This window comes from Paenibacillus sp. M2, assembly GCF_046713495.1.
Lineage (GTDB): Bacteria > Bacillota > Bacilli > Paenibacillales > Paenibacillaceae > Paenibacillus > Paenibacillus amylolyticus_B.
Window position 1 is genome coordinate 3,921,090 of record NZ_CP169648.1, and the last position, 115,343, is coordinate 4,036,432.

103 protein-coding genes (2 of these 103 cut by a window edge) are annotated in these 115,343 nt (G+C 46.8%); 23 read left to right on the forward strand and 80 right to left on the reverse strand.

The features are described from left to right. Nucleotides 1-511: the 5' portion of an aldo/keto reductase family oxidoreductase gene (locus ACETMN_RS17555; RefSeq protein WP_091019601.1), read on the reverse strand. 467 nt of this gene lie to the left of the window's left edge; only the first 511 of its 978 coding nucleotides appear in the window; it begins with the start codon at nt 509-511; the stop codon falls past the left edge of the window. Nucleotides 512-700: 189 nt separating this feature from the next. Here ACETMN_RS17555 and ACETMN_RS17560 point away from each other — a divergent pair, with 189 nt between their 5' ends. From ACETMN_RS17560 to ACETMN_RS17575, 4 genes are all read left to right on the forward strand, one after another. Further along, nucleotides 701-1,900: a cytochrome P450 family protein gene (locus tag ACETMN_RS17560; RefSeq protein WP_091019428.1), complete on the forward strand. Its 1,200-nt coding sequence runs from the start codon at nt 701-703 to the stop codon at nt 1,898-1,900. Between the two features lie 40 nt (nt 1,901-1,940). After that, nucleotides 1,941-2,282 carry a ribosomal protein L7/L12 gene (locus ACETMN_RS17565; RefSeq protein WP_256975299.1) on the forward strand — a complete coding sequence of 114 codons (342 nt, stop codon included), beginning with the start codon at nt 1,941-1,943 and terminating at the stop codon, nt 2,280-2,282. Between the two features lie 170 nt (nt 2,283-2,452). After that, entirely contained in the window at nt 2,453-2,737 is a 285-nt protein-coding gene (locus tag ACETMN_RS17570) for an ArsR/SmtB family transcription factor (RefSeq protein WP_036613842.1), read from the forward strand. A 231-nt stretch (nt 2,738-2,968) separates the two neighbouring features. After that, entirely contained in the window at nt 2,969-4,153 is a 1,185-nt protein-coding gene (locus ACETMN_RS17575) for an MFS transporter (protein ID WP_091019429.1), read from the forward strand. Nucleotides 4,154-4,262: 109 nt separating this feature from the next. Here the strand turns inward: ACETMN_RS17575 and ACETMN_RS17580 are convergent, their stop codons facing one another. From ACETMN_RS17580 to ACETMN_RS17620, 9 genes are all read right to left on the reverse strand, one after another. Next, nucleotides 4,263-5,018 (reverse strand): SDR family NAD(P)-dependent oxidoreductase, encoded by a 756-nt coding sequence (locus ACETMN_RS17580; RefSeq protein WP_091019431.1) that lies wholly within the window; start codon nt 5,016-5,018, stop codon nt 4,263-4,265. A 323-nt stretch (nt 5,019-5,341) separates the two neighbouring features. Then, nucleotides 5,342-7,069 carry a ubiquinone-dependent pyruvate dehydrogenase gene (gene poxB, locus ACETMN_RS17585; protein ID WP_411734841.1) on the reverse strand — a complete coding sequence of 576 codons (1,728 nt, stop codon included), beginning with the start codon at nt 7,067-7,069 and terminating at the stop codon, nt 5,342-5,344. Nucleotides 7,070-7,327: 258 nt separating this feature from the next. Then, nucleotides 7,328-8,089 carry an SDR family NAD(P)-dependent oxidoreductase gene (locus tag ACETMN_RS17590; RefSeq protein ID WP_411734842.1) on the reverse strand — a complete coding sequence of 254 codons (762 nt, stop codon included), beginning with the start codon at nt 8,087-8,089 and terminating at the stop codon, nt 7,328-7,330. A 154-nt stretch (nt 8,090-8,243) separates the two neighbouring features. Next, on the reverse strand, nt 8,244-8,549 hold the full coding sequence (locus ACETMN_RS17595; protein WP_076317704.1) for a Dabb family protein: 306 nt from the start codon (nt 8,547-8,549) through the stop codon (nt 8,244-8,246). Nucleotides 8,550-8,987: 438 nt separating this feature from the next. Continuing rightward, on the reverse strand, nt 8,988-9,239 hold the full coding sequence (locus tag ACETMN_RS17600; protein ID WP_062834756.1) for a type B 50S ribosomal protein L31: 252 nt from the start codon (nt 9,237-9,239) through the stop codon (nt 8,988-8,990). Between the two features lie 144 nt (nt 9,240-9,383). Then, nucleotides 9,384-9,632: an HPr family phosphocarrier protein gene (locus ACETMN_RS17605; protein WP_017688214.1), complete on the reverse strand. Its 249-nt coding sequence runs from the start codon at nt 9,630-9,632 to the stop codon at nt 9,384-9,386. Between the two features lie 182 nt (nt 9,633-9,814). Further along, entirely contained in the window at nt 9,815-10,882 is a 1,068-nt protein-coding gene (locus ACETMN_RS17610) for an NAD(P)-dependent alcohol dehydrogenase (RefSeq protein ID WP_091019436.1), read from the reverse strand. A gap of 81 nt (nt 10,883-10,963) precedes the next feature. Continuing rightward, on the reverse strand, nt 10,964-13,105 hold the full coding sequence (locus ACETMN_RS17615; protein WP_091019438.1) for an alpha-glucuronidase family glycosyl hydrolase: 2,142 nt from the start codon (nt 13,103-13,105) through the stop codon (nt 10,964-10,966). Further along, nucleotides 13,102-15,291 (reverse strand): glycoside hydrolase family 52 protein, encoded by a 2,190-nt coding sequence (locus ACETMN_RS17620; RefSeq protein ID WP_091019440.1) that lies wholly within the window; start codon nt 15,289-15,291, stop codon nt 13,102-13,104. The genes ACETMN_RS17615 and ACETMN_RS17620 overlap by 4 nt, the downstream gene beginning before the upstream one ends. A 220-nt stretch (nt 15,292-15,511) precedes the next feature. Between ACETMN_RS17620 and ACETMN_RS17625 the strand changes: the two genes are divergently transcribed. Then, nucleotides 15,512-16,426 carry a helix-turn-helix domain-containing protein gene (locus ACETMN_RS17625; RefSeq protein WP_091019442.1) on the forward strand — a complete coding sequence of 305 codons (915 nt, stop codon included), beginning with the start codon at nt 15,512-15,514 and terminating at the stop codon, nt 16,424-16,426. A 34-nt stretch (nt 16,427-16,460) separates the two neighbouring features. On the opposite strand, the gene ACETMN_RS17630 is transcribed toward ACETMN_RS17625, so the two are convergent. Both ACETMN_RS17630 and ACETMN_RS17635 read right to left on the reverse strand, forming a co-directional pair. Then, the gene (locus tag ACETMN_RS17630) at nt 16,461-17,864 is read right to left on the reverse strand and encodes an aldehyde dehydrogenase (protein ID WP_091019444.1); all 1,404 of its coding nucleotides are present in this window, start codon (nt 17,862-17,864) and stop codon (nt 16,461-16,463) included. A gap of 93 nt (nt 17,865-17,957) precedes the next feature. Then, the gene (locus tag ACETMN_RS17635; protein WP_076331658.1) at nt 17,958-18,260 is read right to left on the reverse strand and encodes an ArsR/SmtB family transcription factor; all 303 of its coding nucleotides are present in this window, start codon (nt 18,258-18,260) and stop codon (nt 17,958-17,960) included. A 273-nt stretch (nt 18,261-18,533) separates the two neighbouring features. On the opposite strand from ACETMN_RS17635, the gene ACETMN_RS17640 reads away from it, so the two are divergent. The 5 genes from ACETMN_RS17640 (at nt 18,534) to ACETMN_RS17660 (ending at nt 22,648) form a co-directional block, all read left to right on the forward strand. Then, a complete protein-coding gene (locus ACETMN_RS17640) occupies nt 18,534-19,208 on the forward strand; it encodes a GntR family transcriptional regulator (protein WP_091019605.1) in 675 nt (224 codons plus the stop codon). Between the two features lie 41 nt (nt 19,209-19,249). After that, nucleotides 19,250-20,317, forward strand: a complete 1,068-nt coding sequence (gene uxuA / locus ACETMN_RS17645; RefSeq protein WP_091019446.1) for a mannonate dehydratase — start codon at nt 19,250-19,252, stop codon at nt 20,315-20,317. Further along, the gene (locus ACETMN_RS17650; protein WP_076215391.1) at nt 20,314-21,177 is read left to right on the forward strand and encodes an SDR family oxidoreductase; all 864 of its coding nucleotides are present in this window, start codon (nt 20,314-20,316) and stop codon (nt 21,175-21,177) included. Before uxuA ends, ACETMN_RS17650 begins: the two co-directional genes overlap by 4 nt. A 345-nt stretch (nt 21,178-21,522) precedes the next feature. Further along, nucleotides 21,523-22,251 (forward strand): DUF421 domain-containing protein, encoded by a 729-nt coding sequence (locus ACETMN_RS17655; protein ID WP_062834765.1) that lies wholly within the window; start codon nt 21,523-21,525, stop codon nt 22,249-22,251. 25 nt (nt 22,252-22,276) lie between these two features. Continuing rightward, nucleotides 22,277-22,648, forward strand: coding sequence for a DUF4363 family protein (locus tag ACETMN_RS17660; protein WP_091019448.1), 372 nt, complete (start codon nt 22,277-22,279; stop codon nt 22,646-22,648). 112 nt (nt 22,649-22,760) lie between these two features. Here ACETMN_RS17660 and ACETMN_RS17665 read toward each other — a convergent pair whose 3' ends face one another. From ACETMN_RS17665 to rpmG, 6 genes are all read right to left on the reverse strand, one after another. Then, on the reverse strand, nt 22,761-23,462 hold the full coding sequence (locus ACETMN_RS17665; protein ID WP_091019450.1) for a M50 family metallopeptidase: 702 nt from the start codon (nt 23,460-23,462) through the stop codon (nt 22,761-22,763). A 43-nt stretch (nt 23,463-23,505) separates the two neighbouring features. Beyond that, a complete protein-coding gene (locus ACETMN_RS17670) occupies nt 23,506-23,988 on the reverse strand; it encodes a hypothetical protein (protein WP_091019451.1) in 483 nt (160 codons plus the stop codon). Between the two features lie 165 nt (nt 23,989-24,153). After that, entirely contained in the window at nt 24,154-25,263 is a 1,110-nt protein-coding gene (locus tag ACETMN_RS17675; RefSeq protein WP_091019453.1) for a metal ABC transporter solute-binding protein, Zn/Mn family, read from the reverse strand. Next, nucleotides 25,250-26,143, reverse strand: coding sequence for a metal ABC transporter permease (locus ACETMN_RS17680; protein ID WP_091019455.1), 894 nt, complete (start codon nt 26,141-26,143; stop codon nt 25,250-25,252). Before ACETMN_RS17680 ends, ACETMN_RS17675 begins: the two co-directional genes overlap by 14 nt. Further along, the gene (locus ACETMN_RS17685) at nt 26,089-26,796 is read right to left on the reverse strand and encodes a metal ABC transporter ATP-binding protein (RefSeq protein WP_091019457.1); all 708 of its coding nucleotides are present in this window, start codon (nt 26,794-26,796) and stop codon (nt 26,089-26,091) included. Before ACETMN_RS17685 ends, ACETMN_RS17680 begins: the two co-directional genes overlap by 55 nt. 50 nt (nt 26,797-26,846) lie before the next feature. After that, nucleotides 26,847-26,996: a 50S ribosomal protein L33 gene (gene rpmG, locus ACETMN_RS17690; protein WP_036613813.1), complete on the reverse strand. Its 150-nt coding sequence runs from the start codon at nt 26,994-26,996 to the stop codon at nt 26,847-26,849. Nucleotides 26,997-27,165: 169 nt separating this feature from the next. On the opposite strand from rpmG, the gene ACETMN_RS17695 reads away from it, so the two are divergent. Continuing rightward, complete coding sequence (locus ACETMN_RS17695; protein ID WP_091019458.1) at nt 27,166-28,023, forward strand: stalk domain-containing protein; 858 nt, start codon at nt 27,166-27,168, stop codon at nt 28,021-28,023. 69 nt (nt 28,024-28,092) lie between these two features. On the opposite strand, the gene ACETMN_RS17700 is transcribed toward ACETMN_RS17695, so the two are convergent. After that, the gene (locus ACETMN_RS17700) at nt 28,093-29,292 is read right to left on the reverse strand and encodes a GTP-binding protein (RefSeq protein ID WP_411734843.1); all 1,200 of its coding nucleotides are present in this window, start codon (nt 29,290-29,292) and stop codon (nt 28,093-28,095) included. 223 nt (nt 29,293-29,515) lie between these two features. Between ACETMN_RS17700 and ACETMN_RS17705 the strand changes: the two genes are divergently transcribed. Then, on the forward strand, nt 29,516-30,538 hold the full coding sequence (locus tag ACETMN_RS17705; RefSeq protein WP_091019461.1) for a permease: 1,023 nt from the start codon (nt 29,516-29,518) through the stop codon (nt 30,536-30,538). 103 nt (nt 30,539-30,641) lie between these two features. After that, complete coding sequence (locus ACETMN_RS17710) at nt 30,642-31,610, forward strand: TIGR03943 family putative permease subunit (RefSeq protein WP_411734844.1); 969 nt, start codon at nt 30,642-30,644, stop codon at nt 31,608-31,610. Between the two features lie 118 nt (nt 31,611-31,728). Here the strand turns inward: ACETMN_RS17710 and ACETMN_RS17715 are convergent, their stop codons facing one another. From ACETMN_RS17715 to ACETMN_RS17740, 6 genes are all read right to left on the reverse strand, one after another. Then, nucleotides 31,729-33,030, reverse strand: a complete 1,302-nt coding sequence (locus tag ACETMN_RS17715) for a pyrimidine-nucleoside phosphorylase (protein ID WP_036613808.1) — start codon at nt 33,028-33,030, stop codon at nt 31,729-31,731. 400 nt (nt 33,031-33,430) lie between these two features. Beyond that, the gene (gene deoD, locus ACETMN_RS17720) at nt 33,431-34,138 is read right to left on the reverse strand and encodes a purine-nucleoside phosphorylase (protein WP_091019465.1); all 708 of its coding nucleotides are present in this window, start codon (nt 34,136-34,138) and stop codon (nt 33,431-33,433) included. A 95-nt stretch (nt 34,139-34,233) separates the two neighbouring features. Beyond that, nucleotides 34,234-35,412: a phosphopentomutase gene (gene deoB, locus ACETMN_RS17725; protein WP_411734845.1), complete on the reverse strand. Its 1,179-nt coding sequence runs from the start codon at nt 35,410-35,412 to the stop codon at nt 34,234-34,236. A gap of 31 nt (nt 35,413-35,443) precedes the next feature. Beyond that, nucleotides 35,444-36,631, reverse strand: coding sequence for a NupC/NupG family nucleoside CNT transporter (locus ACETMN_RS17730; protein WP_192131191.1), 1,188 nt, complete (start codon nt 36,629-36,631; stop codon nt 35,444-35,446). Nucleotides 36,632-36,859: 228 nt separating this feature from the next. After that, nucleotides 36,860-37,510, reverse strand: a complete 651-nt coding sequence (deoC, locus tag ACETMN_RS17735) for a deoxyribose-phosphate aldolase (protein ID WP_076250397.1) — start codon at nt 37,508-37,510, stop codon at nt 36,860-36,862. A 226-nt stretch (nt 37,511-37,736) separates the two neighbouring features. Continuing rightward, nucleotides 37,737-38,675, reverse strand: coding sequence for a sugar-binding transcriptional regulator (locus ACETMN_RS17740; RefSeq protein WP_062836066.1), 939 nt, complete (start codon nt 38,673-38,675; stop codon nt 37,737-37,739). Nucleotides 38,676-38,911: 236 nt separating this feature from the next. On the opposite strand from ACETMN_RS17740, the gene ACETMN_RS17745 reads away from it, so the two are divergent. After that, nucleotides 38,912-39,538, forward strand: coding sequence for an FMN-dependent NADH-azoreductase (locus ACETMN_RS17745; RefSeq protein ID WP_091019470.1), 627 nt, complete (start codon nt 38,912-38,914; stop codon nt 39,536-39,538). Nucleotides 39,539-39,818: 280 nt separating this feature from the next. Here ACETMN_RS17745 and ACETMN_RS17750 read toward each other — a convergent pair whose 3' ends face one another. The 13 genes from ACETMN_RS17750 to ACETMN_RS17810 all read right to left on the reverse strand — a co-directional run bounded on the left by ACETMN_RS17750 (nt 39,819) and on the right by ACETMN_RS17810 (nt 56,116). Then, entirely contained in the window at nt 39,819-40,169 is a 351-nt protein-coding gene (locus tag ACETMN_RS17750; RefSeq protein ID WP_036613800.1) for a hypothetical protein, read from the reverse strand. Between the two features lie 85 nt (nt 40,170-40,254). Next, a complete protein-coding gene (locus ACETMN_RS17755) occupies nt 40,255-41,442 on the reverse strand; it encodes an MFS transporter (RefSeq protein WP_091019472.1) in 1,188 nt (395 codons plus the stop codon). Nucleotides 41,443-41,524: 82 nt separating this feature from the next. Further along, nucleotides 41,525-42,742: a M24 family metallopeptidase gene (locus ACETMN_RS17760; RefSeq protein WP_411734846.1), complete on the reverse strand. Its 1,218-nt coding sequence runs from the start codon at nt 42,740-42,742 to the stop codon at nt 41,525-41,527. After that, nucleotides 42,735-43,580 carry an ABC transporter permease gene (locus ACETMN_RS17765; protein WP_105599046.1) on the reverse strand — a complete coding sequence of 282 codons (846 nt, stop codon included), beginning with the start codon at nt 43,578-43,580 and terminating at the stop codon, nt 42,735-42,737. Before ACETMN_RS17765 ends, ACETMN_RS17760 begins: the two co-directional genes overlap by 8 nt. Then, entirely contained in the window at nt 43,573-44,490 is a 918-nt protein-coding gene (locus tag ACETMN_RS17770; RefSeq protein WP_091019477.1) for an ABC transporter permease, read from the reverse strand. Before ACETMN_RS17770 ends, ACETMN_RS17765 begins: the two co-directional genes overlap by 8 nt. Continuing rightward, nucleotides 44,487-45,617, reverse strand: a complete 1,131-nt coding sequence (locus ACETMN_RS17775) for an ABC transporter ATP-binding protein (RefSeq protein WP_091019478.1) — start codon at nt 45,615-45,617, stop codon at nt 44,487-44,489. Before ACETMN_RS17775 ends, ACETMN_RS17770 begins: the two co-directional genes overlap by 4 nt. 72 nt (nt 45,618-45,689) lie before the next feature. Beyond that, nucleotides 45,690-46,826 carry a PotD/PotF family extracellular solute-binding protein gene (locus tag ACETMN_RS17780; RefSeq protein WP_091019480.1) on the reverse strand — a complete coding sequence of 379 codons (1,137 nt, stop codon included), beginning with the start codon at nt 46,824-46,826 and terminating at the stop codon, nt 45,690-45,692. A gap of 76 nt (nt 46,827-46,902) precedes the next feature. Continuing rightward, the gene (locus ACETMN_RS17785; RefSeq protein WP_091019482.1) at nt 46,903-48,876 is read right to left on the reverse strand and encodes a hydantoinase B/oxoprolinase family protein; all 1,974 of its coding nucleotides are present in this window, start codon (nt 48,874-48,876) and stop codon (nt 46,903-46,905) included. Next, nucleotides 48,873-50,921 carry a hydantoinase/oxoprolinase family protein gene (locus tag ACETMN_RS17790; protein ID WP_411734847.1) on the reverse strand — a complete coding sequence of 683 codons (2,049 nt, stop codon included), beginning with the start codon at nt 50,919-50,921 and terminating at the stop codon, nt 48,873-48,875. Before ACETMN_RS17790 ends, ACETMN_RS17785 begins: the two co-directional genes overlap by 4 nt. A gap of 41 nt (nt 50,922-50,962) precedes the next feature. Beyond that, nucleotides 50,963-51,691, reverse strand: coding sequence for an FCD domain-containing protein (locus ACETMN_RS17795; protein WP_341073291.1), 729 nt, complete (start codon nt 51,689-51,691; stop codon nt 50,963-50,965). A gap of 284 nt (nt 51,692-51,975) precedes the next feature. Next, nucleotides 51,976-52,638 carry a class II aldolase/adducin family protein gene (locus ACETMN_RS17800; protein ID WP_091019484.1) on the reverse strand — a complete coding sequence of 221 codons (663 nt, stop codon included), beginning with the start codon at nt 52,636-52,638 and terminating at the stop codon, nt 51,976-51,978. A gap of 71 nt (nt 52,639-52,709) precedes the next feature. Continuing rightward, nucleotides 52,710-54,200, reverse strand: coding sequence for a rhamnulokinase (locus ACETMN_RS17805; protein WP_411734848.1), 1,491 nt, complete (start codon nt 54,198-54,200; stop codon nt 52,710-52,712). 125 nt (nt 54,201-54,325) lie between these two features. Further along, nucleotides 54,326-56,116, reverse strand: a complete 1,791-nt coding sequence (locus ACETMN_RS17810) for an L-fucose isomerase (RefSeq protein ID WP_411736424.1) — start codon at nt 56,114-56,116, stop codon at nt 54,326-54,328. A 415-nt stretch (nt 56,117-56,531) separates the two neighbouring features. Between ACETMN_RS17810 and ACETMN_RS17815 the strand changes: the two genes are divergently transcribed. Continuing rightward, nucleotides 56,532-57,548, forward strand: a complete 1,017-nt coding sequence (locus tag ACETMN_RS17815; protein WP_411734849.1) for a LacI family DNA-binding transcriptional regulator — start codon at nt 56,532-56,534, stop codon at nt 57,546-57,548. A gap of 231 nt (nt 57,549-57,779) precedes the next feature. Here ACETMN_RS17815 and ACETMN_RS17820 read toward each other — a convergent pair whose 3' ends face one another. From ACETMN_RS17820 to ACETMN_RS17830, 3 genes are read right to left on the reverse strand one after another with little or no spacing between them, the layout of a single operon-like run. Beyond that, nucleotides 57,780-58,673 (reverse strand): NAD-dependent epimerase/dehydratase family protein, encoded by an 894-nt coding sequence (locus tag ACETMN_RS17820; RefSeq protein WP_105599054.1) that lies wholly within the window; start codon nt 58,671-58,673, stop codon nt 57,780-57,782. An 11-nt stretch (nt 58,674-58,684) separates the two neighbouring features. Further along, the gene (locus tag ACETMN_RS17825; protein WP_411734850.1) at nt 58,685-59,422 is read right to left on the reverse strand and encodes an SAM-dependent methyltransferase; all 738 of its coding nucleotides are present in this window, start codon (nt 59,420-59,422) and stop codon (nt 58,685-58,687) included. A gap of 30 nt (nt 59,423-59,452) precedes the next feature. Continuing rightward, complete coding sequence (locus ACETMN_RS17830) at nt 59,453-60,433, reverse strand: Gfo/Idh/MocA family protein (protein ID WP_411734851.1); 981 nt, start codon at nt 60,431-60,433, stop codon at nt 59,453-59,455. A 189-nt stretch (nt 60,434-60,622) separates the two neighbouring features. Between ACETMN_RS17830 and ACETMN_RS17835 the strand changes: the two genes are divergently transcribed. Together ACETMN_RS17835 and ACETMN_RS17840 are read left to right on the forward strand one after the other, a co-directional pair. After that, the gene (locus ACETMN_RS17835) at nt 60,623-61,207 is read left to right on the forward strand and encodes an Ada metal-binding domain-containing protein (protein WP_192131172.1); all 585 of its coding nucleotides are present in this window, start codon (nt 60,623-60,625) and stop codon (nt 61,205-61,207) included. Next, a complete protein-coding gene (locus ACETMN_RS17840; RefSeq protein ID WP_411734852.1) occupies nt 61,204-62,022 on the forward strand; it encodes a radical SAM protein in 819 nt (272 codons plus the stop codon). Before ACETMN_RS17835 ends, ACETMN_RS17840 begins: the two co-directional genes overlap by 4 nt. 168 nt (nt 62,023-62,190) lie before the next feature. Here the strand turns inward: ACETMN_RS17840 and ACETMN_RS17845 are convergent, their stop codons facing one another. From ACETMN_RS17845 to ACETMN_RS17870, 6 genes are all read right to left on the reverse strand, one after another. Beyond that, nucleotides 62,191-63,297 carry a Gfo/Idh/MocA family oxidoreductase gene (locus tag ACETMN_RS17845; RefSeq protein ID WP_341007811.1) on the reverse strand — a complete coding sequence of 369 codons (1,107 nt, stop codon included), beginning with the start codon at nt 63,295-63,297 and terminating at the stop codon, nt 62,191-62,193. Nucleotides 63,298-63,393: 96 nt separating this feature from the next. Then, nucleotides 63,394-64,119: a ThuA domain-containing protein gene (locus ACETMN_RS17850; RefSeq protein WP_192131168.1), complete on the reverse strand. Its 726-nt coding sequence runs from the start codon at nt 64,117-64,119 to the stop codon at nt 63,394-63,396. Between the two features lie 75 nt (nt 64,120-64,194). Continuing rightward, entirely contained in the window at nt 64,195-65,367 is a 1,173-nt protein-coding gene (locus ACETMN_RS17855) for a Gfo/Idh/MocA family protein (protein ID WP_091019501.1), read from the reverse strand. A 54-nt stretch (nt 65,368-65,421) separates the two neighbouring features. Beyond that, nucleotides 65,422-66,471 carry a LacI family DNA-binding transcriptional regulator gene (locus tag ACETMN_RS17860; protein WP_210108401.1) on the reverse strand — a complete coding sequence of 350 codons (1,050 nt, stop codon included), beginning with the start codon at nt 66,469-66,471 and terminating at the stop codon, nt 65,422-65,424. Between the two features lie 279 nt (nt 66,472-66,750). Further along, nucleotides 66,751-67,833, reverse strand: coding sequence for a class II fructose-bisphosphatase (gene glpX / locus ACETMN_RS17865; RefSeq protein WP_411734853.1), 1,083 nt, complete (start codon nt 67,831-67,833; stop codon nt 66,751-66,753). A 690-nt stretch (nt 67,834-68,523) separates the two neighbouring features. Beyond that, nucleotides 68,524-69,042 carry a GNAT family N-acetyltransferase gene (locus ACETMN_RS17870; RefSeq protein ID WP_091019507.1) on the reverse strand — a complete coding sequence of 173 codons (519 nt, stop codon included), beginning with the start codon at nt 69,040-69,042 and terminating at the stop codon, nt 68,524-68,526. A gap of 124 nt (nt 69,043-69,166) precedes the next feature. Between ACETMN_RS17870 and ACETMN_RS17875 the strand changes: the two genes are divergently transcribed. Continuing rightward, on the forward strand, nt 69,167-69,757 hold the full coding sequence (locus ACETMN_RS17875) for a YczE/YyaS/YitT family protein (protein WP_411734854.1): 591 nt from the start codon (nt 69,167-69,169) through the stop codon (nt 69,755-69,757). Between the two features lie 136 nt (nt 69,758-69,893). Here the strand turns inward: ACETMN_RS17875 and ACETMN_RS17880 are convergent, their stop codons facing one another. The 25 genes from ACETMN_RS17880 to ACETMN_RS18000 all read right to left on the reverse strand — a co-directional run bounded on the left by ACETMN_RS17880 (nt 69,894) and on the right by ACETMN_RS18000 (nt 101,877). Next, entirely contained in the window at nt 69,894-72,473 is a 2,580-nt protein-coding gene (locus ACETMN_RS17880; RefSeq protein ID WP_411734855.1) for a glycosyl hydrolase, read from the reverse strand. Nucleotides 72,474-72,837: 364 nt separating this feature from the next. Further along, on the reverse strand, nt 72,838-73,356 hold the full coding sequence (locus tag ACETMN_RS17885; RefSeq protein ID WP_091019510.1) for a (2Fe-2S)-binding protein: 519 nt from the start codon (nt 73,354-73,356) through the stop codon (nt 72,838-72,840). Beyond that, entirely contained in the window at nt 73,353-75,824 is a 2,472-nt protein-coding gene (locus ACETMN_RS17890) for a molybdopterin cofactor-binding domain-containing protein (RefSeq protein ID WP_091019512.1), read from the reverse strand. Before ACETMN_RS17890 ends, ACETMN_RS17885 begins: the two co-directional genes overlap by 4 nt. 33 nt (nt 75,825-75,857) lie before the next feature. Then, the gene (locus ACETMN_RS17895; protein ID WP_091019513.1) at nt 75,858-76,772 is read right to left on the reverse strand and encodes an FAD binding domain-containing protein; all 915 of its coding nucleotides are present in this window, start codon (nt 76,770-76,772) and stop codon (nt 75,858-75,860) included. Further along, on the reverse strand, nt 76,720-76,932 hold the full coding sequence (locus ACETMN_RS17900; RefSeq protein ID WP_192131160.1) for a hypothetical protein: 213 nt from the start codon (nt 76,930-76,932) through the stop codon (nt 76,720-76,722). Before ACETMN_RS17900 ends, ACETMN_RS17895 begins: the two co-directional genes overlap by 53 nt. 111 nt (nt 76,933-77,043) lie before the next feature. Beyond that, entirely contained in the window at nt 77,044-77,703 is a 660-nt protein-coding gene (locus ACETMN_RS17905; RefSeq protein WP_192131158.1) for an NTP transferase domain-containing protein, read from the reverse strand. After that, entirely contained in the window at nt 77,675-78,958 is a 1,284-nt protein-coding gene (locus tag ACETMN_RS17910) for an XdhC family protein (protein ID WP_091019516.1), read from the reverse strand. Before ACETMN_RS17910 ends, ACETMN_RS17905 begins: the two co-directional genes overlap by 29 nt. 41 nt (nt 78,959-78,999) lie before the next feature. Continuing rightward, on the reverse strand, nt 79,000-80,322 hold the full coding sequence (locus ACETMN_RS17915) for a 5'-deoxyadenosine deaminase (RefSeq protein WP_091019519.1): 1,323 nt from the start codon (nt 80,320-80,322) through the stop codon (nt 79,000-79,002). Nucleotides 80,323-80,413: 91 nt separating this feature from the next. Beyond that, nucleotides 80,414-82,009, reverse strand: a complete 1,596-nt coding sequence (ggt, locus tag ACETMN_RS17920) for a gamma-glutamyltransferase (RefSeq protein ID WP_091019520.1) — start codon at nt 82,007-82,009, stop codon at nt 80,414-80,416. Continuing rightward, the gene (locus tag ACETMN_RS17925) at nt 82,003-83,244 is read right to left on the reverse strand and encodes a pyridoxal-phosphate-dependent aminotransferase family protein (RefSeq protein WP_091019521.1); all 1,242 of its coding nucleotides are present in this window, start codon (nt 83,242-83,244) and stop codon (nt 82,003-82,005) included. The genes ggt and ACETMN_RS17925 overlap by 7 nt, the downstream gene beginning before the upstream one ends. Before the next feature lie 6 nt (nt 83,245-83,250). Further along, a complete protein-coding gene (locus ACETMN_RS17930) occupies nt 83,251-84,558 on the reverse strand; it encodes a M20 family metallo-hydrolase (protein ID WP_091019522.1) in 1,308 nt (435 codons plus the stop codon). Continuing rightward, nucleotides 84,555-85,958 carry an allantoinase AllB gene (gene allB, locus ACETMN_RS17935; protein WP_091019524.1) on the reverse strand — a complete coding sequence of 468 codons (1,404 nt, stop codon included), beginning with the start codon at nt 85,956-85,958 and terminating at the stop codon, nt 84,555-84,557. The genes ACETMN_RS17930 and allB overlap by 4 nt, the downstream gene beginning before the upstream one ends. A 43-nt stretch (nt 85,959-86,001) precedes the next feature. Further along, on the reverse strand, nt 86,002-86,379 hold the full coding sequence (gene uraH / locus ACETMN_RS17940) for a hydroxyisourate hydrolase (protein ID WP_091019526.1): 378 nt from the start codon (nt 86,377-86,379) through the stop codon (nt 86,002-86,004). Beyond that, nucleotides 86,379-87,884: a factor-independent urate hydroxylase gene (gene pucL, locus ACETMN_RS17945; protein ID WP_091019527.1), complete on the reverse strand. Its 1,506-nt coding sequence runs from the start codon at nt 87,882-87,884 to the stop codon at nt 86,379-86,381. The genes uraH and pucL overlap by 1 nt, the downstream gene beginning before the upstream one ends. A gap of 239 nt (nt 87,885-88,123) precedes the next feature. Beyond that, complete coding sequence (locus ACETMN_RS17950; RefSeq protein ID WP_091019529.1) at nt 88,124-89,746, reverse strand: PucR family transcriptional regulator; 1,623 nt, start codon at nt 89,744-89,746, stop codon at nt 88,124-88,126. A 504-nt stretch (nt 89,747-90,250) separates the two neighbouring features. Then, the gene (locus ACETMN_RS17955) at nt 90,251-90,454 is read right to left on the reverse strand and encodes a hypothetical protein (protein WP_091019531.1); all 204 of its coding nucleotides are present in this window, start codon (nt 90,452-90,454) and stop codon (nt 90,251-90,253) included. Between the two features lie 222 nt (nt 90,455-90,676). Beyond that, nucleotides 90,677-91,630, reverse strand: coding sequence for a hypothetical protein (locus ACETMN_RS17960; protein ID WP_143786567.1), 954 nt, complete (start codon nt 91,628-91,630; stop codon nt 90,677-90,679). A 781-nt stretch (nt 91,631-92,411) separates the two neighbouring features. Then, on the reverse strand, nt 92,412-93,095 hold the full coding sequence (locus ACETMN_RS17965) for a hypothetical protein (RefSeq protein WP_091019534.1): 684 nt from the start codon (nt 93,093-93,095) through the stop codon (nt 92,412-92,414). A gap of 143 nt (nt 93,096-93,238) precedes the next feature. After that, nucleotides 93,239-93,520 (reverse strand): hypothetical protein, encoded by a 282-nt coding sequence (locus tag ACETMN_RS17970; RefSeq protein ID WP_143786568.1) that lies wholly within the window; start codon nt 93,518-93,520, stop codon nt 93,239-93,241. Nucleotides 93,521-94,149: 629 nt separating this feature from the next. Beyond that, nucleotides 94,150-94,503 (reverse strand): hypothetical protein, encoded by a 354-nt coding sequence (locus tag ACETMN_RS17975; RefSeq protein WP_091019536.1) that lies wholly within the window; start codon nt 94,501-94,503, stop codon nt 94,150-94,152. Nucleotides 94,504-94,980: 477 nt separating this feature from the next. Continuing rightward, complete coding sequence (locus tag ACETMN_RS17980) at nt 94,981-97,725, reverse strand: CHASE3 domain-containing protein (protein ID WP_256975306.1); 2,745 nt, start codon at nt 97,723-97,725, stop codon at nt 94,981-94,983. A gap of 178 nt (nt 97,726-97,903) precedes the next feature. Continuing rightward, nucleotides 97,904-99,292: a class II fumarate hydratase gene (gene fumC / locus ACETMN_RS17985; protein WP_091019538.1), complete on the reverse strand. Its 1,389-nt coding sequence runs from the start codon at nt 99,290-99,292 to the stop codon at nt 97,904-97,906. Between the two features lie 132 nt (nt 99,293-99,424). After that, nucleotides 99,425-100,435 (reverse strand): aldose 1-epimerase, encoded by a 1,011-nt coding sequence (locus ACETMN_RS17990; RefSeq protein ID WP_047843331.1) that lies wholly within the window; start codon nt 100,433-100,435, stop codon nt 99,425-99,427. Between the two features lie 179 nt (nt 100,436-100,614). After that, the gene (locus tag ACETMN_RS17995) at nt 100,615-101,424 is read right to left on the reverse strand and encodes an MBL fold metallo-hydrolase (RefSeq protein ID WP_091019540.1); all 810 of its coding nucleotides are present in this window, start codon (nt 101,422-101,424) and stop codon (nt 100,615-100,617) included. A 180-nt stretch (nt 101,425-101,604) separates the two neighbouring features. Further along, nucleotides 101,605-101,877, reverse strand: a complete 273-nt coding sequence (locus tag ACETMN_RS18000; protein ID WP_047843332.1) for a hypothetical protein — start codon at nt 101,875-101,877, stop codon at nt 101,605-101,607. Between the two features lie 235 nt (nt 101,878-102,112). On the opposite strand from ACETMN_RS18000, the gene ACETMN_RS18005 reads away from it, so the two are divergent. The 4 genes from ACETMN_RS18005 to ACETMN_RS18020 all read left to right on the forward strand — a co-directional run bounded on the left by ACETMN_RS18005 (nt 102,113) and on the right by ACETMN_RS18020 (nt 106,439). Continuing rightward, a complete protein-coding gene (locus ACETMN_RS18005; RefSeq protein ID WP_091019542.1) occupies nt 102,113-103,345 on the forward strand; it encodes an aminopeptidase in 1,233 nt (410 codons plus the stop codon). A 90-nt stretch (nt 103,346-103,435) separates the two neighbouring features. Then, a complete protein-coding gene (locus ACETMN_RS18010; RefSeq protein WP_091019543.1) occupies nt 103,436-104,668 on the forward strand; it encodes an aminopeptidase in 1,233 nt (410 codons plus the stop codon). Nucleotides 104,669-104,917: 249 nt separating this feature from the next. Further along, nucleotides 104,918-105,508 (forward strand): RNA polymerase sigma factor, encoded by a 591-nt coding sequence (locus ACETMN_RS18015; RefSeq protein ID WP_091019545.1) that lies wholly within the window; start codon nt 104,918-104,920, stop codon nt 105,506-105,508. After that, nucleotides 105,486-106,439, forward strand: a complete 954-nt coding sequence (locus ACETMN_RS18020) for a hypothetical protein (RefSeq protein ID WP_091019547.1) — start codon at nt 105,486-105,488, stop codon at nt 106,437-106,439. The genes ACETMN_RS18015 and ACETMN_RS18020 overlap by 23 nt, the downstream gene beginning before the upstream one ends. A gap of 2 nt (nt 106,440-106,441) precedes the next feature. Here the strand turns inward: ACETMN_RS18020 and ACETMN_RS18025 are convergent, their stop codons facing one another. Beyond that, complete coding sequence (locus ACETMN_RS18025) at nt 106,442-106,945, reverse strand: hypothetical protein (protein ID WP_411734856.1); 504 nt, start codon at nt 106,943-106,945, stop codon at nt 106,442-106,444. 242 nt (nt 106,946-107,187) lie between these two features. Here ACETMN_RS18025 and ACETMN_RS18030 point away from each other — a divergent pair, with 242 nt between their 5' ends. After that, nucleotides 107,188-107,832, forward strand: coding sequence for a hypothetical protein (locus tag ACETMN_RS18030; protein WP_091019550.1), 645 nt, complete (start codon nt 107,188-107,190; stop codon nt 107,830-107,832). 69 nt (nt 107,833-107,901) lie between these two features. Here ACETMN_RS18030 and ACETMN_RS18035 read toward each other — a convergent pair whose 3' ends face one another. The 7 genes from ACETMN_RS18035 to ACETMN_RS18065 all read right to left on the reverse strand — a co-directional run. Further along, a complete protein-coding gene (locus ACETMN_RS18035; protein WP_091019552.1) occupies nt 107,902-109,218 on the reverse strand; it encodes a hemolysin family protein in 1,317 nt (438 codons plus the stop codon). 373 nt (nt 109,219-109,591) lie between these two features. Then, the gene (locus ACETMN_RS18040) at nt 109,592-111,175 is read right to left on the reverse strand and encodes a sigma-70 family RNA polymerase sigma factor (protein WP_091019554.1); all 1,584 of its coding nucleotides are present in this window, start codon (nt 111,173-111,175) and stop codon (nt 109,592-109,594) included. A 224-nt stretch (nt 111,176-111,399) separates the two neighbouring features. Next, a complete protein-coding gene (gerQ, locus tag ACETMN_RS18045) occupies nt 111,400-111,858 on the reverse strand; it encodes a spore coat protein GerQ (protein ID WP_373419893.1) in 459 nt (152 codons plus the stop codon). A gap of 75 nt (nt 111,859-111,933) precedes the next feature. After that, entirely contained in the window at nt 111,934-112,356 is a 423-nt protein-coding gene (locus tag ACETMN_RS18050; RefSeq protein ID WP_091019611.1) for a cell wall hydrolase, read from the reverse strand. Between the two features lie 160 nt (nt 112,357-112,516). Beyond that, a complete protein-coding gene (locus tag ACETMN_RS18055) occupies nt 112,517-114,202 on the reverse strand; it encodes a hypothetical protein (protein ID WP_143786570.1) in 1,686 nt (561 codons plus the stop codon). Between the two features lie 204 nt (nt 114,203-114,406). Further along, nucleotides 114,407-115,156 carry a glucose 1-dehydrogenase gene (locus ACETMN_RS18060; protein ID WP_076250310.1) on the reverse strand — a complete coding sequence of 250 codons (750 nt, stop codon included), beginning with the start codon at nt 115,154-115,156 and terminating at the stop codon, nt 114,407-114,409. A gap of 147 nt (nt 115,157-115,303) precedes the next feature. Then, on the reverse strand, nt 115,304-115,343 hold the final stretch of the coding sequence (locus tag ACETMN_RS18065; RefSeq protein WP_091019559.1) for a DUF2500 domain-containing protein. Its footprint extends 353 nt past the window's final position; 40 of the gene's 393 nt are visible here — the last part of the coding sequence; the start codon falls outside the window, past its right edge; the stop codon is at nt 115,304-115,306.

A 115,343-nucleotide genomic window follows, 5' to 3' on the forward strand; every position in this document is an offset into this window, starting at 1 on the left:
GTTCAGAACCCATATTGGACACACCAAAATGGCGCACTTTACCGGAATGATGCAGCTCAGCCAGTGCGTCTCCAATTTCTTGCGGATGGGCGAGCGGATCAGGACGGTGTAACAGCAAAATATCCAGATAATCGATCCCGAGCCGTTCCAGGATACCGTCCACACTCGCCAGGATATGTGCACCTGAAGTGTCATAACGCTGCGGTCCTTCATCATCACCCACAAGACGTATGCCACACTTCGACTGTATAATGATCTGTTCACGTAAGCCAGGAGTTTCGGATAAAACTCGCCCCAATACATGCTCTGCCTTACCACGTGTGTATATATCCGCCAGATCAAAGTGATTAATACCTATTTCGATAGCCGCTTCGACCGCTCGATGACCCTCCACGACAAGATCTGAAGTAATGGGGAGCCCGTCCCATTCGCCCCCAAAACGCATACAGCCAAGAACCATTCGACTTGCCGGAATCCGGTGTTGATGCAAAGGAAGTTGTGTGTAAGACATGTCAGCGTTCACCTCGTTTTCATTTTTATCAAGCATAATAACCAATTCTATCTACCATGTCTTCTTCCATCTTCCTCTATTTTCCTGCTCAATCATCCACTTGGACCAAAAACAAGGTTTCAAAAGCTTATGTATTGAATATATAGAGGGTGCAGGTATTATCTAGGAATATGAGAGGAGATTTTGCATTTGAACCCGAATGAACCCAACGAATCCTCAAAGTCAGGAATTTTCACGAAAGAATTTTCGCATAACCCTTACCCCGTGTATGAAAAGTTAAGAAAAGATGAGCCCGTTTTCCGAGTCATGTTTCCTCAAGGAGAATTCGGCTGGATGATTACCCGATACGAGGATGCAGTCCAGATTCTGAAAGATCCTCGCTTCAGCAAAGACATGGTCCGACGTTACGGCGCTGACAATCAAAGCATTTTCTCGAATAATATGTTGTTCTCCGATCCGCCAGATCATAAACGTCTTCGCGGACTGGTGCAGAAAGCGTTCACGCCCAAACTGATTGCAAACATGCGAAGCCATATTCAGCACATTGCTGATGATCTACTGGACAACCTCCCGTCACAGGAAAAAATGAATCTGATCGATGACTTTGCCTTCCCGCTGCCCATCATTGTTATTAGTGAAATTCTGGGGGTCCCTGCCCAGGATCGTGATCAATTCCGCATATGGTCCAATACGGTAATTGATGCTTCCACAGCCGAGAGCGCTGAGCTGTTTGAGCAGCATTCCAAGGAGTTTACGGATTACCTTACGGCCTGGTTCGCCAAAGTACGTCAAGACCCGGGCACAGATCTGATCAGCCAGCTCGTCATTGCAGAAGAATCCGGGCAGCAGTTAACTGAACAAGAACTGCTTGGCGTTGTCTCTTTATTAATCATTGCTGGTCATGAAACAACCGTTAATCTCATCGGCAATGGGATTCTCGCCCTGCTGGAGCACCCTGAGCAACGCGAACTGCTGATCAAGCAACCCGAGCTTATTCACAATGCGATTGAAGAGATGCTGCGTTATAACGGACCGGTGGAGTTCAGCACATCCCGGTGGGCTCTTGAAGATATTGAATTCCGTGGACAGCATATTGCTCAAGGTGAACTTGTCATCGTTGCGCTTGATTCCGCCAACCGGGACGAACAGCAGTTTAAGGATGCTGATATCTTCGACATTACCCGCGAAAAAAGTTCACACCTGGCTTTTGGCAAAGGCATTCATCTTTGCCTCGGAGCGCCGCTTGCTCGTCTGGAAGGTGAGATTGCAGTCAGCACACTTCTGAATCGTTTTCCAAATATACAGCTTCAGGCAGATGTGAATGAACTGGAATGGAGACCTGGCATGATTGTTCGTGGTGTCAAGGAAATCCCGGTTCAACTTAAATAATGGCCAAATATGAACAAATGAGAGCGAGGCACATGACATCATGGAAATGAACACCTTGGTATGGATCGTTCTGTCGCTTCTGATCCTTGTATTGTTGGTTCGAGTCACCAGCCTGCAACGCCAATTGAATGAATTGAAAAGAGATGTGGAGCGCCTGGAGAACGGTTCAACCGTCAGCGCCCGCTCCGATTTCAATTACACCTTGTCGCCCAAGGAAGCATCTCCTTCCCAATCAAACCCACCGGGTCAAACTGATCTGGATTTGGAGCTGCTTACACTTATACAACAAGGGAAAAAAATTATGGCGATCAAACGACTACGCGAGGCCAGAGGTCTTTCGTTGAAGGAAGCCAAAGACTATGTCGATGCACTGGATCTTTAATATACAACTCACATAACTCTCGGGGGAAGTTACTCCAGACTTTCGGCTGTTAACACAGACGCAGTAGAAATTATGGAATCTTCGTCCGAGAGTTTACTTTTCAAATGACATATGCTACTGTATTTCTATATTACTAGAAATAAGAAATAAAGACGAAAGGACGGATCATTATGCAATCAAACTCGAATGAGATTGAACAAGTCGTCAAAATTCATAAAGCACTGGGCGAGCAAACACGGTACAAAATCATTCAGATCTTATCGGGCGAAAGCAACCTGTGTCCTGCCGATCTGGAGAGCCGCCTTGTTACGGTTGCCCTATCGACTCTGTCTCATCATCTGAAACAGCTGTCCGATTGCGGCCTGCTTACATCGCAGAAGAAAGGTACTTATATCTACTACAGCCTGAACACGGAGACCGCACAAAAGTTTGTTCCCTATCTGCTAAATAAATAAAAAAAAATTGAGTTATATTTCTATATAATTAGAAATATTGAAACAACGCACGATATTTATTAGTAGAACTAGGTCACTTAAGTTTACGCTTATACCATTATTCATTATCTAGGTAGTAACATCACCGTTCGTAGATCGGTTGCATTCAGAGCATTCATGTCTTGTTCTATCGTCTTTATTTCTATATTTCTAAAAATATAATAATTATAATCAGAAAGAGGTTATGTTTCCATGTCTTCTACGCTCAAAATCTATGTTCTTGCCTTGGTCAGTTTCCTTGTAGGAACGTCCGAATATGTCATTGCCGGCATTTTGGATCGCATTGCAGATACCATGAATATCTCTTTAATCGCTGCCGGACAGCTCATTACGATTTTTTCACTCGTATATGCGCTAGGTACACCTGTCATTATTGCACTGACTTCGCGCTGGGACCGTCGCAAGCTGTTGCTATACTTCCTCGGTCTATTCGTTGCGGCTAATGTTCTTGCCTATCTGTTGCCGGGTTATGGACTGTTCGTCACAGCACGCGTGTTGATGGCTTTGGGCGCGGGCGTTGTTGTTGTCACGGCATTAACGGTCGCTTCCCAAATAGCGGCTGAGGGCAAACAAGCTAGTGCAATCGCCACAGTAATCACTGGATTTACGGCTTCTCTGATTGTTGGTGTTCCGCTCGGAAGGCTCGTTGCTGCATCTTGGGATTGGAAACTCGTTTTTGCCGGCATAGCCGTTCTTGGAGTCCTCGCCATGCTGGTAATTGCGGCCGCCATTCCGTCTTCCAAAGCAGAAGCCCCTGTTCCACTGAAGAAACAACTGTCTTTGCTCAAACAGCCACGAATTGTACTGGCACTGCTGGTGACCTTTTTCTGGTTAGGTGGTTATTCCATTGCCTACACGTACATTTCACCTTATCTTGTATCCGTTTCAGGAATGAGCGAAGCACTACTCAGTTCAGCTTTACTCGCATTTGGCATAGCTAGTCTGATCGGTTCAAAAGTTGGAGGATTCAGTGCTGACCGATTGGGTGTCAAACGAACGCTGATCACAGGCATGACATTGCATATCGTGAGTCTGGTCCTGTTGAATATAACAGCAAGCTCTCATCTCGCTGTCTTCCTTGTTCTGATTTTGTGGTCTTTTGCCGCTTGGTCTTCGGGTCCAACTCAGCAATATAACCTGGTCACCATGGCTCCGGAATCCTCTGGCATTATGCTAAGCCTGAACAGTTCGGTGATGCAACTGGCGATGGCTTCCGGCGCAGGTATTGGTGGAATTGCTGTCAGCAGCGTTTCATTGTCATCCATCACCTGGATTGGCGCTGTCGGGGTTGCTGTTGCCATCATCATCGTTATAAGCTCGTATCGTTCAGCGCCTTTCAAAAGTACACAAACCAATACATCGCACAACAGTGCATGATATGAATTCGTAGTACAACAGACAAACCAAAAAGAGAGGTCACTGTATGCATACAGAGGCCTCTCTTTAAACATTTTAACGACTATTCTATTAAGGATAAGCAGAACTCTTATTGGGCCGTAACTGCACCATCGATCGGATATACTGCACCATTGATATACGGCGCTTCATCTCCAAGCAGGAAGGAAACCAGGTTAGCAATCTCTTCAGGTCTTCCCAGACGTCCAGATGGAATGCTGTCAACCGTTGCTTTGAACACTTCAGGGTTGTCTTTACCAAACTGAACAACCATCGGTGTCTCAATAGTACCTGGCGCAATCGCATTTACACGAATGTTGTCCTTGCCATATTCAATCGCAGCTGTGCGAGTCAAGCCCACCACACCATGTTTGGTTGCTGCGTAAGGTGCGACTGCGGGTACACCAACAATACCAGCTGTGGAGGCCGTGTTCACAATGGAACCCCCACCTGTTTTGAGCATTTCCGTAATCACATACTTCAACCCGTAGAATACACTTCTCAGGTTAATATCAATAATCTGGTCAAACTGCTCGATCGTATGTTCGATCAACTTGATCCCAGGACCCGCAATCCCTGCATTATTAAAGAACATGTCGATTCGACCGAACTCTTCGACTGCTTTTTTCACATAATTCTCAACTTCAGGTGCTTTACTCACATCTGCCTTTACAAAAATAGCTTTACTTCCCAGCTTCTCAATCTGCTTAACCGTTTCAAGTCCTGTCTCTTCGACAAGATCCACGACGACAATGGATGCGCCCTTCTCAGCCAGCTTTAGCGCCGCTGCTTGGCCCAATCCACTTCCTGCTCCAGTGATAATGGCTACTTTTCCTGCGTGACTCATGTTGATCTCCTCCATGGGTGTGTGTCATCTTGTGATTGGATCGATGAATACGATATGAAACGTACGTACATGCAATATTGCCATATGTAGGTCAAAAATGGCATAAAACCTTCCTGACTTTACCTATTCTAATAGACTTTCGACATAAAAACAAATCATATAATATACATTCATACTATATCACGCGTCACATTTTCAGCATTTTTATTGAAGGAGCACACAACTATTACGCCTTGTTGCATGCTCCTCTTTTACATATACAATATCTTTTAAGTCAGTATCTCTACAACTTCAAACGGTGCATATCCGCTTATCAAAACACTTTAACGCAGCAAATTCGTTTTTGCCAATTCAATAATTTCGTCACCGCGTCCGTTGAGCACAGCTTTCATCATCCATAAGGTGAATCCTTCCGCCTGTTTGAACTCAATCTTCGGTGGCAAAGACAATTCCTGACGATTCACCACCACATCAATCAACACAGGACCGTCATGCTGAAGCGCACGCTGTACAGCTCCTTCCAGTTCATCCGGATCCTCAACCCGAATGCCTTCCATGCCCATGGCTTGAGCAACCATCGCAAAGTTGGGATTGACAAGCTCTGTTCCCGATTCCAGGAATCCGGCAGCTTTCATCTCCAGCTCAACAAAACCGAGTGCTCCATTATTAAACACCACAACTTTGATCGGCAGATTATGCTGGTTCAGTGTCAACAGATCACCCATCAGCATCGTAATACCACCATCACCCGACAACGAGATGACTTGTCTGCCCGGATCAGCGACCTGAGCGCCAATTGCCTGTGGCAAAGCGTTTGCCATCGTACCATGACTGAATGAACCGAGCAGCCTGCGGTTGCGGCTCATCTCGATATAACGGGCCGCCCATACTGTCGGCGTACCGACATCACAGGTGAAGATGGCATTTTCAGCTGCAGCATCACTAATGACTTTGGTCAGGTACTGCGGATGGATGGGCTTTTTACCCGGTTTTCCAACGGCCAGCTCGTCCAGATCTTTACGTACTTTCACATAACGATCCACACTTTTACGCAGATGTTTGTCACTGTGTTCCTCTGTCAGATAAGGAAGCAAGGTTTCAATGGTCGCTTTTACATCCCCACATACGCCGTAATCCAGCTTCGTGCGCCGACCCAGATGGGAAGATTGAATGTCGACCTGAAGGACTTTCGCATCTTCGGGATAGAATTGACGATATGGGAAATCCGTCCCCAGCATTAATAGTACATCACAGTCCATCATGGCATGATAACCGGATGAATACCCAATTAGACCCGTAAGACCCACGGAATAAGGGTTCTCATACTCCAAATATTCCTTGCCTCGTAGCGCAATAACCATCGGGGATTTCAAACGATCACAGAGTTGCATAAGGGGCTCCCGAGCGCCCGCGCAGCCTGCACCGCACAATAAGGTAATTTTTTTGCCTTGATTCAGATATTCCGCCAGTTTCACAAGTTCAGGCTCAGAAGGATGTACCACTGGATTAGTCGCATGATACACGTGCTCAGGTACAGGCAGATCCGCTGCTTCAAGTCCTGCTACATCCCCCGGCAAAACAACGACGGACACACCTGAACGTGCCACTGCTGTCTGAATGGCCATCGTCAGAGAACGCGGCATCTGTTTTGCTGTTGTAATGACTTCACAATAATCGCTACATTCCTGGAACAGATACTCCGGATGGGTCGCCTGAAAATATTCACTGCCAATCTCGTCACTTGGGATATGTGCAGCGATGGCGAGTACAGGAACACGATTGCGGTGGCAATCGTACAGACCATTGATCAGATGCATATTACCAGGACCACTGCTACCTGCGCAGACAGCGATACTTCCACTGACCTGAGCGTCCGCCCCGGCAGCAAATGCAGCTACTTCTTCATGCCGTACATGAATCCACTCGATCTTCCCCGAACGACGAATGGAATCGAGTACCGCATTCAAGGAGTCTCCAACAATGCCATATATGCGTTTGATGCCAGCGTTCAATAAGGATTCAACCAGAACGTCCGCGACTGTTTTTTTCATAATAGGTGGGTCTCCTTTAATTGCTCATTTTGATTATGTTTCCACTCGGTTAATATACCTATTCTTATACCCCAATCTTCTGAAAACCGAACCAACCCAATATGTATGTCTGGATATATGAAACAAAACCGGCCCCTTAAACCTTTATTCCAGCCACAACAAAAATGCCAAAAAATCCGTTTGTCAAATGACAAACGGATTACAGTTAAACTAGGTTTATTTGTTATTTCATGTGAATTCCCGAATCCCAAGCGTACACTAGATGGCAGGCATCACATTGCCACCACTTACCGGGATATAGGCACCCGTGATAAATGAGGACAGATCCGAAGCGAGAAAAGCTACCGCATTGGCGATTTCCTGATCTTCACCCCTGCGTTTGAGTGGTACAGTCCGCGTATATGCCTCATCATGTCCAGGCTCACTGGAGCGGTCACGTTCGCTAATTGTCCATCCAGGTGCTACCTGGTTCACGGTAATCTGATACTCGCCAACCTCCTTGGCCAGCACGCGATATACGCCATCCATTCCACGTTTACCAGCGGTGTAGGCCGATTGGTGAGCGAAGTTTTGCATCGCACATTCGGTATTAATGCCAATGAACCGCCCGGATCTGACGTTTTGCATATGTGGTATGAAAGCTTTGGCAAGATACACACTCTGCATGACACAGGATTCAAACTGGCTCAAGTAATCTTCAGGAGACTGTTCCAAAACCTTTGTCCATTCATATTGAATGACCGCATTGGCAACAACGATATCCACATCGCCGAGGACAGGCTGAATTTCATCACGCATCCGAAATGCCGTATCCTGCTTGGTAATATCCCCCTGTACAATTACAGCCTTACGACCGAGTGCTTCAATCTCACCTTGAAGCTCCCGAGCCTTGATATCATTATTTATGTAATGTAGAGCCAGATTGGCGCCACAGGCTGCCAACGTGCGGGCGATGACTCTCCCCAGTTGTCCGGTTGCGCCTGTAACCAGAGCCGTTTTTCCTGAGAGATCCAATTGCATAACAGCGAAAACCTCCTTGAATTTCATTCGATTCGAAAACGATTTCGAAAATATGGTATTTTTGTTCATTAATTACGCATTATTCAGAGAGATATACAGCATTGTTCAATGCTGTATATGGTAGTTCAAGTTTTTTTCCTCTATGTGGAAACTATTAATTATGATGTTGAATAAGATCAATTTCCTGGAAGCGACTGACTTCCTTTTCCCAACGCTCTTCTACATATTGACGGTGAACCGGGTGATTGTTGTATGCATCATACGCAGCCTGATCTGCAAAGACCATCGAGAAGCTGTAGTCAAACTCATTCTTCTCACTTACCTGTTTCAGAACCTGAAATTGCTCTACGCCAGGAATGACAGCCAGTGCATCCGAACTTTCCTTCAAAAAGGCTTCGGCCTCCGGTGTATCTTTACCCGCGTAAAGTGTAAACGTTACCATATGTGTGATGCTGCTCATCTCTATTTCCTCCTCCAATATGTTCGTACTCGTTTCCTAGTGTACATCCGAATGTGTTGTAAGCGCAATAATTGGTTGAATTAATTTTTAATCAGATGGTTATCTCTATATAAATTGAACTAAAGAATATTTACACTGGTCACTTCGATGACAGAACAACCTTCCGATCGCTGTTATCCCCAGATTTTTTTGATTCCTTCTATAAAAGGGGTAAATCCGGGGATAGCTTATGCTTCCGATGTAGCTTTCTTGCAGAAAGCTTGTAGGCGAACGCTACGCTTCTTCAGGTTCTTTCTGTCCTCTCCGTTTTGTGTAAATGTTTAGTTCAATTTATATAGTTACAAATATTAATTAAAAAACACAAGGTTTTACACTGAATATGTACACAAAAAAACCTCAGGACAAATCCCGAGGTTTTCTTGTAATGTATGGACAAACTTATTTGTTGATGTTGTATTTACGGTTAAATTTATCAACACGGCCACCGATATCCACGTTTCTTTGTTTACCAGTGAAGAACGGGTGGGATGCGGAACTAGTGTCCACACGGATTACTGGGTAAGAGTTACCGTCTTCCCATTCCATAGTTTCGTTAGAGAACTTCGTGGAAGAACTCAGGAATTTGAAATCAGCACTTGCATCGTAAAAAATTACGAGTTGTGTCTTTGGATGGATGTCAACTTTTGGCATAATCTATTTACACTCCTTTAATATGGGTACTTCTTTAGAATCAAACTACATTTTATTATACTCTTTTTTCGGACAAAGTACCAGCAGGATTTGAGGAATAGCTAAAAAAATTATGATATCTGTGATTTTACACCTAATCAGGTGTCACGCCGTCCCTTTCTCCAGTACATTCAACATGTACTCCAAAGCCTCCAGTTCATCCCTGCCTCTTGTCTGTAATCTGACAACACTACCATATCGAATGGGTAGTAACGCCATTCCAAGCAGGCTTTTGACATCTACACGATGCTCATGCTCAGACTCCATATACGACAAAATAATATCCGAGGAAAAACGCGACGCTTGAGAAGATACCGACATCAGATCATCCCGATGAAAATCAGCGTGTATCATAAATTCATGTACTCTCACAACCTTCAGTTCCTTTCGCTAAGTACTTATTCACCAATATGGTGTGTATCCATTTATATATTAAAATCTTCATGAATTATACCATGTTATGGGAGCTTGACCCATACTTTTTTGCAAAAAAACAAAAAAAGAGTCCTATACCGCAGGACTCTTCCAGGTTGTTCTTACATACCGTTCGGATATACCATGACCTTCAGACTGCCGCTTTTATTGTGTAATGCGCGCTCCATCGCTTGCTGTGTCTCTTCAAGTGGATAACGATCTGTAATAAGGGACATCACGTCATGCTGGCCGGAGCTCAGGAACTCAATTCCTGCCGGATACGTATTGGCATAACGGAATATGCCATAGATATCAACTTCATTGTCCGCAATAAATGGAACATTGAGTGCGATCTCGTCCTGTGCAGGCAGGCCCACAATCGCAAGTTTCCCTCCACGTCGAAGTGAATACAGAGCAGATTGTAGCGCCTTTGGATTCCCCGCTGTTTCCCATGCGGTATCCACACCCACACCACCTGTTAACTCGCGAATCACAACCAGCGCATCTTCATTCCGCACATTAATGGTATGCATGGCACCCATGCGGCGAGCTGCTTCCAGCCTAACATCCTCCAGATCCGTTACTATGATCTTCTCTACACCGTAAGATTTGGCAGCAGCCACGGCCATGAGTCCAACGGGACCCATGCCCATAATCGCCAGGGTTGTACCCGGAGCCAGTTTGCTGCGGCGTGCAGCGTGAATACCAACGGAGAATGGCTCGTTCATAGCTGCTTCCTCATAAGACAGATGATCCGGGATCGGGAATACCATATCTTCACGCATCACCATGTATTGTACAAATGCCCCATCCACCGGAGGGGTCGCCAGAAATTGTACATCCGGACACAGGTTATAACGACCTTCCTTACATGCCGTGCAGCGTCCGCAAGTCACGCCAGGCTCAATAGCAACCCGATCCCCTGTTTTCAGACGTGATACGTTCGAGCCAACAGCAGCAATGATCCCCGCACACTCATGTCCCAAAATGATCTGTTTCTCCACCACAAATCTGCCAATGCGTCCATGTTCAAAATAATGCACATCCGAGCCACACACCCCGACAGCCATCACCTGGATTAATACCTCATCCGCTGCCGGTTGCGGGACGGGTTGTTCCTCAATAATAATGTGTCCTGGCTCTGTCATGACAGCGGCCTTCATCGTCTCGGGCAGTTGATGTTGTCCCATACGGTTCTCCTCCTCATGTATGTCCATGCTGTCTATTGTACATCAAAGATAACAAGGTATCTTCTTTCTTCACATCACCAATCAATAGATTGTTCTGCCTTGTTCATCCGCAATGCCGCTCTTGCGATAAAAGTACGTATTGATCATGTCCCGCCATTCCTTCGCATGTTCGGTCTGGTTGTCCTGTAATGAAGCAACTTTACTGAACATGACCGGGTCGATTTTGCCCTCCAGCCCTCTCCATGTCTCGGCTAACGCCTCCGCCTGCACAACACCTTCAAAGTGTGTATCATAAATATGCTGAATGACCGTTTTACCCGAATGCAGAACATGGGTGTACGGCACGTGATGGAAAAATAAGATCAACTCATCCGGACAGGTGTCTACGGACTCATAACGATCAGCATTCTCAGGGTGATACTGTGAGGTATATCCTGTACCGCTGTTCACGGTTCGATCTACACCAATGCCATGACAATCGGCAAAGTGATACGTTCCCCATTTGGAATACTCATACCCATCTACATTCGGCCCGTAATGATGTTCCGGATTAACCATCCAACCCACACCGAGAGGCGCAGTGTAATTTTCATAGATATCTAGTGATGTCAAAAGCATATCCGTAACCTTCCGCACGACTTCGTCTTCATGTCCAAATGTGAGTCTCACCCACTCATCGGCAATCTCTTCCGCGGACAGCTCCGGATTCCACGCAAGTCTTCCGTATCCATACAGATTCGCCTGCGCGAGGGGATGTCCTGTCCAACAGGCATCTGCACCAATATTGGATACTGCGGCGAAGCCACTGTGAGGTCGTTTATACAGAGAACCATCCGCAATGCGTTTGATCTCTGAACCTTCGCCTTTGGCGTATGTGTCAAAGTCCAATACTTCTTTCCACTGGGGAACCAGATAACAGAGATGACGTTGTTGCCCGGTATACTCCTGTGTGATCTGAAATTCAATCACCTGATTCGTATTTTCCATGGCTCCGAACAGCGGGGATACCGCCTCCCTCACCTGAAAGTCCATCGGCCCGTTCTTGATCTGCAAAATGACATTTTCGGCAAACCGCCCATCCAGCGGCGTAAAGTGGTCATAAGCTGCACGTGCACGGTCAGTGGAACGGTCCCGCCAGTCCTGCTTGCAGTTATAGACGAAGCAACGCCAGATGACCAATCCACCGAAAGGCCTAAGGGCTTCAGCCAGCATGTTCGCACCATCGGCATGATCACGGTTATACGTGAACGGTCCCGGACGATTCTCGGAGTCTGCCTTGATCAGGTAACCGCCAAAATCCGGAATGGCTGCGTACACCTTGGCCGTTTGCATGTTCCACCATTCCCGTACCTGCGCATCCAGCGGATCTGCCGAACGTAACCCACCAATCTCGATTGGACTCGCGTAGTTGGCGCTCAGGAACAATCGAATACCATACGCTCTGAATTCAGCAGCAACCTTCGCCACATCGCTAAGATAACGTTCCGTCAAAAACAAGCTCTCACGGCGGTGTACATTGACATTATTGATCGATATGGCATTAATGCCTGTCGAAGCGAGCAAACGTGCGTAGTCCCTGATGCGGTCCAAGTCCAGTGTGAATTCCCCGTTATCATAGAAAATGGAGTCTCCTGCGTAACCACGTTCAATGCTGCCGTCCACGTTATCCCACTGATTGATCATCCGTAGCGCATTGGTAGGCTGCTCTGTAATGAAACTCCATTTACTCACAGCGACATCCGCCTCACTTGCACTTCCTTGATCCATTGTCAGTTCCCGAAGCAGATGGAATGCACCATACAATACACCTTGGGGAGTCTCTGAACCAATGACCAGCACACCCTCGCTCTCACGAATGATGTACCCTTCTCCTTGAACAGCAGAACGCTCTGTCTCACTGAACGACGCAGCCACCGAATCGCTCCCTGTCCAAGTACCGATTCGTATGGCGGGATCGGAATCGTGATTGTGCCGCTCACTTTGCTGAGCATCAGACAGCTGACTGACTGTCGGTTTCACGCCATACAGCTTCTCCAGTCCCCGTGTAAGTTCGGTCAGTGCTGTTGTGATTACGCCATGCTTCTCTTCCGCCAGTATCCGCTTGCTCCACGGAGGAGCATTCTTACGGGCAATTCCATTCGCTTTTGGCAATTCGGAGTGATACCCCAGCCATGCATCATACTGTGGACCTGACAAAGCAGATTGAACGATAGATTGGTTCATTGTACCGCCTCCTTGATAGCATAGATCTGTGCAAGGCGATTCCCTTTTCCTTCGAGTAGCCATAGAATCGACGTTACACCACGCGGATAGTACTTGCTGCCAACTGCTACACCAGACAGGATCTGGTCACTCCAGCACCAGTAGGATTCCTCCGGATGCAGCAGCCAGTTGACATGAGCGGCGTCTGCTGCCTTGCCTGTCTCATTCCATTCCACACCCAGCAGCTCTCTAGCGATGAACTGGGACAGATAGATTTTGCTCAGCCACGAGTTATTGCTTGTTGAGGACAGTTTCCAGCCACCATCTTCGAACATACATGTTCCCGGTACAAGAACCGTCTTCAGATGAGTTTGGAGTGCTTTCAGATAAGGTCCAAAACGACCATTGACATCCAATGCTGCTTCACAGCCTGTAAAGTAAGGGAATACAAGACCTTCAATCGCCGGAATGATTCTGGAATCATTATTTTCTGCAATAACAGCCGGAATGTAGCCGCCATCCGTCAACTGTGCAGCAATACTGGCTGCGCAGCGATCCGCCTGAAGCCCTGCTTGATGTGACAGATCCGCCAACTTCTCCGTTGCGAACAGCTTCTCCAATGCAACATAGACCGCCCAACATTTACCCGCCAGATAGATATTATTGCGAGACTGACCCAGTGACACATCCAGGCTGTCGTAAGTTGTAATTTCTGCTCCACCTTGGGTACGGCTGCTATCAAGACCCATCAGACCGTTACGCTGCTCCGCGTTAGGATGGTCACGATTAAGCATACTTTCGAAGCAATCCTGGATAACAGGAAGCATGTTTTTCACAAATGCTTGATCCTGTGTCTGTTCAATGTATACGGTCGCGCAGCAGAGCCAGTTCACCAGTTCCTCGTGGCTCATCTGTGAAAAGCAGTCGTCAATGCCAACCAGTTCATATGCCGAGTGTCCAGGGCGTGAGAACACGTTGGCAACACCCATATCATGGGTAAAGGTAATTCCGCCCGGATGTAACTTTTCTTCTCCCGGGAAACGAACCTGATCGGTATAACTGTATCGTTTGACAAACCACTCCAGCTCATTACGCACCGTCCATGGATTCAAGGCAAGCTCGAAGTACAACTGATCAGCCGTCAGATCAAGTGTGTTCATCATCCGATACTCCCCTTCGTTCACCACCCAGAGTGGTTCGCCATCGGCATCCAGCAGTTGGGTACTGGCATAATAGCTGTGAATGGAATGAGCAAGCATGAATGATTGATCTTCGGTCAAAGCCGCTGTTCCAAGGCGCTGTTCAACCTCTCCACAGGATGCGGTCAACTCACTAAAGCGTTGCAGTGCATACGCTCCTGCTGCCTGAATATCGGAGAAGTACCGCGTATACCAATACGTTGTGTCCATTCCGGTCGTCACAATGCCCCCACGATAGAAACATACTGCGAATTGATACGTACGTTTCTCTCCAGCCGGTACCTCCATCAGTAGTGCAGCGGTTGAGCCAAGTCCAAATGCCAGATTATCCCGATGTTTCTCCTGCAAGAGCTTCTCCAGCGTGAATCCGCGTGCGGGCCACAGTCCGTCATCTGCCGACATAATCGCTGTAAGTCGACCTTGTCCCACACCTGTGATGGAGCCACCTTCCGGTCCCCCAATCAGACGCATCGCAGAGTACGGATCATTGCCCTGATAGCCAAAGTAGGCTTTGCGTGCTTGTTGACCTTCCGTATTGTCAATCGTCATTTCAACCAATACGGCAGGTACGAGTGCATCCATTAATTCTTCACGATCCCCATTCGTTGGATCAGGTACTGGACGTACAGGCGAGTAGATACGGAACGTCAGATCTCCAGCAGTCCACGTATCTGTACCTGAGGTAAATTCACGTGTAATATCTTCATCGCGAAAAGCCGTAACAAGAGGTTGTGGAACTTTTGTCCCGTTTGTCGACGCCGGGTCCCCATTCTCCAACTTTTCTACATCATAGCGGCTGCTCTCATCCTCAGAAGCTTCATAAAAAGGAAGCGCCTGATAATTGTCGCCATCGCGAGATTGTAATCCAATATATACATTCTGGTCAGCCGGCTTCCCGAGTTCAAGACCCAGCCCGCCTTTGGCTCCTTTGTAACCCAGTGTAAAACTCGCAAAAGCACCAATCGGTGCGTGATGTGCATTATAAAAGATGGATTTCGATGTGCTCACGAATCATAACCCCTCTCAAAATAGTTTGCATACGTTTTCATTAGCCCCATCCTAACACGTGGTTCCACCTCAGACCATGATCAAATCAATCGGATATTTACCCAAATCAAGCTGATAGACTATAATGTATTAAAGCGGTTACAAAAAATCATTCCATTTGAGATAAGTGCGTAATCAAAATCACACATTTTTGAACAACCTCTATAAAGGGGGATCTTCCATGTCTTCAACGTATTTACCTCCTGCTTTGGGAGAAAGTGTCCATGAAGTTTTTTATCCAGATGTGCAAACAACCGTCAATCTGTTCGCCATTCATTTACGGAGTGTTGGTACGGACTGGGATTATCCGGCGCATGAGCACCCTCAATATGAACTGAATTATGTTACCGAAGGCGAGCAACGCATGATGGTGAACGGTACCCTATATATTCAAAAGGCTGGCGAACTGCTCCTGATTCCACCGGGAAGCATTCATTCCAGTCAGAGCCATAACGGCAAGGGATTCACGTATTTTTGTATGCATTTTGACATTGATGATCAGTTGTTCTTATCACTGCTGGCGCGTATCAAACAAGTGCGATTCAGTGCAGACAGTCCGGTTACACAGCAGATCGAGCCTGTTTTGCGCAAATTGATGTCATCTGCGGATGATGAAGTGGCTAGTACAATGGTGCAGCGCATGCAGTTGCAATCTGCAGTATTTGAACTATTTGGCCAACTGTGGGAGGCGATCTCGCAGGAAGCAGCGCAATGGTTTACGGACGACGGACACGAGAAAATCGAACTCGCACATCAGATTCGCAATCGATTGCAAGGCCTGATGAGTCAGCAATTCAAACAGGGACACGAGTCCAACGGTCACTATGGTATTGATGATATTGCAGCAGAGCTGGGCATCAGTTCTTCTCACTGTAATCGCGTGTTCAAGCAGGTGTTCGGTCAGTCTCCACGTGCTGTATTGTCCCAATTGGTTTTGCATGAAGCGAAGCTTCTTCTGGGCAATCCGAAGCTGTCCGTTCAGAATATTGCCGTCATGCTTGGTTATAAGGATATTGCCCATTTCAGTCGTCAATTCAAGCGCTGGTCCGGCATGTCACCATCCCGTTACCGACAGGAACAGCCTGCTCTGGAATGAAGTCCAGTAGCAGGCTGTTTGTCTTTCTTATTTTTTATTTCAACAAACGCTTAATCAACTTCAGCTTGTTATCATACGGTGGATATAGAATTGGCAGATTCAGTTTGGTGCTTTTTTTCAGTACACTTTTCAGATGGGAGAAGGTTTCGAAGCTGTACTGCCCATGATACGAGCCAACACCAGAATGACCAACACCGCCAAACGGCAGACGTGGATTCGCTACATGTGTGATGGTATCGTTAATGCAGCCGCCTCCAAAAGAAACTTCGCGCAGCACTTTGTCCTGAACCCGGGTGTCGGAAGTAAACAGATACAAAGCGAGTGGTTTCGGCCGCTTTACGATTTCTACAATCGCTTCATCGAGGTTACGGTAGCTGATGATCGGCAGAATCGGTCCAAAAATCTCATCTTCCATCGTCGCTGCATCCCAAGACTCCGCATCAATCAGTGTAGGTTCAATAAAACGATCTTCCTCATCCGAAGCTCCCCCATATATCACTTTGGCCTGATCCCGCTCAATCAAATTCGTCAGACGTTTAAAATGTCCCTTGTTCACGATTCGCCCATAGTCCTTGTTGTGCTGGATATCCGAACCAAAGAAAGACACGATTGCTGCCTTCATCTCCGTAATTAACGGTTCCTTCACGCGCTCATGCACAAGTAAATAATCGGGTGCGATACAGGTCTGTCCTGTATTGAGCAGTTTGCCCCATATAATGCGCTCGGCCGCTACTTTGATATCCGCCTGTTCATCAACGATGACCGGACTTTTGCCTCCCAGTTCTAACGTAACAGGAACGAGATTTTTGGCAGCTGCCTCCATCACAATCTTGCCTACCGGTACACTGCCTGTAAAAAAGATATAGTCGAATGGCGCGTTAATCAGCGCTGTCGTTGTATCTTTTGCACCATCAAGCACTTGTACGTATGAGGGTTCGAACACGCTCGCAATCATCTCACGTACAACAGCGGACACCGCAGGTGTATTCTCTGACGCTTTGAGTACGGCTGTGTTGCCTGCCGCAATAGCACCTACCAATGGTTCGATTAAGAGTTGAAATGGATAATTAAACGGTCCGATGATCAGAACCGCCCCGTAGGGTTCGGGTATGATATAACTTTTCGAACCCAGGAGTGCCATTTGCGTTTTCACTTTAACGGGTTTCACCCATTTATTCACTTTACGAATGGTGTGTGTGATGCTATCCATCATAAATCCGATCTCGGTTGTGTAGGATTCGAACTCACTTTTGCCCAAATCCTGATAGAGAGCTTCTGTCAGTCTGGATTCGTACTTTTGAATGGCCTGCTTCAGTTGGGTCAGACGGGCAATTCGAGCTTCTGCCGATCTTGTGGCCCCGGAACGAAAGAACTGTCGTTGCTGCTCCAAAATCTGTTCAACTTCATGACTGGTTACTTCCTGTATCGTCGTTGTCATAATATATACATACTCCTCTGTTTATTATGGATTAAATGTTTAAACATACGAACCTATAAAGCACATGCAAAAGCATGTTTTGTCACGATTAATCTACAGACACTCTTCTTCCAAAGCAGCTACCAGTTCCTTCAACAGTTCCACCGATGCATTCAATGAAGCCGAATAATAACGCTGTGTGCCCTTCTGTTCCACAGATATAAGCCCCTTCTCTAACAACAGCTTGAGATGATGAGATATAGCTGGCCGGGATAGGCTGGATTGTTCGGTAATTTCATTCACGGTCATTCTGCCCTTCTCGGTGAGTGTCAGCAAAATGGCTTGACGATGGTTGTCACTTAACACCTGAAATAACGGAATACAGGTTTGAAAAACACTAATTGCTTTTTGTCCCATGGTTTCACCTCTATACTATTTCTTCTTCATTATTTCTACGTATATTTTCTCTGTCTGATGTCTGTTCGTTTAAACATTCGAACCTTATAAACTGAATTCTACTCTCCATTACCTTGAACTGCAAGTGAATCATCAACTGAATTTAATATAATGCCGATAAAGCGCTTCCATACTACCATACAAGTATGGTAGTATGTCAATGAAGGAGTTGAAGTTGTGGAATATACCCCAAAGTTATCATCCAAAGCCGGTTTGTTGCCTGTTGCGAGTAGTATGTCTTCCATGAATAAGCAATCTTACTCAACGCGAGATGTCGTATACTTCACGCTGAAACAACTCATTTTGAGTCTGAAAATGCCTCCGGGAACAGCTATTTCTGAGAAGGAAATTTCGCTGGAGTTCCAAGTCAGCCGGACACCTGTTCGAGAAAGTTTTGTAAGACTTGCACAGGAAGGTCTGCTGGAAGTGTATCCACAGCGTGGCACATACGTCTCTCTGATTCAGGTCGATCTCGTTGAGGAAGCACGATTCATGCGTGAACAGCTCGAACGAGCCGTAATCAGGCTCGCCTGCGAGAACTTTCCGAACGAACAGATGATGGCACTTGAACAGAACCTTGCGTGGCAACAGGAATGCAGGGTCAAACCGGATGATGAACGAATGTTCCAATTGGATGAGGAATTCCATAGCACTCTTTTTGCAGGCTGCAATAAAAGCAACACCTGGACTGTTATCCAGCAGATGAATGTACATTTGAATCGAAGTCGCATGTTACGCCTGTCCTCGGACCACCAGTGGGATCACCTGATTGAACAGCACCGGTCTATGGTCAAGGCCATTCAGCAGCATGATGCCGACACAGCAGAGCGACTGATGCAGGAACACTTGCATTTAACTGTCACCGATTTGGCTGTCCTGCAGGATACATATCCGTCCTATTTTCAATGACTGAATTTTTTCTTCCTACTATTCATGATGAGGTGAACGTGATGAGAATGGTTTTTCGCTGGTTCGGCGAAGGCAATGATACGGTAACGCTGGATCATATCCGGCAGATTCCGGGTGTTGAAGGTATTGTGTGGGCACTGCACGATGTTCCTGCTGGCGAGGAATGGCCAATGGACAAAATACTCGCTGTCAAAACAGCAGCGGACAAGGCCGGGTTACATCTGGATGTCGTTGAGAGTGTGAACATCCATGAGGATATCAAGTTGGGCCTGCCATCAAGGGATAAATACATTGCCAACTATATTAAAACAATGGAGAAACTGGCTCAAGTTGGTGTGAAGGTCATCTGTTACAACTTTATGCCGATCTTCGACTGGCTTCGCACGGATATGCACAAGGAAATGGAGGATGGCTCAACTGCCCTCTTCTATGAGCACAGTAAACTCGCAGATATAGAACCTCTAGAACTCGTTCGACGCATTACGGAAAACTCCTCACTCACCATGCCAGGCTGGGAACCGGAACGATTGCAGTATTTAACAGGTCTGTTCGAAGCCTACAAGGATGTAACTGAGGATCATATGTGGGAGCACGCACGTTATTTCCTGCAAGAGATTATGCCTACAGCCGAACGGCTGGGGATTCGAATGGCCATCCACCCGGATGACCCGCCATGGCCAATTTTTGGATTACCAAAGATTATTACAAGTCAGGAGAATGTTCGGAAATATTTGAATCTTTATGATAGCCCTTACAACAGCGTGACACTATGCAGTGGCTCTTTGGGAGCGAATGCTGATAATGACATTATCGGGATGATACACGAGTTCAAGGATCGGATTCCATTTGCCCACATTCGTAATGTCAAAATCTACGAAAACGGCGACTTTATCGAAACCTCACATCGCAGTCAGGATGGCAGTGTTGATATTGCGGGGGTTGTTGAGGCTTATCACGATATCGGTTATGAAGGTTATGCAAGACCCGACCACGGTCGTCATCTCTGGGGAGAACAGTGCCGACCTGGTTATGGACTGTATGACCGGGCTTTGGGGATCATGTATCTCTGGGGTGTCTGGGATTCCCTGCAAAGGAGGGCAAAAGCATGAGTGAACACCAATATGAGCGCTCATCTCGTCTTGAAGGCAGAACGGCTGTAATCACCGGAGGTGCCGGAGTATTATGTCGCTCCATGGCGGAAGAACTCGCTCGGCACGGTGCAAGTGTAGCCATCCTGAACCGTACTGTGTCCAAGGGGCAGGAAGTTGTAGCTGCGATTGAAGCTGCAGGTGGCAGAGCGATTGCTATTGCCTGTGACGTAACCCAGGCCGATAGTGTGCAGGCAGCGGCAGATGCGGTACTGGAACAGCTCGGACCATGTGATATTCTGATCAATGGCGCGGGTGGCAATAACGCCAGTGCCAACACCACGAATGAAATTTTCAGATTGGAAGATCTGGAAAAGAGCGATGTCACTACATTTTTCGATGTAAGTGTAGAGGGATTTCGTCAGGTGATGGATCTGAATTTTGTCGGTTCTCTCATCCCTACTCAGATCTTTGCAAAACATATGATAGAGCGCGATGTCCCTGCTACTGTCATTAACATTTCTTCCATGAGCGCCCCATCGCCCATGACGAAAGTTCCAGCGTACAGCGCTGCGAAGGCAGCCATTAACAACTTCACGCAGTGGCTCGCCGTTCATCTGGCCGAATCGGGTATTCGTGTCAATGCTATTGCACCCGGGTTTTTCCTGACTGAGCAAAACCGTAATCTATTACTGCAACCAGACGGCTCACCTACGGAACGTTCCAGTAAAATTATTGCTCATACACCCATGCGCCGCTTTGGCAAACCGGAAGACCTGCTTGGCACATTGATGTGGCTTGCGGATGAAAGACAATCCGGCTTTGTCACTGGCACAGTCATTCCGGTAGATGGTGGATTTATGGCGTATTCCGGTGTATAACGATTTATTACACTGACACTCCGATGAAAGAACAACCTTCCAATCGCTGTTATCCCCAGATTTTATCGATTCACTTTTCAGAAGGAGAAATCCGGGGATAAAGGCGAGCGCTTCGCTTTTTCAGGTTTCTTCTTTCCTCTCCGTTACGTGTAAATGAATCAGTTCAACTAATATAGGTAGTAATTGAAACCGAAGCCTGGGATACTTACCCAGGTTTCGGTTTTTTGCGTTCAAGCATAAGATCCTCCAGCATAGGAAAAGCTTGTTATAATACGTGTTCAAAAGCAAACATTTTAAAAAACTTCTTAATACAGCTACGGTGAAAGAAAGGAAGGTGATACATATATGATGGAAGAAACTTGGGTTGTTGCCGTACGGTCTATTATTGCCTTTCTGACTCTGATCATCTATACAAGGGTGCTAGGCAAGCAGCAGATGGGTAACTTGACGTATTTTGATTACATTAACGGCATCACAATCGGTTCCATTGCGGGGACTTTTGCAACCGATCTTTCCTCCAAGGCGTGGATTCATTTTGTGGCCTTGACCATTTTCACAATCATTACGATCATCTTTCAGTACATTACACTGAAGAATCGCACCATCTCCAAATTAATGGACTCTGATCCTACATTGATCATCCAGAACGGTAAAATTCTCGAACAGAACCTGAGTAAAATGCGAGTTAAATTTGACGAATTGACCATGATGCTGCGGCAAAAGGATGTATTTGATATTACAACGCTGGATTATGCGATTCTGGAACCGGATGGCAGCCTTTCGGTTGTATTGAAACCTGAGAATCAACCGGTAACCGCAAAAGACATGCATATGCACCCGCCCAAAAGCAAGCTGATGACCGAGATTATTATTGATGGCCTGCTGATTAAGCAAAATCTGGAGGAAAGAAACAAAGATACTAACTGGCTCAGTGAGCAGCTGAAAAAGCAAAACATCACGATACAGGATATCGCTTTTGCAGCCATATTACCCAATGACAAATTGTATGTTGACCTGTTCAAGGATAAAATCACCGAAAAAATCGATATGGGCGATTATGAGGGACCTTTCTAAACCTTTACATCAAGGAGGCGGTTGAATGAAAACGCGTTTCTGGCTGTTATATGTGCTTCCGATCTTCCTCATTCTTGTGTTCGTTGCAATTATGGCTAGCGGAGCCTTTCTCAAAAAGCCCTTTGGCAACGATGATCGCTTGCTTGAATCTATACAATCATTAGAGAAACAGGTTGAGGGTAAAAAATGGACTGAAGCCAAGTCTCAAGTCGATTACGCAATGCAGGCCTGGGAAAAAATCGTCGACCGCATTCAGTTCAGTGTGGAGCGTGAAACAATATATGATATTCTGGGCACCCTTGCTCGGATCAAGGGCGGCGTTGCGGCAGAGGATGATAAGGCGATTATGGAAGAGATTTATTACTTTTATGTGTTATGGGATAATCTCGGAGATTAGACGATATTTTTAATATCAGACTTTAATATCAGATGTAAGTCCATAAACAAAAGGCACTATCCTTTTATGAAGAAAGGAAGTGCCTTCTTTGCTTTTATATAACTTATATCCGTTACGCTCTTCGTAATCCCCGAGACCGTGACGGTCGCGAAGTACCTTCTTTGCGGAAAAAGAGACCGAGTGCTCCCTTGGCACACCATAGTGCAAACAAAGCAAACAACGTTCCCCAGAATAACGCCGGAAGGAATGTCTGCTGAGCGAGGTTCGTTGCATCCCCTGCCCGTGAAGGCTGAGTCCATGACATGAATCCAACGTATACAGCACTCACGACCGACTCTTCCAGCGTAAGAAACGCCAGTATCAGATAATAGAATTTCACGATCTTGGCGCCAAAAATCATCATGACAACGTTCAGTACGATGAACCCGGTCAGCCATAACATGCCGAACTCCCCTCTTACATATAACAGGAGTGACACCAGAGCGACAGCCGTCATAATACCGAGTCCCCACATGTGCAAGCCTTTGCGGTATAAGTAAAACAACAGCAAGGCGAACAGTGATGCACTGATATATCCCGCCAGAGAAACCAGGATCGATCTGCCTGGCGTCAGCATGGAAGAGTAAGTTACACCACTATGATCAGCGTATAATTCAATGCGCAGCACTTTACCGGACAATACTAGTGTCATTAGTGCATGACCGAATTCGTGAATCATCGTATCCAGGTTACGGAACAAGGACGAAAATGGGATGAATCGTGTAAGAAAGACGGAGCCTAGTAGAAAAAGTATCGTTTTGACCCACTTATTCAATCGTGCCATACCTCCTTTACCTTCAAATAAACAAGCCTATCCCTTATACTACGCTTTTTTCACTTGATTCGTTTCGGCTTCCAAACTGTAGGGCACAGTGCTCCATCCACCAGCAGAAGCTCCTATTGTGTCCAATGAAAAAAGAAGACAGATCATAGCGGCCCTTTTCGGCCTCTAGCGTAACGAGCAGTCGATTCCGCATCCGACGGAGAGCATAGTGTACGAATTGATCTGCAACCTCACTTTGTATCAGGGTAACATAAGCATAAAGGGAATGATCGACAGGTTCATCAAGCGGACTCACCCCTGCACATGAAAATTCCGTCCTCACGCCCGCACTCTGAAGTATGGACAATGCCTTCACGAGTTCGGCATCAACTTCAACACCGTTCCAAATCTCTATTTTCTTCGCGGATACTGTATGTTTGTCACGTTCCGTCCAGTGCATCAGCTCCAGCTTCCGCCGTCTCCACAGATGGGCAGGCTGTTCACTTAACAGCACTTCATGTTCCTCATTTAAATTCATGCAATGCGTCCTCCTGTTCTCCTCGATCCGGTCACCTTATTCAACAAAGAGAGAGCACATCCCTGTGCTCTCTGCTTTGCAAAAAGGCAAAGGAATGGCGATCCATTCCTCAGCATGTTGTATTATTGTACCTTTTTCGGTGAGAGGCATCAAATCGATCTTTTATTATTCGTTCAGCGCCAGTTTCAGAGCCTCCAAATTTTGTCTCATCACGCTGATGTAGTCCATTCCCGCCGCTATCTCCTCCTCGGTAAGTCCCTCAATCGGGTTCAATACAGCCGTTTTGGCTCCCACTTCACTCGCGATCGTCTCAGACACTTTGGATGAAACCAGTGTTTCGAAGAAAATGGTCTTCACCTGATGCTCTTTTGCAAAATCAATGACAGATGCCATCTGCGCTGCTGAAGGTTCTTGCTCAGGAGACAACCCTGCGATGGGCACCTGTTGCAATCCATATTCCTTGGCAAGGTAGCCAAATGCAGCGTGTTGTGTGATGAAATCCTTACGTTTGTTATCCGTCACAGCCGCCTTGAAGTCCTGATCCAGTGACTCCAGTTGACCAATGTAAGCATCTGCATTCTGCTTGAACTGTTCAGCATGTTCCGGGGCAGCCTGCGCCAGTCCTGCTTCAATATTGCGCACTTCTTTTACAGCCAATGCAGGTGACAGCCATACGTGAGGATCAAATCCACCGTGATCGTGCCCATGTCCTTCTTCTGCCTCGGCGTCATGATCGTGGTCATGTTCTTCCGTAGTGACTTCAACCGCATGATCGTGGTCGTGTTCCTCTGCAGTCGCTCCATTCGCATGGTCATGATCGTGTTCTGTTGCCTCCGAATCTTCATGATGGTGATCGTGCTCTCCACCTTCAAGCAGGTTGATGCCTTTGCTTGCTTCCACCTGAATGAGCGAAGCGTTGCTTAAACTTCCGGTGACCTGATCCATCCATGATTCCATACCCGCACCGTTGTATACAAGCACATCCGCTTTTTCAATGCTGGCAATATCTTGTGGTGTGGGCTCCCAATCATGAGGCTCCATTCCTGCTGGAACGAGGGTATGCACCTCTGCCAGATCACCTGCCACATTTTTGGTGAACTCGTACATCGGGTAGAAGCTGACCTGCACGTTTAATTTTGCGGTTTCCGTCTCGACTGGAACGGAAGTGCCTGTCGAAGCTGTATTTGCATCAGAAGCGGATTTTTGTCCGCAGCCTGCGACGATAAGTGTAAGACTAAACAACAATCCGAGCGTAGCTTTTTTACTGAATTTCATGTGGTGTATTCCTCCTAGAATGGTTGACCAGAATGACGTGCTGTGATTTCGTTTGTTTACGGTGACGCTTGCGGTTATATCGTGCAATCAGCTTTTGCGCTGATATTCCAGTCAACAGGATGACCAACAGGATGAGTGCAATTGTTCCTCCCGGTGGTGTATTTAGATGGTAAGATGTTGTGAGTCCGCTAAAAATACCGATTAATCCTGTAATTACCGCTACAATGATGGCTGCTGTAAAACTGCGAGACACTCGGAGTGCCAAGGCAGCAGGCAATACAATGAGAGCAGACACCAGTAACACACCGACAATCGGCATGGCTGAAGCTACAGTCATTCCTGTCAGAATGGCAAAGGCAAACGATAAACCTCTCACCTGAACGCCTCCAATGGAAGCTGTCTCTTCATCAAACGTAAAGCTATACAACGGTCTCCGGAGCAGGATGAAAAAAAGTAAACCTATGACACATACTCCTGCCATCATCCACAATTGTATATCGCTAACCGCGACAATAGATCCAAATAAGTATGAGCTGAAGGTCTTGGACAAATTGGTTTTGAGACTCATTAATACCACAGCAAGAGCCAGCCCCGAAGTCATGATGATCGCCACAGGTACCTCGCTGTAGGTTCGGTAACTTCGCCGCAGTTGTTCAACCAGTAATGCACCGATAATTGCAATCGCGAATCCGCAGATCACCGGGTTAAGATTCATGACCGAACCGAGCGCAACCCCTGCGAGTGAGACATGGGATAACGTGTCTGCCATAAGGACCTGCCGCCTGAGCATCAGATAAACCCCGAGAATTGGAGCGATGACTCCAATCAGTCCACCTGCCCAGAAGGCACGTTGCATGAATTCGTATTCAAACACTGCCATTCCTCACTTTCTTGCCGCTCCAAAGTAATCGTTCGATCCAATCGATCTCCCATCTCTTCCAGTCCGTGAGTAACCATAATAATCGTTATCCCATGGACATCGGCATAGTGGCGCATCAGATTGTAGAATCCTTCACGACTGTGGCGGTCCATTCCCGTTGTAGGCTCATCCAGTACCAGAACCTGCGGTTGCCCAGCCATAGCTCTTGCAATACAGATCCGTTGCTTCTGTCCACCAGACAGCTCACCGACTCGTGTATTCCGATACTCCCACATGCCAACTTCACGCAAACTGCGTTCAACTATGACATCCTGCTCTACTGTGAATCTGCGGAATAGTCCCAGCCTGGTGTAACATCCTGACCGAACAAGTTCAATCACCGTACTGGGAAATCCACTATTAAACGATGCCACCTGCTGGGGCACATAACCGATATTCGAGTTGTTCCCACGTTTCAACTGCGGATTCATATGTATCGTGCCGCTCCAGGGCTTCAATAGCCCTAGCAGCAGCTTTAACAGGGTCGTTTTGGCAGAACCATTGGGACCTGTGATACCTATGAACTCTCCCACATGGATATCCAGCGACAGTTGATCAATGACCGGCTCTTTGCCATATCCAAATACAACATCACGCATGGATGATAGAATCATGCCAATCCCTCTTTTCGTAAATATTACGATTTAAAAACAACAAAAAAATTTTATCTGGTTTCCCGGTGGATCGTCATTTTCTTCAAACGTGGGGAGTATTTCTTCATCTCAAGTCTCTCCGGATGGTTCCGTTTGTTCTTGGTTGTTGTGTAGTTGCGGTCCCCGCACTCGGTGCAAGCTAAGGTTACAATGACTCTCATGGTTGTTGCCTCCTCTTATTTAATCGTAATTATTACTATTTAAAGATAGTAGCCTATGCCTTTTCTTTTGTCAACTCCATATCTGCGAAAGTAAAATTTTGTATGCACATTATAATTACATATGATATACTGCTTTGGTATCATTATACTTTACCTACGGAGGAACTAGATGAAGATCAAAAAATCAACTTTTATTGGGTCATTGGTAGCATGCAGTTTGGCTTTCGGTGCCCTCGGTGTAGCAGCTTCAAACGGAATTCAAGATATTGAAGCAGCACTCGACAGCAACATTAGCTTTAAAGTAAACGGTTTGTCTTGGACACCCAAGAATGAAACCGGAGACAAACTGAATGCACTGGTATATGACGGTGATGTTTACCTGCCTGTAAGTACCACAGCAGAAGCGCTGGGAGCCAACGTATCTCTGAATGTTAGCAACAAAGTTGTAAGTATCACTAATTCAGGTAGCGGTAAGTCAAGCAGTTCGAGTAGTAATAACAGCAGTACAGGTACCAAAGGTTCTGAAGATTCAAGTAAACCAAGTAGTTCAAGTAATTCAAGCACTTCTGGCTCAATCAAGATGACTGGAACTGACGCTCAGATGATAGTCAAATTGCAAAAAGAATCTTTAACATTGATCAAAATGTATGGTAAAGCACTTAAAACAGGTAGCACTAGTGAATTTGATAAATACATAGATGCTAAAGTTATTGAAAATCCCGAGATCGACATTTTTGATCTGGGTAAGCAATCCCAGAAAGATAAATTTAAGACTACAGTCAAAGGTATCATTGCAGCAAATGATAAAAAAACGCTGACTAAATATGCTGATCAGTTGATTAATGTGAAATCAGCTGATTTTAAAGTGATTGCAATGAATGACAAAACCAAAACAAGACACAGTTACAAAGCCATTTATTATCCACAAGGATGGACAGGTTCCTATGGAGTGTACCTTACCTTTGTGTTTAGTCCGCAAAAAAGTGGCAACGGTGATTTTTATCTTGGCGATTTGTACTTTAGCTAAAGTCCTTAATACATTATAATCATTGATCTTCAGGGGCATTATTGCACTTGAAGATCTTTTCTTTTCACTTCAACTCCACGCTGGAAAAGGATCTTTCAGTTCACGCCAGTTCATCCCCATTTCCTCCTCCGTAAGAAGAGTCTCATCCAATGTACGTTCAATCTCTACCCGATCCATATCAATGCCGATAAATACTAATTTGGTTACACGGTCACTCCACTCATCATCCCAGTCTGGTATGCTTGGCAGCGTGTCGCCAAAATGAAGTTGCCTTTCCTCCTCACTCATCGCACCTACCCATATTCCTGCGGGCGCAAGCTGCTTTGATGTGCCTGCATGACTGAAAGAGATCGCCATATGGTTCCTTGTTGCCAGCCACATCAGGCCTTTGGATCGCACGATATTATCTGGCCATTTCGCAATCCAACGCAGCAATCGTTCCGGGTGGAATGGACGTTTACGATGATAGACAAATGAATGAATTCCATATTCTTCAGTCTCCGGGGTATGTTCCTCTTTCATTAATTCGCGGATCCAACCCGCGGACTGGCTTGCTTTTTCAAAATCAAAACGTCCCGTATTCATTATCTCTCTTGGATCAATCTGCCCATGTGTTGTTCGAATGAGCTTGGCTTCCGGTTGCATGGCATGTAGTGCCTTCTCAAGCTTCGAAAGTTCTTTCTCCGAAACCAAATCACATTTGTTCAGAATCAGCACATCACAGAATTCCACCTGATCCGTCAGCAGATGAACGATTCCGCGAACATCGTCCTCCCCCGCTTGCTGTCCACGATCCTTCAATGTCTCTTTGGAATAAAAGTCACGCCAGAACTGAGCAGCATCGACTACCGTAACCATCGTGTCGAGTCGGGTGAATTTCGTCAAATCAATGCCAAGTTCCTCGTCGATATACGTAAACGTCTGCGCAACAGGTACCGGCTCACCAATACCCGTCGATTCGATCAATATGTAGTCAAAAGAACCATCAAGCGCCAGCCGCTCAACTTCTTTCAGCAGATCCTCCCGTAAGGTGCAGCAAATGCAACCATTGGACATCTCTACCAGTCTCTCATCAATACGTGATAATCCTCCACCATCTCGTATTAAACCTGCATCGATGTTAACCTCACTGAGATCATTAACGATAACAGCAACCCGCATCCCCTCGCGGTTATGAAGCACATGATTGAGAAGTGTAGTTTTGCCTGCACCCAAATATCCACTAAGTACGGTTACTGGAACCCGCTGTTGAACCTGCTGATCTGACATTTCTGCTTCCTCCACTCTGTTTAAGTTGTAACTTTAATCGTAATTATTACTATTAATGATGATCAATCCGAACTATACCGCAATTTTCTTTAGGTTGTCAACTCTAATATGATGAAGAATCTTGATTAATCGTAAAAATGTTGATTAGAACCTAGGAATGATGTATGTTGCCGCACGTACAAGCATATATTTTAGCAAAGTCCTAGTTGTGGAGGTCTGTTTCATGAAAATGGCAGCCAATCTGAAGCTCCTGTCCTTCCTGGTCCCTTGTGCATTTCTTATTCCCGTGTTGATCACAATGGCTCCAGACTTGAAGGAAGCATGGAACAGTGAAGCTTTGCAAAATATGAAAACCGTATTCATAGGTATCTTTCTTGAAGCCGCACCATTTCTGCTCATGGGTGTGTTATTGTCCTCGCTCATGCAATGGTTTGTATCCGAAGAAATGGTCCGCAAACTCACGCCCAAGAATCCGATCGGCGGTGTGCTGGTCGCAGGGTTGCTTGGTATTATTTTTCCCATTTGTGAATGTGGCATGATCCCGGTAGTGAGAAGGTTGATGCACAAAGGCATGCCAGCCTATATTGCAGTGACGTTCATTCTGAGTGGTCCCGTAGTCAATCCCATCGTATTTACCGCAACCTTGCTCGCCTTTCCCTCCCATCCTGAGATTACCATTGCCCGCATGGGACTGGCCTTTGCCGTAGCAGCTTCCATAGGCATGCTTGTGTATGTGTTTGTTCGTCGAAATCCCCTTCGGTTGCCAAAAGTCGCAGTGACAGAGGTCAAGACACATCCTGGATTTAAAATGGCTCAACCTCATGCTCATGACCACAACCATGTGAAAAACTGGCGCAGCTTCTTCATTCATGCCGGAGATGAATTCGTCGATATGAGCAAATATCTGGTGATCGGTGCCCTGATTACAGCCTGCATCCAGACATTCATTAGCCGCAGCGATCTCATCTCACTTGGCAATGGCCCTATTGCCTCCTATGTGTTCATGATGGGATTTGCATATGTATTGTCTCTCTGCTCCACGTCTGATGCGTTTGTGGCTTCTGCGTTCTCACATACGTTTGCACTTGGGCCGCTGGTATCCTTCCTTGTGCTTGGTCCAATGCTGGATTTCAAAAGCACCCTGATGCTGCTCTCGACCTTCCGTACCCGGTTTGTTATTGGTCTAAGTCTAGCCATTATCACGCTCGTCTTCGCCGGCTCGTGGTTGATTAATCTGCTGGTCTAAAGGTTGAGCAACATACTTCATGACCTAAATGATTAATCTCATGAACTTTCATCCTGACGATTAATAGAAATGAGGTGATGTTATGAACCACACGATCTATACGATGACCAAACCTCCTGTTCCAAGGTCACACGTCATCCAATGGCATAACCTAATCCGTGCGGTCTGGATCGGCGGTCTTGCGGTATACATTATTCATTTGAATTCAAGTGACTCGCTTCATTATTATTTGGCTCCTACCATGCAAAAACTGCTATTATGCTGCCCTGTTCCCTTAATGTTTATTGCCGTTATCATGGCATGGCATGGACTGTTCGGTAGTAACGAAGTTCATTGCGACTGCGAACATCCACCACCTTCCGGATTCCTACGCAGCTCAATGGTATATGGTCTGATAGCCATACCCTTGTTGCTGGGGTTTCTGTTACCTGATCGGGCTCTCGGCAGCTCTATGGCCAGTCAGAAAGGGATGTCTCTCACCTATGCACCTCCCGAGATTCGTCGAAAAGAGCCTATACCTGAAACAGCAAAATTAAATGTACAAGATCTTGCACAGCAAAAACAGCAACAAACCGCTGTTACATCTACATCGGCCACCAATGTGCAATTTGTACCGCCGGATGAGTATAGCCGCGAATTCGCAGAACTGGCTGAGAAGTTGTATGCAGAACAGGTCATTCGAGTCTATCCTGAAATTTTCTCTGAAACACTCGGTACGATCGACATGTTCCAGCGACAATTTGCAGGCAGAGATATCTCGTTAACCGGGTTCGTTTATCGAGATAAAAGCATGGATCATGAATCACATTTTGCACTGGGACGATTTCTCGTCATGTGCTGTCCAGCTGATGCAGCTCCCTTCGGCGTGATGATTCATATCCCAGAAGCGGATAGTTTCCCTACAGACAGCTGGGTGCAAATCGATGGCACAATCGGCTCCGCACAAGTAGATGGCAAAGATACCATTGAGATTCGGGCCACAAAGGTGACACCTGTAGCCGAGCCATCCACGCCTTACATTTACACAAGTGCAGATTCGGTGATGGCGTATGAGAAAATAAAGAGCCAGTAGTTGCTCGCAATAACTAACAGCATACTTTTCAACGACAAAAAGCCCCAAAGCTATGGATTACATCGCTTTGGGGCTTTCATGTTCAGTCAGACATGAGATTAAATCTCGTCTGCTCTGATTATTCCGTTACGATATCATGAACCAATACAGGAGCATCGGCATGATCTGCAATTGTAATGTTTTCTTTGATCTTCGCGATGACATCTGCTACGTCTTCACGATTGGCATGGATCGTTACGAGGGACTCACCCGCTTTGACTGGGTCTCCGACTTTTTTGTTCAGCATCAGACCAACCGCGAGATCGATCTCAGACTCTTTTGTTGCACGGCCTGCGCCGAGCAGCATTGCTGCAGTTCCGATCTCGTCAGCGACGATTCCGGCAACGTAGCCGTCTTTGTCTGCTGGGACTTCAACCAGATATTGTGCTTGTGGCAAACGATCTGGATGATCCACAACCGAAGCGTCTCCGCCTTGGTTTGCCAAGAAATCTTTGAATTTCTCCAGTGCTTTACCGTTCTGGATCACTTCTTTCAATTTCTCCTCAGCATGCTCCAAGGAATCTGCCTTGCCCGCAAGGAATACCATCTGACGTCCAAGTGCCAGACATAGTTCTTCCAAATCTTTTGGTCCTTTACCTTGCAGTGTGAGGATGGCTTCTTTCACTTCAAGCGCGTTACCAATCGCCAGACCCAGTGGTTGGGACATATCGGAGATAACAGCCATCGTTTTACGGCCAACATTGTTACCGATGCTTACCATGGCATGTGCCAATTCTTTAGCATCTTCCGTTGTTTTCATGAATGCACCAGCACCCGTTTTAACATCCAATACGATTGCATCAGCACCTGCTGCAATTTTCTTACTCATGATGGAGCTGGCGATCAGTGGAATGGAGTTAACGGTAGCTGTTACATCACGCAGTGCATAGAGCTTTTTGTCTGCAGGCGTAAGGTTACCACTTTGTCCGATAACCGCAACCTTATGTTCGTTGACGAGTCGAATGAACTCTTCTTTTTCAAGCTCTACGTGGAAACCAGCAACGGATTCCAGCTTGTCTGTTGTACCACCCGTGTGACCAAGTCCACGTCCGGACATTTTGGCAACAGGAACATCCAGCGCAGCAACAAGCGGAGCGAGTACCAGTGTTGTTGTATCGCCCACACCGCCTGTGGAGTGCTTGTCTACTTTGATACCTTCGATAGCGGACAGGTCAATCGTTTCACCGGAGTTCACCATCGACATAGTAAGATCGGCACGTTCCTTGTCTGTCATATCTTTAAAGAATACCGCCATCGCCCATGCGCTGACTTGATAGTCGGGGATTTCTCCTTGTGTGTATCCTTGAACAACAAAATCAATCTCAGCTGTTGTCAGTTCTTTTCCGTCGCGTTTCTTGGCAATAATGTCTACCATTCTCATGATGATCTCTCCTTGTGTGTGTATTGATTGTATAGAACACTTTGTAGTTAGACCGTTCCGGCCCCGGATCGTTCTTACGATCGCTGTTGTCTCCAAGTTTTTTTTGATCCATTTTACAATGGAGAAAACTCGGAGACAAAGGCGAACGCTTCGCTTCTTCAGAATCGATTCCGGGTCCTTCACTCCGTGCTTAAAACAAAAGTTTCGATTAAAATCAAATGATGATGAATATAAAATGCAACAACATCTTGTCGTCATCTTAGAAAAACACTTTGTGCAACATCGTTCCGGCTCCAGATCGTTCCTGCGAACGCTTCGCTTCTTCAGAATCGGTTCCGGTTCCTTCACTCCGTGCTTAAAACAAAAGTTTCGATCCACATCAATTGATTATGAATAACAATTACAGTGTGATTGCTGTGTCCAGAGCCACTACCATCATGTCGTTGAACGTTTTTTGGCGCTCTTCGGCAGATGTTTCTTCGCCTGTCAGCAAGTGGTCACTTACCGTCAGGATGGTCAGTGCGTTAACACCAAATTTGGCAGCGATAGTGTACAATGCTGTTGTTTCCATCTCTACACCGAGTACGCCGTGCTTCATCAATTTCTCAGTGATGGAACGATCATCGCGGTAGAAAGAATCGGAACTGAACACGTTACCGACATGAATCTTCATGCCTTTAGCTGTTGCACGGTCATATGCTTCTTTCAGCAGAGAAAACGTAGCGATTGGGGAGAAGTCATATCCACCAAATACATGTTTGTTCATGCTGGAATCGGTACATGCTGCTTGTGCAAGGATGACGTCACGTACACGTACATGCTCCTGCATACCGCCACAAGTCCCTACACGAATCAGGTTTTTCACGCCATATTCGCTAATCAATTCGTTAGCATAGATTGCAAAAGACGGAATGCCCATCCCTGAACCTTGCACCGAAATCCGGTGGCCTTGATATGTACCTGTGTAACCGAGCATTCCACGAACCTCGTTGTAACATACAACATCTTCAAGGTACGTATCTGCAATATATTTCGCACGCAGAGGATCTCCTGGCAATAGGATTGTTTCTGCGATATCTCCGGGTTTTGCTCCAATATGTGTACTCATGAATGAATCTCCTCCAGTTATATATTTAGTCTATTATGATGGCAGGAACCGGAGCAGCCTCAACTACTCCGACATCCCCTATCCAGTTTTAAAACCTATTTCAAATCTTTAAGGAAGCTGGTGCCGTATTCCGGCATTTTCACTCCAAAGTTCTCGGCTACAGTTGCGCCAAGGTCAGCAAATGTGCTGCGCAGATCAAGCTGTTTGCCCTCGCTGAAGCGCGGAGAGTAGGCAAGCAGCGGTACATATTCACGTGTATGGTCTGTACCACGGTAAGTTGGATCGTTACCATGGTCAGCTGTAATCAGCAGCAGGTCATCGTTGGTCATTTTGGCAAAAATCTCTGGCAGCCTTGCATCATAGTCTTCAAGCGCCTGAGCATAACCTTGCGGATCACGACGGTGACCGTACAGGGCATCAAAATCAACCAGGTTCAGGAAGCTGAGTCCAGTGAACTCTTCATCCATCGTTTGGGACAACTTGTCCATGCCGTCCATGTTAGAAACGGTACGAACAGCCTTGGTTACACCTTCGCCATCATAGATATCTGCGATTTTACCCAAAGCAATCACATCAAATCCGCTATCTTGCAATTCATTCATTACTGTACGACCAAAAGGTTTGAGCGCATAGTCATGACGATTCGCAGTACGTTTCCAGTTACCCGCTTCACCGACAAATGGACGTGCGATAATGCGGCCGAGCATGTACGGATCTTCAAGTGTAATTTCACGACAGAACTCACAGATTTCATACAATTCCTTCAATGGTACAACATCCTCATGTGCTGCAATTTGCAGAACCGAATCCGCGGATGTATATACGATGAGCGCGCCAGTTTCAACATGCTCCGCACCCAGCTCATCCAGAATTTCCGTGCCGCTGGCCGGTTTGTTACCAATGACCTTCCGGCCCGTTTTCTCTTCAATACGCTGAATCAACTCATCGGGAAAACCATTCTCGAACACACGGAAAGGTGTATCAATGTAAAGACCCATCAGCTCCCAGTGACCTGTCATGGTGTCTTTGCCTCTGGATGCTTCCTGCATCTTGGTGTAATACGCTTTAGGTGCATCCGCTACAGGGACACCCTCTATTTCTTTGATGTTGGACAGTCCGAGACTGGCCATGTGAGGCATTTTCAGACCTCCGCGTTCACGTGCAATGTGACCAAAGGTATCTACATCAAAATCATCAAATTCTGCTGCATCCGGCGCTTCGCCGATCCCTACAGAATCCATAACAATCAGATGTACTCTTTTAAAAGTTGACATAACTTTAAGCACTCCTTCCAAATAATCCAGCTTACAAGAACAGTCCAGTAATAATCGCTGACAGCACGCTGACGAGCGATGCACCGTAAAGCAGCTTCAGACCGAAGCGGGCGACCACATTACCTTGCTTCTCATGGAGTCCCTTCACCGCACCAGCAATGATACCGATGGAGGAGAAGTTGGCGAACGACACGAGGAAGACGGATACGATACCCGTTGTTCTGGCAGACATTGCAGTCTCCTTCAGATTAAGCATAGCGACGAATTCGTTGGATACCATTTTGGTTGCCATAATACTTCCTGCCTGAATCGCTTCTTTCCATGGAACACCCATGATGAAGGCAAATGGTGCAAACACATAACCGAGTAGCTCTTGGAACGAAATGCCAAGCACCGAGCTGAAAACTCCGTTAACAAGTGCAATCAAGGCAACAAAACCGATTAACATCGCAGCTACGATGATAGCAACTTTGAATCCATCCAGGATGTACTCGCCGAGCATTTCGAAGAACGATTGTTTCTCTTCATCCTGCACTTCCAATATATCTTCTTCTTCCGTCACCCGATAAGGGTTAACGATCGAAGCAATGATAAAACCGCCAAACAGGTTCAGTACAAGAGCTGTAACCACATATTTGGGCTCGATCATGGTCATATAAGCACCAACAATGGACATCGAGACCGTGGACATCGCCGAGGCACACAAGGTGTACAGCCGATGTTTTGGCAACAACCCAATTTGTTTTTTCACAGAAATGAACACTTCAGATTGCCCCAATACAGCCGAAGCAACCGCGTTATATGATTCCAGTTTGCCCATTCCGTTGATTTTGCTTAATACCAGACCAATATATTTTATAACAAAAGGCAAGATTCGGATATACTGCAATATCCCAATGAGTGCCGAGATGACAACAATCGGCATCAATACGCTGAGGAAAAACGGCGCCCCCCCGCTCTCTGCACCTACGGTAGTTAAACCCCCAAATACAAATGCGATACCTTCATTCGCATAGTCGAGTAAACTTTTAAATACGGTCGCGAAACCGCCAATTAAAAAAGTACCCACTCCTGTATTCAACAGAGCATAAGCTAGTATAACTTGTAAAACAATCATGATAGCCAGTGGCCGGTAACGTATCTGTTTTTTGCCGTTGCTTGCGATATAAGCCAGTCCAAAAACAACGAGTAAGCCGATAATGGCAATTAGAAATTTCATTTGATCTCTCCTTTGAAGGTAGTTAAGCCGGATGTGGAAATTCAGCTCAAAGGGCTCTTAAGCATTCTTATCAGTAATCTTTCAGAAAACTTATGAAGCGCTTACAATAAGTTCCGTTAATTAGAATTAAGTGTAATTTGTATTCCCTGTACCTGAGTCGAACGCCCAAGTACAGAGAATATAATATTACTTTTATTTATTAAGCTTTTTCTTGATAAGATCTTTTGCTTAATAAGACGATGAAGACTGTTCGCCCTGCATAATCTTCACGCCAGAGCTTGCACCGATACGAGTCGCACCCGCTTCGATCATTTTTTGCATATCTTCCAGACTACGTACGCCACCGGAAGCTTTAACGCCAACATCAGGACCTACAGTACGACGCATCAAAGCGATATCTTCTGGCGTTGCTCCACCTGTGGAGAAACCTGTAGAAGTTTTAACAAAATCAGCTCCAGCTCGCACAGCTGCCTGACAAGCACGTACTTTCTCTTCATCCGTCAACAGACAAGTTTCAATAATAACTTTCACCAAAGCTTTACCCGCAGCCGCTTCAACAACAGCACGAATATCTTGTTCAACGAAATCATCTTTGCCATCTTTCAAAGCACTGATGTTGATGACCATATCGACTTCAGTTGCACCTTTAGCAATCGCATCTTTCGTTTCGAAAGCTTTTGTCTCCGATGTAGATGCTCCCAGAGGGAAACCAATGACGGTGCAGATATCTACGCCAGAACCCTGCAACTGCTCAGCAGCATAAGCAACCCAGCCTGGGTTAACACATACGGAAGCAAACTGATATTGCTTTGCTTCTTCGGTTAACTTGGCCATTTCACTTTGCGTTGCGTCCGCACGAAGCAACGTATGGTCGATCATTTTAGCTAATTGTGGTGTAGTCAATTGAATCTCTCCCTTATCTGAACTAGTTATTTTCTATACCCTTACACTAACATGAACATATGTAAAAATCAACTTGAACTTTTGTTCACAGTTACACTTGTATTTCTTTCTTCGTTATATTTTCTTCCTAAAAAAGCAAAACATCCGCCCCTTTTGTGTGGCAGATGTTGTCAACCATATCCAATTGAAATTAAATTTGAAATTAAAATCGAAGTAATGCCTGCGCTGTGTACTGGTCCGTGACCAGAATATTGGCGTAATGACCTTTGAGCGCGGCGTGAATGGCTTCAATTTTGCGTTGTCCCCCGGCAACAAGAATTGATTTTTCCTTATTTCTCAACTCGGCTAGATCAATTCCAACGGTTCTGCTGTTAATCTCTTCACTAATCAACTGACCTTCCGCGTCGAAAAAGCGTGAACAAATGTCACCTGCACCGGAGTTCATCAGCAATTGTTGCTCTTCTTCATTGAAGTAACCGAGCCTGAACAATAATGCATCTTCTTTCACAGTACCCACAGTAAACAAAGCAATGTTGGCCTGTCTGCCAAGTTCCACGATTCTACCTATATGCCGATCCGCTTCCACCATGTTTTTCACTTCAATGTTGTCGAAAATAACAGGCAGCGGCAGATACCTTGGTACCGTATGGAATGCCTCAGCGAACAAATGAACAATCTCAGCGGCATACGTATTGACATGGGAGTGGCTTACGCCCCCCTTCAATTGCACGACTTCGACACCCTTGACCTGCTTGGGACGAAGTTGGCGTGCTACAGCATGCATGGTTGTTCCCCAAGTCACCCCGATAATATCTGCATCCTGAACCGTCTCTTGAAGATAATCCGCTGCTCGTTTGCTGATATGCTTCTGTATTTCCTCATCACTCTTCAACGGGGCAAAACACACAAGTGCCGTATCCAGATCATATTTTGACTTAAGTTCTCCGGCAATGATGTCGATATCCTCCAGCGGGTCCATAATTTCAATCCGGACATATCCACGATCTTTGGCGTACTGAAGTAACCTTGATACGGTTGGACGCGACACACCCAACCTTGCGGCAATATCCTGCTGGCTATAATCGGACTGATAATACAATTTCGCTGCTTCAATGCTTAATCGTTGCTTCTCCAGGTCCATTCCCATGTGCGCTCATCTCACTCATCCTATTGTCTTTGGAAAATAAATACTCGTCCTGTATATTATACATGGATTGAGTATCTGGTCACTATATAGCATCCAATTTAGTATCATGATCAATCCATTCATATCCCTTTCTGACGTATAAAACAGGGGAAACGATGCATACTACTGCGGTCGCTTCATCATTGCCAAGATCGCTTCACCCCATTAATCGCACAGAGAGGAAGAACAACATGTCTACCTTATTGTATATTACTGCCCATCCTCATGATCACGAAACCTCCTTCAGCATGGCTACAGGCAAAGCGTTTATTGATGCGTATCGTGAAAGTCACCCTTCTGATGAGGTTGTTCACCTCGATCTGTATCGTTCGGATATTCCGCATATCGATGCGGATGTCTTTAGTGGTTGGGGCAAACTGCAATCGGGCAGTGATCTGACTGCTGAAGAGCAGACCAAAGTAAGTCGTTTGAATGAACTGTCGGATCAATTTGCCGCAGCAGATAAATATGTTTTTGTAACACCGATGTGGAACTTCTCGTTCCCTCCTATTCTGAAGGCTTATGTGGACTCGATCTGCGTAGCTGGCAAAACATTTCGTTATACCGAACAAGGTCCTGTTGGACTGTTGTCTGACAAAAAAGCGTTGCATATTCAGGCTCGAGGTGGTATTTATTCCGAAGGCCCAGCGGCTCAGATGGAATCCGGTCATCGTTACTTAAGCATTATCATGTCATTCCTCGGTGTGCCGAAGCTTGATGGCATTTTTGTAGAGGGGCATAATCAGTATAAAGATCGTGCAGATGAGATTAAGCAACAAGCTATAGAGCAAGCACGCACTGTTGCAAAACAGTTTTAAAAAGGTAGTTCAAAAAGTCCGCTTTTGATTACGAATTATGCCTAGGGCATCATCAGCATCGAATATTGGATTCACCCGAAATGTCCGTTGCTCACGTAGCACCCTACGCTCCGCTACTCCATTTCTAGCTTCATCCCATCTTCTCGGTACTGAAAACCGACCTTTTTGAACACTCACTTAAAGTGTAGTAAAACAATCAAAACATAAACAAAACCCGCGTGCGTCCCGGAGATATTCCCAGGAAAACACGCGGGTTTTCAATGTATAATCAACCTAGAGCTTATTGATGTCCAGCGCTGGCACGGCTCATGGTTTCAAGTTTACGTGTGATCGCATGACGGTCTACTTTCAATCCCCAGATCATTTCAATAATCTGCTCTTTCTCCTCAGGACTGTCGGCATGCTTCAGTTGCATTAACAGATCATGCATTTGTTCATTAATGCCTTCAAATTGAATCCATAAATCCTGTCTTACCTCTTTGGAATCCAGATGATGATTGGCATCGACTTCTTCCTTCAATGCTTGCAGAATAGCATCTTTCCATTCGTCATCACCCAGCTGTTTCGCAATGTTCAGGAGATCCAGATAATCGTCAACAAGAAGTGAGTTCAATTCAGCATGTGTTTTCATCGTTTATTGCATCCCCTTTTCGTCTGTTTACCAAGTATTATACTCGGTATTTCAGGATATGCAATAGCTGTCGGAAAAAGTTGCTTTATGTAACCTGTCCCTTCAACCTGTGAACAAGCAAATTACACAAGACAAAACCGATCAAAACATACACACCAATCAAACCCACAATGCCTATCCATCCAAGATGACTGTAAAGCAGTCCGCCTCCTGTTCCACTTACGCTTGAACCAAGATAGTAGAAAAACAAATACAACGCATTGGCCTGGGATTTGTGCTGATTGGCCACGAGTCCAACCCAACTGCTTGCGATCGAATGGCCACCAAAGAAACCAAAGGCAAACAGAGCGAGTCCGATAATCTTGACCCAAAGCGCTGGATGAACGGTACAGACTGCACCCGCCAGAATAATTCCCAGCGCGATTCCAAGCACATGTGATCTGCCGTAACGATCTGCCAGTCGGCCCATCCAGGTGCTGCTTACCGTGCCCATCAGATATACCACAAAAAGACTTCCAACGATAGACTGGCTAAGATGATAGGGTTCACCCGTTAATTCAAAACCGATATAGTTGAACAGGGTCACGAATCCCCCCATCAGGAGAAAACCGAGTCCATACAGGCATAACAGCCTTGGATTGCCACATTGTGACCACAAAAGAGGTATTGGATTTTTGAATCCAGGTGCAGCTTTGACAAAATGACGGGATGGCGGGATGACAAACCAAAAAATAACGGCTGCACACAGTCCAAGAATACCAATGAAACCCACAGCAGCGCGCCAACTGAACCAATCTGTCACCACACCGCTGATGAAACGGCCGGCCATGCCACCTATTGAATTGCCGCTGATATATAGGCCCATAGCATAACCAAGACTTCTAGGCTCAATTTCTTCTGACAGATATGTCATGGCTATCGCTGGCAACCCCGCGAGTGCCACACCCTGGAGAATACGAAGCAGAAGAAGCTCCGTATAACCCGGGCTGAATGCGCTCAGCAAAGCAATAACAGAAGATATCACCAGTGCCGTTGTCATAATAAAGCGTCTGCCCACAGAATCAGACAAGGACCCGATGAACAGCATCGTCAGTGCCATGGCGATCGTTGTAACCGATAACGTAAGACTGGCGTGTGCCGGCGTAATGGAGAATGCGTCGCTAATCTCAGGCATCAGGGGCTGGAGGCTGTAGAGCAAAGCAAAAGTGACAAAACCTCCAGCGAACAGTGCAAGGCTAATGTTACGAAACGTCTTCGTTCCCTGCTGAATCATGGATGTTCCAACTTTCTCAGTAAGAAAGCTTCTTGGATCGACTGTGGCCTGATCGCCGGTCAGTGAAGCCTCCCATTTATCGTTATTTGGTGAACAGTTTCCGCTCCATATGGGTCAGAAACTCATAACCATCTGGCGTTACGACTATTGTATCCTCGATTTGGAATCCACCAGCACCTAGCTCGTAATATGGTACCTCAACACATAACACCATACCGGGCTCCAGTATCCGCTGGTCAACCGGGGAGAGGGTTATATCGTCGTACAGTTCCAACCCGATAGCATGTCCGACATGCTGACGTCGGTAATGTGGAATCCCTTCACGCTGTACGCGAGATACTGCCGCATGGAATACTTCCGACGCCTTGACGCCAGGGCGCACGGTTTCAAGTGCCGTCTCCCATCCACTTTTGACTGCATAAAAATGCTTTTTCATCCAGGCGGTAGGCTCCCCTGCAACAACCGTGCGGCCCGTATCTCCCCAGTATCCTTCCAGCTGCAGGCAGAGGTCGAAACGGACCTGATCTCCAACCTCAATCGTATGAAAATAATTTTCAATGAGTGGCAACGCACTGCGTGGCCCTGCCCCTACCGCTGTCATTGCCGGAGTTCCACCTGCTTGCATCACAGCCAGACGATAATGATCGGCAAGTTGCTTCTCATGAACACCTGCGGCAATCAGGTCAATGAGTTCCTGCTCAATCCGTTCATTTAATTGGGCAGCCTGACGCAGTTGCTCGATTTCAAAAGGTGTCTTGACCAGACGGATTTCTCGGAACAACTTATATGCGGGAATTACCGGTCTGTCAGGAGCCTCCTCCTTGATTCTCGTCAGAATATCGGGAGCAATCCGCATCTCATCGATTCCAATCGGCTGATCTTCGATCTCAAGCTGATTTAATGCAGATTTGAGTGCTTCAACAGGACCTGGATGAATAACCGTCGTCTGCAGGAGAGAATGAAAGAGATCAATGTCGTCAGTGGAAGGTTTGCCTTCGATCGAACCTTCTACGAAGAAATCACTATAGGCAAATATATCCACCCCCGTGATACCAAACTGGGCTACAACGCCCAACCGATTCGTTGGAATGATGATACACGGCTTAGCAGATCTGTCGGCAGGCAGAACCGCATAAATCTGCATGGTCCAGTTGCTTGCACGCAGTTGGGACCCGATGACATAGTGTATGTTCTCCGGAGTAGTTGCGATCAGGGCACTTAGTCCCTGCGCTTTCATCACTTCTTCCGCCCGATCCCGATTCAGACCTGAGCTATGGGATAGATGCTGTGAATTATTCATTTTGATCCAGACCTCCTTTTGTTTTCCTGCGACCAAACAAACTTTCAAGTCCTGGTACAGAGCGCAGCACTAGTTTAATCGTCATAAACAGAGCCAGCGCAAACGCGATCAGAACGACAGACACAACAGCAATTGTTGGGTCCTGCCATTTCTCCATATACAGGAATAGCTGTATTGGCAACGTGTAGCTATCCTGACGGAGCAACAGCAGTGCAGCCTCAACCTGATCGAAAGTGAAGACAAAAGCGATTGACCCTGACAGAAGCAGGGATAGTCGGAGCTGTGGCAGCGTAATTGTGAAAAAAATGCGCATCGGCCCTGCGCCAAGGTCCGCGGCAGCTTCACGATGAGCCGGGTGCAGATTAGCTAACGCACTGCCCACAATAGTGAGCACAAATGGAAGCACAATGACCGCTTCACCCAAAATAAGCGCAAACAGTCCGCCGGCAATATGCATTTTTGAGAATAAAATCAGGTAGGCGATACCCAGTGTAATCTTTGGCATAACCATCGGAGACACAAAAAATGCCCTTAAGATACCCGAGCCCGGGAAAGGGTATTGCACGATTGCTAGCGCTGAAAGTGTACCTGTAATCAAAGCCAGCAGAACCGCCCCTGTCGAAGCAATGAGACTGTTCTTGAATGCATCGAGAAACTGGGTCTGCTCACTCAAATTGGCGTACCATTTCAAGGTGAGACCTTCTGGCGGAAATTTGCTGGCTGAACCTGAGCCTACAGATGTCAACATAATCATCAGCAGTGGCAACAGCAAATAAATCGCTACGGCACCCACAAAGATATAGAGCATCAGCTTGGTGCCCCTGTTCGACTTAACCATATGCCTGACCTCCCTTACGGGAACGACGGAACATCAACATTTCTGCTCCTTTATTCACAAGTAACGAGACAACAATGGAAGACACAAGTAAGAACAGGCTAGCAACCGCAGCCATCGGCCAGTTCGTGTCCAAGGTTCGCTGGTATATAAACACCGGAAGTGTCATGACTCTTCCCCCACCGATCAGTTGAGGTGTGGTGAACGCGGTGAGGCATAACGTGAACACAATCTGTACCCCGCTTGCTATACCTCTTGCCGATAAAGGCAGGGTAATGGTCAGGAATGTTCTCCAGCTGCCCGCCCCCAGATCCTGAGCAGCTGCCTTTAGAGAAGCGTCACTTTGGGACAACACATTCAGAATCGGGAAGACCATAAATGGCAGGAAAATATGGACAAGGGCCACGACAACACCTGTCTCGTTATATATCATGCTGAATCCTTCCTCGGTTAGCCCTAGACGGATGAACAGCCAGTTCATGAAACCCTGTTTGGACAGCAACAGCTGCCATCCATAAGAACGTACAACCGCACTGACCAGTAGCGGTAGGAACGTGAGCAGCAGCAACATTTGCTTCATGCCAGGCTTCTTTAGACCGGCTATGCAATAGGCCAGCGGATATGCAAGCAGAAGACTCCATAGCGTAACCTTGAAGGCAATGCGAAACGTTGTCCCAATCAGCTTCCAGTAATAAGGGTCGGACAGAAAAGCACGATAAGCGCCTAAATCCCAGCCCCGAATAAGCTTTCCATTCTCATACATATCAAAGCTATATCTGCCAAAGATCAGCAATCCGCCCAGATAAACGATGCCCATCAGAGCAAGCGCTGGCAACAGAAGCAGCAACCGGGTTACCCATGTGCGGTTTCCAAAGGAATACAGATTCACGATCTGTTCCGCGATCCGGTTCATATTCTTGCCCCCTGTACACGGTCATCAATGGGTTCGGACAACAAGAGTGCGTCCTCTGGGTAAAAGCCAATTAGTATTGGCTCACCTGGACTATAACGTGAAGCTCCCCGCTGATGCAGCACACTGGCCTGAACTAGAAAACCTTCAGCAATCTGCACACTGTATCGAATATTTGCTCCGCCATAGACCGCTTCAATCACGTGTCCATCCAGCTTGTTTAGGCAATGAGTTGCATCTTCTCCAAGTCGAATATACTCATTGCGGATCGATAAGGAATGTCGTGCTCCCACTTTTGGTACGGCATTGCCATCACTGACTTTCACCAGCAATGAATTGCCAAAACATTCTACCCGAATTCCATTGATATCATCTCCTAACACTTTCGTCTCAAAGAGGTTGGTGTCTCCAATGAACTTGGCTACGAAACTATCGGCCGGTCTTTCATAGATTTCATCAGGGGTTGCGTATTGTAGCAGCTTTCCGGCGCGCATGACGCCAATTCGGTCAGACATGTTCATGGCTTCGCTCTGATCATGCGTTACAAAGATAAACGTTCCGCCGAACTCACGCTGGATGCGTTTCAGTTCACGCTGCATATCTAGACGCAGCTGCATGTCCAACGCCGAGAGAGGTTCATCAAGCAGCAGCACTTCGGGCCTGTTGATCAGTGCGCGAGCAATGGCGACGCGTTGGGCCTGCCCCCCGGACAGCTCGGATACAGCACGCCTGCCATAGTCTCCGAGTTGGACCAGATCAAGTATTTCACCTACCTGCCGTTGGATATCGGCTTTTGGTAGCTTCTTCACCTTTAGTCCATAGGCAATGTTGTTGAATACATCCATATGAGGGAACAACGCAAGCTGCTGAAAAATCATATTGCTATTACGTCCATAAGCCGGAATGCCGGTAACATCCCGACCTCCCAGCATAATGTTGCCCTGATCCGGTTGCTCAAGTCCGCCAAGCATTCGAAGCAATGTGGTTTTGCCACAGCCACTCGGACCAAGCAAGGAAACGAATTCTCCCTTTTTCACTTGGAATGTTACTTGATCAACGGCCGCTCGCTCACCATAACTCTTCGTGACTTCCCTTGTTTCAATGGATATGGTCTCTTGTCCGCTGCTCATCTCTGATTCCCTCCCATCGATTCCGGTTTCAGAACAGAACCCGGAATCGTTTTGTGCCTGGCAACAATCCTTTTATTGAAGCTTTATTTTCACGAGTCGATCCCATAGTTCCTTCCAGGAAGAACTGTTCTGTGCGAGCACATCCCAGTCTGGATTAATGCCGTTACTTTGCGTTTCAACGGAGAATGAAGGATCATCCTTGTACTTGTCTGGAACTGCAGCTGTCGTACTGGTTACTGGCGTACCCGTCGCTTCTGCGTATTGTGACAGCGCCTCTGCGCTCAACAATTCGTTAATGATTTCGTTTGCAACACGTGCCTGATCCGGTGTTGAGCCCTTCACGACCTGTAGTGTGTACGGGAAGGAGATGGCACCTTCGCTTGGATATGCTACGGCAAGTGGAGAACCTCCATCAATCCATGTCTGTGCAACCTGTGCACTGAATGGGGCAATGAGTGCATCACCTGACTCCAGCAGTGCTTTCAGCTGATCATTGGATGAAACCAATGTCCCAATCTGGTCACTGCGATCTGCCCAGAACTGGAAGGCTGGCTCGGGATTTTCATAGGATGCGCCAATTTCTTGACCTTTGGTAGCAATAAGCGGGGAGATATAGGAATAGAACATGTAGTCCCAGAGCGCAGTTTTTCCTTTGAACTCCTCGTTATCCCATAGATCGTTCCAGCTGGTAGGCGGCGTTTTTACCAGGTCTTTGTTATATACCAGGGCGAAGCTCGAAACGCCCCAGACCACACCTTTATTGTCTGGCTTGTGGAAGGACTCCGGGATATCCTTGATATTGGTTACGATGCTTGTATCTAATGGCTCCCACATGTCATCGTTCAAACCTTTAGCCGTCGCATCTGCATTGAAATAACCGAAGTTGACGACCGGATTGTTGGCATTAGCCTGCTTGCCTGCCACCATCTTTGGATACATTACCGAATTGGAGGACTCCTCAAAAGTGACTTCAACGTTGGGATGTTCTTTCACATACTCGGCAACCACTTCTTTAGGAACAACATCCTGATTGGAACCGGCCCAGATAAACATCGTCAGCTTAACTTTGTCTGCGACTACTCCTGAAGAATCACTCTCTCCGGCAGTATTACTTGAGTTACCGGCTCCACCACAAGCGGAAAGCACCAATGTACCGGCCAGTGTCAGTGAGGCGAGGCTGAGAAAGCGTTTTTTGTTTGATTTAAACATGCAATTTCCCCCATCCATGTAGTTGGTTTTATGGTTTTATCGATAAGACGGAACTAGATATCCTCCATACACTTGATCAATTCAACCCTATTTGCTGGCGTATCCCTTCCATAATGTCTGAGATCTCCCGTGGATCTACAGTTAGGGATTCCTTACGTTTCTCCTCTACAATGCCCATGGTCTGACGTTTCAGGTAGTCTCTCAGTGCAAGCGGAGCATTCAGCAATGCCTGATTCAGCGTTACCTGCATCTCATCGCTCCATATGTCTTCAAATTGTTCCCGCGCCTTGCCATAGGCGAACTCCTCTTGCTGACGTGCTCGCTTGGCTCGCATTTGTTCGGTATCGCTCTCGTTTAGCTCCAGGCCGTCAATCACAACACCGTATAACTCAAGAGCTTTATCCGTGGATACCAGCCCTCTTCTTACATCTTCCAGAACCAGACGAGAATCACGTTCATACGGATCGCCATATCCGCCTCCGCCTTGTGAAAGGAACGTAACCGTTTCTCCAGGCTGAAGTAACAGCTCATCAATTCTTCCCAGATGATGCTCACTTGCACGCCCAGCATTTAAAATCGCTTCTCCATGTGAACCTACGCCGCCACCGAGCCTGCCCCACGGCTGAAACTCCATACGCTCCATGTTTCTGGCCGTCATCACAGTATCCGGTGTTAGAATTCTGACACACAGGTCAATCCCGCTTCCACCCCGGAAGGTTCCTGCACCTGCCGAGTCGGAACGAAGACCATAATGCTCGATTAACACAGGCATCTCGGATTCAACCGTTTCCGCAGGAATATTCCGTAGATGACCGACCGCAAAATCCATGCCGTCAATCCCGTCTTTCATCGGCCTAGCTCCCGAACCTCCGCAGATCGGCTGAATTACGCCCACCTTTTTCTTGCCATCGGATGCATCTGTCATCGCCATCATGACAATGCAGGCTTGTCCAGCTCCTGCCGCGGGGACCATATTGCCCTGAGCTTTGCCCAGGGCTCCCGTGATTACGTCCATCAGCCGAATAAAGGTCGCGGCACGTGCCCCAACAGCTGCCATCGGCTCAGGGTTGAGTACAGAAGCAGGCGGTGCGTTATTTCGCACCATGCGAATCATGCCCGAATTCCACGGAATGTTCGGATCGAGTGTACGGAAATAACGAATGAGTGCGGGTACCAGCATGTAATGTCCCTGTTGATTGTGGGTAGGAATATTGAATGAAGCCCTGACCTGAGGATCGGTGCCGCTAAAGTCCAGATGAATGTCACTGCCCGCGATCGTCATTTTGCATCGCAACCGGATGGGATATCCTCCGGGCCCCTTCTCCAGGTAGTCCCAGAAGTCATAGGAACCATCCGGAATATCCTGCACGATGGCACGGGCCTTCAGCTCGGCGTACTTCAACAAATGTTCGATACCCTGCTGAATTTTTTCCACGCCATAACGTGCAATAAGTTCCTGAAGCCGCTGCTCTCCCCGATTTAAGGCAGCCATAAGCGCTTTGAGATCACCAAGATTTTGTTCCGGAATTCGGCTGTTGTCCAGAAACATGCGCAGGATCTGCTCGTTCAGAACACCAGCTTCATATAGCTTGACTGGTGCAATCCGAATGCCTTCCATATGAATATCGTAGGCGCTGGGAGATACACTCCCCGGTACCTTGCCACCCACGTCAGAAGAATGAACAAAGCACATGCCATATGCAATAATTCGCCCTTCGTGAAAATAAGGCTTGATGAGATGAATGTCTGGAAGGTGTGTGACCATGCCTTTGGTGGAATAAGGATCATTACATATGACGAGATCCCCTTCCTTCCAGTCTTCTATACTGTTAATGGTCGCAGCAGCAGGAATGCCCAGGGACAGATTGTAGCCTGTCTCCAGCGGCGAGCCGAACGTTTCTCCGGATGGAGATAAGAGGTAGGTTCCAAAATCGCCCGTTTCTTTGACAAAAGCGGTGAATCCTGTGCGCAGAACGACATTCGCCATTTCTTCCACGGCGGCTTGAATCCGGTTGTTAAAAATCTCAAGAAAGACCTTGTCACCGATCATGCTTCCACCTCCCCAATCACGTTCCCGTGGGCATCCTGGTATACCTTAAATCCAGGCGGGATAAAGATCGTTGTATCATATTCCTCCACAATAATAGGCCCGGGAATGGGAGCATCCACCATTGGAATCTGTCTCCTTTTAAGTACCTTAGCTGTCTGCTGTACATGGTCAAAGGTAATGATCCGTTCTTCCGCCTCACTCTCATCGAATGGCAAATTTACTGGAACTACCGTGTTATGAGTAGGCAAAACACCAACAATGGTCGCTCGGAGACTTACAAACATAACCTCTGCCTCTGGCTGACTAATGCCAAACACGTTTTGGTAAGATGAATGGAATTTCATTCCTGCCTTTTTAGGGTCTTCAATTTCTTCCAATGTCAGCGTGACCTCAAGATCAAATGCTTGTCCTTCATAGCGCATATCCGTACTGTATAGGCAATAGATATTGTCCAGCTTGACACCCCCTCGCGCTTCCTCATCGACCCAGCTACGTCCCTGGTTTTCCAGTTCAGCGAAAAGAGAACCTAATTCGCCAGACACCAAAGTCTGGGTGCTTTTATGTAACGTATAAACGAAATCATTGCGAAGATTGGCAACCGTGCAGCCCATGGCACACAGCGTTCCCGGAGATGGCGGGATCAGCACTCTGCCAATGCCTACCTCACGTGCCATCAGAAAAGCATGCATCGGGCCAGCTCCACCATATGCGAGCAACGTAAAATCGCGGGGATCAACACCCTTGCGAGCCATTAGGGGAGAAAACTGGGCATACATATTGGCGGTTGCCACATCGAGAATGGCTTGTGCGGTATGTTCAGCATTCAGTCCAAGCTTCTCTCCCAGATTGGATAGAGCACGCTCTGCAAGTTCGGGATACAGACGCATTTGTCCACCAAGGAAACGATCAGCATGCAAGATACCGAGCTGTAGATAGGCATCTGTGGTTGTCGGCTCTTCTCCCCCGCGCTGATAGCAGGCCGGACCCGGGTTGGCTCCTGCGCTACGTGGTCCAACCTTGAGTACGCCTACGGAATCAAGCCAGGCAATTGAACCACCACCTGCTCCTATAGCCGTTACATCAACAGCAGGAATAATGACAGGAAAATCACCAACCTTGTTCTCGGATGAATAGGTTGGTTCTTTGTCAATGAGAGCAACATCAACGCTTGTCCCGCCCATGTCAAATGTGATGACCTGATGAATCCCAGCTCGTTCAGCGATATGGGTCGCGGCGATTACGCCGGAAGCAGGCCCGGATAGAAGCGTGCGTACCGGCTCATTAGCCGCTCTGGCAGCTGTCATGATTCCACCGTTGGACATGGTGGACAGCAAGTTGGCTTTGAGGCCATATGCCTGAATCCCTTCTTGCAGACGCAGGAAGTAAGACCCCATCCGTTCACCTACATAAGCGTTCATCGCCGTTGCGAGTGTTCGTTCGAACTCACGCTGTTGTGGCCAGATGGCGCTGCTTCGGCTGAGAAACAGTTGCGGATAACGTTCCCTGATCAGATCTTCCGCAAGCTGCTCATGAGCAGGATTCACATAAGCATGTAAAAAACTGATGGCCAAAGCTGTAACGCCATCCTCCACCAGCTCATGCACCGCTTGCAACAGCTGTTCTTGATTCAGTGGCTGGAGTATCCTCCCACTCGCAATCACACGTTCATCAACTTCCTTAACGCGATGTCTCGGTACTAAAGGATCTGTCTTGTCACCGTACAGATTGGTTGTATCCTCAAGTCGCAACCGCCGGATTTCAAGAATATCGCGGAATCCTTTAGTGACCAACAGGCCTGTAACGGCACCATTTCGTTCGATTAACGTGTTGACGCCAAGTGTTGTTCCATGCACAAATAGATCAATCTCACGAATGTTCACGCCATTCGCCTTGAGTTGATCAAGTACGTTGAAAATCGCCTGTTCTGGAGCTGCTGCAATCGATGGCGTCTTCAGCGCCGCAATCACCCTGTTCTGATGGTCCATCACCAGTGCATCCGTGAAAGTACCTCCGATATCTATACCTAAACGATAGAGTGTGTCCACAACCTCAACTCCTTTAACACCGGTTTTCGTTCAAAGGTGTTTTATTGGTTTTGCATGGCGAAATAACGTTTGACATCATTAATCATTTGGTTAATATGGTTCACCATCGCCGCTTCAGCCTGCTCTGGAGAGCCGGCTACAATAGCATCCAGAATCTGCTGATGGTCCACAACTAATTCACTTCCTACTCTCCTGCGAATATATGCTGTCTCCAGAAAATCACGGCTTGTCTCCCATACCAGTTCAACCGCGTGCAGAAGAATTTGGTTTTGCGCAGCATAAGCCAGCAATCTGTGAAACTCCCGGTCCTGTTCGTATGGTATAATATTCTTGGAAAGCAATTCATGCTGGTTCACAATCGATGCTTGCAACAGTAATATGTATTCTTTCGATGCACGCTGTGCTGCCAGAGAAGCAATCTCCCGCTCAAGTGCCCTTCTGGCAACGAGAACATCCACTAGGGCCTTTTCCCCGGAATGATTCAGCATCTGAATTAACTGTGAATTCACGCTTTTTTGCTGCAACTCTCTTTCTAATATCTTTATTCGATCCAGACCCTGTTCGGTCAAAGTCCTTCCCTTGCGGCCTTCCAGAACTGTAAAACCTTCAACATCCATCTCCATAAGTCTTCTTCCGATGGTTGCCTGACTCAGACCATACGTTTTGCCCAAAGTATGAACCAACGTACTGGCCCCGATGGGAGCGCTGGCGTCTCGAAGCTGCTTCAGCAGTTCGTATTCCAGCTCCATTTCGTTTAGCTCAGGACCCACTGCATTCACCCCCCTCTTAAATACTTAATTGTTATTTATTGTGCTTTTAGTTGTTACTCATTGATGATTAACGATAGTATAACTTCAAGCCATCTCAGTTTCAACAAATCTCATCAAATTAGTACGAATTATTCACTTCCGCTTTAATATTACGTTTTCTAATTCGACATTAAAAAAGAGCATTTCACATCCTTTATTCCAACGTTTAGCCGGAGGATGCAAACTGCCCTTAAGGTAGTAATATTTTGAACCATGAACACACTCACAAATGAACAAATAAGGTCTCAGGACTTGAGTTGTTGCAATAACTGCACACGGTAGGCTTCACTTTCAAGCGATTGAATTTCCTTATATTCTTCGGCAGTAAGCACTTTGGGTTCCCCGGCTGCTTTTGCGATCATATATACCTTCGCGCTTTCTTCCACTACCTGGGTGCGATAATAGGCTTCGCGGAGGTTTTTACCCGTTGTGACCAATCCGTGATTGACGAGAATGAGTGCCGTATGTTCTTCTACCTTTGCTGAGACTGCATCGGCAAGTAGTTTCGTCGTTGGCAGAACATATGGAACGAACCCGATATCGCCCACCAAAGCCGACTGATCAGGGAACAAGTGTGGCAATTCATCGAAAACAAGACTAAGTGCAATCGTATAGGCCGGATGCGTATGCACAATGGCTTGGATATCAGGATTCACACGATAACTGTACAGATGCATCAAAACTTCGGAAGAAGGGCGTGTTGTTCCCGCACGAGTCTCTCCTGTCTCGATATCAATGGCGATCCATTCGTCAGGCTCCAGATCCTCAAGTGCATAACCACTCGGAGACAACAACATCGTTCCCCCAGAGCGAGCGCTCAGATTCCCACCGGGTCCTACCACCAACCCTTGGGCAACTGCTCTGCGGGCATATTTCGTCAACTCTTCCCTTATTTGCTGTTCAGACATGTTCCTCACCACTCCTCGAACTTTTCTTTTTTAGCATTTTACGTCCATGCTCATTGTATTAAATCTGTTCATTACCTTTTGATTTGATTCAGACTTTGGTAGTTTTCATAAGCTTCCTGCCACAGCTCTGTATCCTCAGGCTCATAGGTCTCGGGGGAAAAGGAAGCAGCCATGACCTCCCGTACCTCGGCCAAGCTACTCACTTCTCCATGCGCAAGGAATTGCAGCATGCAATTCCCGGCTGAAGTCGCTTCTGCCGGGCCTGCCACCACCGGGACACCGGCTGCATTGGCTGTAAACTGGCATAATAGTCGATTGTGTACACCACCACCAACCATATGAATGACACGAGGTCTTGTACCTGTAATCAACTGCAGTTCATCCAGCGTCTGTCTGAATTCCAGTGCAAGACTTTCCAGAATGCAGCGTACAATCGCTCCAGTCGTTTCGGGCACTGTCTGTCCGGTGAGACTGCATTGTTGCCGTATTCGTTCAGCCATATTCCCTGGCGCCAAATACACGCCATCTCCCGGCGATACATAACTTTGATGCGGCGTTGACAAGGTAGCCAATTGAATCAGTTCTTCATGTGTAAAAAGTTGATTCTCCCGCTCCCATTGCCGTTTGCATTCCTGTAGCAGCCACAAGCCTGAACGATTTTTCAGGGTGCGTACTTTTCCACTTACCGTCCCTTCATTGGTGAATCCGAGTGTACGACTTCGATCATCCAATACAGGTGTATCACGCTCCACCCCCATCAGAGACCAGGTGCCACAGCTGATAAAAGCGAAATCCGAATCATTCGCAGGGATTGCTGCCAGGGCAGATGCCGTATCATGTGAGCCTACAGAGACTACCTGCATCGGTCCAGTCCGTAACTCGGCGCACAACTCATTTGTTAAATCGCCCAGCACGGTACCCGGTTGAACGAGTTTTGGAAATAATGTTTCCGGTATACCGAGACGCCCGATCAGATGTTCATTCCAACGCGCCTCACCTGCATGCAACAGCCCACTGGTACTTGCAACCGTATACTCACAAGCCTGCTGACCGGATAGATAATAGTGAAACAAATCCGGCATAAATAACATGCGTACATCCGGACGCAAACCTTCGACATGCTCTCGCACACTGCCTAGCAATTGGAATACCGTATTGATTTGCTGCGGCAGAACGCCGGACATGGCGTACAGTTCTTCTTCTTTCACAAGGTACAGAACTTCTTCCATCCACTGCGCATTGCGTAACTCCCGATAGTGACGTGGATTCGAGCATAATCTTCCCGCCCCATCTACCAGTCCATAGTCCACTCCCCACGTATCCACAGCTATAGAACGGACCGTTGGAGAGATGTCTTGCGTCCCTTTCACAATGCCTTGTTTTAATTCATGAAAAAGTCGCAGGAAATCCCAATACAATCCTCCCCCCAGCTGCACGGGTTCGTTGTTAAATCGATGCACTTCTTGTAACGAGAGTCTGCTTCCATCAAAAGAACCCCGGACTACACGTCCACTACCGGCGCCGTAATCGGCAGCAAGCACATGTGTTGCTTGATCGCCCAATCTCCCAAGCCTCCTTAACGCTATGCGATAAGCCATATTCGAGTTCTGAACACAGCTTTCAAGAGAACGCCATGTTACCTTCATTTCATAAGGAACATGGCGTTTGACAGGAATGTAACTTTATTTTAGCGATATAACGGGCCAAATACACTGCAAGCACGGTAGTCTGCGCTCTCCGGTTCACTTGTGCCGAATAAGCCCCATGCACGCGGTCGGAAAATCTCCGATTCAGGTACATTATGCATATTTACCGGAATGCGCAGCATGGAAGCCAGCGTAATCAGATCAGCACCGATGTGTCCATACGAGATGGAGCCATGGTTAGCGCCCCATTGATTCATGACCTCGTATACGGAAGTAAACGCTCCCGATCCGGTTAGAACAGGTGCAAACCAGGTGGATGGCCAGGTAGGGTCTGTTCGCTGATCCAGCGTATCATGCACATCTTCAGGCAGATCGACCGTGTAACCCTGAGCGATTTGCAGCACCGGACCCAGTCCTTTGACCAGATTCAGACGTGTCATCGTTACAGGCATGCCACCTTTGGTCAGGAAATCCGCTGAATAGCCGCCCCCGCGGAAATATTCTACGGATGCCGGTCTCCAGGATGTTGCTTTTAGGCAGTCCTGTACTTCCTCATCTGTAATTTCCCAGAATGGCTTGAGCACAGGCTTCCCATCTCTGGACTGTTGTCCGGTGCCATCCAAGGCTGCGGAACCGGAGTTAATCAGATGCAAAATGCCATCCTTCGCGTTTCCTTCCAACTGGTGCCCCGTCACACGCTGTACCGAATCCGGACTCCAATACGTGCGCACATCAGCAAAGATCTGTGCCGTATGCGTCAGCAGCGAACCGAATAACATCGATACCCCGTTCAGGCTGTCATTCTCCGTTGCAACCAGATAAGGCGCACGTTTGCCATTCCAGTCAAAGGAAGAATTTAATATCGACTCCAGAAAATCTCCGTTCGGAGAATGATCCGTCCACTGCCGTTGTCCCTGAAAGCCGGATACAATCGCGTGGTGACCCATCGATTCCTCTGTAAAACCAAGCTCTGCCAATCTTGGATTGCCCGCCATCAAGTCACGCATAATTTGGGTCATTTTCACAACGGTCTCCCATTCGTACTCTTTGCGTTTGCGATCCGTTTGCAGATGGGCAGCGTTGTTGTCCGGACCTTCGCTACAATTCTCCTTCACCCAGGCCAGTGCGAGCTTATACTCCTCAGGATCGTAGATTTCTTCTTCAATACGACGAGTGAGTTCGCTCATATCCACATATTCGTTGCGCATGCCCAGATACTCTTGGAAAAATGAATCGTTCACAATCGAACCTGCAATCCCCATGGATACCGATCCAATGGATAGATACGCTTGCCCTTTCAAGGTAGCGGCTGCCAGACCCGCACGGCTGAACCGGAGCAATTTCTCACGCACGTCATCGGGAATGGTTGTATCCCCGCCGTCCTGCACATCCTCTCCATAGATCCCAAAGGCCGGAATCCCCTTCTGTGCATGGGCAGAGAGTACCGCTGCCAGATATACTGCACCTGGACGTTCAGTCCCGTTAAAACCCCAGATAGCTGTAGGGATGGATGGTGACATATCCATCGTTTCCGTACCATAACACCAGCATGGTGTCACGGTGATCGTTACGCCCACGTTGGAACGGCTGAATAGTTCTGATGCTGCGGCCGCTTCGGCGACTCCGCCAATACAAGTCTCGGCCACAACACATTCCACCGCGGACCCGTCAGGATAACGCAGTTCGGCTGCAAGCAGCTCGGCAACGGATGTCGCCATCCGCATCGTCTGCTCTTCCAGTGACTCCCGAACACCCTTGCGTCTTCCATCAATCGTGGGACGAATACCAATCTTGGGGAAAGCCTGCTTATAACGATAATCCTGATGTGTCATACTGGAATGTCCTCCTTCAATTCGTTTCATAGAATTATTTGGGTTGAATTGAGAAACCTTCTGTCTGATCCATATGCAGTGATTGGAATGAGATAATGACGGAAATACAACCGATACCCGGGTGGCACGCAAGAGCTGCATACACAGATTATCAAGAGCATTACTTGAAATTGAATGCGTTTACATATTTAAAAAAATACCAATAAACCATTTCATTAATCAGCCTTGTATGTAGTTCCTCTTTTCAAGAAAATGGAACGTGCATGAGCGAATTCAACGAAATGGTTTATGTAGTAAAGACGTTCAGAACCCTTTAGGGTTATCGGTAACCCTAACATAGCATGAGCCTATCTTGCTGTCAATTGGCATTATCCTATAGAATGGTAAGACTATGTTGCGGAAAGGTTAGATTCTAATGATTACCATTTACGATATTGCCAAAAAAGCCAACGTCTCCGCCATGACGGTCTCCAAAGTCATTAATCATACAGGCCGCATAAGTTCCGCGACACGCGAACGTGTGCAACAGGTGATCGACGAACTGGGTTACATCCCGAACTCCAATGCACGCAGTCTTGTGCTTCAACGAACTCAGATGCTCTCCCTGCTTATTACGGATATTACCAACCCATTTTATACAACACTCGCCCGCGGTGCTGAAGATGCAGCCCATCTTCGTGGGTACCGTCTTTTATTTGGCAACAGTGACGAGGATTACAATAAGGAAAAGGATTACGTGGATGCAATTCTGTCTACTCGCGTCGATGGTGTACTCTTTGCCCCTGCAGGAGATCGTTCTCTCACTCATCTGAAACAACTGCAGGAACGTCACATTCCGTTTGTCTTTCTGGATCGTACCGTACCTGGCATTACGTCAGATGTCATTGCCGGAGATAGCCGGGAAGGTGCGATTGAACTGATCCGATATCTGGTGCAATTGGGGCACCGGCGCATTGCACTGGTCAATGGTTCTTCAGAGGTTTCTACCGCCAGACTGCGGGAGGAAGGTTATATAGCGGGTTTACGTGAGGCCGGAGCTGATATTGATCCCGAGCTTGTGCTTCGAACCGGGTACCGGGATTTCAGCGATGAAGAGGGACTGGATCAACTACTCTCTCAACCGGATCAACCAACAGCCATTTTTGCAGCCAACAACATGCTGGCGATTGGGGTCATCCGGCTTTTGCGCAAACGAGGACTACGTGTGCCAGAAGACATCTCTGTCGTATGCTTCGACGATCTGGATCTGGCTTCTGCTTTTGATCCTTTCCTGACTGTAGCAGCACAGCCAGCATATGACTTTGGGTTTCAGGGCGTACAGATGCTGATTGACCGGATTGAGGGCAAGGCCCCTTCCGAAGCCCAAACCGTCATTCTACCATCAGAACTGCGCATACGGGCTTCAGCTACTGCTCCACGTGAGCAAAAATAGAGTTAAGCACCAGAGTTGACTAAATATTATCGTGTAAATGATTAGTCCCACCTATCTAGATTAGCTCCCGTTCCAATTCGAAAAAATGTACAACATGAACAGGGTGCACCGGAGACTTCACTCTGGTTGCACCCTGTTTGATGTTCATACGTTGGAATGACCCAATTCGTCCGAACCGGTTGGTTCGTCAGATTCATTCAGTTTCATTTTGGTTCCATCCGAGCCGATATTCTACCGCTCCGACTGTAATGCGAGAGCAACCTCACGAACGAGTCCCGGGAACCAGTCCATCAGAGGTTCGAACGTATATCCCGCTTGTTCTGCCTTGGTCGTCACCATCGTCCATGATTGCTCAACGCCGAAGGGTGACATATCTTCTTTCACCGTTTCCATGAGGATCTGGGACTGCATGCCCGTGACCGTCTCGATCAGATGTATCATGGCTGACAGCGTAATTGCACCCTTGGAAGCTGCATTCACTGGACCGGTAATGGACGAATGTCCAAGCCAAGCGAGAAATCTTGCCGCTTCAGTGGAATTGATAAATCCAATCTCCGCATCCGGATTTGGCATGCCGATCGGTTTTCCTTTTTGCACATGTTCAATATGAAAATGGAGTCTTCTCGTATAATCATCAATCCCGAGTACAATGGGAATGCGCATCGCTACAACCGGGAAATCCGCTACTTGGAAAAATACAGCCTCTGCAAGCCGTTTGCCTTCTCCATACGAAAAATCCTCCGCACTCCCATACTGTAATGGATATGTATACGGGTCAAAATCCGTTTCCTTAAATCCAGGTTTGGGATCACCGTACACCGAGAGTGTGGATGTCAGAACGTATCTTTTGGTGCGTCCTGCAAAAGCTTCACATGCCGATTTCGCCGCATTTGGGGAGTAACAGATATTGTCGTACACGACATCCCACATGTCTGTCTGCGCAACCTCTGCCAGAGATTCCGGGTCTTCACGATCCATCTTTATTCGGTTTACTTCGGGTCCGAAGTCAACATCCGTTTTACCACGAGTGGCGACTGTGATCTGAGACTTCCCTTCCCACAGCAAGTGATCCACCAGACGTTTACCGAAAAAACGTGTACCCCCAAGTATAAGGACTTTATTCATCCAAAAACCTCCTATCTTGTTCGATTATGTTTAACAATGTGAAGCATGGTGTGAGCGTTCCGTTGAAACTCATATGAAGTTGGTTCTTCGGATACCGTGCACCCACGCTCTTCGAGTATTAATTTTAACTCATCCATGTGCTTGTAACGTTGGCCAGACAGATCCACTGTTGGAAAAATGCGAACCTCTCGTTTGGTCACACGCAGTAGTTCCATCACGGTTGCAACATGAAAATCAACATCCAATCGATCCGCGTACGTAAACAGGAAATGGGCGGATAACGTCAGATCAAATTGTCCATCCGCAAAGGGTAGATCCGGGAGCACAGACGCCACATAACGGTCAGGAAACATTCTCATATCTGCGATGCAATCTGTGATGGCACGAGTTCGTTCTTCCTTTAACCCCTGGATTGATCCAAATTGATCCCACACATATATGTTTTGCACCGATTCCATCTGTTTCATCGTATGCTCAATGTCCTGATATCCCTTTACTTCAAGCTCGTCGATCCCGTATTCGTAGGCAATATCTACCGCTACAGGGTCTGCACCCAACTTGCGCGCCTGACTGCTGAACGAACATGCTCCGCCGGGACAATCCAGAATCGACTTGCCAGTAATCTCCTCTACCGTTAAGTTGAACATCTTCATATATTCCTCGAAGGTTCTTCCTATGAAAACAATCTGTGACAGTTCCAAACCACCAGAATCATTGGAGGGTTTGTTGCTCTGCTCATCTCTGCTCATCTCGTCTCAGCTACCTTTCCTGTTTTTGAATCAATCGTTAGGGAACACAAGCCCAATCTGCTTCCGAATCTGATCCATGACCTGCATCGTAACATAGGAGCGTTCATACGTGTTCATGTCAGACTCCTTTTTGCCTTCCTGAACCAGATTCACGAACTCCTCCACTTCATAATACATCGCCGGATGGTTTTGTTCGACTGTGAGCTGCTCCACCGTACCGTCATTGTAACGTATCTCTGCATGTTCCGGTGAGCCAATCTTGTCAATGATGATGCTGCCCAGTTCCCCCATAATTTCGCTTGGTACATGAGAATTGGAGATTTTGGAGTATGTAACAACCGCATCCATCCCATCATAATCCAGTAGCACACTGCCTTGTCCATCCACACCAGATTCCAGCATCATCGCTTGGGATTGAACCCGATTAGGTGCACCGAACAACGTAATCAATGGATAGAGACAATACACACCGAGATCCATTAACGCCCCATTAGCGAGTTCAGGCTTGAACGCGTTCAGGACAATCCCCTCTTTGTACTTGTCATAACGGGAAGAATACTGAGAGTATCCTGCTACATATTTGCGGACAGGACCGATTTTATGCAGGCTCTTCTGCACCATTTTGAACTGGGGAACAAGGGTCGATTTCATCGCTTCCATGAGCAGAACCTCGTGTTCTCGTGCTTTATCGATTATGCTCCGAACTTCGGCGCTATTTGCAGCCAGAGGTTTCTCGCACAATACATGTTTACCGTTTCTCAGAAAAAGCTCAGCCTGCTCTGCATGAACCGTATTTGGTGTGGCAATGTAGACTGCATCAATCACATCACTTGCTGCCAACTCTTCCAGATCGGTGAAGCGGTGTTCAACATCATATTTATCTGCAAATGCATTAGCCTTATCTTCAGTTCTTGAATACACGGCGGTTAACTTGAATCCATCAACCTGTGCTGCGGCTTCGAGAAGCCTTTCTGTAATCCAGTTGGTACCCACTACTCCAAAACGAACCATGCTTACCTACCTCTTTCATCTATAAATTTCATTTGAGATATAAACCACTTCCATCCTGTATATTGTAGCTCATATTTCGTTCAGATTGAAGGAAGGTACTTTATCCCAGATATTGATATCTTGCTTTTTAAGTTGAAACTTCGTCAATCCCTTGGAACTAGGGTTATAATTAGAGATGAGGTGATCACCGTGAAAAGTCCAGATCAAGATCGCATACTGCCCGAATCGATAGATGAAAAATACTGGCATGCCATCATCAACAACGATAATTCTTATGATGGAACGTTCTTTTACGGTGTGCAAACAACGGGTATTTTCTGCCGACCTTCCTGTAAGTCCAGAGCACCCAAAGCTGAAAATGTGCTGATATTTCAACATGTTGAAGAAGCGTTGGCACGAAAGTTCAGACCCTGCAAACGTTGTAAACCAACAGGCGAGCGGGTACCTGATCAGGAGTGGATATACGGGATCACGGATTACATCGAACATCATTACGCCGAACCTCTAACCTTGGATGTCCTTGCCACTGTAAGTCATGGCAGTCCTTATCATCTGCATCGTGTGTTCAAGCGGATTACAGGTCGCACACCGGTTCAATATATTCAGGATAAACGAATGACCGAAGCCCGGAAGTTGCTTGAACATACCGGACTTACCGTCACCGATATTGGCCGCCATGTCGGTATACCTAACTCAGCTTATTTCATTACTGTATTTCGCAAACACACAGGTCTCACACCTGCACACTACCGCGAAAGGCATGAGAACTTATGAAAACCAACCTTTCTTACAAAATACCCAAAACGTTATTGAACAAAGGAACAGGCTTCCTTAATGGATATACACATACGCTGAATCCTTACACAGGCTGCGCCTTCGGTTGTTCCTATTGTTATGTCAGACAGATGCCTGTCTCCTTATTTCGCAAAGAGGATTGGGGGAGCTGGGTGGATGTGAAACAGGAGGCCTCCCGAGTGTTCGCCAAAGAATTGCAGCGTGCCCTGGCGAAAGGCAAAGTCACTCTGTTCATGTCATCCAGTACAGACCCGTATCAACCCGCTGAGTACAAGGAGTGTATCACGCGTTCATTACTTGAAACGATGGTACAGTATCCGCCCGATTTTGTATTGGTCCAAACCCGCAGTCCCCTCGTTACCCGGGATATAGATCTCTTACTACAGTTAGGAGACCGGGTTCGGGTCAGCATGACGGTGGAGACGGATCTGGACGATATGCGCAAACATTTCAGTCCTTCCGCTCCCCCAATTGCAGGCCGATTACGTGCATTGGAACAGTTGCGGGATGCCGGAATACCGACACAGGTTGCAATTGCTCCCGTATTACCCAGCAGTGAACAGTTTGCAGCCATCTTGAGACCTCTGGTTCAGCGTGTATGCATTGACGATTATTTCATGGGCGATGGCAGTGAGGGCAAGCGCACCCGGCGACTCGGCATGGAGTCGCTCTACCAGCAAGTGGGGATGGAGCACTGGTATCATCCAGATGCGTATCAGACTGTTGTTCAACGGATGAAAAACGTTTTTGCCGAGGATGAGATCTGGATCAGTCAGGCGGGATTTGAGCCCTAAAATGGCTATATAAGTTGAATTAAAGAATATATACACTGGACACTCCAATGACCGAACAACCTTCCGATCGCTGTTATCTCCAATTTTTCTTAAATTTAATAAAAACAGCCCCTTTCCGTGTTCGAAGGAAAGGGGCTGTTCGCCATGATATAAGCCATAATGGCTATCTTATTTATCCAATGTATACAATGGCAGATCCACCGGCAATGCAGCCGGGCGCTGACACGAGCTTTTCATCTGGTAAAACGTCTGCTCATCTGATGAATCATGGAATGCCCACATGGCCTCAAGTACGTGGTATGCCAGTTCCCCGCTCGCACGGTGTGCACGTCCACTTTGGGCTGCATAGGCCATATCTGCCACACCGATGCCGCGTGTATTTTCCTGATATCCTGGGAGAAGCGGAACTTCCGTCCATTCATGTTCACCCAGCAAGCGGTAACGAACCGGACCGCCGAAGGTGTTGGGATCAGGTACCTGCAATGTGCCATGCGTGCCGTATATCTCAATCGGTGGCAGTGCACTTCCGCCAAATACGTCAAAGCTCGTAATTAGCGTGCCAATGGCACCCTGCTCAAACTGCAACAGACCCGTAACGTGAGTTGGAATTTCGACGGGAACCACTTGACCTCTCTTTTTCTCACTCGTAATCGTCCGTTCTTCCATGGCTTTACCTGTCATGCCCGCAATGGACTTGATCGGTCCCATCAGTTGAACCAATGCCGTGAGGTAGTACGGACCCATGTCAAACATTGGCCCACCGCCTGATGCGTAATAAAACTCCGGATCTGGGTGCCAGTGTTCATGACCACGGCTCATCATAAATGCGGTCGCCGCAACCGGCTTGCCGATTACCCCTTCTTCCACCAATTGAAGTGAAGTCTGGATACCTGAACCAAAGAAAGTCTCTGGCGCGCAGCCCACGAGCAATCCTTTACGCTTCGCTGTTTCGAGCACAGCCTGCCCTTCTTCACGGGTAACAGCGAGTGGTTTTTCCACATAGACATGTTTGCCTGATTCAAGCGCCCGCAAGCATACATCCGCATGAACGGAAGGAATCGTCAGGTTGATGATCAGCTCAATCTCGGGATCAGCCAAGATTTCATCCACGCTGTATACGTTTGGCACGTTATAGGCTGCAGCCTGCTCCTCTGCACGTTTCCGATCAAGATCCGCAACAGCAACTAGTTCCAGCACCTCGAACCGGTGACAATTTTCCATATAAATACCGCTGATTTTACCGCAGCCAATAATGCCTACTTTCATTGTTTTCATGCCTGGGGCTCCCTTCGCCGTGGATCAGAAATGGTTTATCCATTGAGGATGAATGGTTGACACTGAAGTTACGTTTACGATCAAACTACAATCTCATTAGTTCTGATTGTCCGCCATACCTGTATACACTTCGGTTGCTGCACTTACTCGACTCTTGGCAAGCTCTTTACCTGCTGCTGTCCATTTGAAACCACTGCGCATCATTTCTGTCACGGGTTTCATGTCTACAATGTCTGCATGGTGTCCCAGTGAGTTGTAAAATACCCGTCCTGCACCCCATCGTTTCGTCCAGACAACAGGCATATCTACGGGTCCATTCGCTGCATGCGGACCAGTAACCACTGGGAACCGAGTTGTTGCCAATACTTCCACTGCCGGGTCTACGTGCAGGTAGTACTGTTCACTTTTCACCTGAAAATCTTCAATATGATCCAGTAACGGGCTAGAGCCACGCTTCATGTTCACCACATACTCAACACCATCGTTACCTGGATGAGCAACCCATTGTCCACCCGTCATAAACTGCCAGTCTACGTTATTTCGGAAGGCATCACACATCCCGCCATGAATACCAGCCAAGCCCACACCGCTCTGAACAGCCGCAGATACGTTATTGACCAATTCCTGCTCAATCTGTCCCATCGTCCACAATGGCACGATCAGATCCAGACCCATCAGCTTCTCTGCATCCGCATAAGACTCCAACGTATTCGAGACTTCAACCTCAAACTGCTCTTCCTTCAAAATACGCTCAAAAATCGCTGCTACCTGCTCCGGTTCATGTCCATCCCAGCCGCCCCATACAATCAGTGCTTTACTCATCGCTTATTCACTCGCTTTCAACTAGTTTAGTTGTGCTCAACGCTAATCCTGACTTCCTCCGCCTTGCTTGCTCACTTACATCTCTTCAAGTGTCACCCAGCGTCGCTCCGTCACCGAACGTTCTACCGCTTCCAGTACAGCCTGACAGGCGACCCCATCGTGGAAACTCGGTGATGGTTGTCGTCCTTCAGAGATCGCAGTTACCAACTCCAGCATTTCATGCGTGAACGTGTGCTCGAATCCAATCGTATGTCCGGCAGGCCACCAGGCTTCGGAATACTTGTGTGCCGGATCGGTTGCCAGTACACGGCGGAATCCCTGTACGTCCTCTTCATCCTTTGTAAAATATACTTCCAGTTCGTTCATCCGCTCAAAATCAAACCGTACACTGCCGAGACTGCCATTAATCTCAAACGAGTTCGTACTGCGATGCCCCGCTGCAAAACGTGTAGCTTCGAAGCTGCCCAGCGCCCCTCCTGCGAATCGTGCCAGGAACAACGTAGCATCGTCGACGGTCACTTCTCCTTTCGGTGCATCCGCATTCGAACTGCCCTTTGCACTCAGCCCGGTCATCTCTGCTGCAAGTGGTCGTTCTTTGATAAATGTTTCGCTCATGCCGATGACTTCCTGGAATTCACCAACAAGGAAACGAGCCAGATCGATTAAGTGCGCGCCCAGATCCCCATGGGAACCAGAGCCAGCCACTTCTTTTTGCAAACGCCATACCAGCGGGAACGAAGGGTCCATGATCCAGTCCTGAAGGAAAAACGCACGGAAATGATAGATTTTACCCAGTCGTCCGCTTTCAACCAGATCTTTCGCTAATTGTACTGCTGGTGAGAAACGATAGTTGAACCCCACCATATGGGCGACTCCGGCCTCCTCTGCGGCCTGAAGCATCTCACGCGAATCCGCGAGGGACAGAGCCAGTGGTTTCTCACAAAAAAGGTGCTTGCCCTGACGGGCTGCTTCCAACGCAATTTCCTTGTGGGCATCACTTGGGGCGTTAATATCAATCAGATCGATATCATCCCGCTTCACCAGTTCGCGCCAATCTGTTACACTTTCGGACCAGCCGAACTGATTCGCTGCCTCCTGCACTCCCTGCTCGTTACGTCCACAGATCACAGACATCTCAGGCTGCAGCGGAGCAGACGGGAAAAACATTGGCAGACTGCGATAGGCATTACTGTGGGCCTTCCCCATAAACTTGTATCCAACCATTCCGACACGAAGACGATTTGACATGGTCATTTCCTCCTTTGGAATAATAAAAATTCTTTCAATATGTGTACCAATAAACTATCGACGGATAGAAGAAGCACGGATGATCAGTTCGGTAGGCAACAACGCTCTCGCTGATTCGGTTACCGCTGGAACAGGGTTATTCTCTTGATGCGTCTCACCCACAGACCCATGCATAACCTTCGATGCTGCAAGTTCACCCATCTCGAAAAATGGAACCCTGACGCTGCTCAGTGGCGGAACCGCCATCTCGGCGGCATCGGAGTCGTCATAACCCACAAATGCCGGAAAATCCGCAGGTCCTATTCCCCGCTCACGCAAACCATGCATCACACCAATGGCCATCCGGTCATTGGCCGCAAATACAGCATCAATCTCATGTAGCCGATCTGCTACAATCGCTGCCGCCTCAATGCCACTTCTTCTACTATAATTCCCTTTAAGCAATAGACTCGGGTCCAGCTCCATACCTGCTTCTTGCAGGCCAAGACGAACGCCTTCCATTCGCTCCTGGCTGTTGGAATAGCTGTCCGGACCATTGAGAAAAGCGATTTTGCGATACCCCTGATCCGTAAGATGACGTATGGCAAGCCTGCTTCCTTCCACATGATCCGCATCCACTTCCGTGAATGATTGGCCCTCAAAATGCTGATTCATGACACAGAACGGGTGTCCTTCCTGGTGAAGCTGCTGCATGGCCGCCAGTTCTTCATGATCGTCTCTGGCACCTAGGATAATGCAAGCGTCCACTTTCTGACGCCGGAACAGATCCGTATAATTCAATACTTCACCGGGTGTCCGGAACATAACCAACAGGTCCATGCCATTGTCTCTGGCTTTGCTTCCAATCCCACTCAGCATTTCCGAGAAAAAATACGCCGAGAACAGATGCGCCTTCGGAACATAAGGTAATACCACGCCAAGGTTCCCGCTTTTACTTCTGGCAAAACTGCGAGCAAGAGCGCTGGGCACATAGCCTAACTGTTCAGAAGCTTCAAGAACCTTGCGGCGTGTCTCTTCTTTAATAGGACCTACCCCATTAAGCACCCGGGAGACCGTTGCCTCGGAAACACCCGCAAGATCAGCCACTTCTTTACGAGATGCCATGAATTTCACCCCCTTCTAGCTCACCTATAAATGATGTAATAACTAAAAATCGATATTTATGTACGCGCGTACATTTTCTCATGCCATGTAACCGTTGTCAATGCTTTAAACAAAAAATAACGAGAGCTCGGGTTAATCCAAGCCCTCATTATTATCTTGCCAGAGATGGTACTTTCATTGAATCCGAGCACCCTGTAACCTTAGGGGTCCAAGTTACTTATCAAACACACTACAACGATTACGGTTGCTGCTATTTGTACAATTAATGGGGAGTGCAGCTCACAACGTCGTTGTAACACCAAGATCAACGGAGGATTGACTAAACTCAGCCTGCTCCATCGTTTTCACAAGATTCGGAATGCGGTCCGATGGTTCAGGCGTGGATTGAAGCTGTCTTACTTTGTGCAGCACTTCTTTGTTAGGCAGGAAGTGTTGGGAACGAATGAATCGAATGGTCTTCGTTTTGGCACGCATGACAATCGAATCCGTCTCAGCCCGATCATCCGCAAGATACCGTACCCCTCCCAGAATCTCACCTGGCGTCACACCTGTTGCAGCAAAAATGACATCCGCTGTGCCGATCATATCCTGCATCGTTAACACTTTGTAAGGATTATCAATTCCCATCTGCAAGCAACGTTGGAATTCGTCTGCGTTGGCAGGCATCAGACGACCTTGAATCTCACCCCCAAGGCAAGATAGCGCTGCAGCAGCCAGCACACCTTCTGGCGCTCCTCCAGATCCGACATAGAGATCGATACCCGCCTCCGGGAAGGCCGGTGCCATCGCCCCAGCAACATCACCGTCACTGAGGAACTTGATCCGTACACCGACCTTGCGTAGAGTCTTAATTGTGCTCTCATGGCGCACACGATCCAGAATCATCACTGTCAGATCCGAGATGTTTTTGTTCAATGCGGCAGCGGCTTTCTCCAGTGTGACTTCAACCGGGTCTTCAATGCTGACCTTGCCTACAAGCGCAGGCCCTACCGCAAGTTTCTCCATATACATGTCCGGTGCGTGGAGCAGGTTACCTTTTCCCGCCACTGCAATAACCGATAGAGCGTTGTTTAGTCCTTTGGCCACGATTTCTGTACCTTCGAGCGGGTCTACAGCCACGTCAACCTCAGGCCCCTCAGCGTTGCCCACTTCCTCGCCGATGTACAACATGGGGGCTTCATCCATTTCTCCTTCACCGATTACCACCGTGCCGCGAATGGACACGGAATCGAACATGGCGCGCATGGCCAAAGTAGCCGCTTCATCTGCACTGTTCTTGTCGCCTCGTCCCATCCAGGGTGCTGAAGCTAACGCAGCCAATTCTGTTACTCTGACAATTTCCAACGCCAGTTCGCGTTCCATTTTTCCCACTTCCTTTCCAATTTCCAAAAGCATAACGTGAAAGCGGTACTAAATCCATCGCAAATCCATATGAAATTGATCTATAAAAGGCGTAGTAGCGCCTTTCGAACGATTCATACCTTATTTATCCAATTAATATTTTGATTGATTCTGCTCCTTTTTTCGGCTGGTTTTAAGAGTCCAATCCTCCTGATTTCTTACTTGAAATATTAATTTTATTTTCCATTTTCCGCTCTAAAACTAAATAATTCAACATGGTGGATTAACACGTCCGTTTCACGTGCAAAAAGTTCTTTTAACATGAGGTATATACAACTTATATTCTGATTATTAAGACTTAACCTTATCTAACAGACTACAAACGAAAACGATTTTCGGCTGACTGTCCAAACGTAGAAATAAACTAATAAATTATATTGACGATCCTTGAGATCAACCTGTTACCTTCACGATTATTGAGCAAAATTATACTGCCAGTTATGTATTAATCAGGCCTTTAACTTTTACTAAAGCCATAGATGCAGCTTATGAAGGTCATCGAAAATAATAAGTTTACATAATATTTATTATGTATTAATATTCGTCAATTTCTTCATTTTATGATTCAACGGTTCTGGCAAAACATAAAAAAGCCCGAAAGAATTCTGCTCAATAGCATTTTTCTCCCAAGCTTTTCCCTCGATGATCCAGTTACAATATCGTTTTGGTCATTATCAAATCAATCTGTTCCTCATCTCCCATGTAAAAAGCATGGGCTCCTGTCTGTACAAACCCCATCTTTTCATAAAATGCGATAGCATTTTCATTTTTCTCCCACACACCTAACCAAATATTTGTTTTGTGATGTTCTTTTGCCATCGCTATGGCTTTATGGAGCAGCACTTTACCAAGGCCATGTTTTTGGAACTCTTTTTTGATGTACACCCGCTCGATCTCAAGGGATTCCACGCTCATCTTCTCAGACTGCGCATCATTGATATTCACCTTCATGTACCCAGCAACTTGATTGTTGACATAAATAAAAAGAAATTGCGAATCCGCCATGGACAGTTCCGTTTCCAATTGCTCCCGATTAAACGCCTTTTCCAGATAAGCTTTCATATTTTCGGGTGAATTTTGCGCTTTAAACGTTTCATTAAACGTCTCATAACTAATCTCCTGCAGTTCACATACATGTTCAATGGTACATCTCTCTATACGAATCGTCATCTATATTCACATTCCTTTAACAAGTTAATCGTTTGTTGCAAATGCAATAAAAAAGGGTTACATTGAATTTAGCTCAATTTTGTTGTATTTGCAACATAATATTAAAAAAAGAGGTTGAATGAATTTGAAATATGTACTTTTTGCCGCAGGTATTCTCATCTTAACACTTGGCATTTCCCTTACCATCCAATCTGAATTGGGTACCTCACCGTTTGATGCACTTCTGGTGGGGCTGTCACATCATGTAGGGCTAAGTGTAGGTAGCTGGGAGGTCATCATTGCTTTCCTATTAATTGGATGTAATTCGCTTTTGCAGCAGCAAAAACCCGAGTTTTTGGGACTCGTCACCGCATTCATTACTGGTGTCGGGATTGATATCTGGCTTTATGTATCTGATTCCTTGATCACACCCGAAGTTTGGTACAGCAAATTAATGACTTTTGTCATTGGTTTAGTGATCATAAGTATCGGCACGGCAATTTATTTACAGACCAATTTTGCACCCATTCCGATTGACCGCTTAACATTAATTTTGCATGAAATCACTCGAACTCCCTTATTTGTATCGAGAACATTCATTTACCTTGTATTTTTAATTCTGGCGTTTCTGCTCAGTGGACCGATCGGGCTTGGAACGTTGATAACCGTATGTTGTGCAGGTGTACTTCTTCAGTTCATTATGGGCCATACGAAAAAGATAATAGATCGCATATGAACAGACATGGATACATCTTCACATTCTAGAAGTGATAAAGAACATTCCGTCTATTCGGTGTACACCTTCTACACCATAAAAAGGCTGAATCAGAGGTTCAACCCCTGATCCAGCCCATTAAACGTGCTACCTACCTTTACGGCTCAATTCCCCATACCAACTGACCGTTCACATACCCGGTGACCTTATCATGGTTTGCGAACTGACTACCAGATGCCTTAAACGAGTAATCATTAGTCTGTGTGTAATTCGTCCAATTGTTTTTGGAAAAGCGAGTTTGAACCTCTGCGCTCTGGCCCGCATTCAGTGATCCCGCTGCACTTGTAAAGCCCACTTCAAGATAATGATCCGCTCCGGCAACTGGAGTCGCCAGTTTAACGAATTGGCTCGTTACATTTGTGCTGCCCATACTGGCCCAGTCGGACCAGAAACTCTGAGCTTCCTCCCCGTCAATTGTATAGTAATACCGGAGTTTTACATCACTTAACGGAATAGCCGAATTGCCTGAGTTGACCAATTTGAATTTGGGTGAAATTCCGTTGGTGGATGCAATTGTATTGCCGTTAAAAGCTTGAATCGTCAAATCCCCTGCTGGGACAGTAACGGTGCTATCTACGACGTTCACCGTTAGCACAGCGTCATTTCCTCCATTGAAGTGAAAGGTCAATACGTTCTGGCCCAGCGGAAGCGTGGCAAGATAGGATTTGTTCAGAACAACAGCAGAGCTGGATGCTGTATAATTCTGACCCGCTACAAGTGTAACATTCCCCTTTTTGATGCTTGTAAGTTGACGACCGTTTAAGGTGAGAGATACGGAAATATCCTGTGCGGGATTCGTCGCTTTATCAAATGTTGCATTCACAGGAGAAATCACAGCATTTGTACCCGGTGTTGAATCCACAATTTTGACTTTTAACACAGGGTCCTGACCTTGAATAAAATCCAGAACAATCGAATGCTCACCAACTGGCAGTGTCGCCAGATAAGCTTTTTTCAGCAGCAATGTGCTTCCGTTCAAGGTATAGTCTGTCGTTGCGGTCAACGCATTGTTGCCTGCCCGGAGAGCAGTTAGCGTATTGCCGTTTGCATTCACGGTTACGGTTTTATCGCTTTGATTGGGTGTGTATTTGTCAAATTCAACGTTTCCAGGTGTGATGGATGCACTGGGGTTGGGATTGTTAACCTTTAGATTTGGCAGCTCATCCAACGTAATGACATAATCACTTTGATAAAGCGTTTTCAATGTTGCCGGGTAATTAAAAGCAGAACTCATCAGATGCTCGCCATACCAAGGACAGAAGTACAGCCATCCTGATTTCTCCTCGGTCAGATTTTTCACGCTTGGAATCGTGTCGTTCTCCGTCATGGCTACCATTTTCGTACCGTTTGTCAACTCAACAAGCTTATAGAAAATCGAGGTAATTGCGTCCTCATTTGGTACGCCGGACAAACCGTCATAACGGTTGTAGATCGTATTGTATTTATCATATCCGACAAGATCTACCTGATCATCGCCCGGATACCAGGCAGGAGAAGTGCTGTATACGTAACTGTTGTAGGTCCAGATCAGATTGTGCAAGCCATACGTCTCGGTCAATTCGGTATAAAGCAGATCCCATAGCTCTTTGTACACTTCTGCGCCTGCCGAAGCCCACCAGAACCATGCACCTTCCCCGTTCAGCCCGCCGTTGCCTTCTGCTTCATGATACGGACGGAAAAGCACTGGCACATCGTTATCTTGCAAAATCAGCAATTGTTCGGCCAGATCCTCGATGGTCATCATCACGTATTGATACTCTTTCGTACCGGGAATTACCGCATTTGCTGTATTAAAATTCGTTTCGGTTGGCTTGTACGTAGCTTCTTTCCAATCCACAAAGTCCCCAAGCTCATACGTATTGAAATTACGAGGCACATTGATATGCCAGGAAGCTGTTGCAATACCTTCACGGTTATTCACCCAATCAATCATGCGATCGGTTGTGCCGTCCTCCCAACCATACAACGGATTATAGTTCATCAGATCAAAGCCACGGATAGCCGGATACTTTCCGGTCAAATTATGAATCCACTCGAATTCAAGCTCTGTATCTCCGTCATTCCCTCCTCCGTAGATCTCTTGCTGACCAGAAATAATGTTGTTTCCGTATACCTCCGTTAAATAATTCATCAAAATTTGAGTTTCCGGTGTAGCTTCAGGATCAGTGAGAACTGGCTGCACATTCAGGGGATCCAGATCAGCATGATCCACTGTAAAAGTATCAAAATACGCGAAGCCCCAGCCAGCCTTCAGCTCAATCGTGTTGGCACCCTGATTCAGCTTGTGAAAGCCAAAATCGAAGTCTGACCATGTTGTCGTGTAAGGCAGCATGTACGCACCTTTCGTAACACCATTCACAATTAAATTTTGTGACCTGCCATCTGCACTGAGCTCCTGCATATATCGTGTGGAGATTGCGTACATGCCGGTTTCCGGGACAGTAACTGTGAAGGTTAATGTGCCAGAGTTCTGCATCCAGACAAATCCGGCCCCTGAGAATCCGGGCTTGGGTTGTCCATAGATTGAAGTAACCACTTGAAGATCCGGGGTGAGCTGCGCATCTTCGCTTTCGATGGTGAACAATGGTGTGTCTGCATGAACGGGCGCTGTCATTAATCCAAGCAGTAGGACCAATGCCAGCATCATTGCGGTTGCCTTTTTGAACAAATTTTTCATCAATTCCATCTTCCTTCCCAAGTGAAATATGATAATGAAATGTCAATGAACCCATTCATGATGGCGCTTTCATTTTAAACATAGCACGCATGCCAATATTTGTAAATATATGGTGAATACGAATGTTGGAAATTCTTTTGTACCAGTACTTTGAATGTCATTACTCCATCGTCTCACCAATAGTGATGAAAATCGAAAACGGTTCATTATCTAACCAGATTTGGGCCTAGAACTTCATCTCACATTAGATGATTGTACTTGGCAGAAAACCTATAAAAACAAAAAAAAGCATTCCTGGATCGGATGCTTTTTCAAAGAACGTTTCTTCAATTGCCCTTGCTATATCTACGTCCTGCGCACCAACTCAACTAACGGTTTCCTCGGCAGACGTCTCCTTTATCACACAGCGTTCCCCTGCCTTGCGTACCGCCCGAATAATGCCACCATAGCCGGTACAACGACACAGATTCCCGCACAACCCCGTTTCAATCTGTTCTTGAGAAGGCTCAGGATGTGCATCCAGTAATGCTTTGGTTGAGATCACCATGCCCGGAGTACAGTAGCCGCACTGGAAGCCACCTTCCTCCACAAAAGCTTGTTGAATCGGATGCAGGGTGCCTTTCTCCTCGCCATGCAGACCTTCAATGGTCATAATGTCACTGCCTTCACATTGATAAGCCATGACAAGACAGGAATTCACGGGCTCTCCATCCATTAGAACCATACATGAGCCGCAGCGACCAACTTCGCAGGATACTTTGGTACCCGTCAGTTGCAAATGAGTCCGAAGCACATCGACAAGTCGGGTCGTTTGCGCAATCTCCAGATGTTTATGTTCACCATTCACAACGGCTGTCCAGTGATTCTCAAGTGGCTTATTCATGATGGACTCACTCCTTCCTGCAAAGGTACATTTAAAGGTCTGACCAGTTGTTCCCTCGGTACAGGAAGACGGTTAATCCATACGCCTGTCGCCTGATGTATTGCAGCAGTAATGGCTGGCGCAAGCGCTACGGAACCAATCTCACCGATCCCCCTCGGTCCAAACGCATCCCCTTCGGGTAAGTCTTCAATAGCTTCAACCTCCAGATTGGTATGAATATCCTGAATGGTTGGGATCAGATACGTGTCGAGGTTAGTGGTTACATAACGGCTGTCCTGCATGACCGCATCCTCGGTCAATGTGAATCCCAGCGCCATGACACTCCCGCCTTCAATCTGTCCGATATAGCCCATAGGGTTGATAACTGGACCTGCCGCAACAACATGGCGCGTATCCAGCAGCTTGGTTTCTCCGGTCAATGTATTTACTTCCACCTCTGCCGCAACCGCTGCATACGTATACAAATAATGCCCGCCTACCACGTTGTCTGGCGTAGTTGGGTAATCAAACTTTGTATCGAAAATCCATTCATCGGCTTCGCCCTGCGTTGCGAGTTCAGCATACGAAACCACAAAGCCTGATGAGACACTCTCTTTCACCAGGTGTTGAGATAAACCTAAATAACTTTCAGCAGTTTGATCACTTTCATTCCCTATAGCAGACGTTTGTTTTACGCCTTCCAGGGCCAATGTTACTTCCTTCTCACTCTTTCCTGTCCCTTGCACATCTGTTTCTACTTCTGAAGTTTCGGCAGGAAGCTGGCCTTTGCGCCATATTCCCCCAGGCCCTGTCACCAGTTCATCTGCCGGAACGCCGGACATTTCAGACGCGACATCGAGAACACGGGAACGAAACGGAGTCTGCAAGCGTTGAAGAGCCATCCATGCCATCGTTGTTGAACGTGAAGCTGTGCTTGATCCGCTGTGAGGCACACGATCCGTATCTCCAATGATGATACTGAGATCCGATGTACTGCATTGGAATAGATCACATAACATAATTTCCAGCGTTGCAATGAGCCCCTGACCGAATTCCTCGTAGCTGAACGCCACCTCAATCTTGCCTTCGTTATTCAGGGCCAGACGGCCTCCCGCAGGGTCTGGAATGCCGTAACCCAGCCCTGCACCGTGCATGGCAATCGCTGCTCCCACACCGCGCTTGATCCACGGCGGCAAAGTAGGATCTGTCGGGGGATGCTGATGTTTTTGCCACAGTTCGGAGCGATCCAAAGCCTCCCATACTTGGGACAGTCCATCCGTAACCAGAATGCGTTGATTCAAAGGTCCGGGATCATTCTTTTCCCTCATATTACGCCTGCGGAACTCCCAAGGGTCCATGTTCATGATCTCTGCAAGCCGATCCATCTGGCCTTCCATGGCAAAAATCGCCTGGTTCCCACCAAATCCGCGAAACTCACCCGACAATCCATTATTCGTATACACAGACACACCTTCCACATCCACATTCGGAATGGCGTATGGTCCAAGGCAATGTTCGGTACAGAAGTTCAGCACGGGTGCACCCAGGGTGGCATACGCTCCCGTATCTGCTGTAATACGGACACGATGCGCTTGTATGATACCTTCTCGACTCATACCGGTCTGCATTTCAATCTTCATTGGGTGACGTTTCAGCCCTGCACGTACGGATTCTTTACGAGAATTATGCATTTTCACAGGACGTCCGCATTTCAAGGCCAGCAGTGCACCATAAGGCTGTACATTTAGTTCATCTTTTCCGCCAAATGAACCACCAATCGGTGAAGACACCACCCGAATGTCTTCTTCAGGACAGCCAATAATGCGCGCAAGCTGCATCCGATCTTTATAGCCATGTTGCGTTGCCGCGTATACATTCAGCCTTCCCTCTTCATCCGGGACAAACAGGCCACCTTCTGTCTCCATGTACGCATGCATCTGACGAGGCGTATAATACGTCTCTGTCACGATATGATCACACGTGGCAAAGGCTTGCTCGGCGTCTCCACGTTTGATTTCCGTCCGATGCAGCACATTACCTGGTCCATGCTCATGCAGCTCTGGTGCTCCGGGAGCCAAGGCAGCGTCTGTACTATTCAGCGGAGTGAGTTCCTCATACTCTACGCGAATCGCGTCCAGCGCAAGTGCCGCACGTTCCGGAGAATCCGCAGCAACCGCTGCAATGGCGTCACCGACATAACGTACAATATCCTCACAAAACACAGGCTGATCCGGGGTCGCTATGCCAAAACGATTCAGACCAGGCACATCTTTGGAGGTCAAAACCGCATAGACACCTTCCAACGCCTCAGCTTCCGAAGTATCTATAGACAGTATACGAGCATAAGGATATTCGCTTCGCAATACTCTGCCATGAATCATGTCAGGTAGCGTCATATCCGTCAGATATTGAAGCTGACCTGTTACTTTGGGTGCCCCATCTGGCCGCAGGTGCCAGCGTTTCCCGCTCTGTTTCCGATTCAGCAGCATGATCCCTCTCCCCCTTTGTTTGATCCCATTCATCTATTCGTGAAGTGCCTGCCATAGCCCGGCGCCCAGCATGTTGCCTGCGGTCTGCTTACGATAATGTTCCGTTGCAAATGCATCGCCATACGTCGTAAATTCGTCAGCCACAGCAGTTGCGAGAGTCGCCGCTTGCATGACAGAAGCTTCGCTACCAAGAAGCTGTTGTTCCGACTCCAGAAGTCGCATCGCCATGCCTGAGCCCCCGCCTGCAGCAATCGCAATCTTGGTCCAGCGATGATCCGAATCAATTTCACCGTATAACGCAACAGTCACCAGCGATGCACTGAACGTCTCCCGTCGACCCAACTTGCGGTAAAAGGAAACTTCTCGTGCAGCAGGCTTGTGCCCACTGTCCACATCAAGCAGAGAGGACGGTCTCATCGGGATATGAATCGAGATTAATACGTCCCCTGGATTACGGCTGCCATCCCGTCCACCCTGAAGCCAGGAAGACACACTGCGGGTCTCGATTCCGCTATCCGTCAACCAGTGCAACTTTGCATCATATACAAGCAAAGCAGTCAGTGTATCACCCACTCCGGACACAATGTTCCCGCCAATGGTTGCCACATTTCGAATGGAAGGGGCAGCAATTGCATTCACCGCTTCTTGCAGAATCGGCAGTTGACGCAGCAACGTTTGTGCAGCACATTCCTTTAATCGGGTCATTGCGCCAATGACGATCTCATCTCCACGAGTAGATATACCACTCATTTCAGGAATACGAGCCAGGCTAATCATGTGTTCAGGCGCTGGAACCAAGCCGCCCTCCCACTGGGTTCGCAGCAATGTTCCGCCTGCCGTGAAACAACAAATTTCCTTCAGTCTACTTCTTAACGTTTGCAGTTCTTGCAGATTCTCAGGCTGCCATACCGATGGAATGGCTCCAGAACCGTATGCCGGTGTTACCATCGCTGCATCCCCTTTCTCTCTCTTCCTTGGGCAGGAAATTCAACCGTCTGATCAGATAATTCTTCAAATCATATGAGAGTTCAGCAGCAACGTCAATTACCTTCACATCGTTTTGGATAAATGTATAAAACCTGTGTTCCATTTGTGCTTGATGCATCATGATCTATCGAAAACTAACGTAAACTCTCTTTCCCCATGCGTGAAAAGAAGACAAACAGGCCAACCAGACTGCCAGGTTGACCTGATCATATAATTAAATTATTCATAGTCATTAATCTTCTCCTGTTATATAGTCTGCCTGCCCCGATTCATATACATGATTCAAAATGCGTTCCAATTCCGGTTCTGTATCCGCGTCCCAGAAACTCGTCTCAGACAGTGGTACATGTACTCCTGAATAATTAGCGCTGCGCATAATCTTGCGTGCCCCCTCATCTCCATGCAGAGACAACAGAGGACCGAACATATGGGAGCGAAAAGCAACGGGCGGCTTGCCTCCCTCACCGTCGGTAGCTGCGACATAGTCACTCAGCTTGTGGGTAGCCAGTGCTGTGGTCACCCGATTAATATCCTGCGCTTTTAATAAAGGCTGATCCCCCAGCAACATGAGAATGCCCTCCGGTTTGTACTCCATGGCCGACAACACGCCAGAATGAAGAGAATTCGCCATACCAAAAGCATAGTCTGCACAGACAACAATTCGAAGTCTCGCTGTGGGATGATAGGCATAAGTGGCAGAATCAATCCATTTTACAGGCAGCCATGCCAACGAATCTTCCGGTTTGACCACACAGACCACTTGATCCAGCTCCGAATTCAGCGCAGCTTCCAGTGACCATGCAGCCAGTGACCTCCCGTCTGGCATGACAACCGAGAGTTTATCCCGACCAAGGCGACAACTCTTACCTGCTGCCAGAACTATGCCCGTCATTCGCATGTGCAACGCTTCCCTTCTGCCCCACCTCGGAACTCAAGGAAGAAACCTTATGTTTACATGCGATCAATTCCGCTGCAATGCTGATGGCGATCTGTTCGGGACCGTCCGCCCCGATGCTCAAACCAACGGGAGAATGTACATATTTCAACGGTGGTAAACCATCCAGCAGACGGGCTGTTCGTGTTTTGGAACCCATGATCCCAAGATACGCATACTCACAGTCCACTAACATCTCCAACAGTTCACGTTCGCGGGGGAAGTTGTGACTCATCAATATCAAATAATCCCCTTTGGTTACCTTTAACAGAGGCATGATCTCACATGGGAAACCCAGTACGAGTTCGGTTTCAGGGAATCGTTCCGAAGTGCATAAGGACTCTCGCCAATCAGCTACCACTACACGGAATCCTGCGGACCGGGCGAGTCTGGCAACAGGAAAAACATCATTTCCGGCTCCGATGATAATCAGGCGAGGTTTAGGCGTGTACAGCGAAGTCAGTTGTTGCGGAAGGCCCCAGGGATTCGTTGAAACCGTGTTGTTTGTCGCTATTTCAGCATCAACATCAGAGATATGTTGTGAATCACCGGACGGAGGGGAAGAGTGAGATCCGTTTGACGCAGCAGGTACCCTTTCAGGCACAAGCGTAAGGCGAGGTATATCGCGAGAATGTTGTGTTAATGCCATATGTTCATGCTTGATATTCCCACTGCTGTGTTGTACATCAACCTGCAATGAAGTTAGATTATAATATGCCACACGATCATGAGGGGGGACGAGCGAAGGACGCAAGACTGGCTGGTGCCCTTTTTCCGTAGGCTCAATCCGTTTCCATCCATATTGAACCCTTGTGTAATCATCTTGGAACGTTCGGGTTAACGCTGTTGCAGCGCCGGATTGCAAACACTCATGCATCTTCTGCAACGTAGATCGGAGTTCACCACACACTGGTTCAAGCAACACAACAACGAGTCCGCCGCAGCCAATCGTCTCCCCCCAGGACAGATCATCCTCGGGACGCATGTCGTACTCCGCGAATTCCATCTGGTTTGTATCCAGCACATGGCTCACCCGGGCCTGAAGATCACTCTCCAGGCATCCCGGACTGATACTGCCATACATTTGGCCCTCCTCGGTCAACAGCATAGAGACTCCCTGCTTACGGTAAGCATGACCCTCTACCTTGATCGCTGTTGCGAGCACACAGCGCATTTCACGGGCTGCGATTGTACACAGATCATGCATTTCCATATCGGTCTCCATCCTTTCTGAATTGCATACGTTTCCTTCGATCAGATGCGCTTCATCAATCTCGCAATGCTTTTATCCGACTCACGCAGCACAATACCACGATCAATTGTCTGAATCTTGCGATTCTTTAGTACAATGCTGCCATCGATAATTACGGTGTCCACACAACTACGTGTTGCGGAATAGACCACGCGTGAATAGACATCCGTCTCATAAGAAGGGTACGTGTGAAAATCATCCAGATCCAGCAGTAACATATCTGCCTTTTTGCCCACTTCGAGACTGCCAATTTCCTTCGACAAGCCGAGCACCTCCGCACCACCCATGGTAGCCATGCGCAATACGGTCCGGGCATCCATCACCGTTGGACCATGAGGAATCTTCTGCATCAGCGCTGTGAGGCGCATCTCCTGAAACATATCCAGATTGTTGTTACACGCCGCACCATCAGCCCCGATCCCAACCGCGATCTGACGATTCAGCAGATCCGGAATATCCGCTACTCCGGAGGAAAGCTTCATATTCGATCCAGGACAGTGAGTGACTTTGACTCCGCGCTTGCGGATGATCTCTTTCTCTTCCTCACTCAGCCATACACAGTGGGCCAGCACCAATCTTGGGGTAGCCAGACCAATATGATCGAGGTATACGATGTTACGCATTCCGCGTTCGTGTTCTACCAGTTCGATCTCTCCGCGATTCTCGGAGGCATGGGTGTGGACTTTGACATGATATTTATTGGACAGGTCGCGTACCTCTATCAGCAATTCTTCGGTACACGATACAACAAAGCGTGGACAGAACGCATATTGAATGCGACCTCCGCCAAACCCGTTCCATTTCTCCAGCAGATCCACACTCTGTTGCAGCGAAGTTGCTGTATTCTCACGCAGAGGTTCCGGAACCTCGTCTCCATGATCCATCATCACCTTGCCGGAGATGACCCGGATGCCGCTCTGTGCCATCGCCTGAAACGCCGAGTCCGTGTGATGTACCGTCTCCATATCCAGAATCGTCGTGGTTCCGCTGGAGATCAATTCGCCAAGTCCGAGCATTGCTGAATAATACACGGACTCCTCATCATGCGCTGCTTCCAGCGGCCAGATCCGTTGACGGAGCCAATCCATCAGTTCCAGATCGTCCGCACGTCCACGGAACAAGGTTTGACACAGATGAATATGCGTCTGGATGAAGCCCGGTAGCAGCACTTTGCCGCGAGCATCAATGACCTGGTCAGCCTGAACATCGATATGCGTTGCAATCTCCTTGATTTTGTTATCCTCGATCAATAGATCTCCAATGAACACTTCTTCCTCTGCATTCATCGTCACAAGCTGTGCGCCTTTCAGCAGGATCGTTCCCATGCCAATCTCCCCTATCTGTGTCTGTCTATATCGTTCAACTCGCTGTTATCGTGTAGTTATCCAGTTGAAATTACAACTGTTCATGTAGCTGTTACCATCCAATAGCTATACCATCGCCTCTGGGGTCTGCCGCGCCACTAATCATGCCGTCCTCACGAATGACAATGCCTTGCGACTGTCCCATAATACCGTCCCAAGGTGCTCTCGCTTCAACGTTATGTCCCCACTGGGCAAGGGTTGCACATACATCATCATGATATCGGTTCTCCACACGCATCGTATCGCCTTCTTCGCCCCAGGTACGTCCGTACACCCAACGCGGCAAGCTGATTGCTTCCTGAATGTTCAGCCCGTAATCAAGCACTCCGGTAAGTACCGATAATTGTGTCTGCGGCTGGCCTTCTCCCCCCTGTGTACCCACGAGCATATATGGTTTGCCATCTCGTGTAACAAGGCCCGGCATGAGCGTGTGGAATGAGCGTTTGTTGGGTTCCAGAACGTTGGCATCCCTCGGGTCTAAGGAGAAAAACGACCCCCGGTTCTGCATGATAACCCCCGTATCCCCTGGGACATAGGCTGCACCGAAGTCAAAATACAGGCTTTGAATGAAGGAAACGGCATTGCCTTCGCTATCAACAACCGCTGCATACGCCGTGTCCTGACCTATCGTTTTGGACAAAAACGGCTGTGCCACAGGTGGAGCAGACTGAATCTCATTCCACAATTGGTCTCCGTAATCCTTGGATAACAGATGTTCCAGCGGAATGTCTCTGAAATCCGGGTCCGTCAGATATTGGTCACGATCACGAAACGCCTTTTTTACCACTTCCGCCATCAGATGATAAAATTCCGGTGAGGTACGTGCTACAGAGGACAGATCCGTATGCTCCAGCATATTTAACATCATCAGCATCGAGAATCCCTGCGAGTTTGGCGGCATCTGATAAACTTCATAGCCACGATACCCCGTACTGACCGGTTTCACCCACTCTCCACGATGCCCTGCAAAGTCCGCTGGTGCAAGCATGCCCCCATCCTCACGAATAGCCGAAGTCAGACGATCCGCAAGTTCTCCTGTATAAAAAGTATCTCGCCCTTCCGTCTGAATCAGACGAATGGAGGCAGCAAGATCAGGCTGGATCAGCAGCTCACCTTCCTGCAAAAGTGTACCCAAAGGCGCAAATACCGCTCGCAGCGGTGTATGCCCCATGATGAAATCTTCATCCCTTTCCATCCACAGTCGGAGATTCCGGGATACAGGGCATCCTTTTTCTGCATACTGCGCAGCAGGTTCAAGCAGTTGCTCCCACGGTAACTTACCGTACCGGGACCAAACTTCCCACCAGGCATCAACCATTCCCGGAACCGTGATGGCACTAAGTACACCGCGCTGAGGAATAGCACTCATACCCATCGCTTTGAACGTTTCCGCATGAATGCCTGCGGCTGAGCGGCCACTTCCGTTATAGGCGTTAATCTCACCACTGGCTCCGTCATGAATCAGGAAGAAGGCATCCCCTCCAAGTCCGGTCATATGCGGATATACCACACCCAGTGCTGCACTGACCGCAACAGCAGCGTCATAAGCATTCCCACCCAGCTGGAGGATGGAGCTTCCCACTGCACTCGCCAGATAATGAGGAGTAGTAACCATGACCTCTCTGGAGATTGGCATCTGATTTAACATAAAGCGCCCTCCTTCCCTGCATACACATCCAATGCCGCCTGCACTGCTTCACCGGCTGGTAATACGTAACGATGACGGAGAAGAACAGCTTCCAGCGCTCCCAGCACATGAAGTACATTCTTGCGTTGGCAGCTGAATCCCATTGTACCGATCCGCCAGATTTGCCCTTTCAACGGGCCAAATGAACTGGCAATCTCAATGCTGAAATCGTTTAGCAACATGCTGCGCACCGACTCACCATCAATCCCTTCCGGAATAGTAATACAGGTGACCACCGGAAGTTTACTGGACATATCCCCGTACAGTTGCAGTCCCATTCCCTGTATTCCAGCGACCAACGCACGTTCATTCACCAGATGTCTCTGGAACCTGGCCTCCAATCCTTCTTGCAGCAGAATACGTAATCCTTCGTGAAGACCGTAGAGCATGGAGGTGGCTTCTGTATGGTGGTTCAGCCTGGCCGAACTCCAGTAATCCTGCAATTGGCTCAGGTCAAAATAATTGCTGGCAATGGTGCGGCCTTCTGCCCGCGCACTGGTTGCGTCTCGGAGTCCGCGTTCAACGGTTTTGCGGCTCATCAGCTTCTGTTCCACACGACTGTTGTACGTGAGAGGTGCCATCCCTGAAGGAACGGACAGGCATTTCTGCGTTCCGCCCATCACCGCATCCAGATACCAGGCATCCGTCTCCACCGGCGTCCCGCCAATGGTTGCTACAGCATCCACAACGAGTAAAATATCAAGGTCGCGACAGGCTTTGCCAATCTCGGCAAGGGGCTGCATCTGACCGGTGGAAGTCTCACCATGAACCATCGCAACCAGACTCGGTTTATGGGCATGGATCGCCTTGATCACCTCTTCCGGATCAAATACCGTTCCCCATTCCGTTTCAAAAAAAACGACCTCTGCACCACAGCGTTCCGAGATTTCAACCAGCAGATGTCCGAATCGTCCGTAGATCGGGACGAGAACTTTGTCACCGGGCTGGATCAGACTGACCAACACAGCTTCAATGCCTGAACGCGATGTGCCATCGACTGGATAACACCACTCGTTATCTGTCATATATAACTCACGCAGCATCGCCATCGTCTCGTTCATCAAGGACGTGAACTCCGGGTCAAACTGCCCGAGGATCGGAAAGGATAATGCTCTGAGTACGCGTGGATCAACCTCAACGGGGCCCGGGGTCATAATGGTCCGCAAGGACGGAGATAACTCTTTATAGTTGGACATCTGCATTCAACTCCCGTAACCGTATTTATAGAGTAGCCGGACCAGAACCCGAAAACCGTGCAGCAGGTCAGCTTCAGCTGTATATTCAAGTGGATTATGACTGATACCGTCCTGACTCGGCACAAAAATCATGGCTGTCGGACAAGCTGGCTGAAAAATCTGCGAATCATGTCCCGCTCCGCTTGGCATTAGCCAATAGGACAACTGCTCCTGCTCACAGGTATCTTGGATGTCTGAGATCATCTGCGCGTTCATGGGAATGGGTGTGACGGATAGATGCTCTTCCCAATCCAATCCGAGCTGCTGCTCGGCTGCGATACGACTAAATGCCTGGAGCATATCCTCCCAGCAGCGATCAATACTCTCCTGCCGGATATGGCGGATATCCAGTGAAAACACCGCCCGCGCTGCAACCACATTCCCAACACCCGGATCGGCTGTGATTCGCCCAACCGTGGCTACCAGCGGTTCTCCTGCTTCCAATGCGACATTCCTTACGGCAGTAATCATCTCAGCTGCTCCAGCAAGTGCATCTTTGCGCCAGGACATTGGCGTTGTTCCGGCGTGATTTGCTTCTCCGCTGACGGTGATACTGAAACGCTTCTGACCTACAATATCGGATACAACGCCAATCGAATGTCCGAGACGTTCCAGAACCTGACCTTGCTCAATGTGAAGCTCAATAAAGGCACCATATTTTTTTGCGGCCGGTCTATATGCACTATCGGGTCCAAAGCCCGCATCGCGGATCGCTTGTGCAAAGGTAACGCCGTCTTGATCCTTCAGATGCTCTACATCTTGCAGAGACGTTATTCCTGTTATACTGCGTGAACCCCAATATGCAAAAGGGAATCGACTTCCCTCTTCTTCGCATAACGATACCACTTGAAGTGTGCGCTTCGGTGCTCCAAAATGCTTCTGCAAATACTCCAAAGCAAGGACACCCCCCACCACACCGTAAGCACCATCATATTTGCCACCATACACCACGGTATCGATATGTGATCCGGTCACGATTGGTAATTCTTCAGTACCAGTCGCTGATCCCTTACCCTCGCCCTCCAGTGTGCCATACAGATTACCGGACTGGTCGAACTCGGGAGACAGCCCTTTTTCCTGCATTTTGGCAGCAAGGGCACCTTGTGCTTCACACCAAGCCGAGTCATACAACAGCCGTGTGACGCCGCCCTGTGCATCCGCACCATATGTCGACAGCCAGTCAAGCATGGCTTGCAGCTCCACCTGTTCCACATTTGGCAAAGGAAGCGGTGCGTTATTGGTACCGGATGACCGGTATACTCCAGACTCCGTCATGGTGTCTCCTCCGTTCCCGCTTCGATGGGACTAGAAGAATAAGCCGCAATGTGTTGCCCGATAGGCACAGGAGATAACCCGGATTCCGAGTTGTAGACGCGCTGCCCACGACAAAATACGTCTGCAATCTGACACTTAAAGGTACGTCCCACATAAGGGCTCTGTTTATGCGTGTAGAGCAGATCTTCCGTGTTCAGGGTCGTGCTCTTACCCCAGTCAATCAGAACCAGATCTGCATCCATGCCAATTGCAATCTCCCCTTTATTCTCCAGACCAAGCCTTCTGGCAGGCTGCAGAGAGAGCACTCTTCCGAGCAACGGAAGGTCGATATTTCGCTGAAGATGTCCTTCCTCCAGCATGATTAGCAGTGTGCTTTGTGCCCCGGATATGCCGCCCCAGATTTCAAAGAAGTTATCCGATTGTTTCATGGATGGTGGGCAAGGAGAATGGTCTGAGGCGATAACATCAATCAATCCTGAAGTCAGTGCATCCCATAACTGCTCCTGTTCGGAAGAGCTGCGCAGAGGTGGAGCGCATTTTGCTACAGCACCCAATCGGACCACATCCTTCTCGGTCAGCGTCAGATAATGAGGACATGTCTCTGAAGTTACGTTTTGCCCACGCCGTTTGGCTGCTGCAATCAGATCCAGCGCTTCCCGGGTGCTGATATGCACAAAATGCAGCGCACACCCGGTCTGTTCGCCGTATTTCAACGCTCGGGCAACAGCGACGACTTCAGCATCCACAGGACGAGACCGGATATAATCCATCGGTTCCGTCTTTCCCTCTGCGATGCTTCTCGTAGCAAGTTCGGCAACGATGCCTTCGTCCTCTGCATGAAGTGCCAGCACACGGTTTAATGTTGCAAGTTCTTTCATCCCGTCCAGCAGGGTATGGTCATCAGCTCTGGTAAAGATGTCTTCCCCATCTCCACCCGGCTCGGACATAAATGCCTTGAATCCCGCAGCCCCCAGCCGTGCCAGTGGAGCAAGTTCATCCCGGTTGCCGGGAACCAAACCTCCCCAGAAGGCATAATCAACATAGGATTGGTCGGCAGCTGCTTTCTTTTTCATCTCCCATACTTCCGGCCTTGTGGTTGGCGGTACGCCGTTAAGCGGCATATCGACATAGGTTGTGATTCCCCCTGCGGCAAGTGCTGCCGAACCCGATCGGAATCCCTCCCAACTGGCGAGTCCGGGTTCATTGAAGTGTACATGAATGTCCACAACACCAGGCATCACTGTAAGCCCCTCAGCTTCTATGATCCAAGTCGCTTCACCAGCAGTCAGCCGCTTGGACAGTTCCGTTATTTTCTCACCCGTAATGCCAATATCCAGTTGCTCTACCCGATCTCTCAGCACCACCCGGGCCCCCCGGATGATAGTATCAAATGTTGTCATGTGGATGACCCTCCCCCTGAATCCGAACCGGATGCGTGAATTCTCAGCTTCCCCGGTATGTACTGTAACCTCCTGGAGCAATCAATAATGGAATATGGTAATGGCTTGAGGCATCAGATACGGCAAAACGAATCGGAACAATTGTCCATAATGCCTGCCCCAGCTCCTCCAATGAACGATGTGCGTAATAACTCTCGACATGGAATTGAAGCTCATATATCGCTGGCTCCAACTTGCCTCCATCCAGCAGCGGTGCATCCAAACGCCCATCCGCATTGGTCACCGACTCAGCTACTTTTGTCTTGTTTTCCTGTTCTCCATCCCTCTTCAGGGTATACAGTTCGATCCGAACACCCGCAGCAGGCACACCTTTGGAGGTATCCAGCACATGTGTTGTAATTCGGCCATCAGACATCGACATTAGACGTCACCTTCTTTCCCGGCGTCACGGCCGTCTGTTCCCAGATCATCCCTTGTCATCGAGAAACCCTGGAATCCGTAAGGTGGTCTCGGTTCGGTAAATACTTTGCCTTCCCCCTCTTTCACTTCCTCCAGCACTGTTTCCCAAGTCCGATTGTTGGACTCAAATGAAACCTCACTCAGTTGCTCAAATCGACTTAACAACCTGCGTCCAATCTGGTAGATCAGATGTTGAATGGAAGCGGATCGACACTCATGAAATACCGCCGCAGCCAAGTCTCTGACCTGTTCCGCCGCTACATACCGTCCACGCTGATCATCTATGCCATCTCTCGGATCTTCATAACGCCAATTGATGTTCAGGAAAATAAATAACGGTCGATCCCATGTCTCTGGAAGAGTGGTATATTCATCCTGCATAAATCCGGCAAATTCACTGCCTTTGACCTTGATCAGTCTCAGATCGGCTACACCACTGAAATGGTTGCTGAGTTCAATCGAGTCTCCTGTTCGTTCTGCTTCCACGGCAGCTGTCGCACGATCATTCTGCGAATAACGAAATACAAGCGCACTCGGTCGATAACTCCCTTCCAACCCAATCGGTATATCTTCAAAAGGGATCTGGTCCGCTGTCATCTGAACCTTGCTCATCTGCGGATACGTCTCCAGGAAACGACGGCTTACCAGCGCAAGAAATCCTTCCACCGTCGCCCCTGTGTAATCCGCTGCATGTTTAAGAATGAAATTTTTCATCGAATCGGTGGCGACCACCAGCGAATTATCCCCTTCTGCAAAAGAAGGCAAGAATTCATCCCCCTGCACAGCCACCTTGATGTTCAATCCAAACAGAATATTGCTGCGTCCCATGAATGGAGATTCCGGAATGGACTGTATACCCGTCAACGGTTTGGTGTAGGAACGGTACATCCACACATCCCCTTTGCCGTAATACATGGTCCGCTGCTGCACTGCCGCTGGCTTGCTCACGAACTCATGTTCATGACCGATCTGTGCAAGCCATTGCTCCAAGCGAATGCCTGCAATCTTGAATACTTCCTTCAATGCAGTCTCGAATTCTTCTTCCCTGCCTCGCCGATGACGTTGCCTCATGGATTCGAGGATGGAGCTTGCGGTATGGCCTTTTACAGCCAATATGAATGGAAAGCCAAATTGGCTTGTATATGCTTTGTTTAATTGTTGAAGTTCGTTGTACTGCTCTTGTGAGAGTGAATCAAGGCCGGCACCTGCCTGTTCCTGAACGGAGTTGCTGCTCATGCTGATTCGCGCTCCAAGATCCGGGTGATTTCGAAGCAGTTGCAACTTCACCTGGTCATCCGATGCCTGAACCATGTTCTTCATCACGTTCATCATCTGTTCAAATGAATCAAAAGGTCGTAAAAGCCCGGAACGTTCAGCCACCCATGGTGACTCCTCAAATAAGCCGCCAAACGTATGCACAAACTGCGTGATAGACCAGTTGTTAACAAGTTTAATTAAGTCACTCATGTTAGAACCTCCGGTCTGTTATGGATTATTGTTCTTCATTCTAAGTGTCGTTCAATGTCGCGACAACAATATTTACGCAATTTTGTAATATAACATAACATCAGAGTTGTGATTTGTTTGCTATGCACGGGAAGTTCAGCTTTTATTGTCCTTAAACATGAAAAAACCGCATTCCATCAAGGGAATGCGGTTCATGGGTCTGAGACCCAGTAGCATTGTCATCTTGCACAATGCGCGGTTTAGAGTTGCACATTGTGCGGTCTTGCAGCTGCTTTGTCCCGCACAAACTTGCGGAAGGTGAATACCAGCTTTAATTTCAGCAGATCATTTGTTTTCTTAAAGTCCATTTGCAGCAAGCTGCCGACTTTCTCCATACGATAAGTGACTGTGTTACGATGCACAAACAGCTGCTTGGCAGCTTCATTGATCAGTCCATCATTCTCAATAAAGGACTCCAATGTATTCATCAATACCTGATTGGGATCACCATCCCTGGCAAGTAACGGTTCAAGTACTTTATTGCAGTAATTCTCCATGATGTTATCCGGTACATGTTGGAACACATAGGCAAATTCGAGCATTTCAAATTGCAACGCGCGGTCTTTCATGCCGAATCGACGAGCCAGTTGTCGGGTATCCAGACATTCCTGATACGCTTCACGGAGCGATTTGGGTTCGTGTTTCATTTTGCTGATCCAGAAACGCGGAGCCGGTGCGCCTTTTGCTTCTTGTGCTGCCAGCACATCACCGAACCGGTTCAACAGAAAACCTGACAGTTCCTCTCCATAGTCTCTCCCTGTTGGACAGGTATAGATGGACAGAATGCCATCTTCAATCTGAAAATGCTGTGAGGCCGTGAATTGCATCAGCGGATTGTATTGTAATTCACGATGAATCTGTTTAAGCAGCTTTCCCTCGGCAAACAGAGTCGGCTCAAGCGTGATCAGTACGCACTGATACGTTCCCTGGAACAGATGTACACCTTTGTTTTCACTCAAGGTGGTCAATTCCTGAATAGTCATTTTGTTATCCAAATACTGTGAAAGCAGCGTACGCATCTCATCTTGAACGGTCGGATTAATATGCTCGCGATAAGTCATATCCATATAAAATGCCAATACATCGGCAGCCTGTTGGAACAGCTCCTCCTCTGCCCGAAGCGATAAGGCTGAATCGGTAAACACCAGCAATGATCCGTATTCTTCATCATTCTGTTTGATCGGTACGCGATGACAACTTCCCTGATTCCATTTCACTCGGTGCATGACGGATTTCCATGGCCAGCCCTGGGTTACAGCATCCCCTGCAATGCCCTCACTGCCATAGAGCACATGCCCACGTGAACCAATGACGGCAAGCGGATAGTTCAACACCGTGGCAAGTTCGGCAAAGACATTCCGGTGTGGCTGCTGTTGCAGTGCAAACTGCATTAATTTCTTTTGCTTCTGCACAACTTCATGCAGCAATCGGTTGCTGCGTTCATGTTCAGCCTTGAACAAGGCATTCATCTGGTCCGAGAAGGTGAATTGAAAAGGAAGCTCAAGCAATGGTAAACGAAGTCGATCCGCTTCCTCGACAATGCCTTGGGGAATGGACTGCCAGAAACGTCCCAGCTTGATGCCGAGTCCTGCACAGCCACGTTCGTTCAAGCGCCGCATCAAACGTAGTGCATCTGTCTCACTGTCTTTCATAATAAAAGCAGTGGTGAACAACATTTCTCCGGATTTGATCCAATCCGCGATATCAGGAGCGTCCATGACGTTAACGGATTTCATCATCCGTGAAGTCCCTTCTCCACCCGCAACCAGTTTGGCCTCGGACAACGGGTATACCTGTAAAGCCTCTTTAACCGTAAGTTGCATGGACACTACCTCCCATATATATAACACATAATCATGTTATTTTCGTTTTAGCAGAATTATTTCTGGATTACATTTCTAATTAAATCTATATTCATCCATTTAATCTCGTTTGTTGTTAAGTATTATAACATCATTTTTCTTGATAAAGCTTACATGGCAAAAAAATAAAACCTATGACCTAATTACAGCGCACTTTCCTGTAATCGGCATAGGTTTTTAAGTTACTATGATTCACACACAACGGTTGGAAGGTTTTTCTATTTAGCCACGCAAACTCCTCCATAGGTAACTACTCTAGGATCAGTAACTTCAGATACACAATTCGTTTTATATTTTCCCAAATAACGTTCGTATAGAGAAGCAAGGCAGCGTATTTCATCTCGGAATTGTACTATTTTTTCTCCAATTGAGTTCATAATCTTCAGGTGTTCCTTCTCAATAGCGACTTTTAATGGAACAATGTTCTTGTTCCGCGACAGTTGAACAATGATCAGCTCATTTATTTCAGCTCATGGGGTAATCAATTTCCCTTTTGTTACCATTTTTTTCATATATAATCTCTGTTTTTCTGCCATCCGGGTATTCCTTGATCATTTTTTCATTTTCTTCATATACAATGGGCACACCATTGCTTTTGGCCTCTTGTCTGGCCGAGAGTGTTGCTTTTACTAAAATTTCATTCAATTCAGAAATTGACATACGTTTCATGTGAAGATACCCTCCTTAAATAATTGTACGTAAAAGTTTCACACTATTAAAATACACCTGCATTAATAAATGCCACATATTCCTCAAACGTATTTGAAAATATTGCAAAATGATGATTTTTCAAAATGTACCTCGCAAGATTATATATTAACTATCAGTGTTGTTCTGGCAGGATGTATGCTGTTTAACCATATATAGGCTTGAAATATTACGTGCTCATAACTATAACGAATCTGCATCACGTTTGGCCCTTTGATATTCTCTTTCATCTCGAACTGCTCGATTCCATTCTGATTGCGAATACTTAACATTATAATTAGCTTGTTTTACAAACTTTTCTTTTGAAAAATTGGCCTGTTTCCGTTTTTCCTCAGCTGTATCATATGCCTCACTTTTTAATCGTTCTTTCTCTTTGTGTAAATTACTTTCCCCAATATTCCATCCGGTACTATGGTTTGGATTCCCAAACATTGAGACAGTCTTATCCAGTAAAAACAGCAGAGCGAATACAATAGTACCACCGACCATAAATAAGAAATCAATGACCTTAAGACGCAACATTCCTCCCTTCAAGGAAGATACACTTCCCTTTCTTAATAACTTCAACATTCTAGCTTTATCTTTCTGTCTTAGAATTCCTCCATCATATTTTCCTGCCTCTATCTCTTCAATCAATCTTCCGTTTGTATTTGTTACACGAACCATAACTTTATTGATCAACTTTGCTGATATTACAGCAAAGACTATTGGAATAATGAATGTAATAGCTAGATGTATGAAAGCATCCCATACATCAGATACTAGCACTTGAGATGCATACGTATTAGTTAAGTTAAGTAGAAGAGACAGAATAATAAACCCACATACAGTTCCATACATACTATGCCATTTGAATTTTTTTTCATCATCAAAGGAGATGGGTTGCCTTTTAAACTTATTCGTAAGTAGCTTTACAACTAAAATACTGATAAAGCCAGCGGGGATTACAAATATCACACCATAAATACCAAGTGAGAAATGATTTGTATGAGAAGTGTATAAACCTCCTTCAAAAATCACCTCTTGAGTCATTACTCGATTGATCAATTTATTGATTGCAATGGTCAAAATAACCGTTAGGATAATTACGGGTAAAGTCTTTCCCTTCAAAGTTTCCTTCATTGTCCATTTGTTCATCTCTTTCATTCCTTTACTCATCATCTAGGTTTCTAATTAGCAACCAAGATAAATATAGATTCTATTATCGTCCTCTTTGTTAAAGAGGCTTCCTATTCGATTACTCTAGTGCATTTTTGTTCATGAAACCATCAACCTTACATCCTTTCTGCTATTGCGGTTAAAACTAGTTTCTTGACTACCTCAAATGTCGTATGTACTTATTGTTCAGTATTTTACTATGCATAGTTATATAAAACCTAAATACGAACAAATCCACGTGCAAACCCCTATCTCGGGAAAAGTACGCACGGCGGCGATGTCATTTAACTTTATCGTGTCGCCGGTCGCTTGAAATTCTCTCTTGGACCGTAAACACCATCACCCTCATGTGCTACTAAGATAGTACCGAATTTCACACTAATCAACAAAAAGGTGACTGTTATGGATCGTCCTGTTGTCTAGCTCTAGTTCAGAAAAATGTTTCTCCGAAAAAGTAAAATGCTCCTTTGGATGCGGTAAAGATACCTAATTAATGCAACTATTTTGCGTTCTCCCCCCCTTAATTACAATCCAATACCAACTCCAGGGATAATAATGTATATCGCTAACCACAAATCGATAAGGTTAATGCGTACGACGGGTTGTTTACTTTAATAGTGACAACCCAAGCAGTTCCATTAGATATCCCCCTTCTTATTTACTATTGATTAAGAAGATAACTTGATCTACTTATGTATGTAATTTGCATAGATCGTAGTCTTTTTTGAACTTTCATTAAAAAATCCCCCAGAAGGGGGACTTATTTAACCTTTGTGAAATCTACTTTATAGGTTACAGACATTTCTTTACCTGCATACATATAAACTAGCTCAGCTGGCTTGCTAAAATCGATTTTAGAATTATCAAAACTTGCATGTAAGACTGACACATATGCTGGAGCTTCTGGCCATGATCCGCTCATTGAGACATCGTCCTTACCTCTTATATCTTTTGGTTGATAAACTTTACTCCCTTGTTTCAATACCACCTTAAGATTCTTTGTAAAAGTAATACTATTGCCATACGTACGTAGCTCGAAATCTAATCTATTCAAACCTTTGTAGAGTGCTAAGAACTCTTTTGCATCTTTTAATGTATATGTATCATAATCGTTAAACTTTAGAAAAGAGGCTCTAACTATATTATAATATGGGGAAGATACCCAGACATCTGGTTGCCATATTTCAAGTTTATCAATTGAAATCTTTAATTTTTGCTTATTATTGAAATCAATTACGGCATCATATCCTTTTTTGCCTATTGCAATTGCATTTTTAAGTTGCTGATCTGATAAATTAAAAATACTAGATTTGACTTTATTGCTTGCTTTCTGTTCTGTTGTGCTCGTAATTTCAATGTTACTTGTGGTTGTATTACTAGCTGCCATGGCCGATCCAGAAAATAGTGTTGACATAATAAGCAATGAGACTAGTAACTTTTTCATCTGATCCTCCAAATATAGGTATTTAGTATATTTTATCCTATCTGTAGATGTAGGTAAATGGTTTTATTTTAGATAATACTTTAGAACTACAAGATATTCTATTAGAAGGACTCTTTAATGCACAGTAGAATGCATTTTGGCAACTAAACAAATAAAGACAACTCTGTCGGACGATGGTCCCCTTCCCATCCAGATCTGCTCCGTTTGCGGACATCGGGTTGGAAAGAGAGAACTACATATCCGAGAGTAAGGCTGCACCAGCTGCGGCGTTCATCATGACCGCGACCGTCAACGCGAGTTTGAACATTCGAGATGAGAGCCTGCGCCTGATACGTCTGACTCCCTCCGTTTAACGAACACCGAACCGCAGGAACGGCAGGGATCGCTTGGCCGAAAAACCTAACCGCTGCTTGAATATATGCCATGCGGGTCAAGTAAGGTTTCTTCCAAAAAGCTCCGACTTCTAACAATAGTTAAGTCGGGGTATTTCACCAACTGGACAGTTAAAAGCATAATTTTCTTCTCAAACCCACCGCGCTCATCTTGTTAAGGTACATCCTTGGATGGCAGATAAGAGAAACATGAGGACCTCCGTTTTTGTTTTTTTTGATATTGTAGAGTAGTCTTTTTTCACCTAACTAAGAACATTATATTGTATCTATAATAATCTGGAAGTTGGAATTTGAACTGCTGAGTTTATAACAAACACTGCCTATTGAAGCTGTAGCCCACTCCTCGGTTATAGCCGAAGTTCATCTCGTTCCGGACTGAATCGATAAGATGATTTTTTCGGCTTCATCTCGAGTAATATATAAACTTTTGTCTTTATGGATTGAATTTTGCTAGTAAAACAGCGCTAGGAGTTTTTACATTGGCATACACCTTTACTGTCGCTTCAACTCCGTAGAGTTTAGCCAAAAGGACATGAATCTGATGAATGGCTAGTGCTGTCTTGTTAAACTTACTTACGGATTTTCGTAATCGTGTACGGCGTTTAATGTTGATATTACTATCTCTTGATCATGTTCTTGTCCCTCGACACGTCAACAAATTATCACTTCACTCTTTCGGAAATGCTTTTACTTATTTCTTCAGGATTTTCAACACCAATGATCAACTTTGATATTTTGAACATACCAACTTTCAAGCTATTCAAATCTAAATGAAGAGTTTCAAGCTCATTTTCAAAAAAGTGGAGTTGATAACCACCATTTGATCTAAATAACCCATTTCTCTTTTCTCCTAATAAAGCACCATATAGTTTAAAAGCTTTGGGTATTGGTCTACCTGTTGTTATTCCCTCGATTGAAGAGTATGGAATTTGCAACCCTTTATCTAATTTTAAAAAGGGTGAGTTTCCAAAGTCGATATTTACGTAGGTTTCCATTAGTTGAATTTTACGTTCCATATTTTGATTCCCCCATTTTCTTTTCAAATAATCCATTTATTTCATAACCCATAATTACATATAATACTACAGATACCTCTTTTATTCATGAAAGTCTAAGCACTGCCCTCCGCGCCTTCGCGGGATACGTCCTCCTTTTTATATTCCATTTCCAATCATTTATTAAAGAACCTACGCGTGTAGCATGTAGTGCTTAAACAGGGACTTATCTTTAACCTAAACACTAAGAAGATACTATATTTTCACTGGACAATTAGTTTATTTTTCCTACACATTTGTTAAATGAAATTGCATGAAATTTAGTTAGGTGTTTATCTAATCAGTAATCCTGCTCATGTTCTTGTCCTTTTCGGCAATCGGGACAAGAACTTGTACCGATAAAACAAAAAAGCCGCTAAATTAGCGACTTCAATAGGAATATGTTCTTGTCCCTCGACAATCATCGTAGTGTCAGTGTAACTTTTAGTTCAACTACGATCAGATTTCCATGGTTTCGTGATTCATCCATAATTTCATACGGGATAATACATCTTTGATATTCAGTGGTTTGCTGAGATAGTCCGAAGCACCTGCTGCAATACATTTCTCCCGATCCTCTTTCATGGCCTTGGCTGTCAGCGCAATAATCGGAAGCTGAGTCAGACCAAGTCGTTCACGGATCTGGCGAGTTGTCTCATAACCATCCAGTTCCGGCATCATAATATCCATCATGATGATATCAGGCTTGACGCCTCCACGCTCCAACAATTCCAGACACTCGTACCCGTTCTGCGCTGAAATGACATTCATACCGTATTGCTCAAGAGCGTTAGCCAGCGCATATACATTTCGTATATCATCATCAACGACAAGTACTTGGCGTCCGCTGAGCAACGCTTCTTCCAGAGGTGTCAATAAAACATCCGATTGTTCGGAAGTTATTGAAGGAAGCTTATTGACCTGAGGTGTAGTGGTAGCCACCTCATTCAGGAACAACCGCGATGCATTCATAGTCTCAGGTTCATCTCTTCGCAGTGGCAGGAACAGCGTGAACACACTGCCATGTCCTTCACGACTTGTTGCCGAGATTGAACCACCCAGCAAAGTCGCAAGCGATTGAGAGATCGACAGCCCAAGTCCCGTTCCGCCATATTTACGTGCCGTAGCCCCATCCGCCTGTTTGAATGCATCAAAGATCTGTAGAAGTTTGTTTTCCGCAATGCCAATCCCTGTATCACTGACGGAGAAAGCAATCACGTCGGTCTCTTGGTCTTTCAATTCAGGATGAGCCAGACTCATTTTGGAGATGGTTAAGGCAACTTCACCCTCACTCGTGAACTTGAATGCGTTCGAAAGCAGATTTCGGAGAATCTGGTGCAATCTCATCTCATCCGTCACGATGGTTTCCGGTAAAGGACTTTGGAGCTGAATCCGGAAATCTATTTTTTTCTGTTCCGCTGTTTTCAGGAAATACTGGTTCATGACTTCAGGTAGACTACCCAGATAGACATCATCGAAATCCACTTCCATCTGTCCGGCTTCCACCTTGGATAAATCCAGAATATCATTGATCAGATTCAGTAGGTCTTTTCCTGATTTGTGAATGACTGAAGCATAGTTCTGCTCTTCACTATTCAAGTGTTGATTTTTATTTTCAGACAATATCTCAGACAAAATCAACATGCTGTTAAGCGGTGTCCGCAATTCATGGGACATGTTCGCCAAGAATTCGGATTTGTACCCCGAGCTTGTTCGTAACTGATCTGCCACAACTGCAAGTTCATCGGCTGATGTCTCAGCAGCGCTCTTCTGTATTTCCAAGCGTTCATTAAGCATATGAAGTTCTTCGGTCTGCATTTGCAGTTCCTCAGTTTGAGACAGCATTTCTTCGGTCTGAGACTGAAGTTTCTCCGATTGTGCCTGTAACTCTTCATTCAGAACTTGTGACTCATCATATAACTGCTGTAATTCCATGCGAGTGACAGTCGAGTGTAAAGAAACACCAAAAATGTCCGTCAGTTCTTGCATCAGCCTCATGTCATTCTCTTGCAATGGCTTCATTGAAGCAAGCTCAATGACCGCAATCGTTCTGCCTTCGAAGAGGACCGGTACTACGGTAAGTGATGTGGCAGATGTATATCCGAGACCCGAAGAGATTCGAATATAGTTCTGTGGCAAATCATTCATGCGCAAGACTCGCTTCTCCACAGCACTTTGACCTACCAGCCCCTCACCCGGGGCCAGCGACACTTTACCGAGCGAACGTTCTTTCTCTCCATCCGCAGCATATGCAGCCACGCGCAAAAGTCGATTGTCTTTCCAGTAATATAAGACGCTATAGGGAACTTCAAACAACATGGCAAGCTCGCTCAGGAACAAGCGTGACAATCCCTCCAGATTGGTCGGGTTCTGTAAGAGTGTCGCAATGCCTGTGATCTGGTCCTTGACCCGATTCTGTTCCTGTACTTCATCCAGTAATTTGTTGGTTTCGTGACCCAGGTCCCCCACTTCATCATGTGTCCGCACCTGAATTCGCTGCTTCAGGTTTCCACCTTTGGAGATATCACTGATGGTTTGCATAACATCTCGCAACGTTTTGACGATATTTCCTGATATCACAATCGCAGCTGCAATGGATAACGCTGCAATAATCCCCCACAGCGTATACATAATCGTCAACAGCGTGGAGCTGCGTCTGGCAAGTTCACTAACCCTCGCCTCGGTCAGCGCGATCTCTGTGTTACGGAAGGTTGTAAGTTGAGAGCGCAGTAGATCAATTTCTGTTTTACCCGGATCAGATTGAAAGAATGCAACAACTTTGGCTTGGTCCCCTTGCTTTTTCAACTCCACCAACGGCTCCCCAGCAATCTCGATCCAGCGCGTAATATGAGCTTTGATGCTTTGCAGACTCTGCTGCTGCGAAGGATTGTCACTAATGAGAGCATTCAACTGATCATAGTTGGAACTCCACTGGGATAGGCCTTGGGAATAAGGCTCCAAGTAACTTTCATTGCCTGTAATCATGAATCCACGCTGTCCTGTCTCCATGTTCAAGACATTTTTTTCAATCGCGTTGGTCAGATTATGTACTTCCAGATCATGATGAGAGATAAAATCATTTTCCTTCTGTAACACATTAATTTGGGCCGTAAGCACTAGCAGAACAACTCCAAATAAAAGCACAACCACAAGATAGCCCAATAGAATTTTGGAGCGTATCGTAAATCTTCTCGTTTTAGACAACGCGGAAACCTCCAAATATATACGAATCCCATTCAATTATATTAAAACTGGTGCATATGTAGTTTATATGGATACGTATAGTCTGACAAGCTTTAAGTTCATCGGTAAGCATAAGAAAAACGACCTGCTTGTGCAGGTCGTCCTCTTCAGTGATCTATATTGCTCATTTGGGCTGATTTTAGGCCTTTGGAGCGATCATTTTGGCCGGATCGACATATTGATCAAATTGCTCTTCGGTAAGCAGGCCCGTTTGTAACGTCGCCTGTTTCAAAGACAAGCCTTCTTTATGCGCAAGCTTCGCAATTTTGGCTGCATTCTCATAACCAATATGCGGGTTGAGCGCTGTAACCAGCATCAGCGAATTGTTCAGATTATGTTTAATCTGATCCAGGTTAGGCTCAATGCCTACGGCACACTTGTCATTAAACGCAATAATGGAGTCCGCCAGCAGTTGTACGGATTGCAAGAAGTTATAGATGATAACCGGTTTGAATACATTCAGTTCAAAATTACCCTGACTTGCCGCGAAACCAATCGCTGCATCATTACCCATGACCTGCGTAACCACCATAGTAATGGCCTCGCTCTGAGTTGGGTTGACTTTACCCGGCATAATGGAGCTGCCTGGCTCATTCTCAGGAATACGGATCTCGCCCAGTCCACTACGAGGACCACTGGCCAACCAGCGGACATCATTGGCGATTTTCATCAAATCAGCTGCAAGCGCTTTAACAGCACCGTGCGCATATACAACTTCGTCATGACTTGTAAGTGCATGGAATTTGTTTGGTGCAGATACAAAATCTTTCCCCGTATGTTTGCCAATCTCCTTGGCAGTGAAGTCCCCAAAGTCCGGATGAGCATTGATACCCGTTCCAACAGCTGTACCGCCGATCGCAAGCTCCTTCAGGTACTGTACACTTTCACGGATCATACGCTCACTCTTGCCCAGCATGGCTTCCCAACCACTGATCTCCTGGCCAAGCGTAATTGGTGTTGCATCCTGAAGGTGGGTACGTCCAATCTTGATAATATCCTTGAATGCCTCCGACTTGTCAGCAAAAGTGGCTTTTAATACCGAAATTGCCGGCAAGAGTTGATCCTCAACAGCCAGAACACCTGCGACATGCAGAGCCGTTGGGAATGTATCGTTGGAGCTCTGGGACATGTTCACGTCATCATTTGGATGCAGACGCTCTTCCTTACCCTTTTGCTCCAGCAGTTGGTTCCCCAGATTGGCAATCACTTCGTTCACGTTCATATTGGATTGTGTTCCACTTCCCGTCTGCCATACTACCAGTGGGAAATGGTCATCAATTCGGCCTGCAATAATCTCGTCTGCTGCATAAGCAATAGCATCGGACTTAGCCGCAGATAATTTACCTAATTTATGGTTACTGGCCGCAGCACTTTTTTTCAAAATGGCAAGGGCACGGATAACTTCCATCGGCATATGTTCACTGCCAATCGGGAAATTCTCCTTGCTGCGCTGCGTCTGAGCTCCCCACAGCCTGTCGGCTGGTACTTTCATTTCGCCTAACGTATCTCTCTCAATGCGGTATTCCACTTGCTTGTCCTCCTCCAAAAAGATGGTTTGGGTCTCTACAAAGCTTGTGTATCTCGTCATATTATACATGATTTACGAGCAGGTTTTCACCTTTTCGACAAAATTGTAAGCGCAGCGCAAAATGAGCGTGAATTATTTTTGTGACGCAATTGGATACAAACGGCTGCTCTGTTCGAATAGTTCACCTGGTTCCAAACCGATCAATCCGATTTCTTCTGCAGGTATGCCTTCAACATTAGGAGCGTTAACCAGGTTCATCTGTGGTTCAGGACAGAAGAATTCGCCACCCATGTTATTGTTCCAGATCATCCAGTGCTTGTAGGAGGTACCCACATCGTATACCAGTTTGTCTCCAGTACGGTGATCCGTAAGTTCCATATAGTTACGTCCATTCTGCGGCTCCGCAGTGTAATGATTATCCATGGCAGCAAAGAACGGACTAACCCCGTCTTTTTTCAATTGTTCTTCCTCAGGTGTAAGCGGTTGAAATTGTCCTGTTGGCAGAGAACGCTCATTCAATTCACGACGTTGTCCAATCGTAACTTTGGCCGTGTAATCCGAGGCCTGACTGTCCGGTGCAAAAGGTACAGCAATCGCCGTGTGGAATGCAAACAAATTCGGCATATATTCAGTCCCGTTGTTGCGGACGATCAATTGTTGCTGAAGTCCTTGGCTACTCAAAGAATAACGGAGCGTCACTGTGAACGTAAACGGCAGGTACTGATGGAATGTATGCCCTTCTTTCACGTCCTGGCTAAGCAACACATAACTCTCCAGCTGATCCGAACCGTATCCCTCAACCTTCCACTCGGCATCATGCAAAAATCCATGCAAATGGTTACCTGTAGCCGGTTCGTTCACAGGCAACTGATAAACTTTACCATTCCAGGGGAAACGTCCATCCTCATAACGGTTTGGTGGAGAAAGAATCGGAATTCCATAGACCGCAGGTGCAGCCATAAATTCATCCATCTGATCCTGATTCGGCTCTCTCAAGTAACGGAAACCCTTTTCTGTATCACGAAAAGCAACGAGGTTGGCACCCACGCTAGGAATAACTGCCGCTTCAAACTGATTAAAACGAAGCCAAACGGCCGGAATCCCTCCAAATTGTTCTTCAAATGCTGCATTTTGCTGTGTCATCGTTATATGTACCTCCTGCATACTAAGGTTATATTATACGGCTCGACTATATCATGCCCGAGCGCAAAATACCAATCTATGATAGAGAACAAATTCATAATAGAAAAACAAAAAAGACAGGAAAAAGACAGCTGCAATACGTTACGGCTGTCTCTGCTGTCTTTCATATGATGGTTCAATTAATCCACATATTTTCCTTGATCCGGCACAGTGCTCTCTTCAAAGTCCAGATCAAGCCGCTTCAAGGATGCACTCAGCATATCTCCGCTCAAGGCATGCCCATGCCCGGTAATCGCAAGTTTCGGTTCCAGATGCCTTATATGCTGGACAGATTGATGAGCAGCCTGCCAATCGGTTGTGAAATAAGATGGTGGGCCATGCAACTGTTTGTCCTGAAGCAACACACTCCACAGCGACTCCTGCTTCACTGTGATGATTGCGTCTCCCGCAATTAACAAACGGTCTGCTTCCCGAAACAGCGACACATGTCCAGGCGTATGACCTGGCGTGTGCACCCATTCCCATCCTGAGACGCCTGGAACGGAATGATCTTTGGGTAAACTGAATATCCGATCATCCAGATTGATTGCCTCATTGGGATAAGCGAATGACAACCTGGACATCAAACCTCCACCTACAGAAGGATCCGCTGGCGGGTAATCTTTTAATCCCGTTAAATACGGAATTTCAAGCGGATGAGCATACACTGGCACACCCCAGAATTGTTCCAGTTCAATAACGGTCCCTACATGGTCGAAGTGGCCATGCGTCAATATGATCGCAGACGGCGGACCTTGAAATCGTTCTGTTGCAACCTGAACAATATGATCTGTGAACCTCGCCATTCCGGTGTCCACGAGGACCCAGTTCCTGCTTCCTGGCTCTCCGATGAACACGACATTAACGAATAGTGTACGTAGACTGAGAATATCGGGCGCGACTTCTTCAAGTCCCGTCAACCCTTCTGTAATCAGATTGTCAGATGCCATTCACGGTTACCTCCCATTAGGCGGATTGTCTCTCTGGTTCCATTCATCTCGTAGACTTCCCTTTTCTGGATCATCTATTCAACATTTCCAATAAAATAGACGGTATACACCCTGTTTCGGGCATACACCGTCTAGTATAGTCATCGACACAACACAATAGAACAAGAACATCTCGGCTAGTTAAGCCGGAAATGCCTCCAAAGCAGCATCGAGCAATTGATTGTACAGATCGTCATCATTTTCAAGCAACTCGTCCATACGCAGTAACTCTTCTTCATCACCGGATTGCTCCGTGAAATGCAAACTATAGTCCCAATCTTTTCCGTTCTTGCTCATGAAGGTAATCTCATATACTGACTTTTCGCCTTCTGTGCGGTAAACGGTATTTCCCACGTATCCTTTTTCACCTTCACGTCGCATTTCAGCACTTATAATTTCAATATTCACAATCATTCTCTCCTTTAATCTTTCATCTACAGGCGGTCTCCAACATTTCTGGTAAACCTAGTTTGGTAATTATTATTGGTTAATTGTACAATATATAACGTAGCAACGTATACCTTATTCAATGAAGGAACGATTCTGAGTCCTTACATAGTTGTAATGAGGATTATAAATACGTGTTTGACCAACATCTATAATAGCCAACAAGCTACGATATTATTATCACATTGGAGGAAAAAATAGCATGAATACTTTTGAAACGAATCTTCAGCAATATGCTGAACTGGCTGTACAAGTCGGTGTCAATGTCCATCCAGGACAGACACTCGTGGTAAACGCTCCAATCTCGGCAGCACATTTTGTACGACTGATTGTCAAAGCAGCCTACGGTAAAGGTGCGAAATTGGTCAAAGTAAACTGGAGCGATGAAACCGTTACACGTCTTCATTACGATCTTGCACCTGATGAAGCCTTCTCCATTGAACCGAAATGGTTTGCAGCTGAAATGACTGAACTCGTTGAAGAAGGTGCCGCTATTCTGCACGTCATCGCTGAAAATCCGGATCTGCTGAACGGTGTAGCTCAGGAACGGATTGTTACCAGCCAAAAAGTGCGCGGCAAAGCGCTCGAAAAATATCGTTCTTATCAGATGGCTGACAAATTCAGCTGGTCTATCGTAGCCGTTCCTTCTCCGGAATGGGCAGCTAAAGTATTCCCGGATCTTCCAGAAGCACAACAAGTGGATCGCCTGTGGGACGTCATTTTCAAAACCGTACGGATCGGTGAGCAGGATGCTGTTGCCGAATGGAAAACCCATTTGCAAAACCTAGATTCCCGCGCTGATCTGCTGAACAACAAGAAATACAAGAAGCTTCACTATACAGCTCCAGGCACAGACTTGACCATTGAACTTCCAGAAGGCCATATCTGGGTATCCGGTGGAAGTGTCAATGAGCAAGGACATGTCTTTATTGCCAATATGCCTACCGAAGAAGTATTCACAGCTCCGCTGAAAACGGGTGTTAACGGTGTAGTTCGCAGCACGAAACCACTGAGCTACGGAGGCAACCTGATTGACGGATTCTCCCTTACATTTGAGAACGGTCGAATCGTAGATTACACCGCTGAACAAGGACTGGATGCACTCAAAAACCTGATCGAGATGGATGAAGGTGCACACTATCTGGGTGAGGTAGCCCTCGTTCCACATCAGTCACCAATTTCCGATACGAATATTTTGTTCTACAATACTTTGTTTGATGAAAATGCCTCCAACCATTTGGCGATTGGTAATGCCTATGCCTTCTGTCTGGAAGGTGGTAAAACGATGTCCAAAGAAGAATTGATTGAACGTGGCATGAACTCCAGTCTCACTCATGTTGACTTCATGATTGGATCCGGAGAAATGAACATCCACGGTGTGACCTCCGAAGGTGCGGAAGAGCCGATCTTCCTGCAAGGAAACTGGGCATTTTAATCCCGTTTGATGTGATTTAGGAGAGAGGAGATTACTCCTCTCTTTTCCTGCGTCAACAGGTCAAAAATTCAACAATTGGAGGGAACTCACATGTTAAGTTTTGAACAAAAAATGGATCGTTACGCTGAACTGGCTGTAAGAGTAGGTGCTAACGTGCAACCAGGACAAGTATTTGTCATCTCTGCGATGATTGATACCGCTGAATTCGTACGTTTGCTGGTACGAAAGGGGTATGAAGCTGGCGCCAAGCAGGTGATTGTAAAATACGGAGATGAAACCGTCAATCGATTGCGGTTTGAGATGGCCCCTGAGGAATCCTTCCAGGAGCCGCCGAAATGGCATGCAGCGGAGCTTGAAGAACTGGCGGCCAATAATGCAGCCTTTCTAACCGTATTGTCATCCAGTCCAGACCTGATGAAAGGTATTGACCCGGAGCGAATTTCCACCCATCAGCGTACATTTGGTCAGGCAATGGCCAAGTACCGTCAGTATCAACAGGCGGATAAAATGAGCTGGACGGGTGTGGCTTGTCCTTCCCCCGATTGGGCAGCCAAAGTATTCCCGGATCTCCCGGCAGCCGAGCAGGTTAGCCAGCTGTGGGAAGCCATTTTTTCTGCAGTGAGAGCCGATCTGGAGGACCCTGTAGCGGCTTGGGAACAGCATATCGAACGACTGGAGACCAAAGCCGTTGCCCTGAACAACAAGAAGTATCAAGCATTGCATTTCCTCTCACCGGGGACGGATCTTACTGTCGAGCTTCCAGAAGGTCATATCTGGGCGCAGGCAGGTAGCGTGAATGAGCAAGGCACCCCTTTTGTCGCCAATATTCCAACAGAGGAAGTATTCACTGCTCCAGCCAAACATGGCGTTAATGGCAAAGTGTCCAGCACCAAACCACTCAGCTATGGCGGCAGTATCATTGATCGTTTTTCACTCACATTTGAGAACGGACGTATCATTGATTTTCATGCCGAAGAAGGTCAGGATACGCTGGAAAGACTCATTTCCATGGATGAAGGATCTCATTACCTCGGCGAAGTCGCTTTGGTTCCCTTCCATTCACCGATCTCTGAGAGTGGTATCCTGTATTACACTACATTGTATGATGAGAATGCATCGTGCCATCTTGCAATTGGCAGTTCCTATGCATTTAATATCGAAGGGGGCAAGACGATGTCTCCCGAAGAACTTGCCGCTCGCGGCATGAACTCCAGCATTACTCATGTGGATTTCATGATGGGCTCTCCCGAAACGGACATCTACGGTATTACGGCAAACGGCGAACGTGAAGCCATCTTCCTCAATGGAGACTGGGCATTCTAACAGATAACGGTTGATTTCTCCCCCGTTATATATTTTCACTGAAACTGTCATCCAGGCTGTCTTGCAACCATGTGTTCATGGTTGCAAGACAGCCTTTTTATTAATTTTCAGCAAACTGTCCTGGAGGCTGCACACGCTCACTCCATCTGGTTTTTCTCGGACCAACCTCCCATTGTATCGTTTCCATATTATGTTGTAAAATGTAATGATACCAATGTTTGTGGATTGTTCACCAGAAAGGAGAACATCATGGCCAATCGGCTCCAGTTATTACTAGCCTCAGATTTCCATAATTTAGGCTCTACACTTCAAGAAGAAGTGTATTATGAATATTATAATATGGTACATGGTCTTATCGTTTATATCATCAAGGAGCGTGCTGCAGCAGAAGATATTATTCAGGAAGCTTTTATCAAAATCATTAAAAACAAACCCATCTTTGAAGACGAGGTCAAACTGAAAGCCTGGCTCAAGGTTGTCACACGGAACACAGCTATTAATTATCTGAGAAAAAATAAAAATAACCGTAACCAATTGGATACGGATAGTGTTTTTATAGATATGGAGACGATGAATCAGACGGCAGCTTCCGTGGAAAGCATGGTAGAAACGCAGATGATGGAAGAGTCCATTGAATATTATCTCGGACAGCTCAAACCGGAATATCGTGTACTGGTGGAGTTACGGTGGAAAAAAGGTCTCTCCTACCGAGAGATGGCCGAACTGCTGGATACCTCCGAAGACATTGTGAAGCAACGCTTGTTCAGAGCCCGTGGCAGTATCAAGAAGAAATTACATAAGGAATGGGGTGGAAGCATTGAGCAAAGGCAAGTCCGATAAAAACGTGGAGCGATTCGATTCAGAGCTGGAAGACGAATATTTCGACGCTGCGTTTGATCTGGCTTTTGATGAAGCTTTCCATCAGGCCGTCTCTGCCCCTTCCGCCTCCCATACCGAATCCATGCAGCAATCCTGGCAGAAGGTACACAGGGAAATTAACAGAATCGGTTTACGTAAAAAAAGAATACGTACCTTGCGACTTTCGGTTGTCGTAGCTGCGTCCGTGACCATAGGAGCCGTTATTTTCAGCCTGCCATCCGGTACGCAAGCGGTATCCCCTTTTGTGCAATCCATCAAAGATTGGGGTAATGGCATGAAATCCATTATCATCGAGGATCGCACGACCCATCTGGGGGCTGATCCATCAACAGCCAAAACGCCTCCACCACCGGAAACCAGCTTAGACGACATTCTTCAATTACAAGAAGAAGAAGCTCTTAATACACCTTCGTATGAGTTATCGAGCCATCTGCTTCGTCCAGTACTTGTTACGGAAGAGATCGCACGCGAAGGGTTCATGGGTGACTTTCTGTTATCCAAGGCCATTCCCGAGCGATTCAACAAGGTCAAATTCGAACTCGTGCTTGATACTGAAAACCCTGTGAATCCAGACGATTATTATGAGTCCACACAAATGAGAGTTCAATATACCAGTGAAGGCAAGAGCATAGAGGATGAGATCATCCAGTTTGATTATGTCTATGTCATGCCTGGGGAGAAAATTGAAGGGGCCATGCTTCGTGATATGAGCACCGTAAAGCTGGCGGATGGCTCGGAAGCACTGATGTATATCGGCCCACCCTATAACTCTTTTCAGTGGATGATGGGTTCCAACAATATGAGTCTGTTTGGAACCCTTTCGGAAGAAGAAATGACTGCGATTGCCAACGATTTTCAAGAGCAGAAGTTTCCCGGCAGCACCCGTCGATAAGATCAGAATAACACGGTGCCAGAGACATGTTTGCTTGTTTCCGTGGTACTTCCATCATACGCTGTATGAATACTGGTAACGCGATAATAATATCCTGGCATAACGGTCCAATCCGATGCGGCATTCAGTAAGTTTGTATTCGTTGCATTGTTGGAATTCATTTTAAAAGTTACCCATGCTGTTCCTGTCCAGCGCTCAAGTCGATAATCTACGGAAAGTGTCTTCATTGCTGTATATGTCATGGTCTTGGTATTGACGATAGCCGATAGTCCACCCCCAGGAATGACTGCACCGACCGCTTGATAGATATGTCCAAGTTCTCGAGTGTTAGCAAGCGAATGGTTGGATGGTTCCGGCGGAGGTGGGGGTGTAAGGGCACCAGAGGACACGTTGATCATCGGGCTTGCAACGGCTGGTTCGGACGTAGGTATAGCCAGAATTGTTGGCACCATTAACAAGGCAACAAGGGTTATTTTTAGCATAGATGCTGCACTCTTATTATTCATTTTCCGCATATTGATCCATCCTCCGGTTCCATATTTGATTTTGTGTAAGGGTATAAACGGACGGATCGGGTGACAGGTTTCAAAAAAAAATTAGACGCTCCGATGTTTCTGTCGGCAGCGTCTTTTATCTTTGCAAGCATCTCCAGCACGGTTGAAACCTAAATTATTCCAGCCCGTATGTATTGGGTAATGGATTCACGAAACCATATTAACCAACAAGATTTGCAAATGAGGTGTATAACTTGAGTAAGCTTCAATCCAAATCCAAAAGGCATCGTCAAAGCTCCAATCCGAATGAACTACACATCGAAGTTTCCAGCTCGTTCAAACGTTGGCTTATTATCTTGGTGAGTGCGCTTACCGCAGGGACCTTAATATATTTCTTGGCTACAGCTCGGGAAAGCTGGATAAGCATGGGGATTGACCGCTATGTATTGCCCTTTATGATCTGGGGACTTGTACTGTCCCCCATCCTTGCTTTTCTTTTCCTCAAGCAGAGCGGACGAACCCTTTCCCATGTCAAATTTTTACGTGTTTTCGGGATTGCTTTCTGCCTTCTGCCTCTGGTACTTCTGTTTTATGTGCTCCCCGTAACAATTGGCATGGTGAATGATCACCTGACCCAGTTTAAACAAAATTCGGTGTTATCCACCACTAAGGTGGGGGACTACAATTCCTACGAGGTTACTTTCGTTGACATGTACGATATCATCACGATAAAGACACCGACGACAACCAAATCCACTCGAAAAAAGCTGAATATCCAGCATGATCTCGCTCCTGGAGAGAATGTTTATGTTACTTATAAGCGAATTTATATCAAAAATAGCTTGGTCACAGAGAATCGCTACACCGATGTTGTCATTCATGCACCCACAGAATCATGAGCATGCAAAAAAGCTGTACGATGACCATTACGTCACCATACAGCTTCATTCGTTACAATTTCGATCTGCCTACGCGCCTTCTTCTTCAACCAATAGTTCCAGTTTAATCACATTTACTCGGGAAATCCGCTTATGCTCTGTCTCTTGAATGACAAATACATAACCCCCATACTCAACCGATTGACCGACCTCAGGTGGAATGGCATCTACTCTGGAGTATAACCAGCCCCCGATGGTATCGTAATCGGCACGATCCATCTCCAGTCCGAATCGTTCGCTGACTTCTTCAATCAGCATCAATCCATCAATAGAGTATTCCATCTCATCCACTTGCTCAATGGCAGGACGCTCATGGTCGAATTCATCCTGAATCTCGCCTACGATCTCTTCCATGATATCTTCAAGTGTGACAAGCCCGGAGGTTCCGCCGTATTCATCAATCAGAATCGCAATCTGTGTCTTGCTACGCTGCATACGTTTGAGCAGATCACTGATTAGCGTGGTATCTGGCACAGCCAGGATGGGCCGGATCACGGAGATGGTATCCGTAAGTTGGGATCGCATCAGATCCTTAATGTGAATAAAGCCGATAATATGATCCTTGTCTCCGTTATATACCGGATACCTTGTTCGCATACTCTCACTGGCAATCTCCAGATTCTCCAGCATGGACTCATTGGCATTCAGACAGATCATTTCTGTCCGTGGAATCATAATTTCACGGGCAGTTGTATCCGTAAAATCAAATATATTATCAACAAGTGCTAATTCAGTGTTGTCAATTAAACCGCTCTTATTGCTTTCTTTCATCAGAATACGTATTTCATCTTCGCTATGTGCCGAGTCCATCTCCGAAGCTGGTGCCATTCGGAACAGTCTCAACAAGCCGTTAGCCATACCGTTCAGTGCCCATATGAATGGATACATTAACTTGTAGAAGAACGTTAGCAAAGCCGCAGACCACAACGTGATCGTCTCAGACTTTCGAATCGCCATCGTTTTGGGAGCAAGTTCTCCCAGTACAATGTGCAAGATCGTAATAATCACAAATGCAATGGCAATAGAGATTCCATGAACGTAGACTGGTCCCAGTCCAAATGCGGTAAACATGGGCTCTAACAGATGTGCAATTGCCGGTTCTCCCAGCCACCCGAGTCCCAGTGAAGCCAAAGTTATACCTAGTTGGCAAGCTGACAGATATGCATCCAGATTACGTACGATATTGGAAGCATAGATGGCATTTTTGTTGCCTGTTTCCACCAAAGCCTCAATCCGGCTTCCACGAACTTTCACCATCGCAAATTCCGCCGACACAAAGAAACCATTCATTAATACAAGTAAACCAATTATTACTAAATTTAAAATACTCGGTAAGGGGTCACTCAAATTTTCATCCTATTTGCCGTCATTCTTCGGCAAATAGGTCCACCTCCTTCGAAAATGTAGGATATTAGCCATTCTGCCGTTCATATGCAATTTCAACTTCCCAATGCTTCCACCTCCACCTTGTTCTGTCGAATAACAAAGATATGCTTCTTTTATTATATAATTCTACACTACACAGTCAATCCGTGTCCTATGACAACGAAATGGCACAAACGCCTTTTTTCTTTAACAAAAGTCTCGATTACGCTGTTTTATTTACATTTCACAAACATTGGTTTAAGGAAACCAAAGAGAGCATCCTCGCTCATGCTTCCGCATGGCTGGACACTCTCTTTTTGCAATACTGTTATTTTCTCCAGATTCTATCCGCTAATTACGATGTCGACTCAATGTCCACTACGGTTTCCGAAGCGGGGTTCCAGCGCCACTTGGCTTGTTTCCCGCTTGGGATATGCAATCCACCGATCCAGAATTCATCCTGCTTCAGCAGTGCCCAATCGACTTCTCCATTCAACACCTTAATTCCGAGTTCCGTTAGTGACAGGACTCCGTCACGGAATTTTTCATCATGCTGCTTGAAATTAGGGAAAGTGGTTGCACCGCTCATCTGAAGAAGGGCATGAGGTCCTTCTGTCATCCGCCTCAGATATGCCCAGTATTCAAGATCACCCATCCCGAGAATATGCAGCTTGTCCCCTACCTCGTGAAATAATGAATACGGATGCTCCCCACCTGCTCTAATGGTCTCTAGTGTTGTCTGCTCAATGAGCCCCAGACCGTTCGATACAGATGGCAGACGGGACAAATGTGCCTTAAAGGCAGCTTTCGCAAAGGGTAGCGCAGAAGTGTCTGCCTGCAAGTAATCCAGATGATGCCGGAAATCAGTCGATGTATAGGCTTCCCAGAACTGTGCACCGGCTTGTAACTCGTTTTTCTCAATCACATGCCAACTGCCGGACAGACGTTCCATCTGTGTGGAAGTAAGCTGTCCCAGTCCTCTAAAATGCTCAATCTCTGGATACGAGTCAATGCAGAGCAGATTCAATTTCGTATTCTGGAGTGCTTGTCCTCTGAAATAATGCAATAGGTAAGATAACATCGTCTGATCATAGAGATCGTATTCGAACCATAAGACAATTTCCTTGTATTGTTGAAACGAATGCAACTTGCGTTCAAGCTCCTCAATCTTCAAGTATTCCGTCTGTGGAATGCCCAACTGCTGCTCTAACACGGATGCCCGATTCTGCCGCTCCTTTGTACCTCCCATCTCTTTGGCTACCGGGCCGAACGTATACAACTCTCTCCATACCAGGATGTCTCCCTGAATCCCACTCTCTCTTAAACGATTGGCAGCGTGATCCCCATTCATAATGTGTAACAATCCTTTTCCCCCTTCATACAAGTCACTGAATACAGAGACCAGATCCCTTACAGGCATAGAACGCTTGAGTTTGGATCGGGCATCGAACAATCTTTTCTTTAATGCAGGTACCTTGACCCCGAGGAAATCCGATATTTCCTTGAGCGAGTATCCTTCCAAATAAAACAGTTCAACAGCAATCCGCATCGATGATGGCAGTATTGCAATGGAATTACGAAGCGTACGATGCATTTCATTTTGCACCGCTTGTTTTTCCGGATCATGCGCCTGATCCTCTTCATGGAATACATGCTCCAGCTCCTGAACTGGAATCATCGTATGCTGCTTGCGTCTTAGCCAGCGATAACACTGCCTCTCCACGATCACCTTGAACCACCCGGGAAAAGCCTCAGGAGCTTCCAGCTTGGACAGATTGCCAAAGGCTTCAGTAAACGCCTCCTGTACGACATCTTCAGCCCAAAATGTATCTCCTAAACGATTGTAGGCAACAGCAAGAGCCATCCCGCGATATTGAGACATCAGTTGTGTGTAAGCTTCGGTTTCGCCCTTCATCGCTCCTTCAATCCATGAATTCAATGCTATGGACTCCCTTCATATAAGCATGCTGCTTGTTCTATTCATGTATAAGTGCCATGTTATCGCCAAAAGGTTACGTATGACTCTAAACTATAGTAACCTTCGTATATATGTTTATGTAAAAAGCTGTCCTGTCTGCGGATTACCTCCACATTCAGGACAGCGAAGTAAATCATTATGTGTTAAACATGTCAATTATCATTCAAAATGATGCGGGCCAGTGATTATCTGCTTGGAGCTTGCGGGTAATTGCCTACCACTCCTGGATATTGATACAACAACGGCTCATCAAATGTAGCATAGTCAAAGTTGACCATCAACAGCATGATCCGTCTTCCAGTCTTCGGATCGCTGATAATAATATGGTCACGGCCCGCTGCTTCAATAATACCTTGGAATATGCGAGCATTCCATTCTTTGTTACCTTCGTATGTCATGTAGAATGTACCGAATTTACCAAGGTTCAAACGTAGAATATTCTCAATGTACGATTGCTCAAACTGTGGAGCCGTTGTCGTAACTACAGCACCCGTAGGTGTCATTGGACTTCCGCTGGATACGAGTGGCGGTACGCTAGTCGAGCTAGGGGATACCATCCCTGGTGTTGGCGACATGGAAGGCATTCCGTTACCGATTTTGTATGACGTACCTTGAACCTGAGAATTGGCTTGTTGACCCAACACAGAATTCGCTTGCTGACCCAGTGTTTGAGTCATTGGTTGATAAGGCTGATTAATCATAGTGATTCCTCCCAAAATTTAATATACTTCCGGACAATCGTCGCCTGTCGGACTGAAGAAACAATGTGCTTTGAAACGTCCTGTATTTTGCTGGTCATACCACGTTGGTGGGCAGTCGCCCACAGGTCGGAAAAACCACAATGAATTGCTCGCTGGCCAGATGCGCTCTCCATTGATCACCCGTTGTGCGAGACGAATCTCGGACTGTCTTGCCCGTTGGTAAAAGTACCCCTTCTGTGTTGACTCGTAGCCTCCTGGATTCTGGAATACCATACGATTGATATCGCGAATATCCTTAAAGTCCAGACAATCCGCCAACACCCGGTTCACACCTACATTGCCCACAAGCAACATACCCTGTTCGCCGTCACCTTCAGCCTCTGCCCTCATGAGCCTAGCCAGCAGCTTGACGTCCTCTGAGTTGGCTTTAATAACAGCCATAGTCTGTTTCCTCCCTTGTTTCAGCTGTTCATCACCGTACATCGTATTGTGCAGGAGCCCATTCGGTGACACGATTCCATCTTTTTTCCATAAAAAAAAGCCCGGAACCTCACCCAAGGTGAAGTTCCGAAGCAAGTTATTTCTTATAATACTCGCCTGTTTAAGGCTTGGCTTCAATCCAATAATCATAGGCATGTACAATATTGCCCTGGTAAGCCTGATGTTCGGCCAGCAGATCCGGAAGCTTGGCAAGCTGAAGTTCCATCTCCGCTGCCCCTTTCTCATAAAAAGAAATATGAGGACCTTCGTGGTTCTGCTTCATTTCTACCGAAATCATCAACCTTTTTCCCAGACGATCTGCAATCTCCATCTCCTGACTCACAACAGCAGCAATGCCATTGGACCCTTCGGCCTGATTACGGAATGCCATCATCGACACATGATCAAGTGTATCAATCATGAACTCTGTCACAGACATGTCTTTTCCCGGCAACGGGAAGGTATCCAGCCATACAGCAAGGTCTGCACTTGTTTCGAGATCACTGTCCTTCTTCGTTTCTTCCTGGAAAAATGTAATGTTGGCAGCCCATTCGGTCAGAAGGGTGTCCCGACTATTCTCCCACTCCGGCAAGGTGTAAGGCTCAATATCCAGATGGATGCCTTCAAATCGTTCATCCGGCTCGGATTCCGCATTATAGTTTTTCACATAATCAATCAAGCGCTTAATGCGTGGACGGTTCTCCTTCTTGCCCCAGATGGGGTGTCCACCCATCGCATGGATCTCGATGCCCTCTGCTTTTGCCCGTTTCACAAAACTGCGGTAACTGGAATAGGGTTGATCCAGATCTAACCGCACATACAACCAGTTAATATTCTGCTCTCTAGCAAACGCTAGTATGTGATCTCCCCCGTCATTCGTCACCTGAGAGGCCTCCCAGATATACGTTCCCCGAATGTCTGGCTGATTGGATGGAATCTCCGGTGATGGCAGTTCTGAAGGCTCCAGTTGTCCCCAGTATACGATGTCATGTACAGCAGAACCGACGTAAGATGTATGTTCACTGAATGCGGAGGCAACTTCTTCAATAACGCTTTCCAGCTGCGCTGCACCTTTACCGGCAAAAGTCGTGAATTCCTCGCCAGGCATTGGCTTGGTGTTCAACCCAACGGTGACGCTCACATTGCTGGCATCGGCCCAGTTCATTTCCTGTTCAATTAAACGTATAATACCATTGTTCCCTTGCGCGTTATCACGGTAAGCGAGTAAAGTGACATGTTCCACTCGTTCAATGAACCAACGTGACAATGGTTCGTTATCTGCATCCTCAGAGATTCTATTTCCTGTGACGGTATAGGAATCCAGCCAAAATGGCAGGTCAATATTCACTGCAATTGCGCCATCCTGTCTCACTTGCTCAAATAACAGATTCATATTGGCTACCCAGGATTGTACCAGTGGCTTGGCATCTTCTTTCCAGGCTGGTAACACATAGGGCTTGATATCCAGATGTATGGCATCAAATTGCTCGTTGGTCTCAGCAGCTTGATTGTAATCACTTACCCACGACGCTAATCTTAGCATGGGGCCTTCACGGCCACTGAGCGCCCAAGATGGATCGCCTCCCAGCGCTTCAACCGCAATACCCGCACGGCTTGCTTTGGCTATAAACGTCTGGTATACCTCCTTGGGCAGCGACATGTCTACATTCACGTACAGCCTGTTTATCTTATGTTTAGCTGCATTGGCCAACAGCTCATCTCCGTTGCTAACAGACTGTGCCTGCCATACCCAGGCCGCCCGTATATCTGCGCCGTCAGCTTCAGCAGGTGACTCATTCCCTATCATTATCATCCCTCCGATCAGCAATAACAGCCAAAATACCTTCCGGGATTGTTTCCCGAACATATACTCCCTCCATTCTTCTACTGTTGTAAAATCACATTTATTATAGCAACCGAGTTATTAAAAACAAATAAGCCCAAGTGCTTAACTTGGGCTTATTACTCTTAAGTTGGGACAGCTTAGGGCTCGCCCGGCTTAATCCCGGTTCTAGTCCTCATATATCATTTTTCGGGTCATGCCTCCATCAATAACGAGGTTGGTCCCTGTGACAAAGGTATTGCTTGGATCAGACAAATATAGACAAGCACGGGAGATATCCGAAGGAACACCCACACGACCGGAGGGATGCTGTTCATGATCCTCCTTTTTCAATTTCTCCACGTCACCTGTCTCAATCCATCCCGGACTGATACAATTGACCCGAATTTGGTCCTTGCCCAGTGAGACCGCCAGCGCATGTGTCAGAGCTACAATCGCCCCTTTGGATGCGGCATAAGCTTCGGTATCCGGCTCAGACATCAGCGCACGGGTAGAAGCCATGTTGATAATGGCACCCCCGTGTTCATTGCTTTTCATATGTTTGGCTGCTTCCCGACTCGCCAAAAAGCAACTTCTCACATTGGTATTGAGTACATCGTCCCATTCTTCCAGCGTCAGCTCATAGGGCGACTTCCACTTGGCGAGTCCCGCATTATTCACCAAAACATCAATTTGCTTGAATTCTTCCACGGTTGTACGAAAAAGATTCGTAATATCCTGCTCGCTCCGAACATCACATTGAACAAAGATGGCTTCTCCGCCTTCATTACGAATGGAAGCTGCGGCTGCCGCACCCTCGGCTTCCTTGTGATCGGCAAGTACAACTTTGGCTCCAGCGACCGCATAAGCCTCGGCCACACTTCGTCCTATCCCTTGAGCAGCACCGGTTACAACAACGACCTGATCTGTAAATGACATATTGTTTGCCTCCTCTATGGTAATGATCCTTCGATCATAATCTTATTAAGCCTCTTCTTATATAAAAACACGTTAGGCCCATTAAGAAACGCTTGTCCAGCAATTAATCAAAAAAAGCTCACGCCATCCTGGCGCAAGCTGCTCAGTTTAACCCCGTAGGCGTTCAGAATATACGCGATTATATCGC

Excerpts from the sequence above, each read along its gene's own strand:
- ACETMN_RS17640 (WP_091019605.1), top strand. The coding sequence starts at position 18,534 with ATGTCTTCCATGAATAAGCAATCTTACTCAACGCGAGATGTCGTATAC.
- poxB (WP_411734841.1), bottom strand. The coding sequence starts at position 7,069 with ATGAAAAAAACAGTCGCGGACGTTCTGGTTGAATCCTTATTGAACGCT.
- ACETMN_RS17880 (WP_411734855.1), bottom strand. The coding sequence starts at position 72,473 with ATGAAAAATTTGTTCAAAAAGGCAACCGCAATGATGCTGGCATTGGTC.
- ACETMN_RS17955 (WP_091019531.1), bottom strand. The coding sequence starts at position 90,454 with ATGAAACGTATGTCAATTTCTGAATTGAATGAAATTTTAGTAAAAGCA.
- ACETMN_RS17740 (WP_062836066.1), bottom strand. The coding sequence starts at position 38,675 with ATGGACCTGGAGAAGCAACGATTAAGCATTGAAGCAGCGAAATTGTAT.
- ACETMN_RS17975 (WP_091019536.1), bottom strand. The coding sequence starts at position 94,503 with ATGGAACGTAAAATTCAACTAATGGAAACCTACGTAAATATCGACTTT.
- ACETMN_RS17760 (WP_411734846.1), bottom strand. The coding sequence starts at position 42,742 with ATGAATAATTCACAGCATCTATCCCATAGCTCAGGTCTGAATCGGGAT.
- ACETMN_RS17745 (WP_091019470.1), top strand. The coding sequence starts at position 38,912 with ATGTCTACCTTATTGTATATTACTGCCCATCCTCATGATCACGAAACC.
- uxuA (WP_091019446.1), top strand. The coding sequence starts at position 19,250 with ATGAGAATGGTTTTTCGCTGGTTCGGCGAAGGCAATGATACGGTAACG.
- ACETMN_RS17730 (WP_192131191.1), bottom strand. The coding sequence starts at position 36,631 with ATGAAATTTCTAATTGCCATTATCGGCTTACTCGTTGTTTTTGGACTG.
- uraH (WP_091019526.1), bottom strand. The coding sequence starts at position 86,379 with ATGTCGATGTCTGATGGCCGAATTACAACACATGTGCTGGATACCTCC.
- ACETMN_RS17885 (WP_091019510.1), bottom strand. The coding sequence starts at position 73,356 with ATGAATAAGCCACTTGAGAATCACTGGACAGCCGTTGTGAATGGTGAA.
- ACETMN_RS17775 (WP_091019478.1), bottom strand. The coding sequence starts at position 45,617 with ATGAGCAGCGGACAAGAGACCATATCCATTGAAACAAGGGAAGTCACG.
- ACETMN_RS17625 (WP_091019442.1), top strand. The coding sequence starts at position 15,512 with ATGTCTTCAACGTATTTACCTCCTGCTTTGGGAGAAAGTGTCCATGAA.
- ACETMN_RS17595 (WP_076317704.1), bottom strand. The coding sequence starts at position 8,549 with ATGAGCAGCATCACACATATGGTAACGTTTACACTTTACGCGGGTAAA.
- ACETMN_RS17770 (WP_091019477.1), bottom strand. The coding sequence starts at position 44,490 with ATGAACCGGATCGCGGAACAGATCGTGAATCTGTATTCCTTTGGAAAC.
- ACETMN_RS17850 (WP_192131168.1), bottom strand. The coding sequence starts at position 64,119 with ATGAGTAAAGCACTGATTGTATGGGGCGGCTGGGATGGACATGAACCG.
- ACETMN_RS17815 (WP_411734849.1), top strand. The coding sequence starts at position 56,532 with ATGATTACCATTTACGATATTGCCAAAAAAGCCAACGTCTCCGCCATG.
- ACETMN_RS18055 (WP_143786570.1), bottom strand. The coding sequence starts at position 114,202 with ATGATAGGGAATGAGTCACCTGCTGAAGCTGACGGCGCAGATATACGG.
- ACETMN_RS18050 (WP_091019611.1), bottom strand. The coding sequence starts at position 112,356 with ATGGCTGTTATTAAAGCCAACTCAGAGGACGTCAAGCTGCTGGCTAGG.
- ACETMN_RS17970 (WP_143786568.1), bottom strand. The coding sequence starts at position 93,520 with ATGGCATATATTCAAGCAGCGGTTAGGTTTTTCGGCCAAGCGATCCCT.
- ACETMN_RS17750 (WP_036613800.1), bottom strand. The coding sequence starts at position 40,169 with ATGAAAACACATGCTGAATTGAACTCACTTCTTGTTGACGATTATCTG.
- ACETMN_RS18005 (WP_091019542.1), top strand. The coding sequence starts at position 102,113 with ATGAATACTTTTGAAACGAATCTTCAGCAATATGCTGAACTGGCTGTA.
- ACETMN_RS17695 (WP_091019458.1), top strand. The coding sequence starts at position 27,166 with ATGAAGATCAAAAAATCAACTTTTATTGGGTCATTGGTAGCATGCAGT.
- ACETMN_RS17870 (WP_091019507.1), bottom strand. The coding sequence starts at position 69,042 with ATGACGATTCGTATAGAGAGATGTACCATTGAACATGTATGTGAACTG.
- allB (WP_091019524.1), bottom strand. The coding sequence starts at position 85,958 with ATGACAACATTTGATACTATCATCCGGGGGGCCCGGGTGGTGCTGAGA.
- ACETMN_RS17855 (WP_091019501.1), bottom strand. The coding sequence starts at position 65,367 with ATGTCAAATCGTCTTCGTGTCGGAATGGTTGGATACAAGTTTATGGGG.
- ACETMN_RS17890 (WP_091019512.1), bottom strand. The coding sequence starts at position 75,824 with ATGCTGCTGAATCGGAAACAGAGCGGGAAACGCTGGCACCTGCGGCCA.
- ACETMN_RS17700 (WP_411734843.1), bottom strand. The coding sequence starts at position 29,292 with ATGTCAGATCAGCAGGTTCAACAGCGGGTTCCAGTAACCGTACTTAGT.
- ACETMN_RS17710 (WP_411734844.1), top strand. The coding sequence starts at position 30,642 with ATGACCAAACCTCCTGTTCCAAGGTCACACGTCATCCAATGGCATAAC.
- ACETMN_RS18025 (WP_411734856.1), bottom strand. The coding sequence starts at position 106,945 with ATGAATAATAAGAGTGCAGCATCTATGCTAAAAATAACCCTTGTTGCC.
- ACETMN_RS17670 (WP_091019451.1), bottom strand. The coding sequence starts at position 23,988 with ATGAATTTAAATGAGGAACATGAAGTGCTGTTAAGTGAACAGCCTGCC.
- ACETMN_RS17800 (WP_091019484.1), bottom strand. The coding sequence starts at position 52,638 with ATGTCTGAACAGCAAATAAGGGAAGAGTTGACGAAATATGCCCGCAGA.
- ACETMN_RS17780 (WP_091019480.1), bottom strand. The coding sequence starts at position 46,826 with ATGTTTAAATCAAACAAAAAACGCTTTCTCAGCCTCGCCTCACTGACA.
- ACETMN_RS17655 (WP_062834765.1), top strand. The coding sequence starts at position 21,523 with ATGATGGAAGAAACTTGGGTTGTTGCCGTACGGTCTATTATTGCCTTT.
- ACETMN_RS17990 (WP_047843331.1), bottom strand. The coding sequence starts at position 100,435 with ATGACACAGCAAAATGCAGCATTTGAAGAACAATTTGGAGGGATTCCG.
- ACETMN_RS17715 (WP_036613808.1), bottom strand. The coding sequence starts at position 33,030 with ATGAGAATGGTAGACATTATTGCCAAGAAACGCGACGGAAAAGAACTG.
- ACETMN_RS17910 (WP_091019516.1), bottom strand. The coding sequence starts at position 78,958 with ATGGAAATGCATGATCTGTGTACAATCGCAGCCCGTGAAATGCGCTGT.
- ACETMN_RS17650 (WP_076215391.1), top strand. The coding sequence starts at position 20,314 with ATGAGTGAACACCAATATGAGCGCTCATCTCGTCTTGAAGGCAGAACG.
- ACETMN_RS17575 (WP_091019429.1), top strand. The coding sequence starts at position 2,969 with ATGTCTTCTACGCTCAAAATCTATGTTCTTGCCTTGGTCAGTTTCCTT.
- ACETMN_RS17905 (WP_192131158.1), bottom strand. The coding sequence starts at position 77,703 with ATGACGGGCATAGTTCTGGCAGCAGGTAAGAGTTGTCGCCTTGGTCGG.
- ACETMN_RS17960 (WP_143786567.1), bottom strand. The coding sequence starts at position 91,630 with ATGAACAAATGGACAATGAAGGAAACTTTGAAGGGAAAGACTTTACCC.
- ACETMN_RS17845 (WP_341007811.1), bottom strand. The coding sequence starts at position 63,297 with ATGAAAACAATGAAAGTAGGCATTATTGGCTGCGGTAAAATCAGCGGT.
- ACETMN_RS18000 (WP_047843332.1), bottom strand. The coding sequence starts at position 101,877 with ATGATTGTGAATATTGAAATTATAAGTGCTGAAATGCGACGTGAAGGT.
- ACETMN_RS17915 (WP_091019519.1), bottom strand. The coding sequence starts at position 80,322 with ATGGGAACGATCCTGCTGAAAGGCGCACAGCTTGTGACGATGAATGCA.
- ACETMN_RS17820 (WP_105599054.1), bottom strand. The coding sequence starts at position 58,673 with ATGAATAAAGTCCTTATACTTGGGGGTACACGTTTTTTCGGTAAACGT.
- deoB (WP_411734845.1), bottom strand. The coding sequence starts at position 35,412 with ATGTCAACTTTTAAAAGAGTACATCTGATTGTTATGGATTCTGTAGGG.
- ACETMN_RS17950 (WP_091019529.1), bottom strand. The coding sequence starts at position 89,746 with ATGCAACTTACGGTTAAAGAGGCTTTACAGGTATACCCGTTGTCCGAG.
- ACETMN_RS17995 (WP_091019540.1), bottom strand. The coding sequence starts at position 101,424 with ATGGCATCTGACAATCTGATTACAGAAGGGTTGACGGGACTTGAAGAA.
- ACETMN_RS17895 (WP_091019513.1), bottom strand. The coding sequence starts at position 76,772 with ATGGTAACACCGGCATACGGTTCTGGAGCCATTCCATCGGTATGGCAG.
- pucL (WP_091019527.1), bottom strand. The coding sequence starts at position 87,884 with ATGAGTGACTTAATTAAACTTGTTAACAACTGGTCTATCACGCAGTTT.
- ACETMN_RS17900 (WP_192131160.1), bottom strand. The coding sequence starts at position 76,932 with ATGATGCATCAAGCACAAATGGAACACAGGTTTTATACATTTATCCAA.
- ACETMN_RS17600 (WP_062834756.1), bottom strand. The coding sequence starts at position 9,239 with ATGCCAAAAGTTGACATCCATCCAAAGACACAACTCGTAATTTTTTAC.
- glpX (WP_411734853.1), bottom strand. The coding sequence starts at position 67,833 with ATGGAACGCGAACTGGCGTTGGAAATTGTCAGAGTAACAGAATTGGCT.
- ACETMN_RS17930 (WP_091019522.1), bottom strand. The coding sequence starts at position 84,558 with ATGACGGAGTCTGGAGTATACCGGTCATCCGGTACCAATAACGCACCG.
- ACETMN_RS17660 (WP_091019448.1), top strand. The coding sequence starts at position 22,277 with ATGAAAACGCGTTTCTGGCTGTTATATGTGCTTCCGATCTTCCTCATT.
- ggt (WP_091019520.1), bottom strand. The coding sequence starts at position 82,009 with ATGTTAAATCAGATGCCAATCTCCAGAGAGGTCATGGTTACTACTCCT.
- ACETMN_RS17680 (WP_091019455.1), bottom strand. The coding sequence starts at position 26,143 with ATGGCAGTGTTTGAATACGAATTCATGCAACGTGCCTTCTGGGCAGGT.
- ACETMN_RS17785 (WP_091019482.1), bottom strand. The coding sequence starts at position 48,876 with ATGATCGGTGACAAGGTCTTTCTTGAGATTTTTAACAACCGGATTCAA.
- ACETMN_RS17705 (WP_091019461.1), top strand. The coding sequence starts at position 29,516 with ATGAAAATGGCAGCCAATCTGAAGCTCCTGTCCTTCCTGGTCCCTTGT.
- deoC (WP_076250397.1), bottom strand. The coding sequence starts at position 37,510 with ATGATCGACCATACGTTGCTTCGTGCGGACGCAACGCAAAGTGAAATG.
- ACETMN_RS17675 (WP_091019453.1), bottom strand. The coding sequence starts at position 25,263 with ATGAAATTCAGTAAAAAAGCTACGCTCGGATTGTTGTTTAGTCTTACA.
- rpmG (WP_036613813.1), bottom strand. The coding sequence starts at position 26,996 with ATGAGAGTCATTGTAACCTTAGCTTGCACCGAGTGCGGGGACCGCAAC.
- ACETMN_RS17610 (WP_091019436.1), bottom strand. The coding sequence starts at position 10,882 with ATGGGACAACATCAACTGCCCGAGACGATGAAGGCCGCTGTCATGACA.
- ACETMN_RS17830 (WP_411734851.1), bottom strand. The coding sequence starts at position 60,433 with ATGGTTCGTTTTGGAGTAGTGGGTACCAACTGGATTACAGAAAGGCTT.
- ACETMN_RS18010 (WP_091019543.1), top strand. The coding sequence starts at position 103,436 with ATGTTAAGTTTTGAACAAAAAATGGATCGTTACGCTGAACTGGCTGTA.
- ACETMN_RS17570 (WP_036613842.1), top strand. The coding sequence starts at position 2,453 with ATGCAATCAAACTCGAATGAGATTGAACAAGTCGTCAAAATTCATAAA.
- ACETMN_RS17765 (WP_105599046.1), bottom strand. The coding sequence starts at position 43,580 with ATGGTTAAGTCGAACAGGGGCACCAAGCTGATGCTCTATATCTTTGTG.
- ACETMN_RS17925 (WP_091019521.1), bottom strand. The coding sequence starts at position 83,244 with ATGTCCAACTATAAAGAGTTATCTCCGTCCTTGCGGACCATTATGACC.
- ACETMN_RS17615 (WP_091019438.1), bottom strand. The coding sequence starts at position 13,105 with ATGAACCAATCTATCGTTCAATCTGCTTTGTCAGGTCCACAGTATGAT.
- ACETMN_RS17565 (WP_256975299.1), top strand. The coding sequence starts at position 1,941 with ATGGAAATGAACACCTTGGTATGGATCGTTCTGTCGCTTCTGATCCTT.
- ACETMN_RS17965 (WP_091019534.1), bottom strand. The coding sequence starts at position 93,095 with ATGAAAAAGTTACTAGTCTCATTGCTTATTATGTCAACACTATTTTCT.
- ACETMN_RS17635 (WP_076331658.1), bottom strand. The coding sequence starts at position 18,260 with ATGGGACAAAAAGCAATTAGTGTTTTTCAAACCTGTATTCCGTTATTT.
- ACETMN_RS17755 (WP_091019472.1), bottom strand. The coding sequence starts at position 41,442 with ATGATTCAGCAGGGAACGAAGACGTTTCGTAACATTAGCCTTGCACTG.
- ACETMN_RS17580 (WP_091019431.1), bottom strand. The coding sequence starts at position 5,018 with ATGAGTCACGCAGGAAAAGTAGCCATTATCACTGGAGCAGGAAGTGGA.
- ACETMN_RS17630 (WP_091019444.1), bottom strand. The coding sequence starts at position 17,864 with ATGACAACGACGATACAGGAAGTAACCAGTCATGAAGTTGAACAGATT.
- ACETMN_RS17810 (WP_411736424.1), bottom strand. The coding sequence starts at position 56,116 with ATGACACATCAGGATTATCGTTATAAGCAGGCTTTCCCCAAGATTGGT.
- ACETMN_RS17685 (WP_091019457.1), bottom strand. The coding sequence starts at position 26,796 with ATGATTCTATCATCCATGCGTGATGTTGTATTTGGATATGGCAAAGAG.
- ACETMN_RS17825 (WP_411734850.1), bottom strand. The coding sequence starts at position 59,422 with ATGAGCAGAGATGAGCAGAGCAACAAACCCTCCAATGATTCTGGTGGT.
- ACETMN_RS18015 (WP_091019545.1), top strand. The coding sequence starts at position 104,918 with ATGGCCAATCGGCTCCAGTTATTACTAGCCTCAGATTTCCATAATTTA.
- ACETMN_RS17860 (WP_210108401.1), bottom strand. The coding sequence starts at position 66,471 with ATGGCATCTCGTAAAGAAGTGGCTGATCTTGCGGGTGTTTCCGAGGCA.
- deoD (WP_091019465.1), bottom strand. The coding sequence starts at position 34,138 with ATGAGTACACATATTGGAGCAAAACCCGGAGATATCGCAGAAACAATC.
- ACETMN_RS18060 (WP_076250310.1), bottom strand. The coding sequence starts at position 115,156 with ATGTCATTTACAGATCAGGTCGTTGTTGTAACCGGTGCTGCTCAAGGG.
- ACETMN_RS17840 (WP_411734852.1), top strand. The coding sequence starts at position 61,204 with ATGAAAACCAACCTTTCTTACAAAATACCCAAAACGTTATTGAACAAA.
- ACETMN_RS17590 (WP_411734842.1), bottom strand. The coding sequence starts at position 8,089 with ATGCAATTGGATCTCTCAGGAAAAACGGCTCTGGTTACAGGCGCAACC.
- ACETMN_RS17605 (WP_017688214.1), bottom strand. The coding sequence starts at position 9,632 with ATGATACACGCTGATTTTCATCGGGATGATCTGATGTCGGTATCTTCT.